The sequence below is a fragment of the Curtobacterium sp. BRB10 genome (assembly GCF_031844325.1).
Lineage (GTDB): Bacteria > Actinomycetota > Actinomycetes > Actinomycetales > Microbacteriaceae > Curtobacterium > Curtobacterium poinsettiae_A.
In genome coordinates, this window is the sequence record NZ_JAUZVA010000006.1 from 170,502 (window position 1) to 283,644 (window position 113,143).

General features: G+C 71.4%; 110 protein-coding genes, 3 tRNA genes and 1 pseudogene (2 of these 114 only partly in view). 70 read left to right on the forward strand and 44 right to left on the reverse strand.

Annotated features, from left to right (window positions below; all coding sequences use genetic code 11):
• The 11 genes and pseudogenes from Q9R26_RS14260 to holA all read left to right on the forward strand — a co-directional run.
• Positions 1–433: the 3' portion of an ABC transporter permease gene (locus Q9R26_RS14260; RefSeq protein ID WP_182066664.1), read on the forward strand. It extends 284 nt beyond the left edge of the window; 433 of the gene's 717 nt are visible here — the last part of the coding sequence; its start codon lies beyond the left edge, outside the window; it ends in the stop codon at positions 431–433.
• Positions 430–1,158 carry an ABC transporter permease gene (locus tag Q9R26_RS14265; RefSeq protein ID WP_182066663.1) on the forward strand — a complete coding sequence of 243 codons (729 nt, stop codon included), beginning with the start codon at positions 430–432 and terminating at the stop codon, positions 1,156–1,158. Before Q9R26_RS14260 ends, Q9R26_RS14265 begins: the two co-directional genes overlap by 4 nt.
• A complete protein-coding gene (locus Q9R26_RS14270; protein WP_311227636.1) occupies positions 1,155–2,078 on the forward strand; it encodes an ABC transporter substrate-binding protein in 924 nt (307 codons plus the stop codon). The genes Q9R26_RS14265 and Q9R26_RS14270 overlap by 4 nt, the downstream gene beginning before the upstream one ends.
• A gap of 285 nt (positions 2,079–2,363) precedes the next feature.
• Entirely contained in the window at positions 2,364–3,776 is a 1,413-nt protein-coding gene (locus Q9R26_RS14275) for a cytochrome ubiquinol oxidase subunit I (protein ID WP_027465275.1), read from the forward strand.
• Between the two features lie 16 nt (positions 3,777–3,792).
• Positions 3,793–4,797, forward strand: coding sequence for a cytochrome d ubiquinol oxidase subunit II (gene cydB, locus Q9R26_RS14280; RefSeq protein ID WP_259577551.1), 1,005 nt, complete (start codon positions 3,793–3,795; stop codon positions 4,795–4,797).
• A 10-nt stretch (positions 4,798–4,807) separates the two neighbouring features.
• Entirely contained in the window at positions 4,808–6,490 is a 1,683-nt protein-coding gene (cydD, locus tag Q9R26_RS14285; protein WP_311227637.1) for a thiol reductant ABC exporter subunit CydD, read from the forward strand.
• Positions 6,487–8,175 carry a thiol reductant ABC exporter subunit CydC gene (cydC, locus tag Q9R26_RS14290; protein WP_259577554.1) on the forward strand — a complete coding sequence of 563 codons (1,689 nt, stop codon included), beginning with the start codon at positions 6,487–6,489 and terminating at the stop codon, positions 8,173–8,175. The genes cydD and cydC overlap by 4 nt, the downstream gene beginning before the upstream one ends.
• Positions 8,176–8,225: 50 nt before the next feature.
• Positions 8,226–10,787, forward strand: coding sequence for a leucine--tRNA ligase (gene leuS, locus Q9R26_RS14295; RefSeq protein WP_182066658.1), 2,562 nt, complete (start codon positions 8,226–8,228; stop codon positions 10,785–10,787).
• 153 nt (positions 10,788–10,940) lie between these two features.
• Positions 10,941–11,666, forward strand: a complete 726-nt coding sequence (locus tag Q9R26_RS14300) for a ComEA family DNA-binding protein (protein WP_311227638.1) — start codon at positions 10,941–10,943, stop codon at positions 11,664–11,666.
• A gap of 570 nt (positions 11,667–12,236) precedes the next feature.
• Positions 12,237–13,484, forward strand: a pseudogene (locus Q9R26_RS18630) (ComEC/Rec2 family competence protein); the annotation flags it as partial.
• Positions 13,485–14,082: 598 nt separating this feature from the next.
• On the forward strand, positions 14,083–15,102 hold the full coding sequence (gene holA, locus Q9R26_RS14305; protein ID WP_311227743.1) for a DNA polymerase III subunit delta: 1,020 nt from the start codon (positions 14,083–14,085) through the stop codon (positions 15,100–15,102).
• 216 nt (positions 15,103–15,318) lie between these two features.
• On the opposite strand, the gene rpsT is transcribed toward holA, so the two are convergent.
• Positions 15,319–15,579: a 30S ribosomal protein S20 gene (gene rpsT / locus Q9R26_RS14310; protein WP_017886662.1), complete on the reverse strand. Its 261-nt coding sequence runs from the start codon at positions 15,577–15,579 to the stop codon at positions 15,319–15,321.
• Between the two features lie 223 nt (positions 15,580–15,802).
• Here rpsT and Q9R26_RS14315 point away from each other — a divergent pair, with 223 nt between their 5' ends.
• Both Q9R26_RS14315 and lepA read left to right on the forward strand, forming a co-directional pair.
• The gene (locus Q9R26_RS14315; protein WP_311227639.1) at positions 15,803–16,969 is read left to right on the forward strand and encodes an aminotransferase class I/II-fold pyridoxal phosphate-dependent enzyme; all 1,167 of its coding nucleotides are present in this window, start codon (positions 15,803–15,805) and stop codon (positions 16,967–16,969) included.
• Between the two features lie 291 nt (positions 16,970–17,260).
• Positions 17,261–19,108, forward strand: coding sequence for a translation elongation factor 4 (lepA, locus tag Q9R26_RS14320; RefSeq protein ID WP_209134703.1), 1,848 nt, complete (start codon positions 17,261–17,263; stop codon positions 19,106–19,108).
• 7 nt (positions 19,109–19,115) lie between these two features.
• Here lepA and Q9R26_RS14325 read toward each other — a convergent pair whose 3' ends face one another.
• Positions 19,116–19,613: a hypothetical protein gene (locus Q9R26_RS14325; protein ID WP_259577558.1), complete on the reverse strand. Its 498-nt coding sequence runs from the start codon at positions 19,611–19,613 to the stop codon at positions 19,116–19,118.
• Positions 19,614–19,744: 131 nt separating this feature from the next.
• Here Q9R26_RS14325 and Q9R26_RS14330 point away from each other — a divergent pair, with 131 nt between their 5' ends.
• Complete coding sequence (locus Q9R26_RS14330) at positions 19,745–20,392, forward strand: DUF1990 family protein (RefSeq protein ID WP_209134700.1); 648 nt, start codon at positions 19,745–19,747, stop codon at positions 20,390–20,392.
• 32 nt (positions 20,393–20,424) lie between these two features.
• Here Q9R26_RS14330 and Q9R26_RS14335 read toward each other — a convergent pair whose 3' ends face one another.
• The gene (locus tag Q9R26_RS14335; RefSeq protein ID WP_182066652.1) at positions 20,425–21,117 is read right to left on the reverse strand and encodes an HAD family hydrolase; all 693 of its coding nucleotides are present in this window, start codon (positions 21,115–21,117) and stop codon (positions 20,425–20,427) included.
• Positions 21,118–21,146: 29 nt separating this feature from the next.
• On the opposite strand from Q9R26_RS14335, the gene hemW reads away from it, so the two are divergent.
• Positions 21,147–22,400, forward strand: coding sequence for a radical SAM family heme chaperone HemW (gene hemW, locus Q9R26_RS14340; RefSeq protein WP_311227640.1), 1,254 nt, complete (start codon positions 21,147–21,149; stop codon positions 22,398–22,400).
• Positions 22,401–22,442: 42 nt separating this feature from the next.
• Here hemW and Q9R26_RS14345 read toward each other — a convergent pair whose 3' ends face one another.
• A complete protein-coding gene (locus Q9R26_RS14345; protein WP_311227641.1) occupies positions 22,443–22,916 on the reverse strand; it encodes a DUF4870 domain-containing protein in 474 nt (157 codons plus the stop codon).
• A gap of 110 nt (positions 22,917–23,026) precedes the next feature.
• Between Q9R26_RS14345 and hrcA the strand changes: the two genes are divergently transcribed.
• The 15 genes from hrcA to Q9R26_RS14420 all read left to right on the forward strand — a co-directional run bounded on the left by hrcA (position 23,027) and on the right by Q9R26_RS14420 (position 38,507).
• Positions 23,027–24,046: a heat-inducible transcriptional repressor HrcA gene (gene hrcA, locus Q9R26_RS14350; protein WP_110860413.1), complete on the forward strand. Its 1,020-nt coding sequence runs from the start codon at positions 23,027–23,029 to the stop codon at positions 24,044–24,046.
• Positions 24,047–24,079: 33 nt separating this feature from the next.
• Positions 24,080–25,192, forward strand: a complete 1,113-nt coding sequence (gene dnaJ / locus Q9R26_RS14355; protein ID WP_311227642.1) for a molecular chaperone DnaJ — start codon at positions 24,080–24,082, stop codon at positions 25,190–25,192.
• A complete protein-coding gene (locus Q9R26_RS14360; RefSeq protein ID WP_182067049.1) occupies positions 25,192–25,929 on the forward strand; it encodes a 16S rRNA (uracil(1498)-N(3))-methyltransferase in 738 nt (245 codons plus the stop codon). Before dnaJ ends, Q9R26_RS14360 begins: the two co-directional genes overlap by 1 nt.
• A gap of 38 nt (positions 25,930–25,967) precedes the next feature.
• Positions 25,968–26,321, forward strand: coding sequence for a histidine triad nucleotide-binding protein (locus tag Q9R26_RS14365; RefSeq protein ID WP_027465310.1), 354 nt, complete (start codon positions 25,968–25,970; stop codon positions 26,319–26,321).
• A complete protein-coding gene (locus Q9R26_RS14370) occupies positions 26,311–27,453 on the forward strand; it encodes a PhoH family protein (RefSeq protein ID WP_209134694.1) in 1,143 nt (380 codons plus the stop codon). The genes Q9R26_RS14365 and Q9R26_RS14370 overlap by 11 nt, the downstream gene beginning before the upstream one ends.
• Positions 27,450–27,911 (forward strand): rRNA maturation RNase YbeY, encoded by a 462-nt coding sequence (gene ybeY / locus Q9R26_RS14375; protein ID WP_017886675.1) that lies wholly within the window; start codon positions 27,450–27,452, stop codon positions 27,909–27,911. The genes Q9R26_RS14370 and ybeY overlap by 4 nt, the downstream gene beginning before the upstream one ends.
• Before the next feature lie 3 nt (positions 27,912–27,914).
• Positions 27,915–29,237, forward strand: coding sequence for a hemolysin family protein (locus tag Q9R26_RS14380; protein WP_311227643.1), 1,323 nt, complete (start codon positions 27,915–27,917; stop codon positions 29,235–29,237).
• Entirely contained in the window at positions 29,234–30,172 is a 939-nt protein-coding gene (gene era / locus Q9R26_RS14385) for a GTPase Era (RefSeq protein WP_182067043.1), read from the forward strand. Before Q9R26_RS14380 ends, era begins: the two co-directional genes overlap by 4 nt.
• A 73-nt stretch (positions 30,173–30,245) precedes the next feature.
• The gene (locus Q9R26_RS14390; protein WP_311227644.1) at positions 30,246–31,484 is read left to right on the forward strand and encodes a histidine kinase; all 1,239 of its coding nucleotides are present in this window, start codon (positions 30,246–30,248) and stop codon (positions 31,482–31,484) included.
• Complete coding sequence (locus Q9R26_RS14395; protein WP_182067042.1) at positions 31,481–32,170, forward strand: response regulator transcription factor; 690 nt, start codon at positions 31,481–31,483, stop codon at positions 32,168–32,170. The genes Q9R26_RS14390 and Q9R26_RS14395 overlap by 4 nt, the downstream gene beginning before the upstream one ends.
• 112 nt (positions 32,171–32,282) lie before the next feature.
• Positions 32,283–33,035, forward strand: a complete 753-nt coding sequence (locus tag Q9R26_RS14400) for an ABC transporter ATP-binding protein (RefSeq protein WP_110860432.1) — start codon at positions 32,283–32,285, stop codon at positions 33,033–33,035.
• Positions 33,032–34,432 carry an FtsX-like permease family protein gene (locus Q9R26_RS14405; protein ID WP_311227645.1) on the forward strand — a complete coding sequence of 467 codons (1,401 nt, stop codon included), beginning with the start codon at positions 33,032–33,034 and terminating at the stop codon, positions 34,430–34,432. Before Q9R26_RS14400 ends, Q9R26_RS14405 begins: the two co-directional genes overlap by 4 nt.
• 450 nt (positions 34,433–34,882) lie before the next feature.
• On the forward strand, positions 34,883–36,658 hold the full coding sequence (gene leuA, locus Q9R26_RS14410; RefSeq protein ID WP_311227646.1) for a 2-isopropylmalate synthase: 1,776 nt from the start codon (positions 34,883–34,885) through the stop codon (positions 36,656–36,658).
• A 200-nt stretch (positions 36,659–36,858) separates the two neighbouring features.
• On the forward strand, positions 36,859–37,713 hold the full coding sequence (gene recO / locus Q9R26_RS14415; RefSeq protein ID WP_027465318.1) for a DNA repair protein RecO: 855 nt from the start codon (positions 36,859–36,861) through the stop codon (positions 37,711–37,713).
• A complete protein-coding gene (locus Q9R26_RS14420; protein ID WP_182067039.1) occupies positions 37,710–38,507 on the forward strand; it encodes an isoprenyl transferase in 798 nt (265 codons plus the stop codon). Before recO ends, Q9R26_RS14420 begins: the two co-directional genes overlap by 4 nt.
• Positions 38,508–38,637: 130 nt before the next feature.
• On the opposite strand, the gene Q9R26_RS14425 is transcribed toward Q9R26_RS14420, so the two are convergent.
• Complete coding sequence (locus Q9R26_RS14425; RefSeq protein WP_311227647.1) at positions 38,638–39,585, reverse strand: LysR family transcriptional regulator; 948 nt, start codon at positions 39,583–39,585, stop codon at positions 38,638–38,640.
• 70 nt (positions 39,586–39,655) lie between these two features.
• Between Q9R26_RS14425 and Q9R26_RS14430 the strand changes: the two genes are divergently transcribed.
• The 4 genes from Q9R26_RS14430 (at position 39,656) to Q9R26_RS14445 (ending at position 43,284) form a co-directional block, all read left to right on the forward strand.
• Positions 39,656–40,711 carry an aminotransferase class V-fold PLP-dependent enzyme gene (locus Q9R26_RS14430; protein WP_311227648.1) on the forward strand — a complete coding sequence of 352 codons (1,056 nt, stop codon included), beginning with the start codon at positions 39,656–39,658 and terminating at the stop codon, positions 40,709–40,711.
• A gap of 107 nt (positions 40,712–40,818) precedes the next feature.
• Positions 40,819–42,204 carry a glycine--tRNA ligase gene (locus Q9R26_RS14435; RefSeq protein ID WP_311227649.1) on the forward strand — a complete coding sequence of 462 codons (1,386 nt, stop codon included), beginning with the start codon at positions 40,819–40,821 and terminating at the stop codon, positions 42,202–42,204.
• Positions 42,205–42,334: 130 nt separating this feature from the next.
• Complete coding sequence (locus Q9R26_RS14440) at positions 42,335–43,069, forward strand: DsbA family protein (RefSeq protein WP_262137822.1); 735 nt, start codon at positions 42,335–42,337, stop codon at positions 43,067–43,069.
• A complete protein-coding gene (locus tag Q9R26_RS14445) occupies positions 43,066–43,284 on the forward strand; it encodes a hypothetical protein (RefSeq protein ID WP_182066755.1) in 219 nt (72 codons plus the stop codon). Before Q9R26_RS14440 ends, Q9R26_RS14445 begins: the two co-directional genes overlap by 4 nt.
• Before the next feature lie 107 nt (positions 43,285–43,391).
• Here Q9R26_RS14445 and Q9R26_RS14450 read toward each other — a convergent pair whose 3' ends face one another.
• A complete protein-coding gene (locus Q9R26_RS14450) occupies positions 43,392–43,877 on the reverse strand; it encodes an aminoacyl-tRNA deacylase (protein ID WP_262137824.1) in 486 nt (161 codons plus the stop codon).
• Between the two features lie 47 nt (positions 43,878–43,924).
• Between Q9R26_RS14450 and dusB the strand changes: the two genes are divergently transcribed.
• The 13 genes from dusB to Q9R26_RS14515 all read left to right on the forward strand — a co-directional run bounded on the left by dusB (position 43,925) and on the right by Q9R26_RS14515 (position 59,759).
• Complete coding sequence (gene dusB, locus Q9R26_RS14455) at positions 43,925–45,091, forward strand: tRNA dihydrouridine synthase DusB (protein WP_182066753.1); 1,167 nt, start codon at positions 43,925–43,927, stop codon at positions 45,089–45,091.
• On the forward strand, positions 45,088–46,383 hold the full coding sequence (locus Q9R26_RS14460; protein WP_311227650.1) for a deoxyguanosinetriphosphate triphosphohydrolase: 1,296 nt from the start codon (positions 45,088–45,090) through the stop codon (positions 46,381–46,383). Before dusB ends, Q9R26_RS14460 begins: the two co-directional genes overlap by 4 nt.
• Positions 46,384–46,423: 40 nt before the next feature.
• Positions 46,424–48,343 carry a DNA primase gene (gene dnaG, locus Q9R26_RS14465; RefSeq protein ID WP_311227651.1) on the forward strand — a complete coding sequence of 640 codons (1,920 nt, stop codon included), beginning with the start codon at positions 46,424–46,426 and terminating at the stop codon, positions 48,341–48,343.
• A gap of 660 nt (positions 48,344–49,003) precedes the next feature.
• The gene (locus Q9R26_RS14470) at positions 49,004–50,620 is read left to right on the forward strand and encodes an ABC transporter substrate-binding protein (RefSeq protein WP_209134676.1); all 1,617 of its coding nucleotides are present in this window, start codon (positions 49,004–49,006) and stop codon (positions 50,618–50,620) included.
• Between the two features lie 117 nt (positions 50,621–50,737).
• The gene (locus tag Q9R26_RS14475; protein WP_111235184.1) at positions 50,738–51,814 is read left to right on the forward strand and encodes an ABC transporter permease; all 1,077 of its coding nucleotides are present in this window, start codon (positions 50,738–50,740) and stop codon (positions 51,812–51,814) included.
• Between the two features lie 2 nt (positions 51,815–51,816).
• Entirely contained in the window at positions 51,817–52,887 is a 1,071-nt protein-coding gene (locus Q9R26_RS14480; RefSeq protein ID WP_209134674.1) for an ABC transporter permease, read from the forward strand.
• The gene (locus Q9R26_RS14485) at positions 52,884–54,581 is read left to right on the forward strand and encodes an ABC transporter ATP-binding protein (RefSeq protein ID WP_311227652.1); all 1,698 of its coding nucleotides are present in this window, start codon (positions 52,884–52,886) and stop codon (positions 54,579–54,581) included. Before Q9R26_RS14480 ends, Q9R26_RS14485 begins: the two co-directional genes overlap by 4 nt.
• 147 nt (positions 54,582–54,728) lie before the next feature.
• On the forward strand, positions 54,729–55,658 hold the full coding sequence (locus tag Q9R26_RS14490) for an ATP-binding cassette domain-containing protein (protein ID WP_110864664.1): 930 nt from the start codon (positions 54,729–54,731) through the stop codon (positions 55,656–55,658).
• Positions 55,655–56,665: a D-isomer specific 2-hydroxyacid dehydrogenase family protein gene (locus Q9R26_RS14495; protein ID WP_311227653.1), complete on the forward strand. Its 1,011-nt coding sequence runs from the start codon at positions 55,655–55,657 to the stop codon at positions 56,663–56,665. The genes Q9R26_RS14490 and Q9R26_RS14495 overlap by 4 nt, the downstream gene beginning before the upstream one ends.
• 115 nt (positions 56,666–56,780) lie before the next feature.
• A tRNA-Asn gene (locus Q9R26_RS14500) sits at positions 56,781–56,853 on the forward strand.
• Positions 56,854–56,982: 129 nt separating this feature from the next.
• Positions 56,983–58,515 (forward strand): hypothetical protein, encoded by a 1,533-nt coding sequence (locus Q9R26_RS14505; RefSeq protein WP_311227654.1) that lies wholly within the window; start codon positions 56,983–56,985, stop codon positions 58,513–58,515.
• Positions 58,512–59,219, forward strand: coding sequence for a pentapeptide repeat-containing protein (locus tag Q9R26_RS14510; RefSeq protein ID WP_311227655.1), 708 nt, complete (start codon positions 58,512–58,514; stop codon positions 59,217–59,219). The genes Q9R26_RS14505 and Q9R26_RS14510 overlap by 4 nt, the downstream gene beginning before the upstream one ends.
• A gap of 51 nt (positions 59,220–59,270) precedes the next feature.
• The gene (locus tag Q9R26_RS14515) at positions 59,271–59,759 is read left to right on the forward strand and encodes a hypothetical protein (RefSeq protein ID WP_311227656.1); all 489 of its coding nucleotides are present in this window, start codon (positions 59,271–59,273) and stop codon (positions 59,757–59,759) included.
• A 69-nt stretch (positions 59,760–59,828) separates the two neighbouring features.
• Here Q9R26_RS14515 and def read toward each other — a convergent pair whose 3' ends face one another.
• Positions 59,829–60,404: a peptide deformylase gene (def, locus tag Q9R26_RS14520; RefSeq protein ID WP_071405349.1), complete on the reverse strand. Its 576-nt coding sequence runs from the start codon at positions 60,402–60,404 to the stop codon at positions 59,829–59,831.
• 39 nt (positions 60,405–60,443) lie between these two features.
• Between def and Q9R26_RS14525 the strand changes: the two genes are divergently transcribed.
• From Q9R26_RS14525 to Q9R26_RS14550, 6 genes are all read left to right on the forward strand, one after another.
• The gene (locus tag Q9R26_RS14525) at positions 60,444–61,358 is read left to right on the forward strand and encodes a DMT family transporter (protein WP_182066743.1); all 915 of its coding nucleotides are present in this window, start codon (positions 60,444–60,446) and stop codon (positions 61,356–61,358) included.
• 143 nt (positions 61,359–61,501) lie between these two features.
• Positions 61,502–62,713 (forward strand): glycosyltransferase, encoded by a 1,212-nt coding sequence (locus tag Q9R26_RS14530; RefSeq protein ID WP_311227657.1) that lies wholly within the window; start codon positions 61,502–61,504, stop codon positions 62,711–62,713.
• Between the two features lie 13 nt (positions 62,714–62,726).
• Positions 62,727–62,801, forward strand: a tRNA-Ile gene (locus Q9R26_RS14535).
• Between the two features lie 7 nt (positions 62,802–62,808).
• The gene (locus tag Q9R26_RS14540; RefSeq protein ID WP_182066741.1) at positions 62,809–63,933 is read left to right on the forward strand and encodes an AI-2E family transporter; all 1,125 of its coding nucleotides are present in this window, start codon (positions 62,809–62,811) and stop codon (positions 63,931–63,933) included.
• On the forward strand, positions 63,930–64,775 hold the full coding sequence (locus Q9R26_RS14545; RefSeq protein WP_311227658.1) for a DUF1684 domain-containing protein: 846 nt from the start codon (positions 63,930–63,932) through the stop codon (positions 64,773–64,775). Before Q9R26_RS14540 ends, Q9R26_RS14545 begins: the two co-directional genes overlap by 4 nt.
• 158 nt (positions 64,776–64,933) lie before the next feature.
• Complete coding sequence (locus Q9R26_RS14550; RefSeq protein WP_027465337.1) at positions 64,934–65,434, forward strand: DUF3145 domain-containing protein; 501 nt, start codon at positions 64,934–64,936, stop codon at positions 65,432–65,434.
• A 98-nt stretch (positions 65,435–65,532) separates the two neighbouring features.
• Here the strand turns inward: Q9R26_RS14550 and Q9R26_RS14555 are convergent, their stop codons facing one another.
• From Q9R26_RS14555 to aceE, 6 genes are all read right to left on the reverse strand, one after another.
• On the reverse strand, positions 65,533–66,777 hold the full coding sequence (locus tag Q9R26_RS14555; protein WP_110862099.1) for a beta-ketoacyl synthase: 1,245 nt from the start codon (positions 66,775–66,777) through the stop codon (positions 65,533–65,535).
• An 87-nt stretch (positions 66,778–66,864) separates the two neighbouring features.
• Positions 66,865–67,113 (reverse strand): acyl carrier protein, encoded by a 249-nt coding sequence (locus tag Q9R26_RS14560; protein ID WP_017886710.1) that lies wholly within the window; start codon positions 67,111–67,113, stop codon positions 66,865–66,867.
• 121 nt (positions 67,114–67,234) lie between these two features.
• Entirely contained in the window at positions 67,235–68,287 is a 1,053-nt protein-coding gene (locus Q9R26_RS14565; protein ID WP_262137852.1) for a beta-ketoacyl-ACP synthase III, read from the reverse strand.
• Positions 68,284–69,225 carry an ACP S-malonyltransferase gene (locus Q9R26_RS14570; RefSeq protein WP_311227659.1) on the reverse strand — a complete coding sequence of 314 codons (942 nt, stop codon included), beginning with the start codon at positions 69,223–69,225 and terminating at the stop codon, positions 68,284–68,286. The genes Q9R26_RS14565 and Q9R26_RS14570 overlap by 4 nt, the downstream gene beginning before the upstream one ends.
• Before the next feature lie 125 nt (positions 69,226–69,350).
• Entirely contained in the window at positions 69,351–70,577 is a 1,227-nt protein-coding gene (locus Q9R26_RS14575) for a CdaR family transcriptional regulator (RefSeq protein ID WP_209134662.1), read from the reverse strand.
• A gap of 7 nt (positions 70,578–70,584) precedes the next feature.
• A complete protein-coding gene (gene aceE / locus Q9R26_RS14580; RefSeq protein ID WP_311227660.1) occupies positions 70,585–73,329 on the reverse strand; it encodes a pyruvate dehydrogenase (acetyl-transferring), homodimeric type in 2,745 nt (914 codons plus the stop codon).
• A 241-nt stretch (positions 73,330–73,570) separates the two neighbouring features.
• Between aceE and Q9R26_RS14585 the strand changes: the two genes are divergently transcribed.
• Positions 73,571–74,059 (forward strand): peroxiredoxin, encoded by a 489-nt coding sequence (locus Q9R26_RS14585; RefSeq protein WP_311227744.1) that lies wholly within the window; start codon positions 73,571–73,573, stop codon positions 74,057–74,059.
• Between the two features lie 56 nt (positions 74,060–74,115).
• Positions 74,116–75,042, forward strand: coding sequence for an alpha/beta hydrolase (locus Q9R26_RS14590; protein WP_311227661.1), 927 nt, complete (start codon positions 74,116–74,118; stop codon positions 75,040–75,042).
• 15 nt (positions 75,043–75,057) lie between these two features.
• Here Q9R26_RS14590 and Q9R26_RS14595 read toward each other — a convergent pair whose 3' ends face one another.
• The 5 genes from Q9R26_RS14595 to Q9R26_RS14615 all read right to left on the reverse strand — a co-directional run bounded on the left by Q9R26_RS14595 (position 75,058) and on the right by Q9R26_RS14615 (position 79,527).
• Positions 75,058–76,644, reverse strand: coding sequence for an alpha/beta fold hydrolase (locus Q9R26_RS14595; RefSeq protein WP_311227662.1), 1,587 nt, complete (start codon positions 76,642–76,644; stop codon positions 75,058–75,060).
• Positions 76,641–77,612 carry an amino acid--[acyl-carrier-protein] ligase gene (locus tag Q9R26_RS14600; protein WP_182066066.1) on the reverse strand — a complete coding sequence of 324 codons (972 nt, stop codon included), beginning with the start codon at positions 77,610–77,612 and terminating at the stop codon, positions 76,641–76,643. The genes Q9R26_RS14595 and Q9R26_RS14600 overlap by 4 nt, the downstream gene beginning before the upstream one ends.
• Positions 77,609–78,784 carry an acyl-CoA dehydrogenase family protein gene (locus Q9R26_RS14605; RefSeq protein WP_182066065.1) on the reverse strand — a complete coding sequence of 392 codons (1,176 nt, stop codon included), beginning with the start codon at positions 78,782–78,784 and terminating at the stop codon, positions 77,609–77,611. The genes Q9R26_RS14600 and Q9R26_RS14605 overlap by 4 nt, the downstream gene beginning before the upstream one ends.
• A complete protein-coding gene (locus tag Q9R26_RS14610; protein WP_051596691.1) occupies positions 78,781–79,068 on the reverse strand; it encodes an acyl carrier protein in 288 nt (95 codons plus the stop codon). The genes Q9R26_RS14605 and Q9R26_RS14610 overlap by 4 nt, the downstream gene beginning before the upstream one ends.
• Before the next feature lie 81 nt (positions 79,069–79,149).
• Positions 79,150–79,527 carry a holo-ACP synthase gene (locus tag Q9R26_RS14615; RefSeq protein ID WP_182066064.1) on the reverse strand — a complete coding sequence of 126 codons (378 nt, stop codon included), beginning with the start codon at positions 79,525–79,527 and terminating at the stop codon, positions 79,150–79,152.
• A gap of 103 nt (positions 79,528–79,630) precedes the next feature.
• Between Q9R26_RS14615 and Q9R26_RS14620 the strand changes: the two genes are divergently transcribed.
• Positions 79,631–80,668, forward strand: coding sequence for a hypothetical protein (locus tag Q9R26_RS14620; RefSeq protein ID WP_311227663.1), 1,038 nt, complete (start codon positions 79,631–79,633; stop codon positions 80,666–80,668).
• Positions 80,665–82,239, forward strand: a complete 1,575-nt coding sequence (locus Q9R26_RS14625) for a CoF synthetase (protein WP_311227664.1) — start codon at positions 80,665–80,667, stop codon at positions 82,237–82,239. Before Q9R26_RS14620 ends, Q9R26_RS14625 begins: the two co-directional genes overlap by 4 nt.
• 18 nt (positions 82,240–82,257) lie before the next feature.
• Here Q9R26_RS14625 and Q9R26_RS14630 read toward each other — a convergent pair whose 3' ends face one another.
• From Q9R26_RS14630 to Q9R26_RS14650, 5 genes are all read right to left on the reverse strand, one after another.
• Complete coding sequence (locus tag Q9R26_RS14630) at positions 82,258–82,809, reverse strand: hypothetical protein (RefSeq protein ID WP_182066062.1); 552 nt, start codon at positions 82,807–82,809, stop codon at positions 82,258–82,260.
• A complete protein-coding gene (locus Q9R26_RS14635) occupies positions 82,806–83,786 on the reverse strand; it encodes an aldo/keto reductase (protein WP_311227665.1) in 981 nt (326 codons plus the stop codon). The genes Q9R26_RS14630 and Q9R26_RS14635 overlap by 4 nt, the downstream gene beginning before the upstream one ends.
• 80 nt (positions 83,787–83,866) lie before the next feature.
• A complete protein-coding gene (locus Q9R26_RS14640; protein WP_056068335.1) occupies positions 83,867–84,400 on the reverse strand; it encodes a hypothetical protein in 534 nt (177 codons plus the stop codon).
• Positions 84,401–84,442: 42 nt separating this feature from the next.
• Entirely contained in the window at positions 84,443–85,306 is an 864-nt protein-coding gene (locus Q9R26_RS14645; RefSeq protein ID WP_311227666.1) for a hypothetical protein, read from the reverse strand.
• On the reverse strand, positions 85,306–85,950 hold the full coding sequence (locus tag Q9R26_RS14650) for a SatD family protein (RefSeq protein ID WP_311227667.1): 645 nt from the start codon (positions 85,948–85,950) through the stop codon (positions 85,306–85,308). Before Q9R26_RS14650 ends, Q9R26_RS14645 begins: the two co-directional genes overlap by 1 nt.
• 85 nt (positions 85,951–86,035) lie before the next feature.
• Between Q9R26_RS14650 and Q9R26_RS14655 the strand changes: the two genes are divergently transcribed.
• Positions 86,036–86,108, forward strand: a tRNA-Val gene (locus tag Q9R26_RS14655).
• A 16-nt stretch (positions 86,109–86,124) separates the two neighbouring features.
• Here the strand turns inward: Q9R26_RS14655 and Q9R26_RS14660 are convergent.
• Positions 86,125–87,051, reverse strand: a complete 927-nt coding sequence (locus tag Q9R26_RS14660; RefSeq protein WP_182066072.1) for a helix-turn-helix transcriptional regulator — start codon at positions 87,049–87,051, stop codon at positions 86,125–86,127.
• Between the two features lie 106 nt (positions 87,052–87,157).
• Here Q9R26_RS14660 and Q9R26_RS14665 point away from each other — a divergent pair, with 106 nt between their 5' ends.
• The 3 genes from Q9R26_RS14665 (at position 87,158) to Q9R26_RS14675 (ending at position 90,848) form a co-directional block, all read left to right on the forward strand.
• Positions 87,158–88,129 (forward strand): SDR family NAD(P)-dependent oxidoreductase, encoded by a 972-nt coding sequence (locus Q9R26_RS14665; protein ID WP_182066057.1) that lies wholly within the window; start codon positions 87,158–87,160, stop codon positions 88,127–88,129.
• 487 nt (positions 88,130–88,616) lie between these two features.
• Entirely contained in the window at positions 88,617–89,294 is a 678-nt protein-coding gene (locus Q9R26_RS14670; RefSeq protein ID WP_311227668.1) for a hypothetical protein, read from the forward strand.
• A gap of 195 nt (positions 89,295–89,489) precedes the next feature.
• Complete coding sequence (locus tag Q9R26_RS14675) at positions 89,490–90,848, forward strand: cation:dicarboxylate symporter family transporter (protein ID WP_311227669.1); 1,359 nt, start codon at positions 89,490–89,492, stop codon at positions 90,846–90,848.
• A 26-nt stretch (positions 90,849–90,874) separates the two neighbouring features.
• Here the strand turns inward: Q9R26_RS14675 and Q9R26_RS14680 are convergent, their stop codons facing one another.
• Positions 90,875–91,384 (reverse strand): hypothetical protein, encoded by a 510-nt coding sequence (locus tag Q9R26_RS14680; protein WP_182066053.1) that lies wholly within the window; start codon positions 91,382–91,384, stop codon positions 90,875–90,877.
• A gap of 128 nt (positions 91,385–91,512) precedes the next feature.
• Between Q9R26_RS14680 and Q9R26_RS14685 the strand changes: the two genes are divergently transcribed.
• A complete protein-coding gene (locus tag Q9R26_RS14685; protein WP_311227670.1) occupies positions 91,513–92,355 on the forward strand; it encodes a hypothetical protein in 843 nt (280 codons plus the stop codon).
• A gap of 2 nt (positions 92,356–92,357) precedes the next feature.
• On the opposite strand, the gene Q9R26_RS14690 is transcribed toward Q9R26_RS14685, so the two are convergent.
• The 3 genes from Q9R26_RS14690 to Q9R26_RS14700 are packed head-to-tail and all read right to left on the reverse strand — an operon-like array spanning position 92,358 to position 95,427.
• Entirely contained in the window at positions 92,358–93,695 is a 1,338-nt protein-coding gene (locus Q9R26_RS14690; RefSeq protein ID WP_311227671.1) for an ABC transporter substrate-binding protein, read from the reverse strand.
• A 56-nt stretch (positions 93,696–93,751) separates the two neighbouring features.
• Entirely contained in the window at positions 93,752–94,582 is an 831-nt protein-coding gene (locus Q9R26_RS14695) for a carbohydrate ABC transporter permease (protein ID WP_311227672.1), read from the reverse strand.
• The gene (locus Q9R26_RS14700; protein ID WP_311227673.1) at positions 94,582–95,427 is read right to left on the reverse strand and encodes a sugar ABC transporter permease; all 846 of its coding nucleotides are present in this window, start codon (positions 95,425–95,427) and stop codon (positions 94,582–94,584) included. The genes Q9R26_RS14695 and Q9R26_RS14700 overlap by 1 nt, the downstream gene beginning before the upstream one ends.
• Before the next feature lie 382 nt (positions 95,428–95,809).
• Here Q9R26_RS14700 and Q9R26_RS14705 point away from each other — a divergent pair, with 382 nt between their 5' ends.
• Positions 95,810–96,670 carry an inositol monophosphatase gene (locus Q9R26_RS14705; protein WP_311227674.1) on the forward strand — a complete coding sequence of 287 codons (861 nt, stop codon included), beginning with the start codon at positions 95,810–95,812 and terminating at the stop codon, positions 96,668–96,670.
• 47 nt (positions 96,671–96,717) lie between these two features.
• On the opposite strand, the gene Q9R26_RS14710 is transcribed toward Q9R26_RS14705, so the two are convergent.
• The 6 genes from Q9R26_RS14710 to Q9R26_RS14735 all read right to left on the reverse strand — a co-directional run bounded on the left by Q9R26_RS14710 (position 96,718) and on the right by Q9R26_RS14735 (position 101,771).
• Positions 96,718–97,236 carry a hypothetical protein gene (locus Q9R26_RS14710; RefSeq protein ID WP_311227675.1) on the reverse strand — a complete coding sequence of 173 codons (519 nt, stop codon included), beginning with the start codon at positions 97,234–97,236 and terminating at the stop codon, positions 96,718–96,720.
• Positions 97,237–97,238: 2 nt separating this feature from the next.
• Entirely contained in the window at positions 97,239–97,889 is a 651-nt protein-coding gene (locus Q9R26_RS14715) for a 2'-5' RNA ligase family protein (RefSeq protein WP_311227676.1), read from the reverse strand.
• Between the two features lie 133 nt (positions 97,890–98,022).
• Positions 98,023–99,042 (reverse strand): LacI family DNA-binding transcriptional regulator, encoded by a 1,020-nt coding sequence (locus tag Q9R26_RS14720; protein WP_182066045.1) that lies wholly within the window; start codon positions 99,040–99,042, stop codon positions 98,023–98,025.
• 136 nt (positions 99,043–99,178) lie between these two features.
• Positions 99,179–100,285, reverse strand: coding sequence for a tyrosine-protein phosphatase (locus Q9R26_RS14725; RefSeq protein ID WP_311227677.1), 1,107 nt, complete (start codon positions 100,283–100,285; stop codon positions 99,179–99,181).
• Between the two features lie 169 nt (positions 100,286–100,454).
• On the reverse strand, positions 100,455–101,270 hold the full coding sequence (locus Q9R26_RS14730; RefSeq protein WP_311227678.1) for a trypsin-like serine protease: 816 nt from the start codon (positions 101,268–101,270) through the stop codon (positions 100,455–100,457).
• 3 nt (positions 101,271–101,273) lie between these two features.
• Positions 101,274–101,771, reverse strand: coding sequence for a hypothetical protein (locus tag Q9R26_RS14735; RefSeq protein ID WP_182066042.1), 498 nt, complete (start codon positions 101,769–101,771; stop codon positions 101,274–101,276).
• A 188-nt stretch (positions 101,772–101,959) separates the two neighbouring features.
• On the opposite strand from Q9R26_RS14735, the gene Q9R26_RS14740 reads away from it, so the two are divergent.
• Entirely contained in the window at positions 101,960–102,613 is a 654-nt protein-coding gene (locus Q9R26_RS14740; RefSeq protein ID WP_311227679.1) for a TetR family transcriptional regulator, read from the forward strand.
• A 44-nt stretch (positions 102,614–102,657) separates the two neighbouring features.
• Here Q9R26_RS14740 and Q9R26_RS14745 read toward each other — a convergent pair whose 3' ends face one another.
• Both Q9R26_RS14745 and Q9R26_RS14750 read right to left on the reverse strand, forming a co-directional pair.
• Complete coding sequence (locus tag Q9R26_RS14745) at positions 102,658–103,002, reverse strand: hypothetical protein (protein WP_311227680.1); 345 nt, start codon at positions 103,000–103,002, stop codon at positions 102,658–102,660.
• 314 nt (positions 103,003–103,316) lie between these two features.
• Positions 103,317–103,829, reverse strand: a complete 513-nt coding sequence (locus Q9R26_RS14750; protein WP_182066039.1) for a hypothetical protein — start codon at positions 103,827–103,829, stop codon at positions 103,317–103,319.
• A 132-nt stretch (positions 103,830–103,961) separates the two neighbouring features.
• On the opposite strand from Q9R26_RS14750, the gene Q9R26_RS14755 reads away from it, so the two are divergent.
• Positions 103,962–104,333, forward strand: a complete 372-nt coding sequence (locus Q9R26_RS14755; RefSeq protein ID WP_259577635.1) for a tRNA-dihydrouridine synthase — start codon at positions 103,962–103,964, stop codon at positions 104,331–104,333.
• Complete coding sequence (locus Q9R26_RS14760; protein ID WP_311227681.1) at positions 104,333–105,637, forward strand: glutathionylspermidine synthase family protein; 1,305 nt, start codon at positions 104,333–104,335, stop codon at positions 105,635–105,637. The genes Q9R26_RS14755 and Q9R26_RS14760 overlap by 1 nt, the downstream gene beginning before the upstream one ends.
• A gap of 6 nt (positions 105,638–105,643) precedes the next feature.
• On the opposite strand, the gene arr is transcribed toward Q9R26_RS14760, so the two are convergent.
• The 6 genes from arr to Q9R26_RS18635 form a co-directional block, all read right to left on the reverse strand.
• Positions 105,644–106,066, reverse strand: coding sequence for an NAD(+)--rifampin ADP-ribosyltransferase (arr, locus tag Q9R26_RS14765; RefSeq protein WP_311227682.1), 423 nt, complete (start codon positions 106,064–106,066; stop codon positions 105,644–105,646).
• 20 nt (positions 106,067–106,086) lie between these two features.
• A complete protein-coding gene (locus tag Q9R26_RS14770) occupies positions 106,087–106,479 on the reverse strand; it encodes a hypothetical protein (RefSeq protein WP_311227683.1) in 393 nt (130 codons plus the stop codon).
• The gene (locus Q9R26_RS14775; protein ID WP_311227684.1) at positions 106,476–107,048 is read right to left on the reverse strand and encodes a WHG domain-containing protein; all 573 of its coding nucleotides are present in this window, start codon (positions 107,046–107,048) and stop codon (positions 106,476–106,478) included. Before Q9R26_RS14775 ends, Q9R26_RS14770 begins: the two co-directional genes overlap by 4 nt.
• Positions 107,041–107,889 carry an alpha/beta hydrolase gene (locus Q9R26_RS14780; RefSeq protein WP_311227685.1) on the reverse strand — a complete coding sequence of 283 codons (849 nt, stop codon included), beginning with the start codon at positions 107,887–107,889 and terminating at the stop codon, positions 107,041–107,043. The genes Q9R26_RS14775 and Q9R26_RS14780 overlap by 8 nt, the downstream gene beginning before the upstream one ends.
• 37 nt (positions 107,890–107,926) lie before the next feature.
• Positions 107,927–108,094 carry a hypothetical protein gene (locus Q9R26_RS14785; RefSeq protein WP_311227686.1) on the reverse strand — a complete coding sequence of 56 codons (168 nt, stop codon included), beginning with the start codon at positions 108,092–108,094 and terminating at the stop codon, positions 107,927–107,929.
• A gap of 201 nt (positions 108,095–108,295) precedes the next feature.
• Entirely contained in the window at positions 108,296–108,571 is a 276-nt protein-coding gene (locus Q9R26_RS18635) for a cyclophilin-like fold protein (protein WP_396136834.1), read from the reverse strand.
• A gap of 420 nt (positions 108,572–108,991) precedes the next feature.
• Here Q9R26_RS18635 and Q9R26_RS14790 point away from each other — a divergent pair, with 420 nt between their 5' ends.
• Entirely contained in the window at positions 108,992–110,191 is a 1,200-nt protein-coding gene (locus tag Q9R26_RS14790) for an MFS transporter (RefSeq protein ID WP_262137926.1), read from the forward strand.
• 32 nt (positions 110,192–110,223) lie between these two features.
• Positions 110,224–110,802, forward strand: a complete 579-nt coding sequence (locus Q9R26_RS14795) for a GrpB family protein (protein WP_311227687.1) — start codon at positions 110,224–110,226, stop codon at positions 110,800–110,802.
• A 25-nt stretch (positions 110,803–110,827) separates the two neighbouring features.
• Here the strand turns inward: Q9R26_RS14795 and Q9R26_RS14800 are convergent, their stop codons facing one another.
• Together Q9R26_RS14800 and Q9R26_RS14805 are read right to left on the reverse strand one after the other, a co-directional pair.
• Positions 110,828–111,805: a nuclear transport factor 2 family protein gene (locus Q9R26_RS14800; protein WP_311227688.1), complete on the reverse strand. Its 978-nt coding sequence runs from the start codon at positions 111,803–111,805 to the stop codon at positions 110,828–110,830.
• Positions 111,806–112,038: 233 nt separating this feature from the next.
• Positions 112,039–112,509: a MarR family winged helix-turn-helix transcriptional regulator gene (locus tag Q9R26_RS14805; RefSeq protein WP_182066031.1), complete on the reverse strand. Its 471-nt coding sequence runs from the start codon at positions 112,507–112,509 to the stop codon at positions 112,039–112,041.
• A gap of 63 nt (positions 112,510–112,572) precedes the next feature.
• On the opposite strand from Q9R26_RS14805, the gene Q9R26_RS14810 reads away from it, so the two are divergent.
• Entirely contained in the window at positions 112,573–113,100 is a 528-nt protein-coding gene (locus Q9R26_RS14810; protein WP_311227689.1) for a phenolic acid decarboxylase, read from the forward strand.
• A 2-nt stretch (positions 113,101–113,102) separates the two neighbouring features.
• Positions 113,103–113,143: the start of an alpha/beta fold hydrolase gene (locus tag Q9R26_RS14815; RefSeq protein ID WP_311227690.1), read on the forward strand. The gene runs 754 nt beyond the window's last position; the window shows 41 of its 795 coding nt (coding positions 1–41); its start codon is at positions 113,103–113,105; the stop codon falls past the right edge of the window.

Consider the following 113,143-nt stretch of genomic DNA (forward strand, 5'->3'; position numbering starts at 1 on the left):
CCTGACCCTGTACGGCCTCGCGCTGATGGTCCGGTCAACGGTCGACGGCCTGACCTCGGTCGACGCCGAGACCAAGTCCGCCTCGACCGCCATGGGCTACTCGCCGGCGCAGCGGTTCTTCCGGGTCGAGCTCCCGCTCGCCGGCCCGGTCCTGCTCGCCGGGCTCCGGGTGGTCTCGGTGTCCACGATCTCGCTCACCACCGTCGGCGCGGTCCTCGGCATCCCGAGTCTGGGGTTGTTGTTCACCGACGGCCTGGGGCGTGGGATCTACGAGGAGATCCTCTCCGGCATCGTCATGGTGCTCGTGCTCGCCTTCGCGTTGGACGGCCTCCTCGTGCTGCTCGGGCGGCTGGTGATGCCGTGGACCCGGACGAACTCGGTGTCGCGTCGCCAGGCCCGCCGGGTCCTGCAAGCAGCGGAGGTCTCCTCGTGATCATCGGTCAGGCCTTCGCGTGGGTGTTCGACCCCGCGAACTACGGCAGCTTCAACGCCATCCCCGCGCGACTCTGGGAACACGTCTGGATCACCCTGCTCGCGGTGCTCATCGCCTCGGTGATCGCCGTGCCCGTCGGGTACGCCATCGGGCACACGCGTCGAGCCCGTGGGTTCGCGATCGCGGTGTCGGGCGGTGTCCGAGCGCTCCCGACGCTCGGTGTGCTCTCGCTCTTCGCCCTGCTGCTGGGGATCGGTCTGCAGGCACCCCTGCTCGCGCTCGTCGTGCTGGCGATCCCGTCGGTCCTGGCCGGCGCGTACTCCGGTGTCGAGTCCGTCGACCCCGGCGTCGTCGACGCCGCGAAGGCCCAGGGCATGACCGGCTGGCAGATCCTGTGGAAGGTCGAGATCCCGCTCGGGCTGCCGCTGCTGATCGGCGGGATCCGCGCCGCCGTGCTGCAGGTCGTCGCCACGGCGACACTCGCCGCCTACGTCGGCGCCGGTGGCCTCGGCGGCTACTTCTTCCTCGGGCTGAAGACCCAGGACTACGCCGAGATGCTCGGCGCCTCCATCCTCGTGATCGCGCTCGCGATCGCGTTCGAGATCGTGTTCGCCGTGCTGCAGCGGGCGGCGGTGCCGAAGGGCACCGCGGACCCGTCGGCTCGACAGCGCCAGGGGTCGCGCGAGCGAGCCCGCAATCCCCTCCCGGAAGGAAATCCCTCGTGATCACAGCACCCAAGATCCGCGCCGGCGTCGCCGCCGCGATGGCGTTGGGCGTCGTAGCCGCCCTGGCCGGCTGCGCGTCGAGCGACCCGCTCGACAGCGGGTCCAGCGGCTCGTCCGACTCGAAGACCATCGTCGTCGGCTCGCAGCAGTACTACTCCAACGAGATCATCGCAGAGCTCTACGCCCAGGTCCTCGAGAAGGACGGCTTCGACGTGAAGCGCAACTTCAACATCGGGCAGCGCGAGGTCTACATCCCGCAGCTCGAGAAGGGCGCGATCGACGTGATGCCGGAGTACAGCGGCAACCTGCTGCAGTACTTCGACAAGAACTCGGACGCGAAGACCGCCGAGCAGATCGACGACGGGCTCGACAAGGCCCTGCCGAAGGGCCTCCGCGTCCTCGACGAGGCCGACGCGACCGACCAGGACAGCTACACCGTCACGAAGAAGTTCTCCGAGGACAACGACGTCACGAGCCTGGCCGAACTGAAGAACGTCGACGAGAAGCTCACCATGGGCGCGAACTCCGAGAACCAGACGCGCCCCTACGGCCCGAAGGGACTCAAGTCGGTCTACGGCGTCGACGTCGACTTCAAGGCGATCGAGGACTCCGGTGGGGCGCTCACCGTCAAGGCGCTCAAGGACGGCACCGTCCAGATGGCCGACATCTACACGGCCGACCCGAGCATCAAGGCGAACGACTTCGTCACGCTGGAGGACCCGGAGAACCTGATCCTCCCGCAGAACGTCATCCCGGTCGTCTCCGACAAGGTCGACGAGAAGGCGGCCGACGCGATCGACTCGGTCAACGAGAAGCTCACGACGGATGCCCTGATCGAGCTCAACACCAAGAGCACGGCCGACAAGGAGAAGGCGTCCACCATCGCCGAGGACTGGCTCGAGGCCGAGGGTCTGCTGTAACCACTGCACCGCCACTGCACCTCGCAGTCGAACGACAGGCGTCGGGTATCCACCCGGCGCCTGTCGTCGTTCACGGGGCGGCCGATGCGAACATCCGTGCCGCACGGTTGTGCCGTGCAGAGTGCTTGCACGTTTGTGCACGTACCGGTTCTACAAGTTGTCGAAGTGGAGTCCGAGGCGCTAGCGTTGGGGTGTCCCAAGGGCTGTGACACCTGATGTATCCGTTCCACAGGAAGCAACTGACGTGCACGAACAGCGCGCGGCCACCCGTCTCGGAATCGCCGCATGAACGACCTCCTCGATCCGCTCCTCCTGTCGCGGTGGCAGTTCGGTCTGACGACCATCTACCACTTCCTCTTCGTCCCGCTGACGATCGGCATGGCGGCCGTGGTGGCCGTGTTCCAGACCGCCTGGTACCGGACCGGCCGCGCGCACTACCTGCAGTTGACGCGGTTCTTCGGGCGGATCTTCCTGATCAACTTCGCCATGGGTGTCGTGACGGGCATCGTGCAGGAGTTCCAGTTCGGCATGAACTGGTCGAACTACTCACGTTTCGTCGGTGACGTCTTCGGTGCACCGCTCGCGCTCGAGGGGATCCTGGCGTTCTTCTTCGAGGCGGCCTTCATCGGCATCTGGATCTTCGGCTGGGACCGCCTGCCCAAGGGCCTGCACCTGGCGAGCATCTGGTGCGTCAGCGCGGGCACGATCATGTCGGCGTACTTCATCATCGCCGCGAACGCGTTCATGCAGCACCCGGTCGGCTTCGCGATGAACGAAGCAAAGGGCCGTGCGGAGCTCACCGACATCTGGGCGGTGCTCGGCAACAAGGTCGCCCTGGCCGCCTTCCCGCACACGCTCTTCGCCTGCTTCATGGTCGCCGCGGCGGTCATCATCTCGGTCGCGGCCTACCACCTGGCCCGCAACCAGAACCTCGAGACGATGATGCCGGCGCTCAAGTTCGGCATGTGGACGATGCTCGCGGCGGGGGCGCTGACCGTCCTGACCGGCGACCAGCTCGGACTGACGATGGTCGACACGCAGCCGATGAAGATGGCGGCGGCCGAGGCGCTGTACAACACCGCGACCGGCAAGGACGCCTCGTTCTCGATCTTCACGCTCGGCACCCCCGACGGCGTGCACGAGCTGTTCTCGATCCGGGTGCCGTACCTGCTGTCGTTCCTGTCGACGCACACGTTCAACGGCACGGTCGAGGGCATCAACGACCTGCAGGCGCAGTACACGCAGGTGTACGGCCCCGGCGACTACAAGCCGATCATCTGGGTCACTTACTGGTCGTTCCGCTGGATGATCGCCCTCGGTGTCGGCGCGGTCATGGTCTCGCTGGTCGGGCTGTGGCTGACCCGCAAGGGCCGGTTCCCGACGCAGCGCTGGGTGTGGCGCATCGCCACCTGGACGGTGCCGCTGCCGATGGCCGCGATGATCGTCGGCTGGGTCTTCACCGAGATGGGCCGCCAGCCGTGGCTCGTGTTCGGGCTGCTCCAGACGAAGGACGGTGTGTCGCCGAACGTGACCGGGCTCGAGGTCCTCATCTCGCTGCTGGTCTTCACCCTGATCTACGGCTCGCTGGCCGTCGTCGAGTTCAAGCTCATCAAGAAGGTCGCGCAAGAGGGGCCCGCCGACCCGGACGAGGTCGACGAGGAGACCGGCGAGGTCAAGCACGAAGTGACGGTCTACTAGAAATGGACGCTGCCTGATGGATCTCCCCGTTCTCTGGTTCGCGATCGTCGGCGTCTTCTTCGTCGGCTACTTCGTCCTCGACGGATTCGACTTCGGTGTCGGTATGTCCCTGCCGTTCCTCGGCAAGGACGACACCGACCGTCGGGTCCTGATCAACACCATCGGCCCGGTCTGGGACCTCAACGAGACCTGGGTCATCGTCGCCGGGGCCTGCCTGTTCGCGGCGTTCCCGGAGTGGTACGCCACGATGTTCTCCGGGTTCTACCTGGCGCTGCTGCTCATCCTCGCTGCACTCATCGTCCGAGGGGTGTCGTTCGAGTACCGGCACCAGAACAAGCACCTCGCGTGGAAGCGCCGCTTCGACCTCATGATCATCGTCGGCAGCGCCGTGCCGTCGTTCCTGTGGGGCGTCGCGTTCGGCAACGTCGTCCGTGGCGTCCCGATGGACGCCGGGCACAACTTCACCGGCACGATCTTCGACCTGCTCAACCCGTTCGCGCTGCTGACCGGTGTCGCGACGCTGCTGGTCTTCTTCACCCACGGGGTCGTCTTCGTCGCGCTGAAGACCGAGGGCGAGATCCGCGTCCGCGCAAAGCGCCTGGCGACCCGGGCCGGCATCGTCACGATCGTGGTCGGCGCCGTGTTCCTGGTGTCGATGGCCTTCGTCCGGGCCACCCCGGCCTCGTTGGTGCTCTCCGTGGTCGCCGCCCTGGCCCTGGTGCTCGCGGTGCTCTGCAACGCCTGGGGCAAGGAGGGGCGTGCCTTCACCCTGATGGCGATCACCATCGCCGCGATCGTGCTCGCGATGTTCACGGCGATCTTCCCCGACGTCATGCCGGCCTCGAACGACGTCGCGAACAGCCTGAACGTGTACAACGCCTCGTCCGGGTCGTACACGCTGACCGTGATGAGCTGGGTCGCGCTGATCTTCGTGCCCCTGGTCTTCGCGTACCAGGCCTGGACCTACTGGGTGTTCCGCAAGCGCGTCTCCCGCGCCCAGGTCACCGCGGCCGCGCACTAGGCGGACGACGATGAAGCCCCTCGACCCCCGACTCCTGCGGTTGTCCCGGACGGCGCGCGGTTTCATCGTCGCCGCCGCCGGCACGGGAGTCCTCCGCACGCTCGCGACCATCGCGATCGCGTGGGGGATCGCTGCGGCCGTCACCCTCGGGGTCGACGCCGTCCGCGACGGCAGGGTGCCAGCGGCGTTCGGGCAGGCGCTCGCGCTGCTCGGCGGGGCGTTCGTCCTGCGTGCGGTGGCCGCGTGGGCCACCGACGACCTGGCGGCCCGTGCTGCGGCGAAGGTGAAGAGCGAGATGCGGACGACGGTGCTCGCCCGCGCCGCCGAGCGCGGTCCGTCGTGGCTCGCCGGCCGGTCGAGCGCCGGCTTCGCCACGACGCTCGGCCCCGGGCTCGACGCCCTCGACGCCTACTTCGGCCGGTACCTGCCGCAGCTCGCGCTCACCGCGATCGCGACGCCGATGCTCCTGGTGGCGATCGGCCTCGGCGACCTGACGAGCGGGCTGATCATCCTGTTCGCCCTGCCGGTGATCCCGGTCTTCATGATCCTGATCGGCCTGGCGACGCAGTCGCTGCAGCGGAAGCAGTCGGACGCCCTCGCGAAGCTCGGTGCCGCCTTCACCGAAGCCGTCGAGGGGCTCGCCACGCTCAAGGTCTTCGGCCGTGCACGCCGCCAGGTAGGTCGCATCGCGGCGGTCACCGACGAGTACCGCCGCGGCACGATCGGCGTGCTCCGGCTGTCGTTCATGAGCGGCTTCGCGCTCGAGCTCGCCGCGAGCCTGTCCGTCGCACTGGTCGCCGTCTCGATCGGCATCCGCCTGGTGGACGGTTCACTCGGCCTCGGCGCCGCGATGTTCGTGCTCGTGCTCGCACCGGAGGCCTTCGCCCCCGTCCGCCAGGTCGGCGCCGACTTCCACGCCGCCCAGGACGGCGTCGAGGCCTCTGCCGCGGTGCTCGACGTGCTCGCCGACGACGAGGCCGCATCGTCGTCCGCGACCGGCAGCAGCGGGACCGACACGGACACCGCAGCACCCGCCACCGCGGTGGACGTCCGGGGGCTCGACGTCCGCGGGCTCACCGTCCGCCGACCCGACGTCGTGATCGGGCCGTTCGACCTGCACGCCGAGCCCGGCACCGTGGTCGTGCTGGCCGGCCCGAGCGGTTCCGGCAAGTCGAGCATCATCGCCGCACTCCGCGGCGTCCTGCCGCACGACGGCGTCGTCACCGTGCCCGGCCCGGCCGGTGCCTCCGTCGCCGAGCGCACCACGTGGGCCGACCAGCGGCCGCGTCTCGTCCGCGGGACGATCGCCGAGAACGTCGCGCTCAGCGCGACCCCCGACGACGCCGACGTGCGCACCGCTCTGGGCGACGCGGGGCTGGGACTCGACCCGGGCCTCCCGGTCGGCGCCGGTGGCAGCGGACTGTCCGGGGGCCAGGCACAGCGCGTCGCCGTCGCCCGCGCGCTCTACCGGGCGCGCCGCGAGCAGACCCCGCTCGTCCTGCTCGACGAGCCGACGTCCGCGCTGGACGCCGAGGCCGAGGCGCGGGTCATCGCGGCCGTTCGTGGCCTGGCGGCCGACGGCGCCGTCGTCGTGGTCGCCAGCCACCGACCCGCGGTCGTCGCCGCGGCGGACGTCCGCGTGGACGTCCGCGCCGGCGGGTCCGTGACGGTCCGCAGGGGAGTGCGCGCATGAGCCGGGAGGCCCGTGGTGGCTCCGTCCTGCGGCTCGCGATGCCGCACGGGTCGGGTTGGGCGAAGGCGGTCGCCGCCGGATCGCTCAGCGCGCTCTGCGCCGTGGCGCTCCTCGCCGCGAGCGGCTACCTGATCACCCGCGCCGCCGAGCACCCGCCGATCCTGTACCTGACACTCGTGATGGTCGGCGTGCGCGCCTTCGCGCTCGGGCGAGCCGTGCTGCGCTACGTCGACCGGCTCGCCGGGCACGACGCCTCGTTCCGGCAACTGGCCGTGGTGCGGACGGAGATGTACCGGCGGCTCGCGTCGATCGCGCCCGCCGGACTCGGACGGACCGGACGCGGCGACCTCATGACGCGGCTGGTGACCGACACGGACCGGCTGCAGGACCTGCCGATCCGCGTCGTCGGCCCGCTCGTCTCCGCCGGGGTCGTCGCGGTGCTGTCGGTCGTCGCCGTGGCGCTCGTGTCGGTGCCGGCGGCGCTCGTGCTCGTCCTCGCGCTGGCGGTCGCGGCCCTGGTCGGCACGATCGTCACCCGGGTGATCGCCGAGCGCTCGGACCGCGAGACCGCCGCCGACCGGGGCAGGGTCGCGGACCTCGTGCTCGACACCGTCCGGACGCTCGACGTCTTCGCCGCGTACGGCACCCTCGACGAACGGCTCGCGCACATCGCCCGGCTCGACGCCGGCGTCACCCGGGCCGTCCGGCGCCGTGGCACGGTCGAGTCGCTCGTCGGTGCCCTGGTCGGCCTGGTCGGTGGCGGTGCCGTGATCGGGACCCTGGCCGTCGGCGCGCCTGCCGTGGTGTCCGGGGCGCTCGACGGTCCGCTCTGGGCTCTGGCGGTCTTCGTCCCGCTCGCGCTCTTCGAGGTCGTCGGGACCGTCCCGCTCGCCGTCCTGACGCTCCGACGGGTGCGTGCTGCGGCCGACCGGGTGGAGCAAGTGGTGCCCGCCGAGGTGCCCGACGGCATCGTCCCCGAGCCGGACGAGGACGCCGACCCGGCGTCGCTCGTGGTCGAGGGCGCGGTCACACTCGCCGTCCACGACCTGACCGTCCGCTGGCCGGGGGCGGCTGAGCCCGCGGTCGACGGGATCTCGTTCACGCTCGCCCCCGGCGAGGTCGTCGTGATCCAGGGGCCGAGTGGTGCCGGCAAGTCGACCCTGGTCGACGCGCTCGTCCGGTTCGTGGAGCACGAGGGGTCCTACACGCTCGACGGCGTCGAGGCGAAGACGATGCACCCGGACGCGGTGCGGGCCCGGGTCGGCCTGATCGAACAGGACCCGTTCGTGTTCGACCAGTCGGTGCGGCAGAACCTGCTCTTCGCCCGTGAGACCGCGACCGACGACGAACTGCTCGCCGTGCTCGACCGGGTCGGCCTGGGGGACTGGGTCGTCCGGCGCGGCGGGCTGGACGCCTCGGTCGGGGAACGCGGCGTGCTCGTGTCCGGCGGCCAGGCACACCGGCTCGCGCTCGCCCGCGCGCTGCTGCACGCGTTCCCGGTGCTGGTGCTCGACGAACCGACCGCCGACGTCGACCCGGACCTCGGCGACACCGTGCTGCGCGACCTCGTCACCACGGCCCGCGCGGCGGGTCGGACGGTCGTCATCGTGTCGCACGTCCCGGTGGCACCGGACCTGGTCGACCGCACCCTGCGGATGCGGGACGGACGCCTGCTCGCCGGGTGAGCCGACGGGCGGACGCGGGACGGGCCCGGCGGCTTGTATCGTTGACGTCCGTGACCACCGAGCAGCACGCCGAGGACCCGAACGCCTACGACTTCCGTCGTATCCAGGAGAAGTGGCAGCCCCGCTGGGAAGAGCTCGGGCTCTTCACCACCGACCTCGACGACACCCGTCCGCGCAAGTACATCCTCGAGATGTTCCCGTACCCGTCCGGCGACCTGCACATGGGGCACGCCGAGAACTGGGCGCTCGGTGACTTCGTCGCGCGGTACTGGCGGCAGCAGGGCTTCAACGTGCTGCACCCGATCGGCTGGGACTCGTTCGGCCTGCCCGCCGAGAACGCGGCGATCAAGCGCGGGGTGGACCCGAAGGACTGGACCTACGCGAACATCGAGCAGCAGAAGGCGTCCTTCAAGCGCTACGCGCCGTCGTTCGACTGGACCACCGAGATCCACACCTCGGACCCCGAGTACTACAAGTGGAACCAGTGGCTGTTCCTGAAGATGTACGAGAAGGGCCTGGCGTACCGCAAGGACAGCTGGGTGAACTGGGACCCGGTGGACCAGACCGTGCTGGCGAACGAGCAGGTCCTGCCCGACGGCACCTCGGACCGCTCCGGCGCCGTCGTCGTGAAGAAGAAGCTCACGCAGTGGTACTTCAAGATCACCGAGTACGCCGACCGGCTGCTCGACGACCTGAACCAGCTCGAGGGGCGGTGGCCGGCGAAGGTCATCGCGCAGCAGCGCAACTGGATCGGCCGTTCGGTCGGTGCCGACGTCGACTTCGTGATCGAGGGCCGCGACGAGCCCGTCACGGTGTTCACCACTCGTCCGGACACGATCCACGGGGCGACGTTCCTGGTGGTGGCCCCCGACTCGGACCTGGCTGCCGCGCTGGTTGCCGACCCGTCCGTGCCGTCCGCCGTCCGTGACGACTTCGACGCCTACCTGACGGCGACGCAGAAGACGTCCGAGATCGACCGGCAGAACGCCGACCGCCCGAAGACCGGCGTGCCGCTCGGTCGGTCCGCGATCCACCCGCTGACGGGGGAACGCCTGCCCATCTGGGCCGCCGACTACGTGCTCGCCGACTACGGTCACGGTGCGGTGATGGCCGTGCCCGCGCACGACCAGCGCGACCTCGACTTCGCGCGGGCGTTCGACCTGCCCGTCAAGGTGGTCGTCGACACGAACGCCGCCGTCACCGGGGCGATCCCGGTCATCCCCGAGGGCGCGACGCTCGACGACTTCGACGTGCCGACCCTCGACCCGGTCGCCACCGGCGAAGCGCTGACCGGTCAGGGGCGGATGATCAACTCCGGGCCGCTCGACGGCATGTCGAAGCAGCACGCCATCACCGCTGCCATCGCCCTGCTCGAGGAGCGCGGCACCGGTCGTGCCGCCAAGACCTACCGGCTGCGCGACTGGCTCATCTCGCGCCAGCGCTTCTGGGGCACCCCGATCCCGATCATCCACGGTGCCGACGGCTCCGAGCACCCGGTGCCCGAGGACCAGCTGCCGATCGTGCTGCCGGACACCGAGGGGCTCGACCTCAAGCCGAAGGGCACGTCCCCGCTCGGCGGCGCGACCGACTGGGTGAACGTGCCGAACCCCGTCGACGGCACCCCGGCGCTCCGCGACACCGACACGATGGACACCTTCGTCGACTCGTCGTGGTACTTCCTGCGGTTCCTGTCGGCGAACGACGACACCCAGGCGTTCGACCCGGCAGCCGCACGCCGCTGGGCTCCGGTCGACCAGTACATCGGCGGCATCGAGCACGCGATCCTGCACCTGCTCTACGCCCGCTTCGTCACGAAGGTGCTCTTCGACCTCGGGTACCTCGACTTCACCGAGCCGTTCTCGGCACTGCTCAACCAGGGCATGGTGCTGTCCGGTGGCTCGAAGATGTCGAAGTCGAAGGGCGGCGTCTCGCTCGGCGACGAGCTCGACGCGAACGGCGTCGACGCCATCCGCCTGGTGATGGGATTCGCCGGCCCGCCGGAGGACGACATCAACTGGGAGGACGTCTCGCCGTCCGCCTCGGCTCGGTTCCTGGCGCGGGCGTACCGCCTGGCGCTCGACGTCACGTCCGCACGCGACGTCGTGTGGGCCGATGGCGACCGGGCACTCCGCCAGGTCACGCACCGGTTCCTCGCCGACGCCCCGGGGATGATGGAGTCGTTCAAGTTCAACGTCGTGATCGCGCGACTGATGGACCTGGTCAACGTCACCCGCAAGGCGATCGACAGCGGCCCCGGTGCCGGAGACCCCGCCGTGCGTGAGGCCGTCGAGACGATCGCGCTCGGCCTGAGCGTCTTCGCGCCGTACACCGGCGAGGAGATGTGGGAGAAGCTGGGCTACGAGGCCACCGTCGCCACGTACGGCTGGCGGAAGGCCGACCCGACGCTGCTCGTGCAGGAGACCCTGACGGCCGTCGTGCAGGTCAACGGCAAGGTGCGTGACTCGTTCGAGGTGTCGAAGTCGATCGAGGCGGATGAGCTCGAGCAGCTCGCACGGTCGTCGGCGAACGTGCAGCGGTACATCGGTGACCGCGAGATCGTGAAGGTGATCGTCCGCGCGCCGAAGCTCGTGAACATCGCCATCAAGGGGTAGCGACCGTCGCTGGCGTCGTCCCTCCACAGCAGGGGCGTTCGCGGCACCCGTCCACGGGTGTCGCCTCCGGAGCCCGGCCGATCGGCCGGGCTCCGTAGCGTTCGGGGCATGTCCTCCCCGCCGTCTCCCGGACCCTGGTGGTCCCGTCTCGCCTTGTCACCGCGGGCCGCCGTGGTGCTGGCGGCGGTCGTGGTGGTGGTCGCCGTCGTCGTGGTGTTCGTCGGGGCGATGGCGTCGGGCGGCGGCAGCGGGGGCACCGACGGAACCGGAGGGGTCGTCGTGCGTGGGGCACCCACGTCCGGCGCGGGTGGGGCATCGGGTGCGCCATCGCCGTCAGCCGGAGATGCTGCCGGTGCTCTGCCGTCCGGGCCGGGTGCCGGACGGGTCGTGGTGCACGTGCTCGGGGCGGTACAGCGGAGCGGTGTGGTCGAGCTGCCGGCATCGAGCCGCGTCGGGGACGCGCTCGAACGTGCCGGTGGGGCCGCGGACGACGCCGACCTCGACCGCCTGAACCTTGCCCGGGTGCTGACGGACGGCGAGCGGTTGTACGTGCCGCGGCTCGGGCAGCAGGAGGTGCCGGAGGCGCTCGGGCCGGCGGCAGACGGTGCTGGCGCCGGGCGGGCTGCCGCTGCCGGGGCCGCGGGCGGCGGTGGCGGTGGCGGTGCGGGTACCGGGGTTGAGGGGTCCGCCGTCGTCGACCTGAACGCCGCCGACCAGGCCGCACTCGAGACCCTGCCCGGGATCGGACCGGGGCTCGCTGGTCGGATCATCGCCTGGCGGGACGAGCACGGCCGGTTCACCGCGGTCGAGGACCTGCTCGACGTCAGCGGCATCGGGGACGTGCGGTTCGCCGAGCTCCGCGATCGTGTGCGGGTCTGAGGGGCGACGGTGCAGCTCGCGCCGAGTGCGATCGACCTGCGGGTCGCGGTGCCGGTCGCCGCCGCCTGGATCGCGACCGCCCTGCTCGTCGGCGTCCCCGACGTGGCACCCGTGGTCGGTGGGGCCACGGCGCTCCTGACCGGCGTCAGCGGCAGCGTGCTCCGGTCGCGTCGGGGCACCGGGATCGTGCCGGTCGTCGCCGGTCTGCTGCTCGTCGCGGGGGCACTGACGACGCTGCTCGCGGTGTCGGTCACCGTGGGGGAGTCCCGGCGGGCCCCGGAACCGCTGCGCGTGCTCGTCGCGGGTCCGGGGTCGGGGCACGTGGACGTCGAGGCCGTGCTGACCCGTGACCTCGTGCCGGGCGACCGCTCCGTCACCGCGACGCTGGTGCGCGCTGACGAGCTCGACGGGCTCCGGGTGCCGGTCCGACTCGTCCCCGACCAGCACGGCGACGCACCGGTCGCCGTGCTGGCGGCCGGAGCCCGGGTCACCGTGACCGCCGCCGTTCGGCCGGACGAGCCCGGTTCCGCGACCGCCTTCGTGGCGTTCCTGCGCGGGGCCCCGTCGTCGGTGCCGCCCGACGGACTGCTCGGCGCCACCGACACCGCGCGGCAGGCGTTCGTCCGGGCCACGGCCGACCTGCCACAGCCCGGAGCGGCGCTGCTGCGCGGACTCGCGATCGGGGACCGATCCGGCCTCGACCCGACGACCGAGGCGGCGATGGAGGCCTCCGCGCTGACGCACCTGACGGCGGTGTCCGGGGCGAACTGCGCGGTGGTGGTCGGGCTCGTCGTGGTCCTCGGCCGCGCCTGTGGCCTGCCGAGAGGCCCCCGGGCCGCGGCGGCCGTCGGCGTGCTCCTGGTGTTCGTCGTACTCGTGCGGCCCGACCCCTCGATCGTCCGGGCGACGGTGATGGCGATCGTGGTGCTCGCCGTGCACCTGGCCGGTCGACCGGTGCGGGGCGTCCCGCTCATCACCCTCGCCGCGGTCGGCATGCTCGTGGTCGACCCCTGGTTCGCACGGTCGTCCGCGTTCGCCCTGTCCGTGCTCGCCACGAGTGGGATCGTGGTGCTCGCCCCGCCGCTCACCGAGCTCCTGGCGCGTCGTGTGTGGCCGCCGGTCGCCGCCGCACTCGTGATCCCCGTCGCGGCGCAGGTGGCGTGTTGGCCGGTGACGATCCCGCTGTCGGCGACGCTCCCGACCTACGCGGTGCCGGCGAACCTGCTGGCGGAGCCGTTCGCGCCGGTCGTCACGGTGGTCGGGCTCGCCGCGTGTGGCCTCGCTCCGGTGTGGCCGGCGGGTGCGCAGGGGCTCGCGGCGGTCGCGTGGGTCCCGGCCGCCGCCGTCGGGAGCATCGCGCACGGGGCAGCGGCCTTGCCCTACGCCTCGGTACCCTGGCCGGCCGGCGTGCTCGGTGTGGCCGCCGCCGTGCTGGTGTGCGGTTGCATCGCGGTCGCGGTGCTGGTCCGGGGACGGCTCGGCTCCCGGTTGCTGCTCGCAGCAGGGGCGGTGGTCGTGGTCGGCGTCGCAGCGGTCACCGTCCCGGTGCTCGTCGTCCGGGGATCGGTGCCGGGGGACTGGTCGGTCGCCGCCTGCGACGTCGGGCAGGGGGACGCCGTGCTGCTCCGTGGCGACGACGCCGTCGCCCTCGTGGACACCGGCGACGACGAGGAGCGGCTCCGGGCGTGCCTGGACCTGCTCGGGGTCGCCCGGGTCGACCTGCTCGTCCTGACGCACTTCGACCGCGACCACGTCGGCGCGGTGCGCGCTGTGGCCGGCGCAGTCGAGACCGCCCTGGTCGGACCGGTGGGCCGTGCGTCGGACGAGCGGGTGGTCGACGACCTCCGACGTGCCGGTGTCGACGTCCGGACGGCCGACGACCGGGTCTCCGGAACCCTCGGACCGCTCGCCTGGCGCGTGGTGTGGCCACCGGGCGACGACCGTGCCGCCGGCAACGACGCGAGCATCGTGCTCACCACGGGGCCGGCGGACGGAGACTCCTGCCCGGCGTGCCTGACCGGGGTCTTCCTCGGCGACCTGGGGGAGTCGTCACAGCGCCGGCTCCGGGACTCCGGGGAGCTGCCGGTGGGGCCGATCGACGTCGTGAAGGTGGCGCACCACGGCTCGGCGGACCAGGACCCGCAGCTCTACCGGGGGCTCACGGCGCGTGTCGGGCTCATCGGCGTCGGGGCGGACAACACCTACGGACACCCGACGGCATCGGCCCTCGGCACGCTCGAGGCCGCGGGCACGCTGCCGCTCCGCACGGACGAGCGCGGCACCGTGGTGCTCGCTCGCTCCGGCAGCGACGAGGTGCGGGTGTGGACGGAGCGCTCGTCGTCGGCGGCCGCCCGTAGGATCGTCGGTGCACCACTCGACCCGGCACCGTCCGGGCCGGCACCACCGGAAGGACCACATGGCCGCCAAGAAGCCCGCGCGCGCCGCAGCGAAGATCGACCAGGTGCCCTGGTCGGGGATCCGTCCGGCGCCCGTCGTGCTCATCACCGGGCCCGAAGCGTTCCTCGCCGACCGCGCCCGTGGTGTGCTGAAGGACCTGCTGCAGGGCGAGGACCCCGCGCTCGAGGTGCACGACCTCGAAGCCGACCAGTACGCCCCCGGGCTCCTCGCCACCCTCGCCAGCCCGTCGCTGTTCGGCGAGCCGCGGCTCGTGCAGGTCACGAACGTCGAGAAGTGCACCGACGCCTTCATCACCGAGACGATCGCGTACCTGCAGGCCCCCGCAGACGACGTGACCCTGGTGCTCCGGCACGGGGGTGGCGTGCGCGGCAAGAAGCTCCTCGACACGATCCGCAGCGGTGTCGGCGGCGGGGTCGAGGTACTGTGCGACGAACTCAAGCGCGAGACCGACCGCATCGACTTCGTGAACGCCGAGTTCCGCGCCGCGCGACGGCGCATCGCGCCGTCCGCGGTCCGGACCCTGGTGACCGCGTTCGCCGACGACCTCGCCGAACTCGCCGCCGCGTGCCGACAGCTCCTGGCGGACGAAGCCGAGGAGATCACCGACAAGGTCGTCGACAAGTACTACGGCGGTCGCGTCGAGACGAACGCGTTCAAGGTCGCTGACATCGCCCTCGCGGGTCGGTCGGCGCCGGCGATCGTCGAGCTGCGGCACGCCCTGGCCACCGGCGAGGCACCCGTGCCGATCGTCGCCGCGTTCGCGAGCAAGATCCGCACGATGGCGAAGGTCAGCGCCTTCCGGGGTCCGAGCGGGCAGGCGGCCTCGGCGCTCGGCATGGCGCCGTGGCAGGTGCAGCGCGCGCAGCGAGACGTCGCCGGGTGGAGCGAGTCCGGGCTGGCGAACGCGATCATCAGCATCGCCGAGGCGGACACCGCGGTGAAGGGTGGCTCGCGCGACGCGCACTACGCGCTCGAGGTCATGGTCCGCACCATCGCCCGACGCGGCGAGCCCCGCTGAGGCGAGTCGGGCCTCCCGGCTGTCCCTCGCGCCTGTCAGCCGGCACATCGTGAGCAGAGATGGTCGGGTGTGCCGCCGCGACCCGACCGTTTCTGCTCACGGAACGCACCCGACGCAACGCACCCCGACGCAGCGCACGAGACGCAGCGAACCCCGCGCACGACGAAGGCCCCGCACCGACGGTGCGGGGCCTTCGAGACCAGAAGGGTCAGGACGTCAGAGCGACGAGACCTTCTTCGCGATGGCCGACTTGCGGTTCGCGGCCTGGTTCTTGTGGATGACACCCTTGCTCACGGCCTTGTCGAGCTTCTTCGACGCGAGGGCCAGGGCGGCAACGGCCTTGTCCTTGTCACCGGCGGCGACGGCGTCGTTGGCACGACGGATGTGCGTCTTGAGCTCCGACTTGTAGGCCTTGTTGCGCTCGGTGGCCTTGAGGTTGGTCTTGATGCGCTTGATCTGCGACTTGATGTTCGCCATGAATTGCTCCTGCTCGTCTCGTACGGGTGGGCGCGACCGCAGGGTAGAGGGGCCCGTGGTCGCATCGCGTTCCACCCGTGGGCGGGGAACGCGGAAGCCAGCCACCAACACTACCAGGCAAGCGGGCTGCCACCAAAGCACGAAACACCGCCGGATCGGCAGGAGCCTGCGGTCGACCGCGGGCGAAACCCGGCGGCAACACGCACCGGATACCGTGACGGACATGCCCTCCCTCGCACCGCGCATCGACACCGTGCCCGCCTCCGGCATCCGGAGGGTCTTCGAGCAGGCGGCCCTGCTGCAGTCGAGCGGCACCGACGTCACGATGCTCGTCATCGGCGAGCCGGACGTCCCGGTGGCGCCGCACATCGGTGAGGCGGCCCGTCGCGCCTGGACCGAGGACCGCACCGGGTACACCCCGAACGGTGGGATCGGGCCCCTGCGCGAAGCCGTCCGCGACAAGCTCCGCCGCGAGAACCGGATCGAGGCCGACCTCGAGCAGATCTGGATGACGATCGGCGCGACCCAGGCGCTGTTCCAGGCGATGACGTTGACGCTCAGTCCGGGCGACGAGGTCCTCGTGCCGGACCCCGGATACACGACGTTCACGATGAACGCGCACATCATCGGGGCGACCCCGGTGCCGTACCGGTTGGAGCCGCAGCACGGGTTCGAGCCCGACCTGCAGGCCCTCGAGGCGAGCGTCACCGAACGCACCCGTGTCCTGGTCGTCAACTCGCCGTCGAACCCGCTCGGCTCCGTCTTCGGCGAGGAGACCCTGCGTGCGCTCCTGGCCTTCGCGAAGCGGCACGACCTCTGGGTCATCAGCGACGAGGTCTACGAGTACTTCACCTACGGCACCCGGCACGTCAGCCTGGCGGCGCTCGACGAGGACGACCGCGTGTTCTCGGCGTTCTCGCTCAGCAAGACGTACGCGATGACCGGCGTCCGCGTCGGCTACCTCGTCACCCCGAAGGGGCTCGGCGCGACGATGCGGACCACGCAGGAGGCCATGATCAGCTGCGTCGCCGAACCCGACCAGTACGCGGCACTCGCGGCGATCGTCGGGGACCACTCCGCGGTGCGCGACGCTCGGGAGCACTACCGCGCGAACCTCGAGGTCGCGAAGGAGACGCTCGACGCCGCCGGCATCCGGTACCTCGACCCGCGCGGCGCGTTCTACCTGTGGATCGACATGTCGCACGCGTCCGACGGGGACATCGCCGAGTGGGCGCTGGGGTTCCTGCAGCGTGAGCGGGTCGCCGTCGCACCGGGCAGCGCCTTCGGACGCACCGGCGAGGGGTGGATCCGCGTGTGTCTCGCAGCCACCGCGGACGACCTCCGGCGCGGCCTCGGCGCACTGCCGGCTCCGGCGCACGTCGCCGTCTGACGCTCGGAGCGTGCGGCCGGGAGGCCCGCCCCGCGTCCGCCACGCATCGCTCCGTGCGAGGTCTGATCGCGTTCCGTGCCCGGTTCCGGATTCCGTGCGAGGTCCCGCTCCTCGCACGGAATCGGGAACACCGCACGACGGAACGGCGTCGCACGGTGCGACGCACGCACGAACTCGCATCGTGCGAGCTGCGCTGCGCTGCGCTGCGCTGCGCTGCGCTGCGCTGCGCTGCGCGACGCCGGCACGCAAGCGTGGGAGACTGTTGCGACCGTCCGACCCACCTGAGGAACCGTGAGCCCACAAGCATCCGCTCCGCTGGAGCCCGCAGCGACCCCGGCCGACGCGATCCGCAACTTCTGCATCATCGCGCACATCGACCACGGCAAGTCGACGCTGGCCGACCGCATGCTGTCGATCACCGGCATCGTCGAGGACCGCGCGATGCGTGCGCAGTACCTCGACCGCATGGACATCGAGCGCGAGCGCGGCATCACGATCAAGTCGCAGGCCGTGCGCATGCCGTGGGAGCTCGACGGTGAGACCTTCGCGCTGAACATGATCGACACCCCGGGGCACGTCGACTTCTCGTACGAGGTCTCGCGTTCCCTGGCCGCGTGCGAGGGCGCGATCCTGCTCGTCGACGCCGCCCAGGGCATCGAGGCGCAGACGCTCGCGAACCTGTACCTGGCGCTCGAGAACGACCTCGAGATCATCCCGGTCCTCAACAAGATCGACCTCCCGGCTGCCGAGCCGGACAAGTACGCCGCCGAGCTCGCGCAGCTCATCGGTGGCAAGCCCGAGGACGTCCTCCGGGTGTCCGGCAAGACCGGCGTCGGCGTGCCCGAGCTCCTCGACCTGGTCGTCCGTCGCGTGCCGGCCCCCGTCGGCGACGCCGAGGCCGCGCCCCGCGCGATGATCTTCGACTCGGTCTACGACAGCTACCGCGGTGTCGTCACCTACGTCCGCATGATCGACGGCACCATCGCGCCCCGCGAGAAGGTCCAGATGATGTCGACCAAGTCGACGCACGAGATCCTGGAGATCGGGGTCTCGAGCCCGGAGCCGAAGCCCACGAAGGGGCTGTCCGTCGGCGAGGTCGGCTACCTGATCACCGGTGTGAAGGACGTCCGCCAGTCCAAGGTCGGCGACACCGTCACGAGTGCACAGAAGCCCGCGACCGAGCCGCTGTCCGGCTACACCGACCCGAAGCCGATGGTGTTCTCGGGCCTGTACCCGATCGACGGCAGCGACTACCCCGTGCTCCGCGAAGCCCTCGACAAGCTCAAGCTCTCCGACGCCGCACTGGTCTACGAGCCGGAGACCTCGGTCGCGCTCGGTTTCGGGTTCCGCTGCGGGTTCCTCGGGCTGCTGCACCTCGAGATCATCACCGAGCGACTGTCCCGCGAGTTCGGGCTCGACCTCATCACCACGGCCCCGAGCGTGATCTACGAGGTCACGACCGAGGACAACGCCGTGACCGAGGTCACGAACCCCTCGGAGTTCCCGACCGGGCGCATCGTCGAGGTCCGCGAGCCGATGGTCCGCGCCGCGATCCTGGCGCCGAAGGACTACGTCGGCGCGATCATGGAGCTCTGCCAGCAGCGCCGCGGCTCCCTGCTCGGCATGGAGTACCTCGGCGAGGACCGCGTCGAGATCCGCTACGAGATGCCCCTCGGCGAGATCGTCTTCGACTTCTTCGACCAGCTGAAGAGCAAGACCCAGGGCTACGCGTCGCTCGACTACGAGCCCACCGGCGACCAGGCCGCCGACCTCGTCAAGGTCGACATCCTGCTGCAGGGCGACCAGGTCGACGCCTTCAGTGCGATCGTGCACCGCGACAAGGCGTACGCCTACGGCACGCTCATGACGGAACGGCTGCGCAAGCTCATCCCGCGTCAGCAGTTCGAGGTGCCGATCCAGGCCGCGATCGGCGCCCGCATCATCGCCCGCGAGAGCATCCGCGCGATGCGCAAGGACGTCCTGGCGAAGTGCTACGGCGGTGACATCACCCGCAAGCGCAAGCTCCTCGAGAAGCAGAAGGAGGGCAAGAAGCGCATGAAGACCATCGGTCGGGTCGAGGTCCCGCAGGAAGCCTTCATCGCGGCGCTCTCCGGCGACGTCGAAGAGAAGAAGAAGTAGCGCCGGGTCAGCCGGTCCGGCGGGCGCGAGCCCGCAGCGCGGCCAGGCAGAGGGCCGGGAGGCTCGCTGCGGCCAGTCCGGCCAGTGCGGTCCGCAGGATGGCCCAGTGGGCAGCCGCGTCGAAATCGGTCTGCTCGCCGGAGGCCACTCCGGCGACCACGGCCCCGACGACCATCGCGAGCGTCACGACCGCGAGGGCCAGCGGCAGCCGACGGCCGCGGTGACGCCGCACCGCCGACACCAGTGCCGCACCGAACAGCAGCACCCCGGCGCCGGCGCAGCTCGCTCCGACTGCGGCGATGACGTTCGCGGTGTCGAAGCCGTTCCACGCCTCGGGGGCGACCGCGACGGTCGCGTACCGGGCGGGTGACGCCGCGGCGGACGTGGTCACGTCCACCAGCACCCGGGCGGTCGCCGCCACGCCGAACGCGACGAGCGCGAGCGCGGCGAGGACGGCGGTCCGGCGGTCGACGGACCGCGAGCGGGCAGGGGTGGGGCGGGGCACCTGCTGACGATAGCCGTGGGGTGGGCGGTTGTCGGGCCTCCAGTTCGGGGTGCACGGCCGGTGGGCCGGTCCGACGGAGGTGAGCGCGGATCGGTTCGATCCCGGGTGGTCCGCCCAAGTACGATGGCGGCATGAGCATCCGCGGGAGCTACCGGACCGCCCTGACGTACGGCGCGGTGGGGGCGACCCAGGCGTCGGACCTCATGACCTACCCGCCGGAGGGATTCACACCGGCCGAGTCGCGCGCGCGGATCGGACACGGCGACCAGCGGTTCGAGACCGCCGTCGTGCAGGCGCTCACGTGGCAGATCCAGGAGCGCAGCGGAGTGCGCGTGCGCGTCGAGGAGCAGCCGGACGACGACGAGGTCCGGTACAACCCGGTCACCTTCGACGACGACGGGGTGCCGATCGCCCCGGCGTCCATCGGGACGCCCCGGGTCGAGAAGTTCGCACCAGACGGCACCCCGCTGCTGACGGCGGGCACGAGCGCGACGCTGACGATCCACGCGTTCGGGCAGACCGTGCAGGCACCGGTTCGCGTCGTGTCGATCATCGACGAGCACGACCGCAAGGGCTTCGCGTACGGCACGCTCGAGGGGCACCCCCTGTCCGGCGAGGAGTCGTTCGTCGTCGAGCGCACTCCGGACGGCTCGGTGTGGCTGCAGGTCCGGCAGTTCTCGCAGCCGGCGAGCCGGAAGTGGCGCTTCGTCGCGCCGTTCGTGCGGCGGCAGCAGAAGGTCATGGCGGAGAAGTACCTGGCGGCGCTGCGGGGCGACTAGGCGTCGCTCGCGGTCGCGGTCGCTCCCGCTCTTCAGCGGAGCGGCGGGAGTGCGGCGATCGCGTCCTCGATGAGGGCGGCGTCCTGCTGGCAGTCGCGCGCGACCGTCACGGCGTTCGTGTGCCGGAGCGCGTCGACGTCGTAGACACCCGTCGCCACCGCCAGGAAGGGGATGCCCGCCGCGTCGGCGGCCTCGCCGTCCCGCGGGGTGTCGCCGACGATGACCGCCCGGGTACCGACCAGTTCGGCGGCAGCACGTCGGGTGACCCCGGCGCGGTCCACCTCGGTGTCGCCGAAGTACGAGTGCTCCCAGTCGAAGACGTCGGCGTCGAACCCGGCGCCGGTGAGCTTCACCCGGGCGCGGTACTCGGAGTTGCCGGTGAGCAGGCCGTTGTGCCACCCGAGTTCGGCGAAGCGGGTCAGGAGCGCCTTCGCCCCGGGGACGGGGCTGCGGTGGTCGCCGGAGGCGTGCCGTTCGGTAGTCAGGTCGTGCAGGTGGCGGCTGACCGTGGGGATCAGGGTGTCCTCGAACGCGTGGGCGCGCACGTGCTCGGCGATGAGCCCGGCGTCGGTCCGGCCGTGCTGGTGCCCGACCCGGAGGGTGAGGTCGCGGCCCACCGCCCGCTCGAGGGCGAGGTGGTAGAGGTTGCCCGGGGACGACGCGTTCATCACGAGGGTGCCGTCGATGTCCCACAGGACCGTGGTGGGGACGGGATGGTGCTCCATGGCTCCCATCATGACGGACAATGGACTCCATGCCGAGTGCTCTCCCGATCGCCGATCCAGCACCAGCGGACGGCCTGATCACCCCGTGGGCGGCAGCGGGCTCCGCTGCCGGGCCGGGGGCCGCTCCCGCCGCCGGCGACGTGCCCTTCGGCGTGTACGTGCACGTGCCGTTCTGCCGGGTGCGCTGCGGGTACTGCGACTTCAACACCTACACGGCGTCGGAGCTCCGCGGCGTCCGCCGTGACGACTACGCCGGGCACGCCGTGCGCGAGATCGAGTGGGCCGCGACCGTGCTCGACCGGTCCGGTGTGCCGCGGCGGCCGGTGTCGACCGTCTTCTTCGGCGGCGGCACCCCGACGATGCTGCCGGCGTCCGACCTGGCGATGATCCTCCGAGCGATCGACGACACCTGGGGCATCCTGCCCGGGGCCGAGGTCACCACCGAGGCGAACCCGGACTCCGTCGACGCGGCGTCGCTCGAGACCCTGCGGGCCGGCGGCTTCAACCGGATCAGCTACGGCATGCAGTCCGCCGTGCCGCACGTGCTCGCCACGCTCGACCGCACGCACGACCCGCTCCGGGTCCCCGTCGTCGTCGACCTCGCGAAGCAGCAGGGACTCGACGTCTCGCTCGACCTCATCTACTCGACGCCGGGGGAGTCCCTCGCCGACTGGCGGACCTCGCTCGACGCCGCGATCGCCTGCGGGCCCGACCACGTGTCGGCGTACTCGCTCATCGTCGAGGACGGCACCGCGATGGGTCGCATGGTCGCCCGCGGCGAGCTCCCCGCCCCCGACGACGATCTGGCCGCCGACATGTACGAGCTCGCCGACCAGGTGCTCGGCGACGCCGGCTACTCCTGGTACGAGGTGTCGAACTGGGCGCGCGGTGACGCGCACGCGAGTCGCCACAACCTGTCCTACTGGAAGGGTCACGACTGGTGGGGCGTCGGCCCCGGCGCGCACTCCGCCGTCGCCGGCACGCGCTGGTGGAACGTCAAGCACCCGGCCGCGTACGCGAACCGGGTGCTGTCGGGGGAGTCGCCGGCCGCCGGCCGCGAGACCATCGACGACGAGACGCGGTACGTCGAGCGACTGCTGCTGGCGGCGCGGGTCCGCGGGGAGCTCGCGACGAGCGAGATCCGACAGGAGGCCCGTGGCCGGGTCGCCGGCCTCATCGCACGCGGACTCGTGGACGGGTCGGCCGCGGTGCGGGGACGGATCGATCTGACCCTGCAGGGTCGCCTGCTCGCCGACGCGGTGGTGCGGGAGCTGCTCGACTGACGGTCGTGCGCACTGCTTGCTGCGCACTGCGCTCCGTTGCCGCTACTGCTTGATGAACTCGATCGAGAGCGGGTAGCGGTAGAACTGGCCCTGGTTCGCGGCGATCGCGGCCATGATGCTGAAGATCAGCGAAACGATCGCAGCGGCGAGGATGATCAGGAAGCCGACGCCGAACACCGACGTGAGCGAACCGACGAAGTACGCGATCGCCATCGTGATGTGGAAGTTCAGGGCGACGCGGGTGTGCTCGCGCACGAAGCCGCCGCGGTCGCGGAGGACCAGGTAGGCGACGAGCGGCACGACGACGGTGAAGAAGATGCCACCGATGTGGGTCAGCGTCGCCCACAGGCGTTGGTCCTCGGGGCGCATCGGCTGGGGCGGGATGTAGCCGGCGGGGTACTGCGGCCCGCCGGGGTACTGGGTCCCGCCGGGCTGCTGGGGGCCACCGGGTCCGTGGCCGTAGGGGCCGCCGGGCTGCTCGGGTCCGTGGCCGTCGGGCTGCTGTCCGTAGGTCATGGCGGAAGCGTATCGGCCGACCGCACGGAAGTCCCGGGCCGTCAGCGGTCGGGCGTAGGATCAGCAGTCGACACGTCCGAGTGCCAGGTCGATCGGGAAAGGAGGCGCTCGTGGTCAGTGAACGCAGCCTCGAGGTCCTCAAGGCCATCGTGCGCGACTACGTGGCGTCGCGTGAACCCGTCGGGTCGAAGACCATCGTCGAGCGGCACGCCTTCGGGGTCAGCGCCGCCACGATCCGCAACGACATGGCCCTGCTCGAGGACGAGCAGTTGATCGCGGCACCGCACACCTCGTCCGGCCGGGTGCCGACCGACAAGGGGTACCGCGTCTTCGTCGACCACCTGGCGGGTGCCCGTCCGCTCTCCAGTGCGCAGCGGCACGCCATCGAGACCTTCCTCGGCGCCCCGAACGACCTCGACGAGGTCCTCGGGCGCACCGTCCGGCTGCTCAGCCAGCTCACCAACCAGGTCGCCCTGGTGCAGTACCCCTCGATGGTGCGCGCCCGGGTGCAGCACGTCGAACTCGTCCGGCTCGGTGACGCGCGGTTGATGGTGGTGCTCATCACCGACACCGCCCGCGTCGAACAGCGGGTGGTCGAGACCGACGTCCCGCTCGACGAAGGCTCGCTGGGCGAACTCCGCACCGTGGTGAACGGCGCGACCGTGGGGCTCCTGCTGCAGGACGTCCCGACCGCGCTCCGAGCCGTGCCGCAGCAGCTGCGCCCCGACGCCCAGACGCTCGGCGGTGTCGTCGTCGCCACGCTCATCGAGCAGGTCGCGGCGAACCGGCAGGACCGCCTGCTGATGGCCGGTGCGGCGAACCTGGCGAAGAGCGAGCAGGACTTCTCCGGCGGCCTCTTCCCGGTGCTCGAAGCGATCGAGGAACAAGTCACCCTGCTCCGGTTGTTCGGGGAGATGCAGGTGGACGACATCGCGGTGGCGGCCAGCATCGGCGTCGAGAACGCCGAGTACGGGCTCGACGCCACGAGCATCGTCGCCGGCGGCTACCTGGCCGGCGGCGAGGTGGCCCGCCTCGGCGTCCTCGGACCGACCCGGATGGACTACGGCACGAACATGGCGGCCGTCCGCGCCGTCGCCCGCTACCTGTCCAAGCTCCTGGGCGAACACTGACCAACCGACCGAACCCAACCGACTGAGGGATACGTGGCAGACCACTACGACGTCCTCGGCGTCCAGCGAGACGCCTCCGATGCCGACATCAAGAAGGCCTACCGCCGCCTGGCGCGTGAGCTCCACCCGGACGTGAACCCGGCACCCGACGCCGCCGAGCGCTTCAAGGACGTGACGCACGCGTACGACGTGCTGAGCGACCCCGAGCAGCGACGCCGGTACGACGCCGGGCCGCAGGCCGACAGCCCCTTCGGTGGTGGCGCCGGTGGCTTCAGTGACATCTTCGACGCCTTCTTCGGTGGCGGCGGTGGCGGCGGCCGTGGGTCGGGCCCGCGCAGCCGTGCCGAGCGCGGCCAGGACGCCCTGCTCCGCATCGAGGTCGACCTCGACGAGGTCGTCTTCGGTACCCACAAGGACGTCGAGGTCGACACGGCGGTGCTGTGCGATACCTGCCACGGCTCCTGCTGCGCACCGGGCACCAGCCCGCGTACGTGCGACATCTGCGGTGGCTCCGGGCACATCCAGCGCCAGGTCCGCTCGCTCCTGGGCAACGTGGTGACGAGCGCCCCGTGCGGCACCTGCCGCGGGTACGGCACGGTCATCCCGAGCCCCTGCCCGACCTGCCAGGGTCAGGGCCGCGTCCGCGCGCGTCGCACCGTGCCGGTGGACGTCCCCGCCGGCGTCGACTCCGGCCTGCGCCTGCAGATGCCCGGCCAGGGCGAGGTCGGTCCGGCCGGCGGCCCGTCCGGCGACCTGTACCTCGAGATCCGCGTGCGCCACGACGACGTCTTCAGCCGTGACGGCGACGACCTGCTGGCGACGCTCGAGGTCGGCATGACCGACGCCGTCCTGGGCACGACCACCACGATCGACGGTCTCGACGGTCCGGTCGAGCTGGAGATCCGACCGGGTGTGCAGAGTGCCGACGTCCTCGTCATCAAGGACCGCGGCATCACGAAGCTGCGCGGGAACGGTCGCGGCGACCTGCGGGTCGGCGTGCAGGTCGTCACCCCGACCAAGCTGTCCCACAAGGAACGGCAGCTGGTCGAGCAGCTCGCGAAGTCGCACAAGACCACCGCTCCGCAGCTCGCCCGGTTCCAGCAGGGCATGTTCGGCAAGCTCCGCGACCGGTTCTTCAACCACTGATGGCGTCGTTGTACCTCGTCGACTCGCTGGACGGCGTCGCGGTCGGTGACCCGGTGTCGCTCGACGGGGCCGAGGGCCGGCACGCGGTCTCAGTCGCGCGTGTCCGGGTCGGCGAGGTCCTGCGCATCGCCGACGGACGGGGCACCGTGGTGTCCGGTCCGGTCACGGCGCTCGGCAAGGACACCCTGGAGCTCGCGGTCGAGACCGTCGAGCACCAGGATGCGCCGCGCCCGTCGCTGACGCTCGTGCAGGCCCTGGCCAAGGGCGGCCGTGACGAGATGGCGGTGCAGGCGGCGACCGAGATCGGCGTCGACCGGGTCGTGCCGTGGTCGGCCGCGCGCAGCGTCTCCCGGTGGGACGGCGCGAAGGTCGAGAAGGGCCGTGCGCGGTGGGCCGCGATCGCGCACGAGGCGGCGAAGCAGGCGATCCGTCCGCGCGTGCCCGTCGTCGCGCCGCTGGTGACGACCGGACAGATCGTGTCCGCGCTCGGTGACGGGACCACCCTCGTCCTGCTCGACCCGACCGCGACCGTGCGACTCGCCACCTGGGAACCTCCGCCGGACGCCGAGGACATCGCCCTCGTCGTCGGCCCCGAAGGCGGCATCGACGGCGCGGAGCTCGACCGGCTCGAGGCCGCGGGTGCCGTGCGGGTCCGACTCGGTGACAGCGTGCTCCGCACGTCCACCGCCGGACCGGCCGCACTCGCTGTCCTGCAGGCGCGACTGGGTCGCTGGTGAGCCGGACCACGCCGTCGGGCGCGTCCTACGATGGAGCCATGAGCAGCAGCACGCCCAGCGTCTTCTCCAAGATCATCGCGCGCGAGATCCCGGCGACCATCGTCGCCGAGGACGACCGTGTGATCGCGATCGAGGACATCGCCCCGAAGGCCCCCGTCCACGTGCTCGTCGTCCCCAAGACCGAGCAGTACGCGAACGTCGGCGAACTCGCAGCGGGCGACCCCGACCTGTTGGCCCACGTCGTCGCCACCGCGCAGCGGATCGCCGACGAGCGTGCCGACGGCCAGTTCCGACTCGTCTTCAACACCGGCGAAGCCGCCGGTCAGACCGTGTTCCACGTGCACGCGCACGTACTCGCAGGTGAACTGCAGGAAGGCACCCTTGCCGGTTAACGAACCCGTACAGCCCACCGCCGCCGAGGACGAGACCGTCTCGGTCTCGCTCCAGGTCGACGGCATCGCCATGGTGCAGCTGCTCGGCCCCCAGGACCGTCTGCTCAAGACCGTCGAGCGCCAGTACCCGGGCGTCCGGGTCGTCGTCCGTGGCAACGAGGTCACGCTGACCGGGCCGGAGCGCGACGTCGCCCGCGCGAAGGCGCTCGTCGACGAGCTCGTCGGCATGGTCAGGCGCGGGCAGGAGATCGGCCCGGCCGACATCCCGATGTCGGCACGGATCCTCGACGACGACCGCAAGCCGTCCGACACCTTCGGCACCCCGATCGTGTCGAGCCGCGGCAAGTCCGTCCGCCCGAAGACCGACGGGCAGCGTGCGTACGTCGACGCCATCGACGAGCACACCATCACGTTCGGCATCGGTCCGGCCGGTACCGGCAAGACGTACCTGGCGATGGCCAAGGCCGTGCAGGCGCTGCAGCGGCGCGAGGTCAACCGGATCATCCTCACCCGTCCCGCGGTCGAGGCCGGCGAGCGGCTCGGCTTCCTGCCGGGCACCCTGACCGACAAGATCGACCCGTACCTGCGCCCGCTCTACGACGCCCTGAACGAGATGATGGACCCGGAGCTGGTCCCGAAGCTCCTGGCGGCCGGCACCGTCGAGGTGGCCCCGCTGGCCTACATGCGCGGCCGGACGCTCAACGACTCCTTCGTGGTGCTCGACGAGGCGCAGAACACCACGCCCGAGCAGATGAAGATGTTCCTGACCCGGCTCGGGTTCGGCTCGAAGATGGTCATCACCGGTGACATCACCCAGGTCGACCTGCCGGGCAACGTCTCCGGTCTCCGGCTCGTGACCCGCATCCTCGACCAGGTCGAGGACATCCACTTCGCCCGCCTCGGCAGCGAGGACGTGGTCCGCCACACCCTCGTCGGCCGGATCGTCGACGCGTACACGGTCTACGACGAGGAGCGCCTCGCCGAGCAGGCCGGGCAGCGCCCCGGTGGCCGTGGCACCGCCCCGGTCGGCAACCCCGACGGCGCCAACCGCGCCGAACGCAGGGGACGCCCGCCGCAGGACCGCGCACGACCCCCCTACCCCCAGAACGACGCCCGAGGAGGCACCCGGTGAGCATCGAGCTCAACAACGAGTCCGGCGTCGAGGTGGACGAGGCCGCGATCCAGCGGCTCGCCGCCTTCGCCCTCGACGCGATGCACGTCCACGCCGACGCCGAGCTCGCGATCGTGCTGGTCGACGAGGGCGCCATGGAGCAGCTGCACGTGCGGTGGATGGACGAGCCCGGCCCGACGGACGTCCTGAGCTTCCCGATGGACGAGCTGCGTCCCGGCACGGAGGACGACCCCACGCCGGCCGGGCTGCTGGGCGACATCGTGCTCTGCCCGCAGGTGGCCGAGGAGCAGGCGAAGACCGCCGGGCACTCGAGCACCGACGAGATGCTGCTGCTCACCTGCCACGGCATCCTGCACCTGCTCGGCTTCGACCACGCCGAGCCCGACGAGAAGGCCGAGATGTTCGGCATCCAGGGCGAGATCCTGACCGCCTTCGCCGCCCAGCACCGAGGGCGGTAGCCGGTGGTCGTCGTCGCCGGACTCCTCGCGGTGGCGCTGGGGCTCGTCGTGCTCGGCGGACTCCTCGCCGCGAGTGACGCCGCACTCTCGGTGGTCTCCCGTGCCGACCTCGAGGAGATCGCCAGGGGCAACAAGCGCCGGCGCGCCGTCGAGGCGATCGCGGACGACGTCGGAGCGCACGTCAACGCGCTGAACTTCTTCCGCGTCCTCGCCGAGACCGCGGCCGCGGTGCTCGTGACGATCGCCCTCGTGCGCGCCTTCGACAGCTGGTGGATCGCACTCGTCGTCTCCGCCGCGATCATGACCGCGGTGTCGTTCGTGCTGGTCGGGTCGAGCCCGCGCAGCGTCGGACGCGCCCACGCCGAGCGACTGATCGGTGCGACGGGCGGCATCGTCCGCGGGGTCCGCATCGTGCTCGGTCCGCTGGCCGGGCTGCTCGTCCGGATCGGTGACCGGGTCACCCCCGGCCGCGGCCGGAGCGCCTCCACCGTGTCGAGCGAGGAGCAGCTGCTCTCGCTCGTCGACGAGGCAACCGAGAGCAACGTGCTCGAGGACGAGGACCGCGAACTCATCCACTCGGTGTTCGAGTTCAGCGACACCCTGGTGCGCGAGGTCATGGTGCCCCGCACGGACATGCTCACCGTCGACGGTGCGGAGACGCTGGCCGCGGCCATGGAGCAGTTCCTGGCCGCCGGGGTGTCCCGGATGCCCGTCACGGGCAAGGACAGCGACGACGTGCGGGGTGTGCTCTACCTCCGCGACGTCGCGCGGTCGCTGTACGAGCGGCCGGCGTCCCGCACCGAGCGGGTCAGCCGACTGCTGCGGCCCGCCGAGTTCGTGCCGGAGTCGAAGCACGCTGACGACACCCTGCGGCACATGCAGGTCGCCAAGAACCACCTGGTGCTGGTGGTCGACGAGTACGGCGGTGTCGCCGGGCTCGTGACCATGGAGGACCTCATCGAAGAACTCGTCGGCGACATCTCCGACGAGTACGACCGCGCCGTCGTCGACCGGACCGAGGTCGAACCGGGCATCTGGAGGATCTCCGCCCGACTGCCGATCGACGAGCTCGGCGACCTGTTCGGCATCGAGCTCGACGACGACGACGTCGACACCGCCGGTGGTCTGCTCACCAAGGAGCTCGGACACCTGGCCGTGTCCGGCGACACCGTCACCGTGTCCGGGGTCGTCCTGACCGCCGACCGGGTCGAGGGCAAGCGCCGCCACCTCATCACCGTGCTCGCCGAGCGCACCCACGCCCTGGCCGACGTCGAGGACGCCTTCGACGACGCCGAACCCACCACGACGGGAACCACGCACGCATGACCGACCCCGACACCACCCAGGCCGGCTCGGAGCAGCCCTACCGCGCGGGCTTCGTCTCGTTCGTCGGCCGTCCGAACGTCGGCAAGTCGACGCTGACCAACGCCCTGGTGGGCGAGAAGGTCGCCATCACTTCGTCCAAGCCGCAGACCACCCGACGCGCCATCCGCGGGATCGTGCACCGGCCCGACGGCCAGGTGATCATCGTCGACACGCCGGGCGTACACCGTCCGCGCACCCTGCTCGGCGAACGGTTGAACGACCTCGTGCAGTCCACGCTCGGCGACGTCGACGTGATCGGGTTCTGCGTGCCGGCCAACGAGCCCGTCGGCCCCGGCGACCGGTTCATCAACGACACGCTCGACCAGTACCCGCGTGCCAAGAAGATCGCGATCGTGACGAAGATCGACAGCACCTCCAAGGACCGCGTCGGCGAGCAGCTGCTGGCCGTCTCGAAGCTCCGCGACTGGGACGCCGTGGTGCCGACGTCGGGTACCAGGGGCATGCAGCTCGAAGACCTGCTCGGCGTGATCACGGCCCTGCTCCCCGAGTCGCCGCAGCTGTACGACTCGAGCGCGGTGACCGAGGAGACCGACGAGGAGCGCATCGGGGAGCTCATCCGCGAGGCCGCGCTCGAGGGCGTCCGTGACGAGCTGCCGCACTCGCTCGCCGTCGTCATCGAGGACATCGTCGAGCCCGACGCCGACGAGGACGCCGACGGCCCCCTGCGCATCTTCGCGAACCTGTTCGTCGAGCGGGACAGCCAGAAGGCGATCGTCATCGGACACAAGGGCGAGCGCCTGAAGGACGTCGGTTCGCGGGCCCGCGTCGAGATCGAGTCGCTGCTCGGCGGCCGACACGTCTACCTGAACATCCGCGTGAAGGTGGCCAAGGAGTGGCAGCGTGACCCGAAGCAGCTCGGACGCCTCGGTTTCTGACCGTCCGCGGCTCACACCCCGGGTCATCCGGGCGACGGACGCGGGGACGAGCGGTCCGCCGTACCGTGGACGGGTGTTCCGTCCGATGCTGCGTGCGCAGGTCATCACCGACCTGCTGATCGCCGTGCTGCTCGGCGTCCTCGTCCTGGTCGCCAGCGGGCGTGGGATCGACGGCCCGCTGTCGGTCGTCATCGTCGTCGGCATGACCGCCGCCCTGGCACTGCGGCGCCTGTCGCCCGGGCTCGCGCTGACCGTCGCTTGGGTGTTCGCGGTCCTCGAGATGGCAACCCTGCAGGTGCCGGACGTGTCGAACGCGTTCATCGCCGGCGTCATGTACACGACGAGCGCGTACGGCAGTCGCCGTGTGCGGCTGGCCGGGCTCGTGTCGGCGATCGTCGGCTCCGTGGCGGCGGCCGTCTACATGGGCTTCGACGACTACCAGAACAGGCTCACCTACGAGACCGCTTCGACGCCGCTGCAGGAGTCGCTGCAGGTCACCCTGTCGTTCTTCGCCGTCGTCCTGCTCCTGCTGCTGCTGCCGTGGCTCGCCGGACTCGTGGTCCGGACCCGACGGTCGGCGAGCATGAGTCGCGAGGCCCAGTTGCTCGCCGAGCGTGACGCCGCGCGGGCCGACCGGGCCGTCGCGGTCGAGCAGGAGCGCGTGCGGATCGCCCGCGACATGCACGACATCGTCGCGCACTCGCTCGCGGTGGTCATCGCACAGTCCGACGGTGCCCGGTACGCCCTGAAGGCCGACCCCGCGGTGGCCGACCAGGCCCTCAGCACCATCTCGGCCACGGCGCGCCGAGCCCTCGGCGACGTGCGCGAACTCCTCGGCGCGCTCCGGCACGAGCAGGGGACCGCGCCGACGCCGGAGATCGACGACATCGACCGGCTCGTCGACGAGATGCGGCAGCTCGGGCTCGACGTGCGCGTGGAACGCGAGGGCGACCCCGCCGGGCTGCCCACCACCACGCAACTCGCGGTCTACCGGATCGTGCAGGAGAGCCTGACGAACGCGTACAAGCACGGTGAGCCCGGCAGCCCGGTACGTGCGGCCCTGACCTACCGGCCGGACACGGTCGAGATCGCCGTCGTGAACCGACGTGCCGACGACGGCGTCCGCGGACCCGGAACGGGTCACGGGCTGGTCGGCATGCGCGAGCGCGCCGTGATGACCGGCGGCACCATGACCGCCGGAGCCCGGGGAGACGACTTCACGGTCGCCGTCCGGATGCCGACCGTCCCGGCGAGTGGGCAGATGCCCCGCCGCCGGATCACCCCGACCGAGCAGGAGCGCACCGCCCGATGACCACGATCCCGACCGACGAGCACCGGATCCGTGTCGCCCTCGTCGACGACCAGGCGCTCTTCCGCACCGGCATCCGGATGCTCATCGACTCGCAGCCCGACCTGCGGTTCGTCGGCGAGGCGGGTGACGGTGCCGAGGGGGTCGAACTCGTCCGACGCACCCGTCCCGACGTGGTGCTGATGGACGTCCGGATGCCCGTGATGGACGGCATCACGGCGACCGGTCACATCGTCGAGCAGTCCGGTACCGACGGTGCGAAGGTCCTCGTGCTGACCACGTTCGACTTCGACGAGGCCGCAGCCAAGGCCATCCGCGCCGGTGCGAGCGGGTTCGTGCTCAAGGACGCCGACCCGGAGTTCCTGCTCGCGGCGGTCCGGACCGTGCACGCCGGCACCGCGGTGTTCGCCGCGTCGGCCACGCGAGAGCTCCTGCGACGGTACGACGACTCGGTCGGCCGCGCCGCCGCCGTCCCCGCGGCCTTCGCCGACCTCACCCCGCGTGAGCGCGAGATCTTCGACCTGGCCGCCCGGGGGTTCAGCAACAGCGAGATCGCCCAGCACGAGTACGTCAGTGAGGCCACCGTCAAGACGCACATCTCGCGGGTCCTGACGAAGCTCGAGCTCCGCGATCGGGTGCGCCTCGTCGTCTTCGCCCACGAACACGGGCTCGTCACCAAGGCAGAATGAAGCCGGGTCATCCGCGGGGATGACCCCTCAACAGGCAACCGAGCCGAGCGGACGATCCACAGCAGCCGACCGGGCGACGCGGGACGGGCCCGCCGCCCGCCATCGTGGATGCATGACCACGAGCCACGCCCCGATCATCCGCCTCGACCACGTGTCCAAGCACTACGGCGACGACGCCCGACGTGTCACCGCGCTCGACGACGTCAGCGTCGACATCGGCGCGGGGGAGTTCACCGCGGTGATGGGCCCGTCCGGGTCCGGCAAGTCGACGCTCATGCACGTCGCGGCCGGCCTCGACGCCGTGTCGGCCGGTCGGATCCAGATCGACGGCGTCGACATCACGGCTCTGGGCGACAAGGACCTCACCGAGCTGCGTCGTCGTCGGCTGGGCTTCGTCTTCCAGTCGTTCAACCTCGTCCCGACGCTCGACGTCAGCGAGAACATCCGGTTGCCGTTCCTGCTCGGTGGGCACAAGCCTTCGCACGAGGAGACCGCCTGGATCGACCGGCTCGTCGAGATGCTCGGGCTCGGCAACCGGCTGACGCACCGGCCGCACCAGCTCTCCGGCGGGCAGCAGCAGCGCGTCGCCATCGCGCGGGCGCTCGCGTCGCGACCGGCGGTGGTCGTCGCCGACGAACCGACCGGTGCGCTCGACTCGCGCACCGGGCGCGACGTGCTGGCGATCCTCCGCGGCGCCGTCCAGGAGTGGGGGCAGAGCGTCGTCATGGTCACGCACGACCCGGTCGCGGCCGCGAACGCCGACCGCATTCTGTTCCTCGCCGACGGCAGGATCGTCGCGGACCGCCCCGCGATGGACGCCGGCGCGATCTCCACGACGATGCTCGGGATGGAGGCCGCAGCGTGAACGACGTCCGCTCCTTCGCCCCGACCGTCCTCGTCGCGGCCCTCGGCACCACGTTCGGTTCCGCCCTCGTCATCGCACCGGGGATCGTCACCGAAGCGCTCCGAGCCGCCGGGGTCGCCGACCTCGGTCCGATCAAGGCGATCCTCTCCGTGGTGGGGTGGCTGTTCCTCGGCATCGCGCTGTACGTCGGCGCGATCGTCACCGCGAACACCTGCGCCACCCTGATCGCCGGGCAGACCCGGATCATCGCGTTGCAGCGGCTCGTCGGTGCGACCGGTGCGACCCTCCGTGCGCGGATCACCCGCACCGGGCTGATCGTCGGCGTGCTCGGCGGGGTCGTCGGCGCCGTCGCGGGGACCGCGCTCTCGGCCCTGTTCGTCGTCGTCCTGCGGGGCAACGGGGTCCTGCCCGAGGCCGAGTACACGTACGTCCCGTGGGAGCTCGTGCTGCCGGTCGTGGCCGTCGTCCTCGCCACCTGGGGTGCCTTCGCTGCCGGGTCGCGCCGCGTGCTCACCGTCACCCCGCTCGAGGCGCTGTCCTCGAGCGTCGAACCGAGCCACGACGACGTCCGGTCCGGCACCGCCCGCAAGGTCTGGTCGATCGTGCTCATGGCCGGCGGCGCGGCGCTGATGCTGCTCGGGCTCGCGGTGAGCTCGCTGTCCCCGGTCGCGGTCCTGCCGGCGGCGCTCGGCGGGTTCGTGTCCTTCGCCGGGGTCGCGGTGGGGGCGACGATCGTGATGCCGCCCGTGCTGCAGCTCATCGGCCGCATCGGCTCGCACGACCCCGTCGTCCTGCTCGCCGGACGCAACGCGATGCGGGCGCCGGGGCGGTCCTCGCGGGCGACCATCGGGCTCGTCATCGGCATCACCCTGCTCGTCACCTTCGCGGTCGCGCTCGGCATCATGCAGCACGTGCTCGAGACCGAGATGCGCGCCATGAGCGCGGGGAGCGCCACCCCCGAGATGATCGAGGCGCAACGCGACCTCTTCGTGCAGATCAACGCGGTCGTCAGCGTGATCGTCGGGTTCTCCGCCGTGATCGCCGCCGTCGGGGTCGTGAACGCCCTGGCGCTCGGGGTGCTCCAGCGTCGACGCGAACTCGGGCTGCTGCGGGTGCTCGGCCTGACTGGTGCGCAGGTCCGACGGATGATCGTGACCGAGGCGGTGCAGATGGTCGTCGCGGCCGTCGTCTCGGGGCTGGCGCTCGGCACGTTGTACGGCTGGGTCGGCGGGCAGACGCTGCTCGGCTCGCTCGGGACACCCGTGGCACCGGTGGTGCCGCCGTTGACCATCGGCATCGTGGTGATCGGCGCGCTGGTCCTGGCGGTCGTCGCCACCATCGCCCCGGTGCGGCGCGCGATGCGCGTCCCGCCGACCGAGGCGCTCGCGGTCGACTGACCCGTCGCCCTGGTCGCACCGCGCGACGACGCGGGAGGCCCGGTGCCAGCTGGCACCGCGCCTCCCGATTCGTCGTGTGGTCGCGCCGAGGTGCCCTGCCCTGCCCGGCCCTGCCACGCCGCTCACGTCCGCCGAGGTGTCACGAACTGTCGTCCGGACCCAGCCCGGGCGACAGCGCGCGACCGCTCGGCGACCGGCCCGCGGCAGGTCTCGACCACCCGGCACCGCACTCGGCACCGCACTCGGCATCGCCGTTCGACGGCACCGGGCGGTCTCACGTCACACGCTTGCGCCAGCCTGGTAGAGCGGTGCTAGCGTGGGTCTCGATGTACTCGGCACTCCTCCTCCTTCGCTGCCGCGACGAGGCCTGACACTCCGGCCCACCTCGTCGCGGAGTCCGTCGTCGCCGCACCACAAGAGCTCACGAACACGCGACGAAAGCGAAGAACGATGCAGAACACCCAGCAGCCCTCCGGGATGCCGATCCACAAGTACGTCCCGTTCCACGAGCAGATCACCGTCGACCTGCCCGACCGCACCTGGCCCACGAAGCGCATCGACAAGGCGCCGCGCTGGTGCGCGGTCGATCTGCGTGACGGCAACCAGGCCCTCATCGACCCGATGGACGCCGAGCGCAAGCGGGCGATGTTCGACCTCCTCGTCCGGATGGGCTACAAGGAGATCGAGGTCGGGTTCCCGAGCGCCTCGCAGACCGACTTCGACTTCGTCCGATCGCTGATCGACGAGGGCGCGATCCCCGACGACGTCACCATCCAGGTGCTGACCCAGGCGCGCGAGCACCTCATCCAGCGCACGTACGAGGCGATCGACGGCGCCAAGCAGGCCATCGTCCACCTGTACAACTCCACGAGCATCGTGCAGCGCGAAGTCGTCTTCCGCACCGACGTGCAGGGCGTCGTGGACATCGCGGTGGCCGGGGCGAAGCTCTGCAAGGCGGCCGAGGCGACGCTGCAGCACGACACGACGATCTACTACGAGTACTCGCCGGAGTCCTACACGGGCACCGAGCTCGAGGTCGCACTGGAGATCTGCAACGCCGTCCTCGAGGTATTCGAGCCGACGCCCGAGCGCAAGGTCATCATCAACCTGCCCGCCACCGTCGAGATGGCCACGCCGAACGTCTACGCCGACTCGATCGAGTGGATGTCGCGCAACCTCGCCCACCGCGAGGACGTCATCCTGTCACTGCACCCGCACAACGACCGCGGCACCGCCGTCGCCGCCGCCGAGCTGGGCTACATGGCCGGCGCGGACCGCATCGAGGGCTGCCTGTTCGGCAACGGTGAGCGCACCGGCAACGTCGACCTCGTCGCGCTGGGCATGAACCTGTTCACGCAGGGCATCGACCCGGAGATCTCGTTCGCGGACATCGACCAGGTGAAGCGCACCGTCGAGTACTGCAACCAGCTGCCGGTGCCCGAGCGACAGCCGTGGGCGGGCGACCTCGTGTACACGGCGTTCAGCGGCTCGCACCAGGACGCCATCAACAAGGGCTTCGAGGCGATGAAGGCCAAGGCCGCCGCCGCGGGCAAGGACATCGACGAGATCGAGTGGGCGGTGCCGTACCTGCCCGTCGACCCGAAGGACATCGGCCGGTCGTACGAGGCCGTCATCCGCGTCAATTCGCAGTCCGGCAAGGGCGGTGTGGCGTACCTGCTCAAGACCGATCACGCCCTCGACCTGCCCCGCAAGCTGCAGATCGAGTTCTCCGGTGTCGTGCAGCGGCACACCGACACCGAGGGCGGCGAGTTCTCGTCGCAGCGCATCTGGGACGTGTTCCAGGACGAGTACCTGCCCGCATCGATCGACGACGAGAAGTGGGGCCGGTACGAGCTCACCAAGACGGCGACCTCGAGCGACTTCGACGGCACGACCTCGCTGGCGGTCGCACTCCGCGTCGACGAGGGCTCGGTCACCGCCGAGGCCGTCGGCACCGGTCCGATCGACGCGTTCCTCAAGGTCCTCGCCGAGCAGGGCGTCCAGGTCACGCTGTACGACTACTCGGAGCACACGATGAGCGCCTCCGGTGACGCCAAGGCGGCGTCGTACGTCGAGCTCGACGTCGACGGCGTGCGCCTGTGGGGCGTCGGCATCGACGCGGACATCTCCACGGCGTCGCTCAAGGCGATCGTGTCCGCGGTGAACCGCGCGGTGCGCGCCGGTGCTGCAGCCGGCGCCGACTCGCCGGAGCTCGTCTCCGCCTGAGACTCGACCGGGCCGGGAGGCGCGGTGCGGGCTGGACTCGCACCGCGCCTCCCGTCTGTACCCGGTTCTTCCCCCGTCACGCGCGATGGCAAGTCGAATCGGGCGTACCTGGTCGTTTCTTCCGACCAGGTACGCCCGATTCCACTCGGTACAACTCCGCAGCGCGCTGCGCTGTCGGCGGGGCAGGGGATACTGGGGGCATGCCGTTGTACCGGGACGAGTGCGTCGTGTTGCGCACCCACAAGCTCGGTGAAGCCGACCGCATCGTCACGATGCTGTCGCGGCAGCACGGCAAGATCCGCGCGGTGGCCAAGGGCGTGCGGCGGACGGCCTCGAAGTTCGGCAGCCGGCTCGAGCCGTTCATGGTCGTCGACGCCCAGTTCTACGAGGGCCGGTCGCTCGACATCGTCACCCAGGCCGAGTCGCTCGGGGCCTACGGGGCGCAGATCGTCGCCGACTACGGCGCGTACACCGCGGCCAGCGCGATGGTCGAGACCGCCGACCGCCTGAGCGAGGCCGACGCCGGACTGCAGCAGTACCTGTTGCTCGTCGGCGCGCTGCGGTCGCTGTCGCGCGGTGAGCACCAGTCCAGCGCCACGCTCGACTCGTACCTGCTCCGGGCGATGAGCATCGCGGGGTGGGCGCCCTCGTTCAGCGACTGCGCGGTGACGGGGGAGCCCGGCCCGCACTCGGCATTCGTGGTGCAGCTCGGTGGTGTCGTCGCCGACCGTGCTGCCCCGCCGGGGACCCCGCGGCTCGACCCGGCGACGCTCGGGGTGCTCGGCTCCCTGCTCGCCGGTGACTGGGCGACGGTCGACGCCACCGACGAGCGGACGCGTTCGCGGGCCTCCGGCGTGGTCGCGGCCTACGCCCAGTGGCACCTGGAACGATCGCTCCGTTCCCTGCCGCACGTCGACCGTTCCGAACACCCGATGCCGGTGCCGCAGACCCACGGCGGACCCGAGGCGACGGCGCGCGCGGTGGCCTCGACCCCGGCGCCCGCCGTGCCCGAGCCCGATCCTGATCCCGCTGTCGAAGGAGCCCCCACCGCATGAGCCCCCGCCGCCCCGACGACGTCGAACCCTTCCGCCCGGTCGACTGGACCGGCGAGACGCCCCCGGCGATCCCGGCCCGGTTCGTCCCGGAGCACGTGGCCATCGTCATGGACGGCAACGGCCGGTGGGCGAACGGCCGCGGCCTGACCCGGATCGAGGGGCACAAGGCGGGCGAGGCCTCACTGCTCGACGTCGTCGCCGGGGCGATCCAGATCGGCGTCGGACACGTGTCGGCGTACGCGTTCTCGACGGAGAACTGGAAGCGCTCCCCGGAGGAGGTCCGGTTCCTGATGGGCTTCAACCGTGACGTCATCCGCCGTCGCCGTGACCAGCTGCACCAGTGGGGCGTCAAGGTGCGGTGGGCCGGCCGGCGACCGCGGCTGTGGCGGAGCGTCATCGACGAGCTCGAGGCCGCCGAGCGGATGACGGCGGGCAACGACGTGCTCACGCTGACGATGTGCGTGAACTACGGCGGCCGGAACGAGATCGTCGACGCCGTGCGGGGCATGGCCGAGGACGTCGCCGCCGGACGCCTGAAGCCGAGCCAGGTCACCGAGAAGGCGCTGGCGAAGCGGCTGTACGTGCCGGAGATGCCCGACGTCGACCTGTTCCTCCGGAGCTCGGGGGAGCAGCGCACGAGCAACTTCCTGCTGTGGCAGTCCGCCTACGCCGAGATGGTGTTCCTCGACCGGCTTTGGCCGGACTTCCGTCGCACCGACCTGTGGGGGGCGATCGAGGAGTACGCACGGCGAGACCGACGCTACGGCGGCGCGGTCGACGCTCCGACGGCGTAGCCGCTGCCGCGGGGCCGAGGCTGCCGGGGCCGGGGCCGGGGCCGGGGCCGAGTCTCGGATCCGCGGACACGTTGCGCCCTCCGGACGGCGCGGAGTGTCCGCGCAGCCGAGACTCGGCGCGCGCCGCACCTCAGCCCGGCAGCGGTTCCTCGAGCAGGTGGGCGGCGGAGCGCACCGCGTCGAGCGCCGCGCGGATGCTCGGCACACGGTCGGCACCACGCGCGACGACCACCTCGACACGCCGGGCGAGCTCGTCGTCCACGGGGTCGATCGCGACACCGGCGGGGATCACGGTCGTCGCGAGTGCCAGCCGGGGGAGCAGCGCCACCCCGAGGCCGGCGGCGACGAGGCCCACCACCGCGGCCGCGTTGTCCGTCTCCAGCACGATGTCCGGCGTGAAGCCCGCGCTCGCGCACGAGGCGAGCAGGTGCCCACGGCACCGCGGGCAGCCCCCGATCCACCGGGCGTCGTGGTGGGACGCGAGGTCCACGACGGTGGAGCCCAACGGGCGGACGGGCTCATCGCCTCCCGGCTCGACCGGCGTCACCAGCGCGAGCGGATCGCGACCGAGTGCCCGGGTGACGAGGCCCGGGTCCGGCGTGGTCCCGACCTCGTCACCGACGTAGGTGAAGGTGAGGGCGACGTCGACCTCACCACCGCGCAGCAGGTCGAGTGCCTCGGGTGGCTCGACCTCGACGTACGAGGTCATCACGCCGGGCGCCGTCGCAGCGAGCCGCGCGAGCACCGCGGGCACGAGGGCGGAGGACGCGCTCGGGAACCCGGCGAGTCGCACCCGGCCCCGGCTGAGTCCGCCCACGGCGTCGAGGTCCTCGCGCGCCGCGGTCAGTGCGGCCTGCACGTGCAGGGCGTGGTCGGCGAGCACCTGCCCCGCGTGCGTCAGGGTCGCGCCCCGTCCGCCGCGCAGGACCAGTGCGTGCCCGAGACGCTGTTCGGCCCGGGCCACGAGCTGGCTGACGGCCGGCTGGCTCGACCCGAGTGCGGCGGCGGCGCGGGTGATCGACCCACCGTCGGCCACGGCGCGCAGGACCCGGAGCAACTGGGGATCGATCTCGTCCATCACGTGATGTTATCGGTGGCACACCGGATCGGCTCTGGTGTGATGGGACGGGAACGGGGACGCTGTCCGCATGGACTCCTTTCCCGCTGGCCACGGCTACCTGGCTGCGTGCACCGCGGGCCTGCCGACGCACGGCACCCTGGCCGCCCAGCGCGCCGACCTCGACGCGTGGTCGCGGGCCGAGACGTCGCCCGCCCGGTACGGCGCGCTGGTCGAGCAGGGGCGTGCGCTCTTCGCCGCACTGGTCGGCGTCCCCGCGGAGCGCGTCGCGACCGGTTCGCAGACCTCGGTGATGGCCGCGGTCGTCGCCGCCGCGCTGCCGGACGGGGCCGAGGTGGTCGTGCCCGACGGCGACTTCAGCTCGATCGTGTTCCCGTTCCTCGCGCAGGCGCACCGCGGCGTCCGGGTCCGGAGCGTCCCGCTCGACCGGCTCGCGGCGTCGGTCGGTCCGGACACCGCCCTCGTCGCGTGGTCCGCGGTGCAGTCCGCCACGGGCACGGTCACGGACCCCGCTCCGGTGGTCGCCGCCGCCCGGCGCGTCGGGGCCCTCACCCTCTGCGACCTCACGCAGGCCGCGGGCGTCCTGCCCGTCGACGCGACACTGTTCGACATCACGCTGACGCACGCCTACAAGTGGCTCTGCGCACCGCGCGGCGTCGCCTTCATGACGCTCTCCGACACCGCGCTCGGTCGGCTCCGCCCGGTGCAGGCCGGCTGGTACGCCGGCGAGGACGTGTGGTCCTCGTGCTACGGCCCCGCCATGCGCCTGGCCGACGCCGCCCGCCGATTCGACGTCTCGCCGGTCTGGCAGGCGTGGCCGGGCGCGGTGGCCGCGCTCGAGCACGCCGTCGCGCTCGATCAGCAGGCGGTCTGGAGGCACGCCACCGGTCTCGCAGATCGGCTGTGCGACGCCCTCGGGTCGCCTCGGCTGGGCGACGGGCAGGCGATCGTGACGTTCGCGGACCCGGACGGGTCGGCGCTCCGGGCGCTCACCGCCGCGGGGCTCACCGCCTCGGGGCGTGCCGGTCGGCTGCGCATCGCGTTCCACCTGTGGAACGACGAGTCCGACGTGACCGACGTCGTGGCCGCGCTGGGCGGGGTGGGGCCGGGCACCTCCGGGAGGTGAGCGCGGACGGCGGACCCGGAGCGGGCCTCCCGGGCCAGGATCGCCGGTAGTCTTGCCCGGACCGTTTCCGCACCGAGCACCCAGCTCGGCGACCTCTGGAGCACCCTTTGGCACAGCCCTCCCGTCTCGACAGCGTCATCGCCCTGGCCAAGCGCCGCGGCTTCGTCTTCCAGTCGGGTGAGATCTACGGAGGCTCCCGCTCCGCGTGGGACTACGGGCCCCTCGGTGTGGAGCTCAAGGAGAACATCAAGCGCCAGTGGTGGCAGCGGTTCGTGCGCGGACGCGGGGACATGGTCGGCCTCGACTCCGCGGTGATCCTGCCCCGCAAGGTGTGGGAGGCCTCCGGCCACGTCGCGACCTTCACCGACCCGCTGGTGGAGTGCCTGCACTGCCACCACCGGTTCCGCGAGGACCACCTGCTCGAGGCGTTCGAGGCGAAGAAGGGCCGCGCCCCCGAGGGCGGCATGGCCGAGGTCGCCTGCCCGAACTGCGGTACCCGCGGTGAGTGGACCGAGCCCCGCGAGTTCTCCGGGATGCTCAAGACGTACCTCGGCCCGGTCGAGTCGGAAGAGGGCCTGAACTTCCTGCGCCCCGAGACGGCGCAGGGCATCTTCGTCGACTTCGCCCAGGTCGTGACGACCAGCCGCATGAAGCCCCCGTTCGGCATCGGTCAGGTCGGCAAGGCGTTCCGCAACGAGATCACGCCCGGCAACTTCATCTTCCGCACCCGCGAGTTCGAGCAGATGGAGATCGAGTACTTCGTGCCGCCGGCCTCGGCCGAGGAGCACTACGAGCAGTGGATCGCCGACTCGGTCGCGTTCTACACCGACCTCGGGATCGACCCCGAGAACCTGCGTCGCTTCGACGTGCCGGACGGTGAGCGGGCGCACTACTCCGACGCCACCGCCGACATCGAGTACCGCTTCGGCTTCACCGGCTCGGAGTGGGGCGAGCTGATGGGCGTCGCGAACCGCACCGACTTCGACCTGAACAACCACATCGAGGCGTCCGGCCAGGACCTCCGGTTCTTCGACCAGGCGGCCAACGAGAAGTACGTGCCGTACGTGATCGAGCCGTCGTTCGGGCTGACCCGAGCACTCATGGCGTTCCTGCTCGACTCGTACCACGAGGACGAGGCCCCCAACGCGAAGGGCGGCGTCGACAAGCGCACCGTCCTGCGCCTCGACCCGCGTCTGGCCCCGGTGAAGGCCGCCGTCCTGCCGCTGTCGCGCAACGAGCAGCTCTCGCCGGTCGCCCGCGGCCTGGCCGACGACCTGCGCAAGAACTGGAACGTGGACTTCGACGACGCCGGCGCCATCGGCCGTCGCTACCGTCGCCACGACGAGATCGGCACGCCGTTCTGCATCACGGTCGACTTCGACACGCTCGAGGACAAGGCCGTCACGGTGCGCGAGCGCGACACCATGGGCCAGGAGCGCGTCTCGCTCGACCAGCTGCAGGGGTACCTGGCGCAGCGGTTGCTCGGCTCGTAGGGGCCGCGCGGCTCCGCAAGACACCGGTGTTCGAGCGTCGCACACCCGCGATCGGGTGTTCGACCTGCGAACACCGGTGTTCTGCTGCCAGCGACGGGAATGCGCGCCGCACGACCGCGTTGGGGTCAGCATGAACGACTCCGTGAAGGTCGATGTCTGGTCGGACATCGCCTGCCCCTGGTGCTACATCGGCAAGCGCAAGTTCGAGGCCGGCGTCGCCGCGTTCGGCGCCTCGAGCGAGGGCCGCCCCGTCGAGGTCGAGTACCACTCCTTCGAGCTGAGCCCGGACACCCCCGTCGACTTCGAGGGCACCGAGGCCGAGTTCCTCTCCGGCCACAAGGGCATGCCCGTCGACCAGGCCCAGCAGATGCTCGACCAGGTCACCGCCATCGCCGCGGGCGTCGGCCTCCGGTACGACTTCGAGGCGATGCACCACACGAACACGGTGAAGGCCCACCAGGTCATCCACCTCGCCAAGCAGCACGGCAAGCAGCTCGAGATGGTCGAGCGCCTGTTCACCGCCTACTTCGAGCGGGGCGAGCACGTCGGACAGGAGTCCTCGCTCGCCGACCTGGCGGCGGAGATCGGCCTCGATCGCGACGAGGTCCTCAGCACCCTGCGCGACGACTCGCAGCTCGCGGCCGTCCGCGCCGACCAGGCCCAGGCACAGGCCTACGGGATCAACGGCGTGCCGTTCTTCGTCATCGACGGCAAGTACGGCGTCTCCGGCGCGCAGGACCCGTCGGCCTTCGAGCAGGTCCTGTCGCAGGTCGTCGCGCTCCGCGAGACGACGCCCGACGAGGTCGCGGCCGCGACCGAGCGCGCCGCGGACGACGCGAGCGCGGACGTGGCGGCGACCCGATGACCGGCGCGACGATCAGCGACCAGGGCGCCGTGCGCCTCCAGGCCGTGACGTCGGTACCGTCCGTCCCGGACGCGCTCACCGGCCTGGAGGCCCGCCCCGCCCTGTTGACGCTCGTCACGCCCGGTGGTGCGCCCGTGTGCGAGGGCGATGCGTGCCTGATCGACGCCGGCGCGTTCGCCGGCTCCGAGGGGGACTGGACCGAGGTGCCGGACTGACGTCCGTCGTCTGGTCGGGACGCTGCACCCCCGTGCGGTCATCGCGCCCCGACTCTGCGGGGCGCGACAGCTGCGCGGGGGCGCGATCCGTCCGTCGCCGGAACCGATCAGCCGCGCTGCGGTTCCTCGTCGGTGATGTCGGCGACGGTCGCGCCGTAGGCGGCGACGAGCGCGTCGGCGTCGACGAAGGCGCTCGCGCCGTGCCGTCCGGCACCGAGCGCGACGCGACGGCCGAGGATGCGCTCGTCGGCGTAGACCGGCAGCGCACCCGTGGCACCGATCGGCGTGATGGTGCCGCGCTCGTAGCCGGACGCCTCGAGCGCGGTGGCGGCGTCGGGCATCGAGAGCTTGTTGACGCCGACGACGGTGCGGAGCTTCTTCCAGGCGATGCTGCGGCCGCCGGGCACCAGGGCGAGCAGGAACCCGCCGTCGTGGCGCTTCACCACCAGGGTCTTGACGATGTCGCCGGGCTCGATGCCGAGCAGGCCGGCTGCCTCGTGCAGGGAGTCCGCGGCCGGGCGCTCGACCACTTCGACCGGCAGGCCACGGGCCTGGGCGTCGGCGTCGAACCGGGTGCTGGCGTCGGTCGTCATGTGGAGAACGCTACCGGTGCGCACCGACGTGGGAAGATGGGACAGGTATGACGATCACACAAGCACCCGCCTCGCGAGTCGGCGGCCCCCTGCGCATCGGCCCGATCGAGGTCGACGTGCCCGTCGTGCTCGCGCCGATGGCCGGGATCACGAACATGGCGTACCGGCGGCTGTGCCGCGAGTACGGCGCCGGACTCTACGTGTGCGAGATGATCACCTCGCGTGCGCTGGTCGAACGGACCCCCGTGTCGATGCAGCTCATCCAGCACCACGAATCCGAGACCCCGCGGTCGATCCAGCTGTACGGCGTCGAGCCGAACACCGTGGCCGAGGCTGCGTCGATCCTGGTGGGCGAGGACCGTGCCGACCACATCGACCTGAACTTCGGGTGCCCGGTGCCCAAGGTCACCCGCAAGGGCGGCGGTGCTGCGCTGCCCTGGAAGCTCGACCTGTTCCGCGAACTCGTCACCAAGACCGTGCGCGCCGCCGGCGACGTCCCCGTCACGGTGAAGATGCGCAAGGGGATCGACGAGGACCACCTGACCTACCTCGACGCCGCCCGCATCGCGCGGGACGCCGGTGTCGCCGCGGTGTCACTGCACGCCCGCACCGCGAACGAGCACTACTCCGGGCAGGCCGACTGGTCCGCGATCGCCACGTTGAAGGAGACCGTCACCGACATCCCGATCCTCGGCAACGGCGACATCTGGTCGGCTGCCGACGCGCTCCGGATGATCGACGAGACCGGTGCTGACGGCGTGGTCGTCGGCCGTGGCTGCCTCGGCCGGCCGTGGTTGTTCGGCGACCTGGCCGCGGCGTTCCGCGGCGAGGGCCTGCGGTACATGCCGTCCCTCGGCGAGGTCGCCGACGGGTTCCGCCGGCACGCCGAGCTGCTCGTCGAGTTCTTCGGGTCCGAGGAGCACGGCTGCCGCGACATCCGCAAGCACGTGGCCTGGTACTTCAAGGGGTACCCGATCGGCAGCGACGTCCGGGCCGGCCTGGCGATGGCGTCGAGCCTGCAGGAGATCGACGACTTCCTCGGCCAGCTCGACCAGGACGCACCGTACCCGGGTGCCGACGCCGAGGGGCCGCGCGGTCGTGCCGGGCATCCGAAGCGCACCGCCCTGCCCGACCGCTGGCTCGAGAGCCGCGACGTCGACTCCGAGTTCCGCAAGGTCCTGGCCGCCGCCGAGCTGCACCACAGCGGCGGATGAGCGCCACCGCCTCGTACGGCCCGGCCGACGCGGAGCGCTGGCTCCCCGAAGAGCACGGCAACCGCCGCTCGGACTTCGCCCGTGACCGCGCCCGACTGCTGCACTCCAGTGCGCTCCGGCGTCTGGCCGCCAAGACCCAGGTGCTCAGCCCGACGGCGGGGCTCGACTTCGCCCGCAACCGGCTGACCCACTCGCTCGAGGTCGCGCAGGTCGGCCGCGAGCTCGCCGACTCGCTCGGACTCGACCCCGACGTGGTCGACACGGCGTGCCTGGCGCACGACATCGGGCACCCGCCGTTCGGGCACAACGGCGAGACCGCCGTGAACGCCTGGGCCACCGGCATCGGTGGCTTCGAGGGCAACGCGCAGACGCTCCGGCTGCTGACGCGGCTCGAGCCGAAGGTCTACGGCGTCCGGCCCGGCGCCGACGTCGACCGTCCGTTCGGGCTCAACCTGACCCGTGCGTCGTTGGACGCCAGCTGCAAGTACCCGTGGCCGGCTGCGCAAGGGGTGTCGGAATCGTCGTCCGGGCGCACCAAGTTCGGCTTCTACGACGACGACCACGACGCCTTCGAGTGGCTCCGTGCCGGCGCGCCGCGCCGCCAGCGGTGCATCGAGGCGCAGGTGATGGACCTCGCCGACGACATCGCGTACTCGGTGCACGACTTCGAGGACGCCGTCGTCGCCGGGTTCATCGACGTCGCTGCCCTGGGCGACCGGGTCGGTGAGAACGACATCGTGACCGCCATGCACGCCTGGGTCGGCGACGACCTGAGCCGCGACGAGCTGCTCGAGGCGTTCGACCGCCTGCGCGCGCTGCCGCTCTGGATGACCGCGTACGACGGCTCCCGCCGAGACGCCGCACGCCTGAAGAACCTGACGTCGCAGCTGATCGGACGCTTCGCGCGCACCGCCACGACGGCCACCCGCGAGTCCTACGCCTCGGGGTCGCTCGTGCGGTTCGCCGCGTCGGTCGTCACCCCGCCCGAGATCATCGGCGAGATCGCGGTGCTCAAGGGCATCGTCGCGGCCTTCGTGATGACCCAGGGCGACCGTCAGCCCGTGTACGAGGACCAGCGCCGCGTGCTGACCGAACTGCTCGACGCGTTGGCGGCCACCGGGCCGTCCGACCTCGAGCCGGGTTTCGCCGCCGACTGGCACGCCGCTGGCGACGACGCCGGCCGTCTGCGTTCCGTCGTCGACCAGGTCGCGAGCCTGACCGACCAGGGTGCACTCGCGTGGCACCGACGTCTGGTGGTGGGTGACCGTGACCCGATCCACATCGCCGTCTGACCGGTCCGCCGACGTCGGCCCCACGAACTAGGATCGAGGGGTGGCTGGCAGGATCGCGCGGAACGACATCGACGAGGTCCGCTCGCGTGTCAACATCGCCGACGTCGTGGGCGACTACGTCACGCTGAAGCACGCGGGCGTCGGGTCGATGAAGGGCCTCTGCCCCTTCCACGACGAACGCTCGCCGTCGTTCCACGTCCGGCCCCAGGTCGGCCGCTACCACTGCTTCGGCTGCGGCGAGGACGGCGACGTCTTCAGCTTCATCATGGCGCAGGACCACACCACCTTCGCCGAGGCCGTCGAGCGCATGGCCGCGAAGATCGGCTTCACCCTGCACTACGAAGAGGGCGACGGGCCGCGCACCGACTACAACACCCGGGCCCGGCTGATCGCCGCGAACGAAGCCGCGCTCGAGTACTTCACGGGGCAGCTGACCACCGCTGCCGCCGACCCGGCCCGCCGGTTCCTGGGGGAGCGCGGGTTCGACCCCTCGGCCGCCCAGCACTTCGGCGTCGGGTTCGCCCCGAAGTCCTACGACCTGCTCAAGGACCACCTGCGCGGGCGCGGCTTCACGATGGAGGAGCTCGTGTCCGCCGGCCTCGTCAGCCAGGGTGACCGCTCGCCGTACGACCGGTTCCGCGGGCGCCTGATGTGGCCCATCCGCGACGTCACCGGGGCCACCATCGGCTTCGGGGCGCGCCGCCTGCTCGAGGACGACAAGGGCCCGAAGTACCTCAACACGCCCGAGACCCCGATCTACCACAAGAGCCAGGTGCTCTACGGGCTCGACCTCGCCCGGCGCGACATCTCGAAGCAGAAGCAGGTCGTCATCGTCGAGGGGTACACCGACGTCATGGCCTGTCACGTCGCCGGCGTCACCACCGCTGTCGCCACCTGCGGAACGTCGTTCGGCGTCGACCACATCAAGGTGCTGCGCCCGATGCTCGGTGACCTGGCGGGAGCCGACCCGAACGCCAACGGCGAGGTCGTGTTCACGTTCGACCCCGACGAGGCCGGGCAGCGTGCTGCGTCACGCGCCTTCGCGGAGGAACAGCGGTTCGCGGCGCAGACCTACGTCGCCGTCGCACCCGGCGGGCTCGACCCGTGCGACCTCCGGCTCGCCCGCGGTGACGACGCCATCCGCCGCCTGGTCACGAACAAGCGCCCGATGTTCGAGTTCATGATCCGTCGCACGCTCGACGGCCACGACCTCGAGACCGTCGAGGGGCGCGTCGGTGCCCTGCGTGCGGCCGCGCCCGTGCTCGCCGGCATCCGCGACCGCTCGCTGACGCAGGGTTACGTGCGCGAACTCGCCGGCTGGCTCGGCATGGAGATCCCCGAGGTCCGTCGGTCGGTCGAGACCGCCAGACGCCGTGCGGGCTCCGCCGGGCAGGACGACCGGTCCGCAGGCGCGGGGCGCGACGGCCGTGCCGGAACCGGCACCGACGGGGCAGACACCCCCGACGAGCCCGTCGCCGGGATCCGCTCGCTGCCGAACGACCCCATCAGCCGCATGGAGCGCGACGCCGTGATGGCGATGGTGCAGCAGCCCACGTCCGTCGGGGCACCGATGCTCGGTCTCGCCGCGTCGGCCACGTTCTCGACGCCCATGCTCGCCGCCGTCCGGGACGCCGTGGTCGCCAACGTCGACGTCATCGGCGCGGGGGACTGGCTCGACCGGCTGCTCGCCGACGTGCCGGCGCCCCTCCGCACCCTGACGCACGAACTCGCCCTCGCACCGATCCCCGCGCGCAACGCGGAGGACTTGGCGGCCTACTGCCGGAGCATCGTCGTGGCCCTGGTCGAGCGTGACCTGCTCGCCCGCAAGGCCTCGTTGCTCGGACAGCTGCAGCGCGCCGACCCGCACGAGCAGGCAGATCGTCGCGCCGAGATCCAGCGGCAGCTCGTCGACATCGACGGGCAGCGGATGCGGTTGCGCGCCGACGCCGAGGCGTCCTAGCGCTCCTCGAGCGGCTGTTCCGGGGTGCGCGAGGTCGCCCCGGTCGCACGACGCGCCGCGTGCGTGTCGCCGAGGTCGCACGAACTGTCGCCCGGTCGGGCTGCGAGCGGCAGTTCGTGCGACCTCGGGGTTCGTGAGTGGTCGGGACGTGCCGCGTGTGGGGCGTCGAGTGGTCGCGAAGCGTCGGTTGACAGGGGTCCGGCCGACGGAACGTGACCGCGCGGGGTGGGGCGGGCGGTGCGTCGTGACCGCTCGGCGGAAGCGAGGGGCGGGGCGGGCGCAGGGTGGGCCTCCCGGCCGGGGGTACGGGGTCGCAGGCCGCGCCGCCGGCGCACCATCGAGGTCGCACGAACTGTTGCCGGGCGTCCCATCGGACGGCAGTTCGGGCACTTCCATGACGGGAGCGGACGGGAACGGGCGGGAACGAGCGCGCGACCGCCCCGGTTGCACCACGCAACTTTCGTGCGTGACGCGCCGCTCGACTCCGGCGGAATCATGCAGCACGCAGCACGCCCGTGCATTACAGCGGTGTAAACAAATCGCCCCCGGTTCGTTCTGTTCCGTGACAGGGTGGTTCCAATGAGCGTTCCTGGCCGGGCACACAGACGTTCCACCCTCCGGCCCAGGACTCTTGCAATCATGACCAGAGAGGCAGCGGACATGGCATCCGTGACCAAGTGGGGCAAGCGCGGCATCGCGCTCGGCGCCGGTGCAGCAGCGACGGCGCTGGTGCTGACCGGCTGCGCGAGCAGCAGCGTGAGTGACACCGAACTGAACGGCCTGAGCATCGGGACGACGGACAAGATCACGTCGCTCGACCCGGCCGGTTCCTACGACAACGGCTCCTTCGCCGTGCAGAACCAGGTGTTCCCGTTCCTGATGAACACGCCCGTGGGGAGCCCGGACGTCGAGCCGGACATCGCCACGAAGGCGGAGTTCACGAACCCGACCACCTACGAGGTCACCCTCAAGGACGGGCTCGAGTTCGCGAACGGCAACAAGCTCACCTCGAGCGACGTGAAGTTCTCGTTCGACCGCGAGCTGAAGATCAACAACGAGAACGGTCCGCAGTCGCTGCTGGCCAACCTCAAGAGCATCGACACCCCGGACGACACCACCGTGGTGTTCAACCTCGACCACGCCGACCAGACCTGGCCGCAGGTGCTCTCGAGCCCCGCTGGCCCGATCGTCGACGAGGACGTCTTCAGCGCGACGAAGCTCACCAGCGCCGACGACATCGTCAAGGGCAAGGCCTTCGCCGGGCAGTACCAGATCAGCTCCTACAAGGAGAACGACACGATCCAGTACAAGACGAACCCGAAGTACGACGGCCTCCTCGGCAAGGCGAAGACCGACGAGGTCACCGCCAGCTACTACACCAAGGAGACCGACCTGAAGCTCGCCGTGCAGAAGGGCGACGTCGACGTGGCGTACCGCTCCCTGACGCCGACCGACATCTCGGACCTGCGCAAGGACGACTCCCTCAAGGTCACCGACGGCCCCGGCGGCGAGATCCGCTACGTGGTCTTCAACTTCAAGACGCAGCCGTTCGGCACCGGGCAGGACGACGCCGACGAGGCGAAGGCCCTGGCCGTGCGGCAGGCCGCCGCCGACGTGGTCGACCGTGCCCAGCTCGCGAAGGAGGTCTACAACGACACCTTCACCCCGCTCTACTCGATGGTCCCGGACGGCCTGACCGGCGCGGTCCAGCCGTTCAAGGAGATGTACGGCGACGGCGACGGCGGCGCGGACGTGGCCAAGGCGAAGAAGACGCTGTCGGACGCCGGCGTCACGGGCAAGGTGCAGCTGGACATCCAGTACGCGCCCGACCACTACGGTTCGGCCTCGGACGACGAGTACGCGCTGCTCAAGCAGCAGCTCGAGGACTCCGGTCTGTTCACCGTCAACATCCAGTCGACGGTCTACACGACCTACGCCCAGGAGCGCACCAAGGACGCCTACCCCGTGTACCAGCTCGGCTGGTTCCCGGACTTCTCCGACGCCGACAACTACCTGTCGCCGTTCTTCACCAAGGAGAACTTCGTCCAGAACCACTACGACGACCCGGAGATCCAGGACCTCATCGCGAAGGAGCAGGCCGAGTCCGACCCGGACAAGCGTGCTGACCTGATCGAGCAGGCCCAGGAGCGCGAGGCCACCCAGATCTCGACGCTGCCGCTGCTGCAGGGCAAGTCCGTCGCGGTCGCCGGCAAGGACGTCAAGGGCCTGACCCTCGACGCCTCGTTCAAGTTCCGGTACGCCACCCTGAGCAAGTAGCACCAAGCCCCACGTGCAGGCCGCGGGCGTTCCCACGAGGAGCGCCCGCGTGCCTGTGCAACGGCGACGAAAGGCACCCACCCCGTGACCCTCAGCACTCCCGAGGCGACGCAGGACGTGAACGGCACCGATCCCACCAAGCCACAGGCACAACGCAGTGCCAAGAGCAGTGGTGGCGGACTCGGCCGGTACATCCTCGTCAGGTTCCTCCTCATCATCCCGACCGTCTTCATCCTGGTGACGCTCGTGTTCTTCCTGATGCGCGTCATCGGGAACCCGATCACCGCGTCGGTCGGTGGTCGACTCACGCCGAGCCAGCTGCAGGAACGCCTGCACGCCGCCGGGTACGACCGGCCGGTGCTCGTGCAGTACTTCGAGTACCTCGGCAACATCCTGCGCGGCGACTTCGGCACCTCGTCGACGGACAACCGTCCGATCACCGACATCATCGTCACGTACGGCGGTGCGACCGCGGAGCTCGTGTTCTACGCGCTCATCGTCGCGCTCGTGCTCGGCATCCCGCTCGGCATGCTCGCCGCGTACACGCGCGACAAGTGGCCCGACGTGCTGCTCCGTGCGCTCGCGATCCTGACCTACGCCACGCCGGTGTTCTTCGGCGGTCTGCTGCTGAAGCTCGTCTTCTCGGTGTGGCTCGGCTGGCTGCCCCTCGGCGACCGTGCCTCGACCCGGGTGTCGCTCATCCTCGACGGCATCCCCGGCGCGAGCGGCATCTACATCATCGATGCACTCCGCACCGGCAACGCCGCGGTCATCGGCGACGTGCTCCAGCACGCCGTCCTGCCCGCGCTGACGCTCGGTCTGCTCACCGCCGGCATCTTCCTGCGCCTGGTGCGCGCGAACATGATCGGCTCGCTCGGCTCCGAGTACGTCGACGCCGCCCGGTCCCGCGGCGTGCGCGAGTCGCGGTTGGTGCGCACCCACGCGTTCCGTCCGGCCCTCGTGCCGATCATCACCGTGATGGGGCTGCAGATCGCGATGCTCTTGGGCGGCTCGGTGCTCACCGAGACGACCTTCGGGTGGCGCGGCCTGGGCTTCGAGCTCAACCAGTACCTGTCGGCCCGTGACTTCGTCGCGGTGCAGGGCATCGTCGCGATGCTGGCGGTGATCGTCGCGGTGACCAACTTCATCGTCGACGTCGTCGCTGCCCTCATCGACCCGAGAGTGAGGTTCTGACGATGGTCGACACCACCCTCGTCGACCGCCACGAGCCGCTCTGGAAGCGGCTCCCCGTGGTGGTCCAGCTCCGTCGGAGCACCGGCTGGCAGCGCGCCATGCTCATCGTCGGCGTGGTCATCTGCGCCCTCTACCTGCTGATCGCGGTGTTCGCCCCGCTCCTCGCCCCGTACGGCTTCGGCCAGCTGCAGGGCGCGGACGGCCAGAGCTTCCCGCGCACCGGCGCACCGAGCGCCGAGCACATCTGGGGCACCACGGTCGGCGGCTTCGACGTGTTCAGCCGGGTGCTCTACGGTGCCCGCACGGCCGTGCTCGTCGTCATCGTCGCCGTGGTCGTCTCGATCATCGTCGGCGTCCTGCTCGGCATGGTCTCCGGCTACCTGGGCGGCTGGCTGGACCGCGTCCTGGTGGTCGTGGCCGACGCCATCTACGCGTTCCCGTCGCTGCTGCTCGCGATCATCGTGTCCATCGTCATCTCCGGCGGCAACTCGAGCTACTCGGGCGGCATCATCGCGGCGGCGATCTCGATCACCGTCGTGTACGTGCCGCAGTACTTCCGCGTGGTCCGTGCCGAGGCCGTCCGGCTGAAGAACGACGCGTTCGTCGAGTCGGCGCGCGTGATGGGCACGAACCCGTGGCGCATCATGACGCGGCACGTCCTGCGGAACTCGACGCGTTCCCTGCCGCTCATCCTGACGCTCAACGCGAGCGACGCGATCCTGACCCTGGCCGGCCTCGGCTTCCTCGGGTTCGGCATCGGCCCGACGTCCGGTGCCGAATGGGGCTACGACCTGAGCCGTGCGCTCTCCGACGTCGCGAGCGGCGTCTGGTGGACCGGTGTCTACCCGGGTGTCGCCATCGTCGTGCTCGTGCTCGGTGTCACCTTCATCGGCGAGAGCCTGAACGACATCTCCGACCCCCGCCTGCGGGCACGCCGACGGCTGAAGCAGCTGGTGTCCACGCGCGACACCAAGGCAGCGCGCGATCCCAAGGCAGCGCGCGACGCCGAAGCACCGCGCGACGCCGAGGCACCGCGCAACGCCGGGAACGACACGGAAGGGACGGGCGCATGACCCCGACCACCCGCCTGCAGCCGGGCGACACCACCACCGAGCCGGTCGTCGTCGTCGACGACCTGACCGTCACGTTCGCGACCGACGGCGGTGCCGTCGACGCGGTCAAGGGCGTCAGCCTCGACGTCCGCCCCGGCGAGGTCCTCGCCCTGGTCGGCGAGTCCGGCTCCGGCAAGTCCGTCACGGCACGCAGCATGCTGCGGCTCATGCCGGAGACCGCGACCCTCGGCGGTGCGGTGCTGCTCGACGGCACCGACGTCGTGTCGGTCGGCGCGCAGAAGCTCCGCGAGCTCCGCGGGACGGCCGGGGCGATGGTGTTCCAGGAACCGTCGACCGCCCTGAACCCGGTCTTCACCGTCGGGTGGCAGATCGCCGAGGGGCTCCGCGCCCACGGCGGCATGTCCAGGAAGGAGGCACGGGCGAAGGCCATCGACTACCTCGGTCGCGTCGGCATCCCCGACCCCGAGACCCGCGTCGACCACTACCCGCACCAGTTCTCCGGTGGGCAGAAGCAGCGTGTGGTCATCGCGAGTGCACTGGCCCTCGAGCCGAGCGTCATCATCGCGGACGAGCCCACCACGGCGCTCGACGTCACGGTGCAGGCCGAGATCCTCGACCTGCTGCGGCGCTGCCGTGACGAGTTCGGCACCGCGATCGTCGTCATCACGCACAACATGGGCGTGGTCGCCGACCTGGCCGACCGCGTCGCCGTGATGTACCAGGGCGAGATCGTCGAAGAGGCAACGGCGACGGCCCTGTTCGCGACGCCGCAGGCCGAGTACACCAAGCGGCTGCTCGCGGCGGTGCCACGGCTCGAGGCGTCCACCGGGGTGGCCCGGCGCGCCGCGATCTCCGAGGACGTCACGCCGCTGGTCGAGGCGAAGGGGCTCGAGATCGAGTACCCCGGGCGGCTCGGCTCGCCGGCGTTCAAGGCGGTCAAGGGCGTCGACCTGGCGATCCGTCCGGGTGAGGTCCTCGGCCTGGTGGGGGAGTCCGGCTCGGGCAAGACCACCATCGGCCGGGCCATGGCGGGCCTGACGAAGGTCACCGGCGGTTCGCTCAAGGTCCTCGGCGCCGAGATGCTCGGGTACCGCGAACGTGACTTCAAGCACCTGCGCAAGGACATCGGGTTCGTGTTCCAGGACCCGGCGACCTCGTTCAACCCGTTGCTGACGATCGCCGAGTGCGTCGCCGAGCCGCTGGTCGTGCACAAGGAGGTCTCGAGCCCCCGTGCCGCGCGCAAGCGGGTGGACGAGCTGCTCGAGGCCGTGCAGCTGCCGGCCGCCTACGGCGACCGCTACCCGCACGAGCTCTCCGGTGGGCAGCGCCAGCGCGCGTCGCTCGCCCGGTCGCTCGCCCTCCGGCCGAAGCTGCTCATCGCCGACGAGCCGACGAGTGCGCTCGACGTCTCCGTGCAGGCGCGCGTGCTCGAGCTCTTCCTCGAGCTGCAGCAGGACCTCGGCTTCGCGTCGCTGTTCATCAGCCACGACCTGGCGGTCGTGGGCGCGCTGTCGGACCGCATCGCCGTGCTGTACCGGGGCGACCTGGTCGAGACCGGCACGACCGCGCAGGTGCTCGGCAGCCCGCAGCACCCGTACACGCAGCGCCTGCTGGCGTCGCTGCCGGTGCCGGACCCGGCGGAACAGGCGGAGCGACGGCGTACGCTGGAGCGACTGGAGAACGTCGGGTCCTGATCCGACGCGACCACACTGGAGGCCCGGCCCGCGTCGACGACGCACGCCGGGCCTCCAGGGTGGTCGCCTCCACCGCAGCACGCACGACGGACCTGCCAGGGCGGCCCGTCGCGAACCGCCGCCAGGGGGCGGCGTGGAAGGGGACCCATGATCGCGGTCAACGGACCGGCGGTCGTCGCGGACGACGTGTCGATCGAGTACCGGGGCGGACGCGGGGGCGAGTCCATCCGGGCCGTCGACGGCGTGAGCCTCACGGTCCGGCAGGGGGAGATCCTCGCCCTGCTCGGCGAGTCGGGCTCGGGCAAGTCGACCTTCGCCGCCGCCATCGCCGGGCAGCTCGGATCCCACGGCGAGGGCGAGGGCGCCCTCCGTCGGCACATCGTCGGTGGCGAGCTGACCGTGCTCGGCCAGAAGACCCGGGGCCTCCGTCCCTCGTCGCGCAAGCTCGAACGGCTGAGCGGCCGGATCGGCTACCTGCCGCAGGACGGCGCCGACCGGCTCAGCCCGGACCTGACCGTGGGCGAAGCCGTCGCCGAACCGATCTACGCACGCGACCGCCGGTTCGACCGGCGCGAGGCCGGGCTCATCGTGGCCCGGCTGCTCGACGCGGTGCACCTGCCGCTCGGGGCGATGCGCCTGAACACGTGGGAGCTCTCGAGCGGTCAGCGCCAGCGAGTCGCCCTGGCGAAGGCGCTCGTGCTCGAGCCCCAGCTCCTGGTCGCGGACGAACCAGCGCGCGGCGTCGACGTGCTCGTGCGGCAGTCCGTGCTCGAGGCCCTGGCGACCCTGCAGCGCGGCCGGCAGTTCTCCGCGGTCGTGGTGTCCAGCGACCTGCGCGAGGCCCGCGCCCTCGCCGACCGCGTCGCCGTGATGGCCGATGCCCGGCTCGTCGGGCTCGGCACCTTCGACGAGGTCCTCGACAACCCCGTCGACCCCTACGTCAAGACCCTCGCCTCGACCGCGGCCCGCGGCGTGAAGCGTCGTCCTGCACCGACGACGGCCCGCCGTTCGTCGGCGCCGCGCCGTCCGCTCGCCGCAGGCACCGGCCCGCGCACCGACCGCCAGGAGAACGCGTGAGCACCACTGCCCAGGGCCCCCGTGGGCACCGCGCCGTCGTCCCCACATCTGGTGCACCGCTGCCGATCGGGGCTCCGGAGCCCGGGCCGGTCGCCGTGCTGCCGGAACCGACGGACCTGCACGTGGACGCCGTGACCAAGGCCGGGGGCACCGTCGCGCCGCTCGACGCCGACACCCGCGGGGTCGTCTGGCTCGACCCCCGCGACCCGGCCGGCCTCGCCGACGCCCTGTCGTCCGCACCGGGGGTGGGCTGGGTGCAGCTGCCGTTCGCCGGCGTCGACGCCTTCGCGCACCTGATCCAGGAGCACGGCGACCGCGTGTTGTTCACCTCGGCCAAGGGCGCCTACGCGGAGCCGGTCGCCGAACACGCGCTGGCGCTGACCCTCGGCACGCTCCGGGTCCTGCAGAAGCGCGCCCGTGCGTCGTCGTGGGCGACCGAGCCCGAGGGTGTCTCGCTGTACGGGCGGAACGTCGTCGTGATCGGTGCCGGCGGGATCGCGCTCGAGTACCTCCGGCTGCTCGCGCCGTTCGACGTCGACGTCACCGTCGTGCGCCGCTCGCCCGACCCCGTGCCGGGAGCCGCGCGGACCGTCACCACCGACCACCTCGACCAGGTCCTGCCCGACGCCGACGTCGTGATGATCGCGGCGGCGATGACCTCGGGCACCGCGAAGCTCTTCGGCGAGCGGCAGTTCCGGATCATGAAGCCGTCCGCCCGGCTCGTGAACATCGCCCGCGGCGGACTCGTCGACACCGATGCACTGGTCGCCGCCCTGCGCACCGGAGAGATCGCCGCGGCGGGCCTCGACGTCACCGACCCCGAGCCGCTTCCCGACGGGCACCCGCTCTGGTCCGAGCCCGGTGCCGTCATCACCCCGCACCAGGCCGACACCCCGGAGATGGTCGCGCCCCTGCTCGCCGAGCGCGTCCGGCTCAACGCCGCAGCGTTCCTCGGGGGCGACGGCGAGGGCTTCGTCGGCGTCGTGGACCCGGTCGCCGGGTACTGACACGAGAGGCCCGGTGCGCGGCGCGCCCGGGCGGCGTGTCCGATGCGGTGGAGGGCCTCGTGGTCCTGCTATGCTGTTACCCGTTGTTCGCACGTCATTCGCCAGCGGACAGTGATCCTCGATAGCTCAATTGGCAGAGCAGCCGGCTGTTAACCGGCAGGTTGTTGGTTCGAGTCCAACTCGGGGAGCGACAGGTCCTCATCCCTCCGGGGTGGGGACTTTTTGCGTTCCCGACGGTCCGGCGCCTTCGTCGGGTTCAGCGTGGCCCGCTGCTAGCCTGGGCCAGCGCACCCAGATCCACGGAAGGCCACTGTTCGATGTCGTTGACCACCGAGTCCGTCACCGGGCCGACGGTCGGCGGTCGGGCAGAGCGGATCCTCGGTCGGGCGAACCAGGTGCTGGCGTCCCGGACGGCGTTCGTCGTCGTGCTCGTCGCCTTCCTGCTGATGGGCTTCCTGTTCGCCGTGACCATCCACGTGCCGGCGTCGGCCGCCCCGGACGAGGTCCGGCACATCGGCAACATCCTGTTCTACGCGGAACGGCCCTGGACGGCCGGGCCGTTCGTGCACGACGCCGCGACGTCGACGCTCCGGCTCGGCGAGGTCACGCGGTTCCCGGCGTACCTCTACTACTACGTGATGTCTTTCCCGGCGAGGGCGGCCCTGGCGGTCGGGCTGGACCAGGAGCGGACCGTGATGGTCCTGCGGGGGATCGACGTCCTGGCGGCCGGCGCCGGTCTGTGCGCCCTGCGTGTGTTGTTCCGGAACGCCGGTGTCCCGACGGCGATCGGCCTGCTCGCGATCGTCGCGACGGCCTTCACCGGTCGGTACGTCTGGCAGGCCGCGACGATCAGCTACGACGCGCCGTCGATGGCGGCGTTCTTCCTGTTCGCCGCCGTCGCGGTCAAGGTGGCACGCGGCGGTGGTCTCCGCGCGCTCGCGTGGCTGGTCGTCACCGCGATGCTCGCCCTGATGCTCAAGTACTCGCAGGCGCCACTCGTCCTCGCCGGGGCGTTCTTCGCGATCCTGTTCCGGTACCGCGTCGACGGGTTCTCGTGGCTCCGGCACCCGGTGCGGCGAGCCGTGGCGGGCTTCCGGGAGCGCCCGGGGCGGTCCGTCCTGCTGGTGGTGATCGGTGGCGTGTTGCTCGCGCTGGTCCTCGAGCGTTTCGGCGTGAACCTGCTCGTCTACCGTGCCCTCAACCCCGACTGCGCCGAGATCCACAGCCGAGCTGCGTGCATGAACTTCGACATCTTCCGCCGCAACTACAACGCGACACGCTCCCACGACCTGGCCGTCGCCGCCGGGACCCTCGAACCGTTCCGCCCGCTCGCGTTCCTGTGGACGTGGACCACCACCTACTTCCGGTCCCTCTTCTTCTTCTGGGGTCCGACCCTGCCGTGGCGGCCGAACCTCGGCGTCGTGGCCTTCGGAGCGACCGCGGTGCTCGCCGCAACCGTCATCGCAGCCACCCAGCTGCGTCGGGTGCTGCGTTCGGCTGCGACGTGGTGGCTGGCGGTCGTCCCGGTCGCCTACACGGTGGCGGTCCTCTGCTTCAACGCCGCGACGACCGTGAACCTCCGTCAGGAGTTCGCGTTCTCGGGCCGGTACCTGCTCCCGGTCCTGCCGATGATCGTCGCGGTGGTCCTGCTCGGCCTGACCGCGTGGCTCCGCCGACTGCAGGGGCACGCCGCGACGGCCGCGTGGACCGTCGTGGTCGTCGTCGGCGTCGCGTTGTTCGCGTTGTACAACCCGATCAGCGCCTTCTTCCCCTACGCCTCCTCGCCGGCCTGGTACTCCGGTTGGGCGCAGGACGTCCTGCCGCACTGGCTGACCGGGGTCCGCTCATGACCGCGGCACCGCGCACCCGCACCGTCATCGTCGTGGCGCTCACGGTCCTGTTCTTCGTGGTCATCGGCGTCGCGGCGTTCGCCCGCACCGGGGGCACGAGCGCCGGCGAACGCCAGGTCGGGTCCTGCACGGTGCGCATCGCCCCGCAGCCGGGCTCCGTGACGGCGTGCGCTGGACAGGACCTCGGCGGCGTCGACCTCGCCACCCAGGACCTCCGCCTGGCCGACCTGCACGGCGCCGACCTGCGCGTGGCCGACCTGCGCCAAGCCGTCCTGTTCGGTGCGGACCTGCGGGACGCCGACCTGCGTGGGGCGGACCTGCACGGGGTCGACCTGTACAGCGCCGACCTCACGGGGGCGGACCTGCGGCAGACGGACCTCTCCGGTGCGAACCTCGTCGGTGCCGACATCAGCAACGCGCGCCTGGACGGCGTCGACCTGACCAGCGCGAAGATCGAGGGGCTGACGGTCCGCGGCACACCGATGGAACTCGCCGACCGTCGGCTGCGCAGTCCCGACGGCGAGCGGATCGCCGTGCGCGTCGACCTGCACCTGCCGCGCGGTGTGACCTCACGCAGCTGCGTCGACCGTCTGCTCCACGCGAAGGTCGGCGTGACCGAGGTCCGGTGCCGGATGAGCACCGACGCGCGCGAGGGTCGGCTCGACCAGCGGGCGACCATCACGGTCAGCGGCCCCACCGGCTGACCGATCTCGATCGTGCGGCTGCCACCCGGTCGATGCTGTTAGCGTTCACAGGTGCACCGTTCCCATTCGCCTCGACTCACGCTCCTGGGCGTCGTCGTCGCCGTGACGGCGGTGCTCTCCGGCTGCAGCAGTGTCGGCCCGGACACCGATGCGTCCGAGGGTCCGACGAGCTCGGACACCGGCCTGGGCTCGGGCGCGTCGCCGGTGGTCTTCGCCTTCGTCTGCGACGGCGACGATTCGGACAGCGAGACCTTCACGACCTACTCGGCGGTGTGGGAAGCCGAGCGCTCCGACTGCTCGGCGAAGCGCCTGACGGGGTCGGTGCCGTCGAGCCAGCAGCGGGCCGCGGTGGCGGCGGCGCGCGGTGACGCGACCCTGGTCGAGCTCGCGAGCGCGTGCGCGGTCCGCGGCTCGGCGCCGTGGACGTCGGCGGTCGCCGACGCGCACGGTGCGCACGTGGCCGCCGGGCTCCTGCGGTACTGCCCCGGACACCCGGAGACCGACCGCCTGCGGGACGCCCTGGCTGCCTACCGGGGCTGATCCGGGCCTCCAGGCCGCCCGCCGGAGCAGTGACGGGCCGGACGGCACAGGGTGCGACCCCGACGGGCGTCAGCCCTCGGGGTGGTCGCGACCCGGCAACCAGGACTGGCCGGGGCCGCCCCAGCTGCTCTTGCGGATCGCCTTGGCGACCTGCTTGCCGTAGGGGTGCACCAGGCGGTCGGCGTAGAGCCAGCCGTCCAGGTGGTCGTACTCGTGCTGGAAGATGCGGGCCAGCCAACCGTGCGCCTCGACCTCGAACGGGGTGCCGTGCTCGTCGAAGGCCCGCAGCAGGGCGCCCTCGGAGCGGCGGAGCGGGAACCGCTCGCCCGGGATCGACAGGCAGCCCTCGGACTCCTCGTCCTCGTCGAGCTCCTCGACGGACTCGGGGACCGGGGGCGTGATCCACAGGACGGGGTTCACGGCGGCGCCCCGGTGCAGGACGTCGTCGTCGTCGGTGTACGAGTACACGAACAGGCGCTTGCCGACGCCCACCTGCGGTCCGGCCAGGCCGACGCCCGGTGCCAGGTCCATGGTCTCGAGCATGTCGGCGACGAGGGTGCGGAGGTCGTCATCGAACGCGGTGACCTCGGCTGCACGCTCGTGCAGGACGGGTTCGCCGGTGATGCGGATCGGGAGAACGGCCATTCACCCAGGTTATCCGGCGGGGGACGGTAGCCTCGACGCGTGACGACGGACCTCCAGCTGCCCGACGCCGTGAGCAACCTCACGCCGTTCCAGGCGCTGATGATCCCGGTGGCGCTGATCGGTGCGGTGTTCCTGTCGCTCGGGGCGCAGTTCCAGAGCCGCGGGGTGCAGCGGGTCGAGGCGCGTCTCGGTCGGCAGTCGAAGGGGCTGAGTGTCCGGCACGTGGTCGGGCTCGTCTCGAGTGGCTACTGGGTGCTCGGCACGCTCATGCTCGGCATCGCGGTGGTGCTCCAGCTCGTCAGCATCACGTTCGCGCCCCTGATCGTCGTGCAGCCGCTGGGTGCCGTCGCGCTGGTCATCACGACGTGGTTCTCGTCGCGGTCGTCCGGTGTGCCGCTGGGGCGTCGTGCGCGGCGGGCGGTGTGGACGTGCATCATCGGCGTCGGCATCTTCGTCGGGATCGCGGCGTTCGTCGGGCACGAGAGCGCGATCACCCGGCAGCAGCTCGTCACCGTGCTGGTGATCCTCGCCGTCGTGCTGGTGCTCGTGCTGGTGTCGTTCCGTCTGGTGGCCAAGCACCGCAGTGCGCTCTACTACATCGTCGGGGCGGGGGTGCTCTACGGGTTCGTGGCGACGCTGGCCAAGGTCGTGCTGAACCGGTTCGTGAACGGCACCTTCGACTGGCTCACCGTGCTCGCCATCGTCGGGGTGGTCGTGGCGGCGTCGCTCGGCGGGTACTTCGTGCAGAACGCGTACTCGAGCGGTTCGGCCGACCTCGTGATCGCGGGGCTGACGGTGATCGATCCGATCGTCGCGGTCGGCATCGGCGTCATCGTGCTCGACGAGGCCTCGGGGGCGCCGTGGTTCGCGGTCGCGGGCTTCGTGGTGGCCGCGGGCATCGCGATCACCGGGGTGTTCCTGCTCGCCAAGCACCACCCGCAGACCCGGGCCTGATGTCGGTCGCCGCGCACCGCGCGCTGTACTCGCCGCCTCCCCGGTGGTCGCCGCCCTCATCCGCGCGGCTGACGCGACCGTCGATCCTGGTGCGATAGCGTCACTGCCGACCAGCCATCGCCCACGAGAGGACGAACTCAGCCGTGTCAGGAGACGCCACCACCGCCACCGCCGGACCGACGGAAGCGACGGGCGGTCACCGACCGTTGCGCGTGCTGATCGCAGCGGACACCTTCGCCCCCGACGTCAACGGCGCCGCCACCTTCGCCGAGCAGCTCGCCGTCGGCCTGGCCGAGCGTGGGCACGAGGTGCACGTCGTGGCCCCGGCCTCGAGCCGTCACTACGGCACGTTCGACGAGGAGCACCACGGCGTCACGCTCGTCGTGCACCGCCTGAAGTCGTACAAGTGGCCGCTGCACCCGTGGCTGCGCTTCGTGTGGCCGTGGAGCGTCCGGAAGTGGACCGGCCCGATCCTCGACGCCGTCAAGCCCGACGTGCTGCACATCCAGTCGCACGTGGTCATTGGCCGCGGCATCGTGCACGAGGCGAACGACCGCGGCATCCGGGTCATCGCGACGAACCACTTCATGCCGGAGAACCTGCTCGAGTACACCCCGTTCGGCAAGTGGACGCTGCCCCTCGCGCTGAAGATCGCGTGGAGCGACGCCGCCAAGACCTACCGGCTGGCCGACACCATCACGACGCCGACGAACCTGGCCGCCGACTACCTGCGGAAGGCCATCGCCGGCCAGCAGGTCCTGGCGATCTCGTGCGGCATCGACGCGTCCCGGTACGTGGCACGCGAGGGACGCCCGGTCAACAACGACATCGTCTTCGTGGGTCGTGTGGCCCCCGAGAAGAACCTCGACGTGCTGGTCCGTGCGGTGGCGCTGCTGCCCGCCGAGCTGTCCGCGACACTGACCATCGTCGGCGACGGCGAAATGATCCCGAAGCTCACCGCCTTGGCGAAGGAGCTCGGGCTCGAGGACCGCGTGCGGTTCCTGGGCTTCGTCTCCGACGAGCGCAAGCAGGAGGCCCTGACCAACGCGACGGTGTTCGCGATGCCGTCCACGGCGGAACTGCAGAGCATCTCGTCGCTCGAGGGGATGGCCTCGGGGCTGCCCGTCGTCGCCGCCGACTCGATGGCGCTGCCGCACCTGATCGACGGCAACGGGCACCTGTTCGCGCCGGGCGACGTGGCCGACCTGGCGGCGAAGCTCACGGCGGTGCTCACCGCGCCCGAGTCGGCGTACGTGGCGATGCGGGAGCGCAGTCTGGCCATGATCGAGGCACACGACATCAACCGCACGCTGTCGACGTTCGAGTCGCTGTATCGTGGTGAGCCGGTGGCCTGAGGGTCTCCGGCGAGGGGCGGTAGCCAAGCTGGTCAAGGCAGTCGGCTCATAACCGAACGATCCGCGGGTTCGAGTCCCGCCCGCCCTACGTGCACATGCCAAGGAAGCGCGACACGTCGCAGGACGACCACGCACCGACACCGAACGTCACCTTCGAGGTGACCCGTGGCGGAACCGGCGTGCGCGTCAACGCCTTCCGCCTCGGGTTCATGGGTGCCATCGGGGTGCTCGTCGCGCTGCTCGCCGGTGCGATCATCAACGAGCTCAGCACGGTGCTGGTCTACATCGGTGTCGCACTGTTCCTGGCGCTCGGGATCGACCCCCTCGTGTCGTTCCTGGAGCGGATCATCCCGCGCTGGTCCGCCATCACGATCGTCGTGGTCGCGGTGCTCGGGGCCTTCGCCGGCATCGTGTTCGCCGTGGTGCCGATCCTGGTGGAGCAGGCGTCGAACCTGATCCAGAACTTCCCCGACATCGTGCAGGACATCTCGCAGCAGCAGTGGGTGCAGGACCTGTCGAAGCAGTTCGCCGGGTCGTTCGACATCGACCACGCCCTGCAGTCGCTGCAGTCGTTCGTCGAGAAGCCGGGCAACCTGCTCAGCGTCGGCGGCGGGATCCTGGCGGTCGGCAGCGGCATCCTGTCCGGCGTCACCGGGGCGCTCATCGTCATCATCCTGATGCTCTACTTCCTCGCGTCGATGCGGGGCATGAAGCGTGCGACGTACCGGTTCGTGCCGGCGTCGCGCCGCCAGAACTTCATCGACGTGAGCGAGCAGATCACGCAGGCCGTCGGCCGGTACGTCGTCGGGCAGGTGTCGCAGGCGCTCATCAACGGCATCCTGAGCTTCGTCTTCCTGCTCATCATCGGGGCGCCGCTGCCGGTGCTGCTCGCGTCGTTCGCGTTCCTCGGCTCACTCATCCCGCTCGTCGGCACGCTCGCCGCCGCGATCGTGATCTCGCTGCTCTGCTTCTTCGCATCGCCGGCGACCGCCCTCGCCGCCGCGATCTACTACCTGGTCTACATGCAGGTCGAGGCCTACCTGATCTCCCCGCGGATCATGTCGCGCGCGGTCCAGGTACCCGGCGCGCTCGTGGTCATCGCGGCGGTCGCGGGCGGCACGATCGGCGGGGTGCTCGGCGCGCTCGTGGCGCTGCCCGTCGCAGCGTCCGTCATCATCATCGTGCAGAAGGTCATCTACCCCCGCCAGGAGCAGGCGTGACGAGCGGCACCGGCGCACCCGACGACACGGCCGTCGCCGCCTTCACCGAGCACGCCCACGACCGTGACCGCTGGGCGCGCAGTGCGCGTGGGCCACTCGCCCTGGTGAACGCCCAGCACGTCGACCACCCGCAGCCGGTCTGGCCGGTCCCCGGCACGTGGGCACCGGCCGTCGGCGGACTCACCGTGACGGCCGAGGCATCCGACGGCGTCGTCGTCGACGGCGTCCCGGTCGACGGTACGGTCCTGGTGGCCGGGGACACCGCCGTCGTGCCGTCGACCGTCGCGCTGCCGGACGGCCTCGCCGGCACCGTCAGCGGCGACACCCTGCGCGTCTGGGACCCGTCGTCCGAGGCGGTCGCCCGCTTCGCGCAGATCGCCCGCTTCGCGTGGTCCGGCGACTGGGTGACGTCCGGCACGTACGTCCCGCTGGCGGCAGACGCCCTGGAGGCCCGTGGCAGCGTCCGCGACGCCGCCGGCGACGCCCTGCCGGTCGCCGGACACGTCGAGACCGTCGTGGGTGGTGCCACGGTGCGGTTCGTCGCCGTCCGGTCGGCCGCCCACCGCGGAGCCCCGCGGCTGCAGCTCATCGTGCAGGACGCCACGAGTGCCCTGGCCGAGGACGACCCGGGCAGCACCTACTCGATGGGTCGGTTCCTGTACCTCGACGACCCGGGTGCCGAGGCCACGGTCGAGCTCGACTGGAATCGCCTGGTCCTGCCGCCGTGCGCGTTCTCGTACCAGTACGCGTGCCCGATCCCACCGGAGGACAACCGCGTCCCGGTGCGGATCACGGCGGGGGAGCGACACCCGATCGACGCGAACGGTGCCGTCCTGCACTGATCGGGGTCGGGTCCTTGCCGTTCCCAGCCGCAGCGCTGCATAATGGGCGTGTCCCGTCGGGACATCACAATCGCATACCGATGGTTCCGTGGCCCCTCGGGTCAGGATCCTCCGCACCAGGTCGATGGGGAAGTCGCACCTGACGTATCGGAGGAACCGTGAACGGAACGACGACAGGAGTGCTCTACGTGCACTCCTCACCCCGCGCGCTCTGCCCGCACGTCGAATGGGCAGCAGGTCGCGCGATGAACCGCGCCGTGAACTTCTCGTGGCTCGACCAGCCCGCACAGGACGGTGCGCGCCGGACCGAGTACACGTGGACCGGTGCCGTGGGTGCCGGTGCCGCGATCGCGTCGGCCCTGCGCGGGTGGGAACACCTGCGGTACGAGGTCACCGAGGAGCCGACGAGTGCCTCGGACGGCGGCCGTTGGATGCACACGCCCGACCTCGGCGTGTTCTACGCGCAGACCGACGTCACGGGCAACATGGTCATCCCCGAGGACCGGGTGCGCTACGCGATGGAGGTCGCGGGCAGCAACGCCCTCGAGCTGCACCGTGAGCTCCGACTCGCCCTCGGGCAGGCCTGGGACGACGAGCTCGAGCCCTTCCGCCACGCGGCCGAGGGCAACCCGGTCGTCTGGCTGCACCGCGTCGGCTGACCCGACCGCCGGACCGGGCACCGGAACGACGGAAGCCCGCCCCGACGACGCGGGACGGGCCTCCAGGCCGGGGCGGACGTGCCCCGGGGACGGACGGATCAGACGCTGCGGAACGCGACCACGGCGTTGTGGCCGCCGAAGCCGAACGAGTTGCTGACCGCGAGCAGGTCGCCCTCGGGCAGCGCACGCGGCTCGCGGGCCACGTCCATGACGATCTCCGGGTCCTGGTCGTGCAGGTTGATCGTCGGCGGGGCGACGCGGTTGTGCAGCGCGAGGACGGTGAAGACCGCCTCGATCGCACCCGCACCACCGAGCAGGTGTCCCGTCGAGGCCTTGGTCGCGGACACCACGACGTCGTCCAGGTGGTCGCCGAAGACGCGACGCATCGCGTGGTACTCGGCGACGTCACCGACCGGGGTCGAGGTGGCGTGGGCGTTCACGTGCACGACGTCCTCGCGGCTGGCGTCGGCGTGCTCGAGTGCCTGCAGAACGGCACGGGCGGCGGCGCTGCCCTCGGGGTCCGGCGCGGTGATGTGGAAGGCATCGGAGGTGATGCCGGCACCGGCGACCTCGGCGTAGATGGTCGCGCCGCGGGCTTCCGCGTGCTCCTTCGACTCGAGGATGAGCGCCGCTGCGCCGTCACCGAGCACGAAGCCGTCACGCGTGACGTCGTACGGACGCGACGCGGTCTCGGGGGAGTCGTTGCGGCGCGACAGGGCCTGCATCGCGGCGAACGCGGCCAGCGGGAGCGGGTGCAGCGCTGCCTCGGCGCCACCGGTGATGACGATGTCGGCGTCGCCGTCGGCGATGTGCCGGTACGCCTCGGCCAGCGACTCGGTCGAGGACGCGCAGGCGGACAGGTAGGTGCGGGCACCACCACGGGCGCCGAACTCCATCTCGATGGCGGCGGCCGGGCCGTTCGCCATGAGCATCGGGACCGTCATCGGCAGGACGCGACGCGGACCCTTCTCGCGCAGGGTGTCCCAGGCGTCGAGCAGCGTGTTCACACCGCCGATGCCGGTCGCCCAGTCGACGATCAGGCGCTCGGGGACGACCGACTCGTCGTCGATGCCGGCGTCGGCCCAGGCCTCGCGTGCCGCGACGAGCGACAGCTGCGACGAGGGGTCGAGCCGCTTCGACTCCGGGCGGGTGAGCTGGTCGGTGAGGAACCGCCGCGCCTGGCCGGCGAACTCCACGGGGAGTTCGAGCTCGGCGTAGCGGGGGTCCTCGATGCGGGTGATGCCGGACTTGCCGGCGAGCAGCGCGTCCCAGGTGTCCGGGGCGGTCGCGGCGAGGGGTGAGATCGCACCGATCCCGGTGACGACGACGGTCTTCTTGGTCATGGAACGACGTGTTCTTTCGTTGGGGTGAACAAGATGAGCGCCGCGGCCCACAGGGGTCCGCGGGCCGCGGCGCTCAGGAAGCTCGTGTCAGGCCTGGGCCTTGACGATGTAGTCGACCGCGTTGCCCACGGTCTTGAGGTTCTTGACCTCTTCGTCCGGGATCTTCACGTCGAACTTCTCCTCGGCGTTGACCACGATGGTCATCATCGAGATGGAGTCGATGTCGAGGTCGTCCGTGAAGGACTTGTCGGCGGCGACGGTGTCGGTGGCGATACCGGTCTCGTCGTTGATCAGCTCGGCCAGGCCGGCGAGGACTTCTTCGTTGGACAGGGCCATGAGTGTTCTCCTTGAAGGGGGGTGTCGTTTGACCGTTGACCAGCCTAGGGCACGCGGGGTCCGGGTGCGCGGAGGCTCGTCGGGATGGGTCCGGCCGCGTGGTGGTGCGACCGGGAGGGGATCAGGGGAGGACGACCACCTGCGCGCCGAACACGAGTCCGGCGCCGAAGCCGATCTGCAGGGCGAGGCCGCCCGACAGGTCCGGGTGCTCCTCGAGCAGGCGGTGCGTGGCGAGCGGGATGCTCGCGGCGGAGGTGTTGCCGGTGGTGGTGATGTCGCGGGCGATCGTCACCGTCTCGGGCAGGCCGAGCTGCTTCGCGAACTCGTCGATGATCCGGATGTTCGCCTGGTGCGGCACGAACGCGGCGAGGTCTTCGGGGCGGACCCCGGCGGTCTCGAGCGCCTGGCGCGCGACCTTGACCATCTCCCAGACGGCCCAGCGGAACACCGTCTGCCCGGCTTGGCGCATCGTGGGACGGGGTGCCCCGGCCTCCCACTCGTTGTAGGTCGCGGTCATGCCGATGGCGTCCCACTTCGAGCCGTCGGAGCCCCAGATGGTGGGGGCGATGCCCGGGAAGTCGCTCGGGCCGATCACCGCGGCGCCGGCACCGTCCCCGAGCAGGAACGAGATCGAGCGGTCGGTCGGGTCGACGACGTCGCTGAGCTTCTCGGCCCCGACGACCAGGACGTGGTCGGCGAGTCCGGACTTGATGAACGAGTCCGCCTGGGCGATGCCGTAGGCGTACCCGGCACAGGCGGCGCTGATGTCGTACGCGGCGGCCGGGGTGGCACCGATGCGCTCGGCGAGCAGCGACGCCATCGACGGGGTCGCGACGGTGTGCGTGACGGTGCTCACGAGCACGACGCCGATCTGGGACGGCTCGATGCCGGCCTTCGCGATGGCCTCGCGCGCGGCCGCCTCGGCGAGGTCGACCGCCTCGACGTCCTTGCCGGCGCGCTTGCGGGTGATGATGCCGGTGCGCTGGCGGATCCACTCGTCGGACGAGTCGATCGGGCCGACGAGGTCGTCGTTCGGCACGACGTTCTCGCCGCGGGCGGCGCCGAACGCCAGGATCCGGGTGAAGTCGTGGCCACGGCGCTGCTGGAGCAGCGGGCGCGCGGATCCGGTCGGGAGGCCCGTGGGGGCGTCCGTCGGGGTGGTCGGGTCGGTCATGCGGTTGCGTCTGCTTCCTGGCCCGCGCGCTGCAGCAGGTCGATCGCTGCAGGCAGGTCGTCGGGGGTCTTGATGGCGACGGTCGGCGTGCCGCGGAGGCCGCGCTTCGCCAGGCCGACGAGGGCACCGGCGGGTGCGAGCTCGATGATGCCGGTCACGCCGGCGGCGGAGAAGGACTCCATGACCGCGTCCCAGTGCACGGGGTTCGCGATCTGCTGGACCATCAGGTCGACGAAGCGGCGACCGTCGTCGACCCGGGCGCCGTCGGCGTTGGTCCAGATCGGCAGGGTCGGGTCCTGCACGGTGGCGGCAGCCGCGACCGGGGCGACGCGCTCGACGGCGGGCGCCATGTAGCGGGTGTGGAAGGCGCCGGCCACGGCGAGCGGGATGACGCGGGCCTTCGCGGGCGGGTCGGCGGCGAGGGCGGCGATGGCGTCGGCTGCACCGGCGACGACGGTCTGGCCGCCACCGTTGTGGTTCGCGGGCACCAGACCGTGCTCGGCGAGGGCTGCGGTCACGGCGTCGGCGTCACCACCGAGCACGGCGGCCATCGAGGTCGGCTCGAGCGCTGCGGAGTCGGCCATTGCCCGGCCACGCTCGGCGACCAGTGCGACGGCGTCGGTCGGCTCGAGGATCCCGGCGACCGCGGCGGCGGTGAACTCGCCCACCGAGTGTCCGGCGACCCCGCCCACCAGGGCGCGACGGCCATCGGCGAGCAGCGCGTCCGCGGTCACCAGGCCGGCGGCGACGATGAGGGGCTGTGCGAGTGCGGTGTCCTTGATGGTGTCCGCGTCGGAGTTCGTGCCGTGCTCGGCGAGGTCGACGCCGATCGACTCCGACCACTGCCCGACTCGTTCACGAACGGTGGCGTCCTCGAGCCAGGGGGCGAGGAAGCCGGGGGTCTGGGAGCCCTGTCCGGGCGCGACGACGACGATCACCGGACAATCCTCGCGTTCTCGTCCCGCGGGGCCCGTGTGGACTTCCCACACGAATCCCCGCGGGACATTGTCGGTTCTCTACCGTCTGGCGTGTTCTGCTGGCCGGCGTTCTGCCGCGGGGCGCGCTACCGCCGTGGGGTGGTGCGGCGGCGTCCGGTCGCGGACTCGGACATCGCGCCGAGGATGAGCGCCGACTGCACGATCAGGGCGTCGCGGGCGTGCGTGGCGTCCCAGCCGATGATGTCGGCGACCCGGCGCAGGCGGTAGCGCACGGTGTTCGGGTGCACGAAGAGCTCGCGCGCCGTCGCCTCGAGCGAGCGGCCGGTGTCCAGGTAGCACCACAGCGTCTGCAGGAGCTCGGTCGACTGGTCCTTGAGTGGGACGTAGATGCGCTGCACCAGGGCCGACCGGGCGAGCGGGTCGCCCGCCAGCGCACGTTCGGGCAGCAGGTCGTCGGCCAGGGCCGGACGGGGCACGCCGCGCCAGGCACGCGCGACGGCGAACCCGGCGAGGGCCGCCTTCGCGCTGGTCGACGCGTCGACCACCCCGGGGACCTCGTTGCCGAGCACCAGGTGCCCGTCACCGAACAGCGGTTCGAGGGCCTGCGCGATGGTCGTGAAGGAGACGGGCTCCTCGCCCTCGGGGACGTCGTCGCGAGGGGTGGAGCGGCCGATCACCACGACGAGCCGCGACCCCTGGACCCCGACGAGCACGTCGGCGTCCATGTGCCGAGCGGTGCGCCGGACCTGGTCGACCTCGAGCTGCTTCGGTGCGGTGCCGACGAGCACCGCGACCTCGCCGTGGCCGTGCCACCCGAGGGCGGCGATGCGGGAGGGCAGTTCGTCGTCGTACTCGCCGGAGAGGATCGAGTCGACCACGAGCGCTTCGAGCCGGGCGTCCCACAGGCCGCGGGCCTCGGCCGCACGGGCGTAGACGTCGGCCGCGGCGAACGCGATGTCGCGGGAGTACTTGAGGATCGCCTCCTGCAGCATCTCGTCGTCGGCGGCGCGTTCCTCGACCACGGTCACCACGACGCGGATGAGCTGCAGGGTCTGCTGCAGGCTCACCGAGCGCAGGAGTTCCCGCGGTGCGGACCCGAAGACGTCGGCCGCGGCGATCCACGGCGTCGACGCGGTGCCCTCGAGCCAGCTGATGAACGAGGTGATGCCGGCCTGGGCGACGAGGCCCACGGCGGAGCGGCGCCCCGGCGGCATCTCGCTGTACCAGGGGAGCGTGTCCTCGAGCCGCTTGATCGTGGCGGTGGAGAGTTCTCCGGACACCTGACGGAGCCAGGAGAGCGCACGCTCGCGCGCGCTCTCCTGGCTCTCGTGGTCCGGGCGGACCGTCGTCACGGGTTGATCAGCTCTCGCCGCCCGCGCTGCCGGTGGTGCCGGCGGTCACGTCGTGCAGGCGGTACTTGTCGATCGCCTGCTGGACGAGCGCCCCGTCGACCTTGCCCTGGCGGGCGAGCTGCTGCAGCGTCCGCACGACGACCGAGGGGCCGTCGATGTGGAAGAAGCGGCGAGCGGCCGGACGGGTGTCCGAGAAGCCGAAGCCGTCGGCGCCGAGCGTGGCGTAGTCGGTCGGCACGAACGGGCGGATCTGCTCCTGCACCAGGTGCATGAAGTCGCTCACGGCGACGACCGGTCCCTCGGTACCGAGCAGACGCTCGGTGACGAACGGCGTGCGGGCCTGCTCGTTCGGGTTGAGGAACGCCTGCTGCTCGGCGGCCACACCGTCGCGGTACAGCTCACCCCAGCTCGTGACGCTCCACACGTCGGCCGACACGCCCCAGTCCTCGGCGAGGAGCTGCTGCGCCTCGAGGATCCACGGCACGGCGACACCGGACGCGAGCAGCTGGGCCTTCGGGCCGTCGTGCTCGCTCGGCTTGAGCAGGTACATGCCCTTGAGGATGCCCTCGACGTCGACGCCCTCGGGCTCGGCCGGCTGGACCAGCGGCTCGTTGTAGACCGTCAGGTAGTACATGACGTTCGGGTCGGCGTGCTTCGGCGAGCCGTCCTCGTTCGTGCCGTACATGCGGTCGAGGCCGGCCTGCACGATGTGGCCGATCTCGTAGCCGTACGCCGGGTCGTACGAGACGACCGCCGGGTTCGTCGTGGCGAGGAGCGGCGAGTGGCCGTCCGCGTGCTGCAGGCCCTCGCCCGTCAGCGTGGTGCGGCCGGCCGTCGCGCCGATCATGAAGCCACGGGTCATCTGGTCGCCGGCGGCCCAGATGGCGTCGCCGGTGCGCTGGAACCCGAACATCGAGTAGAAGACGTAGACCGGGATGAGCGGCTCGCCCTGCGTCGAGTACGAGGTACCGACCGCGGTGAACGCCGCGAGGGCGCCCGCCTCGTTGATGCCGACGTGGATGATCTGGCCCTGCGGGCTCTCCTTGTAGGCCAACAGGAGCTCGCGGTCGACCGACGTGTAGTGCTGGCCGTTCGGGTTGTAGATCTTCGCCGACGGGAAGTAGGCGTCCATGCCGAACGTGCGTGCCTCGTCCGGGATGATCGGGACCACGCGGTCACCGAAGTCGGGCGATCGCAGCAGGTCCTTCAGCAGGCGCGCGAACGCCATGGTGGTGGCGACCTCCTGCTTGCCGGAGCCCTTCTTGACGACCTGGTACTTCGAGTCGTCCGGCAGCGTGAACTGCGTGTACTTCGTGCGGCGTTCCGGCACGTAGCCACCGAGCGCGCGACGACGCTCGTGCATGTACTGGATCGCCTCGTCGTCGTTCCCCGGGTGGTAGTACGGCGGCGTGTACGGGTTCTCTTCCAGCTGCGCGTCGGAGATCGGGATGCGCATCTCGTCGCGGAACTGCTTGAGGTTGTCGAGCGTGAGCTTCTTCATCTGGTGGGTCGCGTTGCGGCCCTCGAAGCTCGGGCCGAGGCCGTAGCCCTTGACCGTCTTGGCCAGGATGACGGTCGGCTGGCCCTTGTGCTCGGTCGCGGCCTTGAACGCGGCGTAGACCTTGCGGTAGTCGTGGCCACCGCGCTTGAGGTTCCAGATCTGGTCGTCGGTGTAGTCCTCGACGAGCTCGAGCGCCTTCGGGTCGCGCCCGAAGAAGTTCTCGCGCACGTAGGCACCGTTCTCGGCCTTGTACGTCTGGTAGTCGCCGTCCGGCGTCTGGTTCATCAGGTTGAGGAGCGCGCCCTCGGTGTCACGGGCGAGCAGGTCGTCCCACTCGCGGCCCCAGACGACCTTGATGACGTTCCAGCCCGCACCGCGGAAGAACGCCTCGAGTTCCTGGATGATCTTGCCGTTGCCACGGACCGGACCGTCGAGTCGCTGCAGGTTGCAGTTGATGACGAAGTTCAGGTTGTCGAGGCCGTCGTTCGCTGCGACCTGGAGCTGCCCGCGGGACTCGACCTCGTCCATCTCGCCGTCGCCCAGGAACGCCCAGACCTGCTGGTCCATGGCGTCCTTGATGCCGCGGTTCGAGAGGTACTTGGCCTGCTGCGCCTGGTAGATCGCGTTGATCGGGCCGATGCCCATCGACACGGTCGGGAACTGCCAGAAGTGCGGCATGAGGCGCGGGTGCGGGTACGAGGACAGGCCGCCGCCGGCGTGCGACTTCTCCTGCCGGAACCCGTCGAGCTGGTCCTCGGAGAGGCGCCCTTCCATGTACGCGCGGGCGTACATGCCGGGGGAGGCGTGGCCCTGGAAGAACACCTGGTCGCCACCGGAGGGGTGGTCCTGCGCGCGGAAGAAGTGGTTGTAGCCGACCTCGTACATCGCGGCGCTCGACGCGTACGTCGAGATGTGCCCGCCGACCGCGATGCCCGGACGCTGTGCGCGGTGCACCGTGATGGCCGCGTTCCAGCGGATCCAGCGGCGGTACCGGCGCTCCAGCTCTTCGTCGCCGGGGAACTCCGGCTCGTTCTCCGGCGCGATGGTGTTCACGTAGTCCGTCGTCGGGACCATCGGCACACCGAGGTGCAGTTCCTTGGACCGCTTGAGCAGGCTCAGCATGATCTCGCGACCGCGCTGGTGTCCGTGGGTCTGGACCAGCCCGTCGAGGGACTCACGCCATTCGGCGGTCTCCTGCGGATCCTGGTCGTTCGCCCCGGTGCTGTACGGGTCCTGGTCGTTCACCGTCACCCTTGACCTCGTTCGTTCTCGTGGTGGTGGACATGGTGGCTCCGGTGGTCGGGTCGCGACCGGCTGGGGCCCCGTCCACTCTAGGCCCCAGGACCGACGCTGATGCTGATGGTGACGTGCAGGTGGACGGGTGCTTGCATTCGCGTGTCGTCGGCGTAGCATGGCCGATCGTGCACACGCGATCCGCGGCGCACGGACCCGACGGGCACACCCCACGCCCGAGGAAGAAGCACACGTAGCGATGGCACTGGAGATCGGCTCACTCGCGCCGGACTTCGAGCTCCCGAACCAGTTCGGTGAGCACGTCCGACTCAGCGACTTCCGCGGCAACCGCCCGGTCGCACTCGTCTTCTTCCCGCTGGCGTTCTCGTCCGGGTGCACGAACGAGCTCTGCACCCTGCAGGACAACATCACGATGTTCCAGGACCAGCGCATCGAGCTCCTCGGCATCTCGGTCGACTCGAAGGCGACGCTCCGGTCGTTCGCCGAGACGAACGGCTACGATTTCGAGCTGCTCGCCGACTTCTGGCCGCACGGCGCGGTCTCGAAGGAGTACGGCGTGTTCCTCGAGCAGAAGGGCTTCGCCACGCGCGCGACCTTCGTCATCGACGTTCAGGGCCGCATCAAGGCCTCGATCATCACCGAGCCCGGACTGCAGCGCGACGTCGCCGAGTACAGGGCGGCCCTCGACCGGCTCGCCGCCTGCCCGGCACCCGTCCCCGTCGGCTAGCGTTCCGAATCCCTCCTGACGGACGCGTCCGCGTCGACGTCCGGACAGGAGGCCCGGTGCACGCCACCGACACCGACCCGCGTGGTCGCGGGGTCGCCGCTGCTGCGTACGCCCCGTACCCGGTGCGCGTCACGCCCGGTGCCTGGCGGCTGAGCCGGACGGTCGTGGATGCCCCCACCGGGCCCGTCGTGGTGCACCACCGTGCCGGGCCGGACCCGCTCCTGCTGCTGCACGGCGTCGCCGGCTCCTGGTCGACGTGGACGCCGTTGCTGCGCGCCGCGGACGGGATCGGGGACCGCGGGCTGGTGCTCGTCGACCTGCCCGGCTGGGGGTCCTCGCCGGCGCCGGACGGTCCGCTCGGGCTCGACGCCGTCACGGGTGCCGTGTCGGCGGTCCTCGGCGCGCTGGGCGTCGGCGCGGTCGACGTGGTCGGGCACTCGATGGGCGCGTTCGTCGGGTTGCACCTGGCGGTGGTGGCACCCGAGCGGGTGCGCTCGCTCGCCCTGGTGTCCGGCACCACGGTCGCGACGGCCGGTGCGGCTCGGCACCCCGTCCGCGCGATCCGCACGCTGCCGGCGTTCACCCTCCTGCGTGCCGGCCTCACGGTGACCGGTGGCGCCGCTCGGCCACTGCTCCGGGGGATCGCGCGGATCGGCCTGTTGCCGCTCGTCGCCGCGCCGGTGTTCACGCACGTGCGGCGCCTGGACCCGAGCGTGCTGGAGGCCTTCGTCGAGGAGCTCCGGCCGCAGCAGTTCACCGAGGCGGCACGGTCCGCGGCGGCGTACGACGTCGACCGGTGGCGCGCGATCGCCTGCCCCGTGACCGCGATCGCCGGGCGCGACGACGTGTTCGCCCGTGTCTCGGACCTGCAGGCCCTGCGGGAGATCGTGCCGCAGGTCCGGACGGTGCTGCTCGACGACTGCGGACACTTCGCCCACGTCGAGCGTCCCGACGCGGTCCGGCGGGAGCTCGGGCTCCACTGAGCCGGTCGGGCCGCGTCAGGTGTGGACGGGGAACGTCGCGGCGACGCGGGAGCGCACCTCGGCGACGACGGCCTCGCGCATCGCCGGGGAGAACAGCGAGTGGTCGCCGTCCTCGACGCGGACGACGGACACCGAGCCGCGACGGTCGTCACCGGGCCAGCGCCGGACGGCCTTCTGCCCACCGAGCCGGTCGAACAGCGCGGCGTCCTCCGGGGCGACGATCACGACGACGTCGGTGCCGTGCTCGACGAGCGGGCGGACGTGGCCGACGACCCCACCCATCCGGTCGCGACGGGCGATCCGGTCGCGGACGGCCTTCGGCACGAACCGGTTGTACCGCTCGCGCACCCACATCCGGGCGGGCGACGGGGCGTCGATCGCCCGGACCCCGTCGGCGTACGAGCCGGGCTCGGCCGGCACGCGACGGTAGTCGTTCGGGCTGATCTCGACGACCAGGCGAGGCGCTTCCTCGACGGCGCGGCCCGCGACCCAGGCGCCGGCGCACATGCCGACGAGCACGAGCCGGTCCGAGGGCGTGGCGAGGGCGGCGACGACGGCGGACTGGTCCTCCACCCACTCCTGCGCGAACAGGAAGCTCCGCTCGTCCTCGTGCACGCCGGTGCTCTCGCCGGTGGCACGGCGGTCGACCCGGACGACCCGGGCGCCGTCGCGGGCGAGGGCCCGGGCGAGTTCGACCTGGTAGTCGGTGGCACCCACGCGGTGCTCGGCGCCGCCGCTGTGGAGCACGACGACGGGGGCGTCGTGGTGCTGGGCGGACGAGACGGTCTCGATCCCGAACAGACCCCGGTCGCCGAGGTGGACGATCCGCTCCGACACACGGCCGTCGACGTCGAGGACCTCGTCGAGGACGGGCGTGCGGAGGGGCACCGCCGACTCGGGGGCCCATCCGTCGAGCCAGGCGACGACGGTGTCCACGGCGGCCCCGGGGATGCGGGCGTGGATGCTCGTGCCGTCGAGGAGCTCGGCGCTGCCGGCGACCTCGGTCACGTCGACGCCACCGAGGGGCTTCGGCGGCCGGGCACCCGGACGGACGAGCGCGACGGTGGGCCCGGTGCGCGGGGCGAAGGCGAGGTCCGAGAGCGCGGCTGCCTCGTCGGACTCGACGTCGAACCCGATCAGGCTCTCGACGCCGTCGACCACACGGTCGGCACCGATCGTGATGGTCGCGAGGGCGCGCTGCCGACGGAGCCACCCCTTGCCCGATGCCGGGGCGTCCCAGACGACGAGGCCGTCGGTGTCCGCGGCCGCGTTCGCCGCGACGAGGGCGGCCGATGCCAGCCCGACGAAGGCGACGTGCTGCACCCCCGTCGTGCGGAGCACGGCGGCGGCGTGGCGCGCGGACCGGACCTGCGCGTCGGGCGTGGTGTCGGGTCCGCCGTCACCACGTCCGGACGGGTCGTACCGCACCGAGGCGATGCCACGGGCCTCCAGGCGGTCGGCCAGCAGACGGAGCGTGCGGTACGCGATGACGCCCTCCTGCCCGAGCGGCGGGCAGATCACGACGCCCGCGCGCGCGGCGGCGGGGAGCTGGGCTGCGGCGCGGATCGCCGGCGATCCGGACCAGCCGTGCAGCGTGGTCACAGGGCGAGGGCGGCGCGGGCGGACGCCGGCCAGGCGGCGAGGTCCGTGCCGTGGGCGGCGAACAGGGCGATGGTGATGCGCTCCAGGCCGAACGCGATGCAGGCGCTGTGCGCGACCTGTCCGTCCTCGGTGCGGAGGCCGAACGAGGTGCCGAAGTGGTCCTCGTGCAGGTTCGCGGAGCTGATCGCGGTGGCGTCGTGGTCGGGTCCGTAGACCTTCGTCACGAACTCGAACTTGAGCGCCTGCTCGACCTGGTTGCGGGCGAGCATCTGCCCGACGCGGCCGAAGAAGGGGTCGTTGGCGGGGACGACGTCGATCTCGAGCCCGAACGACTCGAGCAGCGCGCGCATCACCGGGATGCTGCCGTCACGGTGGGCCGCTGCGGACGCGGGGGTGCCGACGTGCACGAACTCGTGCATGTGGAAGGCCTGCAGGCGCATCGGGTCGAGCGAGGGCTCCCGGCGGAAGGAGTCGCCGAGGACGTCGAAGAACCGGCCCTGCTGGGGCACGGTGTCGCCGATCAGGCCGTAGACCGGGTGGCAGACCGCGGGGGTGAGCATGAGGTCGGCCGGCTCGAGGAACCCCTCCCAACGCTCACCGCGCTCGCGGGCGGCGAGCAGTGCGCGGTGGGTGCGGTCGTCGCCGGTGAACCCGGAGATCGACGCGGCGAGGTCCGGGAACGACGCGATGTAGTCGGTGCGCTCGAACGACGCGAGCGGCTCGACCGGCGGGAAGCGCAGGACCTCGGCGCCGAGACGCTGCTGGCTGCGGACCGCGGCGGCGTCGACCGCGGCGTACACGCGCTCGAAGACCCCGGTGCGGCCGTAGAGGCCGGGCGTGCCGAGGTCGAGGAGGACGCCGTCGGTCAGCAGGCGGGCGCGGAGGGCGGCGCGGGCGGCGTCGAGCGACGCGGCGGCGTCGGCGGTGGTGGTGTCGGTGCTGTGCGTGGTGGTGTCCGTGCTGGTCACAGGATCACTCCCGTCATCATGGCCAGGTCGGCGTCGTTCTTGAGGAGCCGGTCGTTGCTCACCATGACGGCGGCCCCGTGGGCGTCTCGGAGGTGCCGGGCGATGCTCAGTGGACCCGAGGCGGCGTAGCCCGCGATCCCGACGATGCGCAGTGCCTTCGTGACGATGTCGGTGACGCGCTCGGACGCACCGATCTTCAGGGCGTTCGCTGCGAGGGCGTAGGCGCTCGAGGCGAGCACCTCCGGGTCGTCGGCGGCGGCATCGAACCGTTCGGCGGCGTGGCGCACCGAGTCGGCGAGGGCCTGCAGGTCGACCAGGAGCTCGGCGAGCCGGAGGGCACCGGGCGGGGTCGTCCCGACGACGGCGCGGGCCTGCTTCCGGACGGCACTGCGGGCACGTTCGGCCGACGAGACCGCGATGCCGAGCCAGACCGACGCCCAGAGCACGTGCGACACCGGCAGGACGGTCTGGGCGGAGATCGTGGCGTAGTCGTCGCGGAACACCCGGTCGATCGTCGTCTCGGTGTCGAGGATCCACCCGTTGCTGCACGTGCCGCGGAGCCCCATGGTGTCCCAGGTGGACGTCTGCGACAGGACCATCGTGTCGGTGCGGCAGATGAGCAGTCGCTGGTCCGACGCCGGAGCGTCCGGGTCGCGTCGGGCGGTGACGAACACCGCGTCGGCCTCGGTGGCGTACGAGATCACCGGCGCGTCCTTGCGCAGGCGGATCCGGCCGTCGTCGGTCGGCTCGATGGAACACGTGGACCGACGGGCGTCGCCGCCGACGCCCCGCTCGGTCGTGGCCGACGCGACGAGCGCACCACCACGGACGGCCTCGATCGTCTCGAGCACGCCGGCGCCGTCGCCGCCGTGCCTCCAGAGCGCCATGACCTGGCCCTGGTGCATCGCGAACACCATGCCGGTCGCGGCACAGGCCCGGCCGAGTTCGGTCGCGATCGCGGAGAGTTCGGCCACGGAGGCACCCTCACCGCCGTGCTCGGTCGGCACCGCTGCCGCGAGCAGGCCGTACTCCCGCATCGCGGCGATGGCCTCGCGCGGGGGTCGGGCGTCGCGGTCGACCTCGTCGGCGAACTGCGCGGCGACCTCGGCCACCGCGCTCGCACGCTCCGCGAAGCGGTCGACGACCGACGGCGCGGGCAGGACCAGGGTCACGACGCGAGCTCCGCGGCGGCGGTGATCGACTCGACGCTCGCGAAGGTCGACCGGTTCAGCACGGAGTCGGGGAACTCGACGTCGAGGTCCGACTCCACCGCGAGCATCACGTTGACGGTGGCGTGCGAGGTCAGGCCGAGGGCGTAGAGGTCGGCGATCGACGCGACGTCCCACGCGTCGACCGTCAGTCGACCGTGCTCGGCGAGGGCGCGACGGACGGCCCGGTCGGTGGCCGGGTCGGCGATCGTCGCGGTGGTGCTGGAGGGGTTCGGGTCCTGTTCCATGACGGCAACCATAAAGAGGAACGGCCCTCGGGAAACCGCCGTGCGGGTGCGGGAAACCGCACCCCTGTCCGGAGCGTCGGCTCAGCGCTCCGAGAGGGCCACCGCAGTCGCCACCGCGAGCCCCCGTTCGTGTGCCAACGAGACCGCGATCGGGCCACACCCGATCGACGCCGCCAGATCCGCGGCCGCCCCGGACAGCTCGACCGTCGGGGCGCCGCCGGCGTCGAGCACGACGGCCACGTCACGCAGCGGGATCGCCTGGTCCGGAGCCGGCCGGAGCAGTTTCAGGACGGCCTCCTTGCCCGCGAACCGGGCAGCGAGCCGCTCCGGGTCGTCGCCGGTGTCGGTGCGCTCCCGCAGGGTGAACACCCGGTCCAGGTACCGCTCGCCGTGCGCCGTCACGGCGTCGACGACGTCCTCGACCGCCGCGAGGTCGGTCCCGGTGCGGATGGTCGTCACGAGGAGCAGGCTACGCACGAGTCCTGCACGGTGCATTCCTCGCCGGGCATGATGGACGGCGGGGGTTCGTATGATCGTCGCCAGGGACCACCGAGGGGGAACGATGGCATCACCGTGGACGGGCATCATCGAGGACGCGCGGCACTACCCGTCGCCGCACAACTCGCAACCGATCGTCGTGCGCGTCGAGGACGACCGCACCGCGACCGTGTTCTACGACCTGCGACGGGGGTTGCCGGCGGAGTCGTTCGGCATCCCGTTCGGGCACGTCTGCGCCGGGGTGTTCCTGGCCGGGCTCGACGTGGTCGCACGGGCGCACGGGTTCACCGTGCAGGAACGGCTCGACCACGCCGAGATGGACTTCGGACGGCTCGGCGCCGGTGCGGACGACCACCTGCACCAACTGGGCACGGTGACGTTGCGTCCGCACGTGGTCACCGCAGACGACCGGGAGGCCCTGGCCGGCTTCCTCGCACGGCGCACCTCGCGCAGGCCCTACGACGCAACACTCGTCGACGCCACCGCGATCGAGGCCGCGTCCGCCATCGCGTCGGAGGCCGGGCAACGCTTCCGCACCACCGACGACCGGGCCACCGTCGACGAGATCGTGCGCGTCAACCAGGAGACCCTGTTCGACGACCTGCAACACGACGCCGTGCACGACGAGATCCTGCACTGGCTGCGGTTCTCGAAGCGACAGGCAGCGGCCACCGGCGACGGGCTGTCCGCCGAGACGATGCTCATGCCCGGCCCGGTGCTCCGGTTCGCCATGGAGCACCGCGGGCTCTGGCAGGCCCCGGGCATCGGCGGGGTCTTCCGCAGGGTGTACCTGTCGACCATGCGGGGCGTCCGACAGCTCGCCTGGCTCGAGGGGCCGTTCAGCACGCCGGCCGAGTACGTCGAGGCCGGACGGGTCTTCATGCGCATCTGGCTGGAGTTCTCCGCCCGCGGCATCGCCTTGCACCCCTTCGGCACCGTGATCACCAACCCGCGATCGCACGCCGCGTTCGTGGAACGTGCGGGCGTCGACGAGTTCGACGGGCGGATGGCCTGGATGCTGTTCCGCTTCGGACACAGCGACCCACCACCGCTGGCGCACCGCCGACCCGCAGCAGCGATGACCCTCGGCGGTGCCCGGTGAAACGCGCAGCGGTGTTCTCGGTGGTGTGGGTGGTCGAGACGTTCGTCGCGCTGTTCATGCCCCGCGTCGGCACCCACAAGCTCCTGCTCACGCCGGGCATCGAGCCGCTCCGCTGGACCCTCGGACGCTGGCGCGCCTGGCGGACCGCGGAACGGGCTGCGAAGCGGGTCCCCGCGTACCGGGCATTCCTGGCGGAGTCCGGACGCGCCTCCAGGCTCGACACCCGTGGCGGGATCGCCGCGGCGATCTCGGGACTGCCCGAGATGGACAAGGACTCCTACGTCAAGCGCTGGAGCATCCCCGAGCGCTGCGTCGACGGACGCCTGCCCCGACGCGGCGTCGTCGTCGACGAGTCCAGCGGATCGAGCGGCACCCCGACCAGCTGGGTGCGCGGCCCCGACGAACGCCAGGCCACCCGACAGCTGCTGCAGCTCGGGTTCTCGCGCACCGCGAAGGACCTGTCCAAACAGCCGTTCGTGCTCAACGCCTTCTCGCTCGGGGCATGGGCCACCGGGATGAACGTCACCGCCTCGCTCACCGAGTCGTCCATGATCAAGTCGATCGGCCCGGACCGCGACAAGATCGTGCAGACGATGCGCGAGTTCGGGACCGACTTCACCTACATCATCTGCAGCTACCCGCCGTTCCTGAAGGCCCTGTTCGAGGACGACCGGCTCGACTGGAGCCGGTACACGATCGTCGCCGCGTTCGGAGGCGAGGGCATCAGCGAGAACATGCGCGCCCACATCGAGCAGTACGCCCAAGCCGTGCTCGGCTCCTACGGCGCGAGCGACCTCGAGATCAACCTCGGCATCGAGACACCGTTCAGCGTGCGGCTGCGCCGAGCGATCGCTGCATCACCGGAACTCTCCGCCGCCCTGACCAAGCAGGGCGAGTACGGGGTGCTGCCGATGGTGTTCCAGTTCAACCCGTTCGGCTACCTGATCGAGACGAACGACCTGGGCGAACTCGTCGTCACCATCGCCCGCTCCGAGAACATCAGTCCACGCATCCGCTACAACATCCACGACCGCGGACACGTGGTGCGCATGAAGGAGCTGCGGTCCGTGCTGCGGACGACCGGCCACGCGGCGCTCGCCGCCGAGGCCGAGCTCGACCTGCCGCTGCTGTTCCACTACGGCCGGTCCGACCTGTCCGTCGACTACAACGGGGCCGTCGTCGCACCCGACGTGGTCCGGGACGTCGTGTACGGCGACCCGGAGCTGCTCGAGGCCGTCGAGAACCACCGGCTGATCAGCTACGAGGACGACCGCGGCGACCGGCAGCTGCACATCGCGTTCCAGCTCGCCTCGGGTGCCGGCGGGTTCGACGCCGATGCCGCTCGCGGCGCCGTGGTCGCGGAGCTGCGCCGGCTGAACAAGGACTTCTCGAACGCGATCCGCACGGCGCCGCCCGGCACGCTGCCGACGGTGGCGTTTTACCCGTACCGGACGGGGCCGTTCCGCGAGGACGGCAAGAAGCTCAAGAACGAGTACGTGTGGCAGCTGCCGGCCGGGTCGGTCGAGCAGTGGGACCTCGACCTGTCGTGGGTCGCGGCGAAGGAGGCCTGAGCCGAGCCGGTTCCGGCGCTAGTCGTACTGTGGCGGCCAGTCGAAGGGCGTCGGCAGGTGCGGGACCTCGCCGACGGTCGTGACGACGAGGACGACCTGGCGCAGGTCCGTGAGCTCGATCGAGCGCGGGTTGCCGATCCTCCGGTGTCCGTCGACCCACACCGTCAGTTCGCCGCGCAGGCCACCGACGTGCTCCGGACCGAGCGAGACGCCCCACTCGTCGAAGAACTGGCCGAGCGTGAAGGGCTGTTCCGTCGGCGACTCGACGTGCACGATGCCCGAGGTGTCGTGCGTGTGGATCTCCGCGGCGAACTTCCGGCTGTCCGAGTGCCCGATGTTCGCCGGGACGGTCACCGGTTCGTCGCCGTCCAGGATCGTCAGGTGCGTGTGCACGTGCTCGGCCAACCGTTCGCCCCAGACGTTCCGGAGCCCGGCGGCCTCGGCGCGGGCCGCCAGGTCGGACGGACGTGGCCAGGGCGGAGCATCGCGGGCGGTGACCGGTCCGGGTGCGGCACACCCGGACAGCAGCAGGAGTGCGGCCACCGCGACCGCGACGATCCGCAGGTTCACCAGCGGTCGTGGACGCTCGCGCGGAACCACGTCTCGTACAGGTCGTGCACGGTGGCGTCGAGACCCTCGATCGGCGGCAGGTCGCCGGCTGCGGCGTTCGAGCGCGCCTGCTCCGGGTTGCGCGCGCCGGGGATCGCCGCGGTGACGCCGTCCTGCGCGAGGATCCACGCGAGCGCCGCCTGCGGGACCGAGACGGCGTCGGGCAGGGACGCCGCGAAGGTCTGCGCGGCGCGCACGCCGTCGTCGTAGTCGACGCCGCTGAAGGTCTCGCCCTGGTCGAAGGCCTCGCCGTGGCGGTTGTAGTTGCGGTGGTCGCCCTCGGCGAACGACGTGTCGGTCGTGTACTTGCCGGAGAGCAGCCCCGAGGCCAACGGGACGCGCGCCAGGATGCCGACCCCTGCCTCCCGGGCCGCCGGCAGCACGCGGTCGAGCGGCTTGAGACGGAACGCGTTGAGGATGATCTGGACGCTCGCGACGCCGGGCCGGGCGATCGCGGTGAGGGCCTGGTCGGCGGTCTCGACGCTGACGCCGTAGGCGGCGACCGAGCCGTCGGCGACCAGCGCGTCGAGGGCGTCGTAGACGGCGTCGTCCTGGTAGACCGGGGTCGGCGGGCAGTGCAGCTGCACGAGGTCGAGGGTGTCCTGCCCGAGGTTCCTCCGCGAGCGGTCGACCCACTCGCGGAAGTTCGCGGCGACGTAGTTCTCGGGGACCTGGTCGGCGCGACGGCCCATCTTCGTGGTGATCGTCAGTGGCACGTCGGGGTTCGCGGCACGCCACGCGCCGATGAGCTGCTCGCTCCGTCCGTCGCCGTAGACGTCGGCGGTGTCGAACAGGGTGACACCCGACTCGACGGAGGCGTCCATGACGGCGTTCGCGTCGGCTTCGGAGACGGGACCCCAGTCACCGCCGAACTGCCAGGTGCCGAGACCGATGGGGGAGACGGAGCGGCCGGTGCGGCCGAGGGTGCGACTCTGCATGGGTCCGAGCGTAGTCAGACGCGCACGGGCGGTGTCCAGTCGGGCGGGGTTCGGCCGAGCAGGGTTCGGCCGAGCGGGGTTCAGCCGATCGTGGAGACGCCGCGGCGCAGGAGCGCTCGCGCCGCCCGGGCGCGGGGGATGACCCAGACGGCTGCCCACAGGGCCATCGCGCTCCACAGCAGGATGAGCATCGTCGTGATGAGCGTGCCGTGCTGGTCGCGCATCGACCACGTCATCGCGATCCACAGCACGCCGAGGACGACCTTGCCCCAGCCGGCGCCCTCACGGTCCGCCTGGGCCTGGACGAGCGGGATCCACTGGTCCGCCGGCACACCCGCGGGCACCTGACCGTCGGCGATCCACTCGCGCACGACGATCGACCGTTCGTAGCCGCCCTCGGCGCGCCAGGCGCGGCGCTGCAGGACGACGGCGATCGCGGCTCCGGCCGCCGCGGTCGGGATGCCGACCGAGACCAGGACGGTGGTGGTCGCCTCGGTCCACGAGGACAGGACCAGCATGACCAGGACGACGGCGAAGGCCGCGCCCGTCACGCCCGCACCGAGCAGGCGGAGCCGCCCGGCTTCGTCGAGGACACCGACTCCGACACCGTTCACGGGGGAGAGCGTACCTGCGGTGATCGGGGGCCGGGCTGTTCGTCAGCCCAGTGCCAGCAACCAGCAGATGCCGGCGGCGGTGAAGGCCATCGCCCAGCTCACCAGGCTGCCGATCAAGAAGTACTCGGCCTGGTAGCCGGTCGTCTCGCGGCGGATCTCGGGGAAGCGGACGATCCCCTTCGCGGCGATCAGCGCCGCGACGACGGGGAAGGCGCCGGCCAACGAGAACCCGGCCAGCAACAGGCGCTCGATCGGGCCGATCATGCGTCCGCCCTTGAGGGTGACCGTGCCGTCTGCGTCTGCGTCTGCGTTCCCGTCGGCCCCGGGAGCCCGGGTGGTGCGGCGCCAGTCGAAGCGCTTCCGGCGGGTCGGTTCGGCCGCCACTGCACCGGCCCTTGCGTCGGGGGACAGCCCCGGTGGCAGCGCCTGGGCGACGACCACGTTGGCCGAGTCGACCAGGAACAGTGCGGACCCGATGCCGGCGACGAGCGCCGGGAGCGGCACCGCTCCGACGAACGCCGGGCCGGCGTCCCGGTGCCAGTCGACCACGAAGCCGGAGGCGTCGGCAGGCGGCGCCCAGAGCAGCAGCACGGCGACGGCGACCGCGAGCAGGACGGCCGGCCACGACCCCGAGCGGCGGAGCCAGGGCACCGGCCGGCCTCGGCCGGGTGCGCCCCCGGACCGCACCGGGATCGTCGTCGCGACCCACAGGGCTGCGAGGACGACCGTGACCAGCACCGACCAGACCGCGATGCCGAGGCCGAGCACCGCCACGGCCGTCGCGGCGGCCCAGAGCAGGACGATCACGGTGGTCGTCAGCACGCGTCGTGGGGCGGCGTCGGTCCCGGTCCGTGCACGCACGACGTCGGCGAGCCCGACGAGGGTCAGGAGGATTCCGGCGAGCATCAGCGGCCCCCGTCCCCGAGGACACGCAGGCCCTCGACCAGGGCGGCCACGCCCGACTTCTGCACGGACTGGGACACCGCCGACGGGGTGATCCCCTCGTCCGCGGCGATCTGCGCCTGCGTCCGGCCCTGCACCAGACCGAGTGCGATCCGGCGGGCGCGGGGTGCGAGTCGCGAGACGACGTGGTCGCGGCTGAGGAAGTAGGCGTTCACGAGTCGCTCCGTCGTTCCGTGGCGGTCGTCGGCGTCGTGGTACCAGGACCGCAGGAACGCGGTCCTGCCGTCCTCGCGCCGGTGGGTCTCGTTGATGGCGTCCCGCGCCGACCACCAGCCCGGGCCGTCCTGCAGCGGCCCGGCGCCGCCGGTGCCGATCGTCCGGACCTGCCCGCGGCCGAGGCCGAGGCGGATCTGCACGGTCGGGGGGAGTGCGAGGGTCGCTGCCGTCGTCGCCACGAGGGCATCGGTGAGCGTGCCGTAGATGACCTGGAACTCGTCGCCGACCGTGGCGTGCAAGGGGTCGAGTGCGGCGACGTCCGCGGTACTGTCGAACGCGCGCTCCACGTCGTGCTGGGCTGCGGAGCGGTCCTCGAGCATGCGGGAGTCGACCAGGTCGACGATCACGGCTACGACTGGCTCGGACTGCATGGGTTAAGCGTAGAGCTTCATATCGTCGAAAGTAAGTCTGGGGCTAAACTTCATCGACTGCCGTGACGCTCTAGGATCGTCGTGAGGGCCTTTAGCTCAGCTGGTAGAGCGCCACGTTTACACCGTGGATGTCGTCGGTTCGATCCCGGCAGGGCCCACCGAGAAGACCCGGGTTCAGCGCGTGGCTGGTCCGCCGCCGGGACCGGCCGACGATCCGTCAGTCGCTGAGAGGCCACGGCCATCCGGCTTCGTGGTCGCCGCCGGCTCGTCGATCCTCGATGTGCTCGCCGTGCCCATGGACAGCAGCATCAGCGCGCGCGCCGTTGCAGAGCCGGCCTCGCAGCCGTAGACGACGAGCTGCAGGCCGGGTGACCCCTCGACGGCGAAGGTGTGTGCGTCGAACTCCAGCCACCCGACCTTCCCGTGCTCGAACCGCTTCGCGGTGGTCGTCTTGCGCCGTACCCGTTGCGTGCTCCACCGTTCGGCGAACTCGGGGCTGGCGTCGTTCACGGCTGCGATGAGACGAAGGAGGCGCGGGTCGCTCCCGAACTCCGCGGTCGCCGCCCGCAGGCTCGCGACGGTTGCGTCTGCGGCGCGGGCCCAGTCGGCGTGGAAGTGCCGAGCCGCCGGGTCGAGGAAGGTCATCCGCACGAGGTTGTCGAATCGTCCGAAGGGTGCGTACACCGCACGTGCCAGGGCGTTCGCGGCGAGGACCTCGTGCGCGGGGTCGATCACGAACGCGGGGTGTGTCGACCACGAGTCGAGCAGCTGCCCGAGAGCCGGCGTCACCGACGTCGCCACGCGGGGGAGTCGCGGGGAAGCAACCAGTCCTGCCAACGAGAACAGGTGTGCACGCTCGTCGCCCTCGAGCTCGAGCCCGTCGGCGATGCCCTCGAGCACGGCGGCGCCGGGACTCAACTCCCGCCCTTGCTCGAGGCGCGTGTAGTAGTCGACGCTGAGGCCGCCCAGCACCGCGAGCTCCTCGCGACGGAGCCCGGGCACGCGGCGGACACCTCCGCCTGGCAGTCCGAGCGACTCCGGGGCGAGGCGGCCGCGGACGGCGCGCAGGTACGCGGCGAGGGTGAGGTCGTCGGCGGGCATGGGCACAGGACCAGGGTAGGTGGCAGGAGCTCCGCGTCCCTGGTCCTGCCGCACCCCGGCGGGACCGGGCCATGGTCCGGGGCTGCACGGGGCCGACGCTGGGAGCATGGACACCACCAGCACACCCCAGCCGGTTCACCCCTACCTCGGCCTCTGGGTCACCACCGATGGCCGCATCCGCCACGAGCTGCGGCCCGACGGCCGCTACGTGGAGGCCCGAGGCGACCGCGAGGCGGCCTACGTGGGCGCCTACGAGGTCGACGGTGACCACATCGACTACCGCGACGACACCGGCTTCACCGCGGACGGCGACTTCAGGGACGACGTCCTGCACCACGCGGGCATGGTGCTGCACCGACGGAAGGTCGTCCTCGTGACGGGCGCCTCGAGCGGTATCGGGCGCGCGACGGCCATCCGCCTCGCCGCGGCCGGCCACCCCGTCGTGCTCGGGGCCCGTCGCACCGACCAGCTCGACGAGCTCGTCACCGAGATCGAGGGGGCGGGCGGCACGGCGATGGCAGTGCCGCTCGACGTCACCGCCCTCGCCTCGGTGCAGGAGTTCGCGGCTGTTGCCCGGGCACGTTTCGGGCGGATCGACGTGCTCGTCGCGAACGCCGGCGTGATGCCGCTGTCGCCCCTTGCCGCAGGCCTCGTCGACGAGTGGGACAGGATGATCGACGTCAACGTCCGCGGCCTCCTCCACAGCATCGCGGCGACACTGCCCACCATGCTCGCGCAGGGCACGGGCCACGTCGTGACGATCGCGTCCGTCGGCGCCTACGACGTCTCGCCCACGGCGGCCGTCTACTGCGGCACGAAGTTCGCAGCACGGGCGATCACCGAGGGGCTTCGTCAGGAGTCACCGCGCGGTATCCGTGTCACCACCGTGTCGCCCGGAGTCACCGAGTCCGAGCTCGCTGCAACGATCACCGACGCCTCCGCCGCCGCCGCGATGGTCGTCTACCGCGCCGAGTCGATCTCTGCCGACGCGATCGCCCGCGCCGTCTCCTACGCGGTGGCCGAGCGACCCGACGTCGACGTGAACGAGATCGTCGTGAGGCCTGCGGCCCAGCGTTGAGTTGCTCCGCAGTGTCGCGGCGAGCCGCCATGCGAGGCCCGACGGGTGGCGGTCACTCCGAGAGGGCCATGTCTCGAGCGGCGATCGTCATCGAACGCGAGAGGCTCTGCGTGCCCGGGAGGTCAGAGTGATCGCGGCGAGAGCGAGGACGATCGCTGCGGCTGCGGCAATCCGGCCCACCTGCCGAGCGGCCAGCGCCGATGTCGTACTGCCGTTTCGTCAGGACGACATCGGCGCCCTCGGGGTGGGCCAGAAGAACACCGGCGCAACCTGGCCGGCCCTCACAGTCGCTAGGCGGCGCAGCGCCCGCGCCCGGCACACGTCGCTCGCATCGCTGGGCTGCACTTCGTCGTGCTCCGGAGATCGCTCTGCCGGTCTGAACAGATCCTGGACGTGACCCGGGCGGCGCGCCGCAGCCGGGACCCGTAGGCTCCGAGTCGGACCCACCGGTGCACGGGGCGCACGGCGGGATCCGAGGGGGAACCACATGTCCATCACATCCAGGATCACCACCGCGGGGACGGCGACCGTGATCGTCGTGCTCGCGATCTCCGGCTGCGCCGGGACCGGCACCACGGCACGGGGGACGGAGCGGGCCGCACCGCGGTCGGCGGCGCCGACACCGACACCGACGGAGGCGCCGACACCGACACCGACGGAGGCGCCGACCTCGCCAGCCACCGCCGACGCCGCCACGAAGGACCTCACGTTCGAGGATGGCGACGCGCTCTCGGCGAGCACGCTGCCCGCGTTCGGGCTCGAGGTCTCGGCGCTCGACGGCTGGGAGCAGACCGGCGAGGACCCGACCACCGGGTCGCGGGAGTACACGAACGCCGACGGTTCCGTGGCGACGATCACGCAGCAGCGGCTCACCGACCTCGACCCGACGATCGGGGACCGTGCCGCCACCGAGCAGCTGTTCACGGCCGCGGGGCTGCCGGCCGACCGACTCGAGGAGCAGCTGCTGCCGACGATCACCGGCGGCACCGCGCAGTTCCTGTCGATCGCGGGCCACAACACGGACGGGTCGTGGTCGGCGACCGTGGCGCGGGCGTTCGCGAAGCCCGGCGCAGCGCTCATCGTGAAGGTGCGGACGACCTCGCAGGAAGCGCTCCGACCAGACCTGCACGACATCCTCGTCAACGCGCAGGTGGTCGTCGCCTGACGACACAGGCGACGGAACGGGAGACGGACGGGAGGCCCGCTGCCAGCTGGCACCGGGCCTCCCGTCCGTCTCGTGGGGACCCTGGGACGTTCGCCGCCGCCTCCGCGCCGGCCGCCCGTTCCAGCCGCGCGGGGAGGGCAGAGCTGGGAACAGACTCGCAACGTCGTCGAAACACGCGCGCGGTGGGGTGGATGCATGGACGTCACCACCACGGATCGTGCTCCCGCTCGCTGGTACCAGTCGCTGTTCGTGCAGATCGCGATCTGCGTGGCCCTCGGCATCGCCGTCGGGGTCTGCTTCCCCGCGGCCGCGCCGGTGCTGAACGTGGTCGGGCAGGGGTTCATCCGGCTGATCGAGATGGTGATCGCGCCGCTCGTGTTCATCGTCGTGGTGACCGGCATCGTGCACGTCGGCGACCTGCGGTCCGTGGGCCGGATCGCCGGCAAGGCGATGATCTACTTCCTGCTCGCCTCGTCGTGCGCACTCGTGTTCGGGTTGCTGGTCGGCAACCTCGTGCGCCCCGGGGCCGGCCTGCGGGTCGACCCGTCGTCGCTCGACGCCTCCGCCGTGGCGGCGAAGACCGCGGGCGGTGCGGCTCCGGACGCCGGCACCTTCATCCTCGACCTCATCCCGTCGAGCGTCGTCAACGCATTCGCGACGAACGACATCCTGCAGGTGCTCGTCTTCGCGGTGTTCGTCGGCGCGGCGATCGCCGCGATCGGGAGCGACCGTGCGCGACCGCTCGTGCGGGGCCTCGACCTGTGCCTCGAGGTCGTCTACCGGATCCTCGGGTGGGTCATGCGCCTGTCGCCGCTCGGTGCGTTCGGCGCGATGGCGTACGTGGTCGGCCAGTACGGCATCGACACCCTGGGGTCGTACGGACTCCTCATCGCCGCCTGCTACGGCGCGGCGGCGGTGTTCATCGTGGCGCTGCTCGTCGGCGGGCGGCTGCTGTCCGGGGTGCCGATCTGGCGGTTCGTCTGGCACACCCGGGCCGAGTTCGGGCTGGCCCTGGGCACGGCGTCGACCGAGGCCGTGCTGCCGCGGATGATCACCCGGCTCACCGAGGTCGGCGTCTCCCGCAGCGTCGCCGGGCTCGTCGTGCCGACGGGGTACTCGTTCAACCTCGACGGGGCCGCGATCTACCTGTCGATCTCGCTGCTGTTCCTGACCCAGGCATTCGGGGTGCCGTTGACCCTCGAGCAGCAGGTCGCCGCGCTCGGGGTGCTCCTGCTGACGTCGAAGGGTATGGCCGGGGTGCCGGGCTCGTCGTTCCTGGCGCTGTCCGCCACGGCGACGAGTCTCGGGCTGTTCCCGGTGGCGGGTGTCGCGCTGCTGCTCGGAGCCGACCGGATCATGGACGCGATGCGGGTGAGCGTCAACCTGCTCGGCAACTGCGTCGCGACACTCGTGGTGGCGCGGTGGCAGGGCGAGCTCGACCGTGAGCGGGTGGACGCGGTGCTCCGGCCCGGGCGCGGGGTGCGGCCGTCGTCGGAGCCGGAACCTGCTGCGGGTGCAGCGGGTGCAGCCGCGGTGTCGGCGCCGGTTCGGTGAGGGGTCGTGGCGCGCTCGCGGCGCGGTCAGCGTTCGAGGACGGCGCGCTGCTGGTCGTACTGCTGGCGGGTCCGGCGGCCGCCCATCTTGCGGACGACTGCGCCGGAGGGGTCACGCGTGATCCGCCACCACACGCCGACACAGATCGCGTCGATGGGAAGGATCACGCAGAGCGACACGATGACGTGACGTCCGACATCGGCTCTCCACGGGAGTCCGGACAGCTCGAGTGCGGTGGTGACGAGGGCGGTGGTGACCAGGAAGATCGGGGTCAGCCAAAGCTTGCGCACGGACCACTGTCGGGCGGCGTCGAGTTCGTCCAGCCGGGCGAGCGGCAGCGTCGATCCGATGTGCTCACGGGGGTCGCCACCGACGACGACCGCAGCGGGAGTCGTCGCCGGTACCGAGTCGCTGTCCGCGGCGGGACGCCACACCACGTCGTCCAGGTGCTCGACCTCGTCGTCGATGCGGAACCAGCCGCCTTCGAAGCCGTCGGCAGCGGCGTCGGGATCGGGGCGGGGCGTGGTCGTGGTCACGTCGGTCATCTTGGCAGCAACCCGGGCCGCTGCGGCACCACCGCTTCGGGGGTGGGCGGTGGCGTTGCTCGGGCCCGGGGCACGTTCTGCTGGCAGGATGTTCCCGACACCACGGGGCGGGGGCCGGCATGGGGACGGAACAGCAGGACTGGCGAGACCAGGGGACGGGCCCGACGACCGGGCGGGGCAACGCGATCGCCATCGCGCTCGTGCTGCCGGTGCTGCTCGTCGTGAGCTGGGCCGTGCAGATCGGGGCGTACCTGGCGCGCGACTTCGGGTCGATGGACGACCGGCTCGGCGCCGGGGGCGTGTTGGCACGGCTGGTGATCGGCACCGTGCTCGCCGTGGGGATCCCTGTGGTGGTGCTCATCGTGCAGGTCCGGGCTCGTCGGCGCGAACCGCGGCACTCGCTGGCCGCCGTGGTCGCGGCGATCGTCGTGCTGGTCATCGCCGTACCGTGGAACGGCCTGGTCCTGACGTCACAGGTGCGGAGCATGGCCGCCGATGCCCGACAGCGCGCGCAGCCCGCGACCGCCGCCGAGCGGCACTTCGCCGACGGTGACGCCCGGGCCACGCTCGAGCGGATCGGGGACCGTACGGTGCGGATCCTCGGCGGCGACCGGAAGGCCGCCTACCGGGACGGCCAACCCGCCGGTGGCGCGTACAGCGAGGAGTGCCAGCTGTCGAACGCCCACCAGGGGGTGCGGTGGCTCTACTGGTACGACCCGGGGGAGTACACCGACGCCGGCGGCAAGGAGCTCCTGCCCGATGACCACACCATGATCGAGGGTGCGAACCGTGACGTGGCCGGCGTCCGCACGTACTGGGCCTCCGAGGGGATCGGTGCCCGCTCCGAAGCGGACCTGGTCCCCGGCCAGATCGCACCCACAGCGGACTGGCTCGAGAGTGGTTCGTCGTACACGCGGCCCGGTCCGGACGTCGACTTCCGCACGATCTGCCTGGTGCGCTGACCTCACTTGCCGGCGGCCTCGTTGTAGGACTCGATCTGCTTGCCGGCCTGCTGCTCCGCGTCCTGCATCGTCGACTCGACGTCGGCGCCCTCGACGATCCGGTTGAAGGCTCCGATGACGGTGGCGCGCACCGTCGGGAACGCGCCGGTGATGCAGCCGGCCGCGGCGACGCTCGTGGGGTCGTCGGCCAGCTGCTGGTACATCGTGGCGATGTTCGGGTCGGACAGGGAGCGCTTGCCCACCGTGGTGTCCTGAGCGTCGGTGTTCATCGCGACGTAGCCGGTCGCCTTCGCCCACTCGGCCTGCACGTCCGGTGTCTGGAGCCACTCGGCGAACGTGTACGACGCCTGCTGTTCGGCGGACGAGTGGCCCTTGCCGGAGATCCAGAGCGCGTTGCCGCCGATGACCTGCCCGGCGTCGTCGGAGTCCGACGTGGTGGGGAACCGGGCGACGACGGACTTCGAGCCGTCCGGGTCGACCGTCGTGTAGGCACCGGAGGAGGTCAGCAGCATCCCGACCTTGTTGCTCGAAAACGCCGAGTTCTGCACGGTCGAGTCGGTGCCGGGGTTCAGGGCGGCGCCGTCCTGGTAGAGCTTCTGCAGCGTGGTCATGAACTGCACCTGGGTGTCCGAGGTGAGCGAGACACCGGTGACCGGCTTGCCCTTCCGCCCGTTGTCCGGCGTGCAGAAGGGCTGGCCGCCCGAGGCGCTGAGCTCCTCGAGCATCCACGAGTCGCCCATGTTCATGCTCATGCCGTAGCCACCAGTCTCGGCGTGGATCTTCTCGGCCCAGGTCGCGACCTGCGCCAGCGTCTTCGGCGGCTCGGCGGCGTCGAGGCCGGCCTTCGCGACCAGTGCCTTGTTCAGGTAGAGCACGGGCATCGAGACCGAGAACGGCATCGCCGCCAGTGACTTGCCGTCGCTGTAGTAGGTGGCGGCGGCCGGGGCGATCGTGTCGGTGCCCGATGTCGAGCCGCTGATCTCCGCGGGGGACACCGTCTGGCCGGAGTCGATCATGAACCCGGTCGACACGTCGTTCATCATGAGCAGGTCAGGCGTCGAGCCGGACTGCACCGCCGCGGTGTACTTCGTCTGGACGGCTGCGTAGTCGCCCTGGAACGACGACTTCACGGTGATGTGCTGGTCGTTCTCCTTGTTGAACCGGGCGACGAGCGCGTCGAGCTCGGTCGCGGGCGGCCCGGACATGGCGTGCCAGAAGTCGACGGTGACGGGGCCCGAGCTGTCCGACGCGGAGCTCGACGTGGAGCACCCGGTCAGGGCGAGGACCGTGACGGCGCCGGTGGCGAGTGCGGCGAGGGCGGTGGAGCGACGTGCGGGCATGGTGCGTCCTTCGGGTGTGGGGCGGGCGGGGGTCAGGGAGGGGCGGGAACGTGTCGTCACTTGAGCGCCCCGGCGGTGAGGCCGCCGGCGAGGAACCGCTGGGCGACGAGGACGAGGACCAGGACGGGGAGGGTCACCATGGCGGCGCCGGCGAGGACCACGCCGATGTCGGCGGCCTCGGCGTCGGACAGCTGGGCGATGCCCACCTGCACGGTGCGGTGCTCCGGCGAGTTGGTGACGAGGAGCGGCCAGAAGAACCCGTTCCAGGCGGCCGTCGCGCTCACCAGGGTGACCGAGACGAGCGTCGGTCGGGTGAGCGGCAGGAGCATGGACCGGATGAACCGGAAGTGTCCGGCGCCGTCGAGCACCGCGGCTTCGCGCAGCTCGTCCGGGAAGCTCAGGAACGCCTGGCGGAACAGGAAGATCGTCAGCGCCGAGGCCACGAACGGCAGGAAGACGACCAGGAGCGTGTCGATGAGGTGCCACGACGAGACGGTCAGGTAGTTCGCGATCAGTGTCGTCTCGCCGGGGATCATCATGCTGGCGAGCAGGACGAGGAACAGGGCACGGGTACCCCGGAGCCGACAGAACACCAGGGCGTAGGCGGTCATGATGCCGATGACGACCTGCAGCACCGTCTGGGCGAGGGTGACGACGACGCTGTTCACGAACTGCTGCCCGAGCGGGACGACCTGCATGGCCCGGACGACGTTGTCGAGCGTCAGGTGGATCGGCACGAGACCGGCGAGGCCCTGGTCCAGGTACCGGGTCGGGGTGAGCGCGCCCTCGAACACGTAGTAGAGCGGGAAACAGACGACGACGACCGCGATGACGAGCCAGGCGTAGACGAAGGCGCTTCGGAGCCGGCGTGCCGTGGCGGGGCGCATCAGTAGTGCACCCGCTTCTCGAGCACGCCGAACTGCACCAGCGACAGCCCGAGGACCAGCAGGAACAGCACGACCCCGAGCGCGGCGGCGAGGCCGAAGTTCGCGCTGCCGGACCCGAACGCCTGTTGGTAGATCGCGTAGACGAGGGTCTTCGAGGAGTCGGCCGGACCACCGCCGGTCAGGATCTGGATCTGCCCGAAGGTCGTGAGTGCCTCGACGGTTCCGGTCACGACGACGAAGAAGAGCGTCGGCGTGACGAGCGGCAGGGAGATCGACCAGAGCGTCCGCACGGGCCCGGCACCGTCGAGGTGCGCCGCCTCGATGACGTCCTGGTCGATGGCGCCGAACGCTCCGAGCAAGAGCAGCACGGTGAACCCGAGCGACCCCCAGATCGTCACGATGACGACGCTCGCCAGGGCCCACTGCGTGCTCGTCAGGAACGGGACGGGCGCACCGCCGAACTGGGTGATCACCGTGTTCAGCAGCCCGTTGCCGGGTGCGAGCATCGCCGCGAACGCGACGGAGCCAGCCGAGACGGACACGACCATGGGTGCCGTCAGGAGTGCGCGGAAGACCGGCAGTCCGCGGAGCTGCACAGTCAGGGGGATCACGACGAGCAGACCGAACACGATGCGGCCGACGACCACGCCGACGCAGAAGACCGCGGTGGTCAGCATCGTCCGTCCGAACGCGGGATCGGTGAACGTGCGGACGTAGTTCTGCAGCCCCACCGAGCCCGCCGGCTGACCGAAGATGTCGGTTCCCTGAGTGCTGAGGACCAGGACGCGGCCGAGCGGGTAGAAGACGAAGACCGCGAACGCGAGCAGCGCCGGTGCGAGGAGCACCAGACCGAGTCGGCGGTCCGAGCGCAACGATGACCGGGTCGTCCGGGTCGTCCGGGGTGGACGCCGCGACTGCGGCGACCGCGGCGACCCTGCGGTACGCGGGGGGCCGGCGACCAGGCCGGACCTGACGGGGACCGTCATGGGGCGGACTCCTCCGAGTAGGGAACGTTCCCTAGCCGGGAACGACTCCACTGTGCTGCGGGGGTCGGAGACCGGTCAAGGGAGGTCGACCACCCGCCGTCACCCGTTCACGCCGCGTTCAACCCCTCCAGCGATCGGGTGCCGTCGTTCACCGCCGCACCCCGCGCGTTCACCTCGGGTTCGGTCCGTCGACCGGCGTGGTTCGCCGTCCAGGGGCCTCGACGTCGTAGAACCGGTGACCATGCGAACCGTTCCTGCTCCCCAGACACTCCGGGCGATCGCCGAGGATGCCGCGCGCGCCGTCGCGCCCGACCTGCTCGCCGTGTTCCGCGCCCCGATGACGATCAGCACGAAGCGCGACGCGCACGACGTGGTGACCCTGCACGACCGTGCGGCGGAAGAGGCGATCACGGCGGTGCTCACCGCGGCCGTGCCGGGCTCCGTCGTCCTCGGCGAAGAAGGCGGAACCGGCGGTGCCGGCACCGCAGGGGGCCTCGGCCGCACCGCGGGCCCCGTGGTGCGGTGGATCGTGGACCCGATCGACGGCACCGCGAACTTCGCCCGCGGACTCGCGTACTGGTGCATCTCGATCGCAGCCGAGGTCGACGGCGAGGTCGTCGCCGGGGTCGTCTTCGACCCGGTCGCGGACCACGTGTTCGCGGCGGACGACGACGGTGCCTGGCTCGACGGCGCCCCGATGTACTCATCGTCGGGGCCGGATGACGCCGCGACGGTCCTGACGAGCTTCCCGGTGCAGCAGGACCTCGACCTGCTCGGCGAAGCAGCGGCGTTCGACCTGCTGCGGGACCTGACGCTCCGGTACCGCCACCACCACAGCCTCGGCAGTGGTGCCCTCAACCTGGTGCACGTCGCCGCCGGGTGGTCGGACGTCACGATGGGCTTCGCCACCCACCCGTGGGACGTCGCCGCCGGAGCCCTGGTGCTCGAGCGCGCCGGCGGGTGGTTCCGGGGCTTCCGTCGGGGCGAAGCGGTCGGTCGCGCCCACCTGGCGGACGACTACGTCGCCGCCGGCGCCGGGGGATCGCACGCCGAACTGGTGCGCCGGGTGCAGGAGCTGTCGGCCACGACCGCCGCCGGCTGAGCGGCCGACCGAGCGGTCTGCCGACCCGGCGACCGTGTCGCGAGCGGTCAGCCTGACTCCTCGTCGGCGCGCACGGTGTCGAGTCCGAGACCGGCGAGCGCCGACCCGCTCGACCCGAGGACCGCGACCGGCAGGTCGCGCGCGACCGCGGCGAGCCGTACCGGGGCGAGCCGACTGCTCAGGACCGCGACCCCGAGGGCACCGTCGGCCGATCCGCGGGAGGCGTGCAGGGCCTCCAGCCCGTCGGCCAGCCGGGGAGGGTCACGGAACCCGTCCACGACCCGGAGCGCGGACCCCGGGATCTGCGCGGTCGCGCGTGCGCTCCGGAGCGCTTCGTCGCGGAACGGGTTCGCAGCTCCGGTGACGCGACCCGGCCGAGTACGAGCGGCGCGCCCTGCGCGCGTCGCCTTGGCGAACGAACCGACCGGGAGGCCCAGCTCGCCCGCCGCCCGTACCGCGAGCTCCCGACGTGGCCGGGACACACCGTCGTCGCCCCGCAGGGCGAGTGACACGAGCGATCGCGAGACGGCCCACCGCTCGGCGACGTCGCGGAGGGTCGCGGCCACGGTCAGGCGAGCTTCCAGGTGCGGACGTGCTCCCAGGTCATCGTCTGCCACCAGCGACCGGACCAGTCCGGACTCGCGGTGCGGTAGAGCACGACGGTGTCGCCGCGGAACCCGGTCGGCACGTCGACGTCGAGTTCGTGGATGAACGCGCCGACCTCGTCGTGCAGGTCCGGTCGGCCGTACAGGTCGTGCGAGGCGAGGGAGAGGTGCGCGCGGTACTGCTCCGGGTCGTAGTCGTTCGCCAGCGGGACCTGCATCGGCTGCCGGAACGGTGCGACCACGGCCTCGATCTCCGCGGCGAGCCGGACGAAGTCGTCGTTGTGCGAGCCGTCCGGTCGGGTCGCGACGTCGTAGACGAACCCGATGCCCTGTGCACGGACGCCGGCGTTGTGGACGTCGAACGCCGGTCGGCCGTCGAGCAGTGCCGTGACGGCCGCGACGACCTGGTCCTCGTGGCTGCCGAACGGCTGGCTGCCGACGAGCGTGGCGTGCGGCGGGAAGGCGCCGGCCGACAGCAGGCCGTACTGCGCGCGGAGCTGGTCGGTGACGACCGTGACGGCCCGGCAGGTGCGGGCGTCCGGGCGCAGGTAGATGCCGTGGCGGTACGGGTCGCTCGGGTCGCGCGGCAGCTTGGCGGTGTGGTTCTGGGGCATGGGTCCGTCCGGGATCGGGGATGGGGAACGTTCCCGATGGTCGGGAACGTTCCCCATGATCGACAGGACGGGCTCGGATCTCACCCGTCGGTTCGTGACGGAACGGTGAACGATCGGTGTCGGCGACGACGCGTCAGACGCGCGCGGCGGTCCTGCCCGGCACCAGCGTGCCGTCGACCGCGTTGTGGGCGACGCCCGTCGAACGGCCGTCGATCTGGTCGACCACGTCGTCGACGGACAGGCGGCCGATCAGGTCGAGCGGCTGTCGCCACGAGGTGATCCCGAGCAGCTCGGTGGCGAGCGGCGCGACCCCGTCGTAGCCCGTGACCGACAGGTCGTCCGGGGCACGGAGCCCGCGGCGGCGCATCGACTCGAGCACTCCGACGGCCCAGCGGTCGCTCGGTGCCATGATCGCCGTCACGCCGCCGGCCCGGAGCACCTGCCCGACGAACGAGTCGAGGTCCTCGGGGTCTGCTCCGTGGTCCTCGGAGCGGATCCGGAGCACCTCGGCGCCGCGCGCACGGAGTCGACGCACCATCGCGTCGGTTCGCGCCGACTGTGTCAGGGACCCGGATGGTGTGACCGTCAGCACGGCGACGCGTCGGTGTCCGAGGTCGGCGACGTGGTCGGCGAGGCCGCGTCCGCCGCCGCGCTCGTCGCAGTACGCGCTGCTCACTGCATCGTTCGTCTCGGGGCGTCCGGAGACCACCGTCGGGATGCGTCGGGCGAACGGCAGGACGTCGTCGATGGGTAACGCACCGCTGCAGACGATCAGCCCCTCGACGCGCAGGGAGACCAGGGTCTCGAGCGCCCGGCGTTCCTCGCTGACCGGGAACGACCCCGCACCGGTGGCGGTGACGACGCGGTACCCGCGCGCCGCTGCCTGCAGCTGGAACGCGGTCAGCAGGTGCCCGTAGAAGGGGGTGGAGGCATCGCGGACGAAGACCCCGAGGGTGTGGGTCCGGTGTGCCGACATGCCGCGGGCGTTCGCGTTCGCGACGTAGCCGAGGTCGAGGGCGGCGCGCTTGACCCGCTCGGTCGTCGACGGAGCCACGCCGTACGCGCCGGCGAGCGCGCGGGAGACGACCGACTTCGACACACCCGCCAGGGCGGCGACGTCGTGGATGGTCGGGACGGCGGGGTGTCCGGTCACCGCGCGCGCCGTTGTCTGGAGGACTGCACGACTGTCACGGTAGCCGGAGGGACGCCCGGAGCGGGCGACGGTCGTGGTGAACAGTTGGTCACGCCGACCGCCCGGGGGAGTCCGAGCGGTCGGCGTGGCTGTCGGGCTAGCGCTTCGTCGCCGGGCGACGGACCGTCAGGCGGTATCCCTTGGTCGTCGTGCCGTCCTGGGCCGTCACGGTGATGCGTGCGGTCCGGCCGGAGACGTGCACGGTGGCCACCGCGTTCGGGTTCGTCGTGTGCACGTGGACGTCGGCGGCCCGGAGCGTCCGGACCGGGGCCGTCACCGTCGCACCCTGCGACGAGGCGGCGGCGGGCAGGTGGACGCGCACGCCCGCGACCGCGATCGAGGAGACGGTGGCGTCGTCCGACACGAGGAAGCGCTCGCGCAGGGCGGCGGCCTCGTGCCTGGTCACGCCGATCGTGTCGGTCAGGTACGAGCCCATGCCGCCGTACTCGGTGGCGATGTCCTGCTCGAAGGTGCCCTGCAGCAGCTGCGGGGTGGCCCAGGTCACCCCGAGCTGCGTGTTCGAGAGCAGGTAGTCGTGCAGGATGTCGGCGCTGTCGACGCCGAGGACCCGGTCGAGCAGGTCCACCACGGTGCCGGTGCGGTCCATGCCGTGGGAGCAGTGGATCAGGACCGTGCCGCTGGTGTGCGTGGCGAGGATCCGGAGCACGCGGCGGTAGGCGGTGATCATCGACCCAGGGGTCGCCGGGTCGACCCGGCCCTTGTCGACCAGGTCGTGGTACATCGCGGTGTCGTCGCTGTAGTCGCCGTCCGCGCCGAACATCGAGATGTCGACGTGTCGTGCGCCGGGGATCGCGACGTCGGGCTTCGCGGCGATCTGGGACGGTGTCCGCAGGTCGACGACGAGGTCGACGTGGTACTCGTCGGCCAGGGTCGTGGCCCCGGCTGCGGTGATCTTGTCGAGTGACTCGGAGCGGATCAGCCGCGGGGCGTTCACGGTCTGACCGGACCGGCCGTGCACCGCGGCGAGCTCGCGACCGTTGACCAGTCCGGGGACGTCGGTGATCGGGTGGTCCGTGGCGGTGAACGCGGGCTGGAGCGAGGTGTCGGCGTGGGCGGCCGTGACGGAGAACGCGGCGGAGGCGACGACGGCAAGGCCGGCGAGTGCGGTCGCGGTGACGCGGGCGGTGCGCGGGGAGTGGGTGACGGCGGAACCGGTGAGGGGGGAGCGGCGGAGCGGGGGCACGGGGCATCCTCGATCTGATCAGGACCCGGGGGTCGCGGGGATCCGGACGCGGTGCCGTCCGGCTCCCCGCAGGATCGCGATGTGGGTGGTCGGCCGAGTGGCGGCGAGGTGGCCGGGGTGTGTCCGGGTCATGAGGCAGCGCTCAGTCGCGCACCCGGCGGCCAGCGGCTCAGGACGCCGGGGCCAGCCGGTACCGGAACAGCTCGGTGCGGACCTGCCGGACGGGCGTGTAGAGCAGCACCGTCGAGCCACTCGCGCTCGTCGTCGGGCTGCCCGAGATGATCCCGTACAACCGGTTCGTGGCGCTGATCACCGGTCCACCGGCGTCGCCCGGCTCGATGCCGGCACCGGCCTCGGCGCGCGCAGCGGCAAGGTGCTGCACGCCCGGACGGCTTGCTGTCGGCACACGTGTGGCCGTCCAGGAACACAGCAGCCCGCTCGCCGCCCCGCTGGTGCAGAAGGGATCGGCATCCGGCTGGCCGATGCCGGTGACGGCGGCGCGTGTCAGGCCCCCGTCGACCCGGTTGAACACGCGGCCCGATGCCCGGGGCGTCCAGGCCGCGACGGACGGGTCGCACGACCCGGTCGCCGCCCGCGCCCGGGTGCACGCCAGGGGCGGGACGACGGCGAGTTCGAGGTCTGACTCCGCGGACTGCCAGACCACGCTGCCGACGGTCGCGCCGTCGAGCCGCACGGGTGCCTGCAGCGGTGCGCAGTGCTTCGCGAGCACGACCCACCGGGTCGCTCGCTGGTACTGCTCGAGCTGGCTCCGGAATCCCTTGGCAGCCAGCACGGCACCGACCGTGCAGGTGCCGCCGGGGACCCCGACCTCGGTGCCGGCGATGATCGGCGCTGCGACCCGGTCGGGGTCGCTCGTGGTGGCCGAGGCCGACGGCGCCCAGGTGAGGGTGGCTCCGACGACGGCCGCCAGGGGCACCGCGACGGCCAGGGTGCGGACGAGCGCCGCTTGTGCGTGGCGGGTCACGGGTCAGCCGAGGGTGCGAGTGCCGTTGACGCGGCCGATCACCGACAGGGTCTCCGGGTCGGCGAGCCGGGCGTGCCAGTGCAGCGTCGTCGTGCCGCGCGGCAGGTCCGGGAACGCCGCGGTGAAGCGGTAGTGGCCGCTGGCGCTGACGACGTCGTCCCCCGAGGTGACCTCGGTGATGTGCTTGTCGAACAGGCCGCGCGGCTTGCCCGGGGCGTCGTAGTAGACGATCACCAGGGTGCCGGGCTTCCCGGTCCCGGCGAAGGTGATGCCGGTGAAGCTCTTCCGGTCTGGTCCGCCGTGGGTCTTCGCGGTGAACGCCACGGCTGCAGCCCGGGGCGTGGTGTGTGCGGCGTGCGTTGTGTGGGAGATCGTTGCGGCTCCGGCCTGTGCGGGGACCAGGACGCCGGCGGCGAGCGCACCGCCGAGGGTGACGCAGGTCGCGAGCACGGTCAGGCGGCGGATCGACGGGGTGCGGTGCGTGGCCGGGGTGGATCGCATGGGGGCTCCTCGGTTCGTGGCGGTGCGGGCCGGGGCGGCTCGGCGTGCGTGAACGCTAACAAGCCGTCAGACGATCGTCTAGTGAACCCAGCAAGCTGAGGAGATCAGAGGCATTGCACTCCGCGTGACCGCTGCCCGTGATCGGTCAGACGTTCGTATGATGAACGAAGACCCGACCGAGGAGTGCGATGAACCAGCGGCAGCAGGCGAAGACCCGGACCCGCGAGCAGATCATCGAGGCCGCGGCGTCCGAGTTCGCGAGCCACGGCTACGCGGGGACCTCGTTCGCGCGGGTGGCCGCCGCGATGGATCGCCCGAAGTCGGCGATCGGATACCACGTGTTCTCGTCCAAGCACGAACTGGCCTTCGCGGTCATCGAGCGGCAGCAGGCTCGCTGGGTGGCGATCGACTTGCGGATCGATCAGCCCGAGGGTCTCGAGCACCTGCTCGTCATGCTCACGTCCGCCTGTTCGGATGCGATGCGATGCTCGGTGGCTGCCGGCGCCATCCGACTGAGTCACGAGCTCCGCGGTGCGGGGGAGGCGCTCCCGCGCACCTTCGTCTGGGACGACTACGTCCGTCGGCACCTCGCGGCCTCGAGCGGCGGCACCGGACCGGCCGCCGACCCCGAGTGGGCACGTGCGGCGGACCTCGTGCTCACGTCGACCTTCGGGGTGATGTGGGCCCGGACGAGCGTGCGGCTGACGCGGGACACCGAGGGGCAGCTCCGTGACCTGTGGGCGGCGCTGTTCACCGGGCTCGGGCTGCCCGGCGTGCATGCGCTCCTCGAGCAGGTGGAGCCCGTGCGCGTGGGAGGTCACCCGGCCGAGGTCGAGGGCTGACCCGGCGGGCGTGGCATCCCTGTCGTCCCGCCGGGGCGCCTGCCCTACTTCTTCCGCTCGGTGCCGTCCGGGTTCACGACGTACCAGACGCCCTTGTCGCCCTGACCCGTCACGTCGCCGGCCTTCTTGTCCCCGATGAAGGTGTAGATCGGCCGACCGTCGATCGTGATCTGCCGTCCACCGTCGACGCCCGTGATGGTGCCGACCTTGCCGGTGATGCCGGTGACCTTCGGTGTCGCCGTCGTCGCCTCGATCGCCGGCCAGGCGGTCGCGCACGCGCCGGTACAGGTGCTCTTGCCGGAGTCCTTGACGTCGGCGTCGAAGTAGTAGGCGGTCATGCCCTTGCCGTCGACGACGACCCTGCCGAGCGACGTCCCTGCGACGGTCACGTCGACCGAGGGTGACGAGTCGGTCGTCGTGGGTGAGTCGCCCTGCGCGGCGGGGGACGGTGAGGGTGAGGGTGCTGCGGACCCGGCCGTGGAGCAGCCGGCGAGGCCGAGGGCCAGGAGCAGTGCAGCCCCGAGTGCGATGGACGCGGGTCGGGATGACGGGGGGCGGTGGGGTGTCGACACGGGTGCTCCTCGAGGTCAGGTCTCGCCGCTGACTGCTGGCCAGACGTTCGTCTAGCGAACGTAACCGCAGGAGGCGACGGAGGCCAGCACCCTGCGCGGCCTCTCATCCCGTGGGGCCACGGAGCTGGGGGTCACGGGGCCGTCTGCTCGACGAGGTGGACGCCGTCGACACGGCCGATGACGTCGAGTGACTCCGGGTCGATCAGACGGGCGCTCCAGGACGCCCGTTCGGCGTCGCGGGGCAGTTCTGGCAGCGTGGCGGTGAAGGCGAACCGACCGGTTGAACCGACGGTGCTGCTGCCCGGCTCGACCTCGGCGACGCGCTCGCTCCCGGAGTCGTCCCCGGGGCTGCCGTAGTGGACGACCACGACGGCACCGGGTGTGCCCATCCCGGCGAACCGCACCCTGACGACTCCGCTGGTGCCGACCGTCCGTGGTGGTCGGATCGCGAACCGGTGCGCACCACTCGTCACGGGAGGTGCCCCGAGTGCGGCGCCGAGTGCGCCGGATGCACCGAGGCCGACCGTCTCGGGACCCGGCGTGGTCGGTGACGGCGCGGGGAGGGCGAAGGCGACGGCGAGCGCCGCGATGCCGACGGCGAGGACGATCGGCGCCGTCCGGACCCGATCGGTGCTCCGCGGCATGGTCGACCCTTCGTGGATGGTGTGCGGCGCAAGCCGCCGCCGCCCACGCTACCGGTCGGCCAGACGATCGTCTGCGCAGACCGACGGTGCCGACGCGGACACCCGTTCCCAGGAGCGGTACTGTTCCCCTTCGTGAGTGTTCGTCGCCGTGCTTCCCGTGTCGTCTCGATCGGGGTGGTGGCAGCCCTGGCAGCGTCGTTGACCGGGTGCGGCGAGGGCGCCGGCGTCGACAGCGACTACGCGAAGATCTGCCGCGACAACGCGACCGAGAAGCGGTTGCCGGACGACGACTGCAACAACCACGGCGGACACGCCGGCTGGTACTTCCTGCCGCTCTTCGCCAACCGTGCCACGAGGGTCCCCGGCGTGGGGGACGCGGTCTCCGGTGGTACGAGCGCCCTGCCTGCCGGGAAGACCGCGAAGGCAGGCGTCCCGTCCCGTGGGAGCTCCGTCACCAAGGGCGGCTTCGGCGGAGCCGGCGGACACGGTGGGTTCGGCGGCTGATGGAGCGCATCGAGTTCCCAGAGCGTCCGGACTGGCGGCGCCGGATCCAGCAGACGGGGCTGATCTACTCCCGGTCGGTCCGCGACGACGGCACGCCCGTCGAGTACTGGAACGACACCGCCGCGTACGTCTTCACGCTGCCGGAGGTCGAGGCGCTCGAGCGGCAGACCGAGGAACTGCACCGGATGTGCCTCGAAGCCGCGCGGTACCTCGCCACCGGCGCCCTCGGCACGCTGGGCCTGACGCGAGCCGGGTTCGATCTCGCCGCCTGGTCGCTCGAGCACGATGAGCCGGACCTGTACGCGCGGTTCGACCTGGCCTACGCCGGAGACGGTTCACCCGCCAAGGTGCTCGAGTACAACGGGGACACCCCGACCGGGTTGATCGAGGCGTCGGTCACGCAGTGGCACTGGATGCAGGACCGGCTCGCCACCGGTGAACTGTCCGCCGAGACCGATCAGTGGAACGGCATCCACGAGGCGATGGTGGCGCGCTGGCGGACGCTGCTGCACGAGTCCCTGCGCGCCGAGGATGGCGGCCGCCTGTTCGTGGCGCACTCCGATCTCGACACGGCGGGCGAGGACTGGGACACGGTGGCCTACATGCGCGACCTGGCAGGGGAAGCCGGATGGGAGCACACCGGCATCGAGATGAAGGACATCGGCTGGCACGCGACGGCCCGTCAGTTCGTCGGTGTCCAGGAGCCGGTGGGCTCGTCGCGGAGCGTGTTCGCGCTGCCCGGGGACGAGTCGGGGGCCCAGTACCCGGTGATCCGCAACCTCTTCAAGCTGTACCCGTGGGAGGACCTCGTCTCCGGTGACGACCGGGCGCAGGGTGACGAGGAGTTCGGCGCCTTCCTGGTCAGCGACCGCGGTCGGCTCGGTCGCTGGTACGAGCCGGCGTGGAAGATGTTCCTGTCGAACAAGCTGCTGCTCGTCGCGCTCTGGCGCTTGTTCCCCGGCCACCCGAACCTGCTGCCGGCCTTCGCAGATGGTCCGAACGGCATGAGCGACTTCGTCGTGAAGCCCGTGTTCGGGCGTGAGGGCGACGGCATCGCGGTCCACCGGTCCGACGGTTCGGTCACGACGAACGGTCGCGAGTACCGGCGGGCCGGTACCGGAGCCGAACGGGTGTGGCAGCAGTACCACGAACTCCCGGACTTCCCTGGGTCGAACGGGCACAACCACCCGGTGCTCGGATCGTGGGTCGTCGGCGGCGAGTCCTTCGGGGTCGGCATCCGTGAGTCCGACGGGCCGATCACGGACTACTGGTGCCGGTTCGCCCCGAACATCATCGTTGCCTGACGCCCGTCAGTTGACGATCTCGCCGCGTTCCTCGGGCGGGAGCGCGACGAGCCGTTCCCGCCACTGGCGCAACGCTTCCGGGGTGAGCCGCGTCCAGTCGGTCTCCTCGCCGACCACGCGGAGCGGGAAGGCACTGCGGTACGACCGGGTCGGGTTGCCGGGGAACTTCTTGTCGGTCACGTTCGGGTCGTCGTCGAAGGGTCCGGTCGGCTCGACGCGGTACACACGCGGCTCGCGGTCGCCGGGCACGAGTTCGGCCGCGAGTTCGGCCGTGAGCCCTGCTCCGTCGCGGGATGCCGTGAAGTACACGTGGTTCATCACGACGTCCGGGCGGTAGTTCGAGCGGAAACCGGGGGACAGGAACTCCCCGGGCCGCAGGGCCGCCACGGTGCCGTGCCAGAACGGACCGGTCTCGTCTGCTGCTGCCATGACGTCAGCCTACGAACGGCTCAGCGCCGGCGCCCGAGGAGCGCGCGCCACCGCGGCTGTTCCGAGACGACGACGGCGATGCACAGGACGGTGACGACGATCGCGACCGCCGTCGGCCACAGGACCCACGCCGCCGCGACCGCCCCCACGAGGTGCGCGAGGACCGACGCGATCGTGACCGCTCCCGGAGCCGCGACCGGCGGGTCGCCGCCGGGGCGGTCACCCGGCGTCCCGGACACCGCCGGCGGCACGACGAGGACCAGGACGGCGGCGATCGCGAGCACCGGCGAACGGGGCCACAGTGCCCAGGGCACGGCCACCCATGCGACGAGCTCCGCCAGGAACCGCACGCCGCCACGGAGCGGGTCGTGACCGACGGGCCTCGACGGGCGCGCCGCCGTGGACACGGTCACCGTGTCATCGCGGCACGGAAGCCACGATCCAGGAAGTCGACCATCCACGCGGCACTCGCGTCGACGTCCGTGTCCATCTGGAACCCACCGGACGCCTCGATCGTCGCGAACCCGTGCAGGACGCTGCGGAGCACCCGGAGCGCGTGGACCTCGTCGGCCGGGTCGAGCGGGTAGTCGTGGAGCGCCGCGGCGAAGGACGCCAGGGTGCGGCCGAGAGCGACCGCCAGGGGGTCCTCGGCGCCGGTCGGCCGGATGCTGACGGCCGCCTGGTACCGCGCCGGGTGCTCCTGGACGCTCTGGCGCACGGTCTGCACCGCCGCCTCGAGCGCACTCCGACCGCTGCGCCCCTGCATGGCGTCGCGGAGCGCGTCACCGAGCTCGTTCGCGCCGAGGATCGCGATCCTGTGGGTGAGGTCGCCGAGTCCGTCGACGTGCTTGTACAGCGACGGTGCCTTCACCCCGAGGCGGTCGGCGACGACGCTCATGCTCAGCTGGGCCAGGCCGATCTCGTCGGCCAGCGTCGCCGCGGCCTCGGTGACGGTCGCGGGGTCGAGCCCTGCCCTAGGCAACGGGACCTGCGACGGGCAGCGTGCGGGCGAGGAACGGCAGCAGCAGGGCGAGGAGCGCAGCCGGGGTCTCGGTGTGGGGGTAGTGACCGGCGCCGTCGATCACGGCGAGTTCGCCGAGGCCGTCCGGCAGGTCGGCGAGGATCCGCTCGCCCTCGGCGCGGGGCACGGCCCAGTCCGGATCGGCACTGCCCTCGACGACCAGCACGGGGCACCGGACGGCGCCCAGCTGCTCGCCGGCGTCGGCGGGCGACGTGCGGGTCATGGCACGGAGGACCGCCATCCGCTCCGGTTGCCGCAGGGCCGTCTCGATGCGGCTGCGCTCCGTCGCCCAGTCGGCGGGCTTGGTGGGGACTGCGATGTCGAGGTACGCGAGCCAGCCGGGCAGGCTGCCGCTCGTCATGACCCGCGCGAGCTGGACGGTGCCGGCGCGGTGTCGGCGGTTGCGCAGGAGTCCGCCCAGGTCGACGGACTGCTTGCGTGTGAACGGCGCCAGCTCCACGATGCCCGCGATCAGGTCCGGGGCGGTCGCCGCGGCGATCGTCGCCGCGCCCCCGCTGATGGACTGCCCGACGACCACGGCCGGGCCGCCGAGGTGGCGGGCGACCGCGACGAGGTCGCGTGCGATGTCGGCGCGCTCGTAGCCGGCCCACCCGGTGCTCGATTCGCCGCAGCCGCGGAGGTCCACGTTCGCCACCCGGTAACCGGCCGCGACGAGCTCCGGCACGACGAAGCGGTAGGCGTGCCGGCTGTCGCCCATGCCGTGGGCGAGGACCACGAGCGGCCCTGTTCCGGAGAGGTCGTAGGCGATCGTGCCGCCCTCGGTGTCCAGGTGTTCGAGCATGTCGTGGCTCCTTCGGCTACGGGTAGTAACTCAAAAGCTAATGCTCGTAGCCAGAGTTGGCAAGGGGCAGGTGTCGCGCGTCCAGGTCGAGCGTCGTCGACAGCTCGGGGAACGCCTGCGCCTGCTCGACGAGCTGCTGTCCCTTCTGCACGATCCCCGCCACGCTGTCAGCGCCGGCGGCGAACCACAGCGGCGGCTCGGGCATCGCGATCAGCGTCAGCAACGGCCCGGACCGACTCCGGGTCGGTCACGTCGAGCGCGATGGCGAGCAGGCGCTCGTGGTCGCCGAGGACGGCGCGGACCCGCTCGGGGTCGCGTCCGGTCGCCACGACCCGAGGCCGGCTTCGAGTGCAGCCCGCGCGAAGTCGGTGCCCATACGAGACGGCGAAGAAGGGCTGGGTCCCCGTCAGCCGCGCACTCGGATGGTGGCGGCACCGGACGGCAGGTCGCGCACCGCTCCGACGTCGTCGACGGTGCCGATCGGCACGATCCCCGAGAAGCTGCCGACGTCCGTGTAGTAGAGGACGATCGACTGGTCCGGCGCGGAGTAGGCGATCGTGCCCGCCGGCGCATTGCTCGTGCTCGGGGCACCGGTGGTGTCGAGCGGCGCGGGGATCCGGGCGATCTGCTCCTGGCCGCCGTGGTCGGCGAACGTCAGCGTCGCCGGCAGCCGGGCGGCCAGCGCGCGCGGTCGCGTTGTCGGTCAAGCGGCCGGTGAGGGTCTCGCTGTCGAGTTCGATGGTGATGTGCACGGGGTCGGCCTGCGTCGGGGTGGTGATCGTGGGATCTGCTGAAGGAGACGCAGGCGCGGACGCGGTCGACGTCGCAGCTGCCGGCGCAGGCGCAGGTGACGCCGCGCGCTCGACGCCGCTGCACCCGGCGAGCGCCCCCACCACCAGCGCGACGACCGGAGCCAGCGCGAGCGGACCCAGCGGGACGAGCGGTCCCACGGCGGTACGGGGTCTGGTGCGGACGTGCATCGGGGCTCCCTCGGTTCGTGGACACCACCATCGAAGCCCCACCACCCGCCCAGTGAGGCTCCGGCGAAACGGGGTCCTGCAGAACCTCCCTGTCCGCCGGACGACGCCCCTACCGTCGGTCCGTGACCACGACGACCTCCGACCTCCCCACGACCGACCGGGCGACCGACGACCGACTGCCCTGGTTCCCGCTCGCCCTGCTCGCCGCGATCGGGTTCCTCCTGGTCGCCATGGAGACGATGCCGGCCGGGCTGTTGCCCGCGATCGCCGACGGGATGGGCGTGAGCGAGGGCACGGCGGGCCTGCTCGTCAGCGCGTACGCGATGGGCACGGTCATCGCCACGGTCCCGGCGATCGCCCTGACCCGCGGGTTCCGTCGCAAGCCGCTCATCGTGGCCGCCATCGCCGTGCTGCTCGTCGCGAACACCCTGACCGCGTTCGCGCCGAACGTCGCGGTCGCGCTGGTCACCCGGTTCGTCGCCGGCGCGATGTCGGGGACGATCTGGGGCATGTTCGCCACCTACGCCCGGCGGATCAGCCCGGCCCGCTCCGCCGGGGTGTCGCTCGCGATCGTCTCGACGGGCGCGCCGGTGGGGTTCGCGCTGGGCACACCGCTCGGGTCCTTCATCGGCAACGCCCTGGGCTGGCGGTGGTCGTTCATCGGGCTGAGCCTGGTCGGCATGGTGGTCCTGGCGCTCATCGCGCTGCTCGTGCCGGATGCCCCGGGGCAGACGAGCGCTGCGAAGCTCTCCGTCGTGAAGGTGTTCCGGATCCGCGGCATCGCGGTCATCCTCGCCGTGATCGCGACGTGGATGGTGGCCCACAACACGATCTACACGTACATCTCGCCCTACCTGCGGGCGACCGGCACCGACCTGAGCGCCGGGCTGGTGCTGCTCGTCTACGGGATCGCCGCGATCCTCGGCGTCGTCGTGACCGGTGCCCTGCTCGACCGGCACCCCCGACCCCTGCTGCACGGCAGCGTCGGCCTGTTCGTCCTGGCCGGTGTGGTCCTGCTCGTCGGCCACACGTCGCCGGTCGCGGTCCTGGTGGCCGCGGGCCTCTGGGGCATCGGCTTCGGCGGGTCGTCGACGCAGCTGCAGGCCGCTCTGACGACCGCCGGCGGCGAGGACGCCGACGTCGCGAGCGCGTTCCTGCCGGTCGCGTTCAACATCGCGATCTTCGCGGCTGGCCTGTTCGGTGCGGCCTTGCTGACGGCCTTCGACGGGCTGGTGCTCGCCGTGGTGATGATCGTGTTCGGGGCGGTCGCGGCGATCCTCACCGTCATCGGTCGCGGATCGGCGTTCCCCGCGAAGCTCTGACGCCACCGACCGCCGGCTGCGATCATGGCCGGGTGCAGCACCACGACGAGGACCACCCCCGCCCGGACGTCACGACCGTCGAGATCATCGGCGGCCCGGAGCCGGTCACCGTGACCCTGCACCCCGCCGACAGCGGGTGGGCTGCGGTCTTCGAGGAGCACCGGCGACGCATCCTGGAGGCCCTCCCCGGCTCCGGCGCGGACGCCCCGGTCGTCGAGCACATCGGCTCCACCGCCGTCCCCGGCCTGGCTGCGAAACCGATCGTCGACATCGTGGTCGCCGTCGCGGACGTCACCGCCGAGGCCACGTACCTCGACCAGCTCCTCGCTGCCGGGTACGAACTGCGCGTCCGCGAGCCGGGCCACCGCCTGGTCCGCACGCCGGCCCGTGACGTCCACGTGCACGTCTACGAGCGGGGCGCGACGGCGGTCGACGAGTACCTGCTCCTCCGTGACCACCTGCGCGCCGACGCCGACGACCGGGCACTGTACGAACGGACGAAGCGGGAGCTGCTCGACCGCAGCTGGGACGACATGAACGCCTACGCCGAGGCGAAGACGGCCGTCATCACCGCGATCAAGGAACGGGCGCGACGGAGCCGCGCGTCCTGAGACGCGCGGCTCCGTCGGCGGAGCCTCAGCTCGTCGGGACGACGTCCCAGTGCTCGCGGATCAGGTTGTCGTCGACCCGGAACAGGTCGGCCGCGCCGAACGGTGCGTCGGCCTTCGCCCCGACCTGCTTCGAGAACGTCCACACCAGGTCGCCGTCGGCGAGCGAGATGACGGACTCCTGCTTCGGCAGACTCTGCGCGGCACTGCCGGCGAAGAACTGCTTGAGCGCGGCCGTGCCGTTCGCCGCGACCGAGTTGTGCTGCAGGTAGGCCGGGTCGAACCGCTCGTCCAGGACGGACACGTCGTGGTCGCGGAACAGTCGGTCGTACGCGGTGACGGCGAGCACCCGGTTGTGCTCCTCCTGTCGCTCGGTCAGGTGGCGGTCACGCTTCGCGGCCGGGTACAGGTCGCTGAACATGCTGTTCGTGTTGCCGCTGGCCGGGGTCCCCGTCGGCACCGTCTGGCGGAGTGCCCACCACTCGCTGATGCGCCCGTCGCGCATGCGGAACAGGTCGACGGCGGCGTCACCGGTGCGTTCGTCCGTCGGCTTCGCGGTGATCTGCCAGTGCACGGCCACCAGGTCAGCGTCACCGGCGACGTGCTTGATCACAGCGTGGGCGCCGGGCACCCGGGAGCGGTCCGCGGTGAACTCAGCGAGCAACGCGGACGGACCGGAGGCGCTCGTCGCACCGTGGGCGACGGCCCCGGTCGCGACGGCGGTCCGAGCAGCCGCACGAGCCTGCGCGGACCCGGGGGACCGGAACGCGCACCGGAACAGGTGCCGGACCGTGGCCTCGTTGCGCTGCTCGGCTCGACGGTCGCGCCGTGAGACCGCCACGCCGCCCGATGTCGTCCGCTCGGCACGGGTCACCGTGTGGTGCGCGGATGTCGCGGTGGTGTCGGAGGCGGAGGCGGAGGCGGAGTTGGAGGAGGAGGTGTGGAGGGGAGCCGCCACGGCCGGACCGGCCACGAGCGACACGGCGATGGCGACCGGAGCTGCCACCGCACACGCCTTGGCGATGAGATGTGATGTCGTCTGCACGCCAGAACGTTGGAACCGGCTCCTGGGAGCCCACGCGCGCCCTGGAGCCGCCGCGTGTCCGACCGTGACCGGCTTCTCAGCCGCGGCGCGCGCCTCCAGGGTGACCTGTGCACGCGCTGCCAGGGCGACCCGCTCCCGCTGGTGATCGACGAACCGGACCTGTGGGACGGCTCACGCGGGCTGTCAGCCGATCCCTACGCTCCGGGCTCGTCGATGGCCAGACGGAGCTCGGCGAGCACGGGCAGCGCGGCGCGCAGCGCGTCGACCCCGCCAGGGCCCAGGCGTTCGAGCGCGCCGACCAGGACGTGCTCGGCCGAGGCGTCGTAGACCCGGAGCCGCTCGGACGCGAGCTCGGTCAGGGCGATCTCGGTGCTGCGGCCGTCGCCGGTGGCGAGCCGCCTGTCCACCAGCCCGGCGCGTTCCATCGCGGTGACGAGGTTGCTGACCGTGGAGCGGGCGAGGCCGAGGGACCGGCCGAGCGCCGTCGGCGTGAGCCAGCCCGACTCGTCGAGTCGTCGCAGGACCTCGATCTGGGCGTCGGGCAGTTCCGGCAGCGCACCGTCACGACGTGATGCGTTCAGGAGGGTGCGGCGGAACGGGCCCACCTGGTCGCTGAGCCGCCGGGCGATGTCCCGGAGTCCTGCGGTGTCGTGCTCGCTGCCCATGTCCTCAGCCTAGGTCCTCGAAGAAGGTTTGCAACAAAACTGTGTTTGGCGCAGGATGGGTGCATGACGATCACCACCTCAGTCGCTCAGCCCGTCCCGTCGCAGGACCTCTCCGGCATCGTCGGGCACCGGTTCATCTACACGTACGCCAACGGGTGGCAGTACGAGATGTACGTCAAGAACGCCACGACCATCGACTACCGCATCCACTCCGGCATGGTCGGTGGACGGTGGGTCAAGGACCAGCAGGTCGACCTCGTGGTGCTCACCGACGGCGTCTACAAGGTGTCGTGGAACGAGCCGACCGGCACGAGCGTCGTCGTGACGGTGGTGCCGGGGGAGCGGGTGCTGCACGGCACGATCTTCTTCCCGCACTGGGTCGAGGAGGACGGCAGCAAGACCGTGCTGTTCCAGAACGACCACCTGGACCGGATGCGCGAGTACCGGGACGCAGGCCCCACCTACCCGATCTACGTCGTCCCCGAGTTCGCCCACATCACCCTGTTCGAGTTCGTCGGCGAGGACGACGAGACGGTCGTCGACACCGCACCCGCCGACCTGCCCGCCGGGTTCGCCGACCGGAGCAACTGAGCGTGACCGCGGAACGCCCGCTGGAGCGTGCCCTGACGAGCAT

What these genes read in the sequence shown, in the direction of transcription:
- Q9R26_RS14275 (WP_027465275.1), top strand. Translation starts at nt 2,364, where the DNA reads ATGAACGACCTCCTCGATCCGCTCCTCCTGTCGCGGTGGCAGTTCGGT.
- cydB (WP_259577551.1), top strand. Translation starts at nt 3,793, where the DNA reads ATGGATCTCCCCGTTCTCTGGTTCGCGATCGTCGGCGTCTTCTTCGTC.
- cydD (WP_311227637.1), top strand. Translation starts at nt 4,808, where the DNA reads ATGAAGCCCCTCGACCCCCGACTCCTGCGGTTGTCCCGGACGGCGCGC.
- cydC (WP_259577554.1), top strand. Translation starts at nt 6,487, where the DNA reads ATGAGCCGGGAGGCCCGTGGTGGCTCCGTCCTGCGGCTCGCGATGCCG.
- holA (WP_311227743.1), top strand. Translation starts at nt 14,083, where the DNA reads ATGGCCGCCAAGAAGCCCGCGCGCGCCGCAGCGAAGATCGACCAGGTG.
- rpsT (WP_017886662.1), bottom strand. Translation starts at nt 15,579, where the DNA reads ATGGCGAACATCAAGTCGCAGATCAAGCGCATCAAGACCAACCTCAAG.
- Q9R26_RS14315 (WP_311227639.1), top strand. Translation starts at nt 15,803, where the DNA reads ATGCCCTCCCTCGCACCGCGCATCGACACCGTGCCCGCCTCCGGCATC.
- Q9R26_RS14330 (WP_209134700.1), top strand. Translation starts at nt 19,745, where the DNA reads ATGAGCATCCGCGGGAGCTACCGGACCGCCCTGACGTACGGCGCGGTG.
- Q9R26_RS14335 (WP_182066652.1), bottom strand. Translation starts at nt 21,117, where the DNA reads ATGGAGCACCATCCCGTCCCCACCACGGTCCTGTGGGACATCGACGGC.
- hemW (WP_311227640.1), top strand. Translation starts at nt 21,147, where the DNA reads ATGCCGAGTGCTCTCCCGATCGCCGATCCAGCACCAGCGGACGGCCTG.
- Q9R26_RS14345 (WP_311227641.1), bottom strand. Translation starts at nt 22,916, where the DNA reads ATGACCTACGGACAGCAGCCCGACGGCCACGGACCCGAGCAGCCCGGC.
- Q9R26_RS14360 (WP_182067049.1), top strand. Translation starts at nt 25,192, where the DNA reads ATGGCGTCGTTGTACCTCGTCGACTCGCTGGACGGCGTCGCGGTCGGT.
- Q9R26_RS14365 (WP_027465310.1), top strand. Translation starts at nt 25,968, where the DNA reads ATGAGCAGCAGCACGCCCAGCGTCTTCTCCAAGATCATCGCGCGCGAG.
- era (WP_182067043.1), top strand. Translation starts at nt 29,234, where the DNA reads ATGACCGACCCCGACACCACCCAGGCCGGCTCGGAGCAGCCCTACCGC.
- Q9R26_RS14395 (WP_182067042.1), top strand. Translation starts at nt 31,481, where the DNA reads ATGACCACGATCCCGACCGACGAGCACCGGATCCGTGTCGCCCTCGTC.
- Q9R26_RS14400 (WP_110860432.1), top strand. Translation starts at nt 32,283, where the DNA reads ATGACCACGAGCCACGCCCCGATCATCCGCCTCGACCACGTGTCCAAG.
- leuA (WP_311227646.1), top strand. Translation starts at nt 34,883, where the DNA reads ATGCAGAACACCCAGCAGCCCTCCGGGATGCCGATCCACAAGTACGTC.
- recO (WP_027465318.1), top strand. Translation starts at nt 36,859, where the DNA reads ATGCCGTTGTACCGGGACGAGTGCGTCGTGTTGCGCACCCACAAGCTC.
- Q9R26_RS14420 (WP_182067039.1), top strand. Translation starts at nt 37,710, where the DNA reads ATGAGCCCCCGCCGCCCCGACGACGTCGAACCCTTCCGCCCGGTCGAC.
- Q9R26_RS14425 (WP_311227647.1), bottom strand. Translation starts at nt 39,585, where the DNA reads ATGGACGAGATCGATCCCCAGTTGCTCCGGGTCCTGCGCGCCGTGGCC.
- Q9R26_RS14430 (WP_311227648.1), top strand. Translation starts at nt 39,656, where the DNA reads ATGGACTCCTTTCCCGCTGGCCACGGCTACCTGGCTGCGTGCACCGCG.
- Q9R26_RS14440 (WP_262137822.1), top strand. Translation starts at nt 42,335, where the DNA reads ATGAACGACTCCGTGAAGGTCGATGTCTGGTCGGACATCGCCTGCCCC.
- Q9R26_RS14445 (WP_182066755.1), top strand. Translation starts at nt 43,066, where the DNA reads ATGACCGGCGCGACGATCAGCGACCAGGGCGCCGTGCGCCTCCAGGCC.
- Q9R26_RS14450 (WP_262137824.1), bottom strand. Translation starts at nt 43,877, where the DNA reads ATGACGACCGACGCCAGCACCCGGTTCGACGCCGACGCCCAGGCCCGT.
- dusB (WP_182066753.1), top strand. Translation starts at nt 43,925, where the DNA reads ATGACGATCACACAAGCACCCGCCTCGCGAGTCGGCGGCCCCCTGCGC.
- Q9R26_RS14460 (WP_311227650.1), top strand. Translation starts at nt 45,088, where the DNA reads ATGAGCGCCACCGCCTCGTACGGCCCGGCCGACGCGGAGCGCTGGCTC.
- Q9R26_RS14470 (WP_209134676.1), top strand. Translation starts at nt 49,004, where the DNA reads ATGGCATCCGTGACCAAGTGGGGCAAGCGCGGCATCGCGCTCGGCGCC.
- Q9R26_RS14480 (WP_209134674.1), top strand. Translation starts at nt 51,817, where the DNA reads ATGGTCGACACCACCCTCGTCGACCGCCACGAGCCGCTCTGGAAGCGG.
- Q9R26_RS14485 (WP_311227652.1), top strand. Translation starts at nt 52,884, where the DNA reads ATGACCCCGACCACCCGCCTGCAGCCGGGCGACACCACCACCGAGCCG.
- Q9R26_RS14490 (WP_110864664.1), top strand. Translation starts at nt 54,729, where the DNA reads ATGATCGCGGTCAACGGACCGGCGGTCGTCGCGGACGACGTGTCGATC.
- Q9R26_RS14505 (WP_311227654.1), top strand. Translation starts at nt 56,983, where the DNA reads ATGTCGTTGACCACCGAGTCCGTCACCGGGCCGACGGTCGGCGGTCGG.
- Q9R26_RS14510 (WP_311227655.1), top strand. Translation starts at nt 58,512, where the DNA reads ATGACCGCGGCACCGCGCACCCGCACCGTCATCGTCGTGGCGCTCACG.
- def (WP_071405349.1), bottom strand. Translation starts at nt 60,404, where the DNA reads ATGGCCGTTCTCCCGATCCGCATCACCGGCGAACCCGTCCTGCACGAG.
- Q9R26_RS14540 (WP_182066741.1), top strand. Translation starts at nt 62,809, where the DNA reads ATGCCAAGGAAGCGCGACACGTCGCAGGACGACCACGCACCGACACCG.
- Q9R26_RS14555 (WP_110862099.1), bottom strand. Translation starts at nt 66,777, where the DNA reads ATGACCAAGAAGACCGTCGTCGTCACCGGGATCGGTGCGATCTCACCC.
- Q9R26_RS14560 (WP_017886710.1), bottom strand. Translation starts at nt 67,113, where the DNA reads ATGGCCCTGTCCAACGAAGAAGTCCTCGCCGGCCTGGCCGAGCTGATC.
- Q9R26_RS14565 (WP_262137852.1), bottom strand. Translation starts at nt 68,287, where the DNA reads ATGACCGACCCGACCACCCCGACGGACGCCCCCACGGGCCTCCCGACC.
- Q9R26_RS14585 (WP_311227744.1), top strand. Translation starts at nt 73,571, where the DNA reads ATGGCACTGGAGATCGGCTCACTCGCGCCGGACTTCGAGCTCCCGAAC.
- Q9R26_RS14610 (WP_051596691.1), bottom strand. Translation starts at nt 79,068, where the DNA reads ATGGAACAGGACCCGAACCCCTCCAGCACCACCGCGACGATCGCCGAC.
- Q9R26_RS14620 (WP_311227663.1), top strand. Translation starts at nt 79,631, where the DNA reads ATGGCATCACCGTGGACGGGCATCATCGAGGACGCGCGGCACTACCCG.
- Q9R26_RS14635 (WP_311227665.1), bottom strand. Translation starts at nt 83,786, where the DNA reads ATGCAGAGTCGCACCCTCGGCCGCACCGGCCGCTCCGTCTCCCCCATC.
- Q9R26_RS14645 (WP_311227666.1), bottom strand. Translation starts at nt 85,306, where the DNA reads ATGCTCGCCGGAATCCTCCTGACCCTCGTCGGGCTCGCCGACGTCGTG.
- Q9R26_RS14650 (WP_311227667.1), bottom strand. Translation starts at nt 85,950, where the DNA reads ATGCAGTCCGAGCCAGTCGTAGCCGTGATCGTCGACCTGGTCGACTCC.
- Q9R26_RS14660 (WP_182066072.1), bottom strand. Translation starts at nt 87,051, where the DNA reads ATGCCCGCCGACGACCTCACCCTCGCCGCGTACCTGCGCGCCGTCCGC.
- Q9R26_RS14665 (WP_182066057.1), top strand. Translation starts at nt 87,158, where the DNA reads ATGGACACCACCAGCACACCCCAGCCGGTTCACCCCTACCTCGGCCTC.
- Q9R26_RS14670 (WP_311227668.1), top strand. Translation starts at nt 88,617, where the DNA reads ATGTCCATCACATCCAGGATCACCACCGCGGGGACGGCGACCGTGATC.
- Q9R26_RS14675 (WP_311227669.1), top strand. Translation starts at nt 89,490, where the DNA reads ATGGACGTCACCACCACGGATCGTGCTCCCGCTCGCTGGTACCAGTCG.
- Q9R26_RS14685 (WP_311227670.1), top strand. Translation starts at nt 91,513, where the DNA reads ATGGGGACGGAACAGCAGGACTGGCGAGACCAGGGGACGGGCCCGACG.
- Q9R26_RS14690 (WP_311227671.1), bottom strand. Translation starts at nt 93,695, where the DNA reads ATGCCCGCACGTCGCTCCACCGCCCTCGCCGCACTCGCCACCGGCGCC.
- Q9R26_RS14695 (WP_311227672.1), bottom strand. Translation starts at nt 94,582, where the DNA reads ATGCGCCCCGCCACGGCACGCCGGCTCCGAAGCGCCTTCGTCTACGCC.
- Q9R26_RS14705 (WP_311227674.1), top strand. Translation starts at nt 95,810, where the DNA reads ATGCGAACCGTTCCTGCTCCCCAGACACTCCGGGCGATCGCCGAGGAT.
- Q9R26_RS14715 (WP_311227676.1), bottom strand. Translation starts at nt 97,889, where the DNA reads ATGCCCCAGAACCACACCGCCAAGCTGCCGCGCGACCCGAGCGACCCG.
- Q9R26_RS14735 (WP_182066042.1), bottom strand. Translation starts at nt 101,771, where the DNA reads ATGCGATCCACCCCGGCCACGCACCGCACCCCGTCGATCCGCCGCCTG.
- Q9R26_RS14740 (WP_311227679.1), top strand. Translation starts at nt 101,960, where the DNA reads ATGAACCAGCGGCAGCAGGCGAAGACCCGGACCCGCGAGCAGATCATC.
- Q9R26_RS14750 (WP_182066039.1), bottom strand. Translation starts at nt 103,829, where the DNA reads ATGCCGCGGAGCACCGATCGGGTCCGGACGGCGCCGATCGTCCTCGCC.
- Q9R26_RS14760 (WP_311227681.1), top strand. Translation starts at nt 104,333, where the DNA reads ATGGAGCGCATCGAGTTCCCAGAGCGTCCGGACTGGCGGCGCCGGATC.
- arr (WP_311227682.1), bottom strand. Translation starts at nt 106,066, where the DNA reads ATGGCAGCAGCAGACGAGACCGGTCCGTTCTGGCACGGCACCGTGGCG.
- Q9R26_RS14780 (WP_311227685.1), bottom strand. Translation starts at nt 107,889, where the DNA reads ATGCTCGAACACCTGGACACCGAGGGCGGCACGATCGCCTACGACCTC.
- Q9R26_RS14785 (WP_311227686.1), bottom strand. Translation starts at nt 108,094, where the DNA reads ATGCCCGAGCCGCCGCTGTGGTTCGCCGCCGGCGCTGACAGCGTGGCG.
- Q9R26_RS14805 (WP_182066031.1), bottom strand. Translation starts at nt 112,509, where the DNA reads ATGGGCAGCGAGCACGACACCGCAGGACTCCGGGACATCGCCCGGCGG.
- Q9R26_RS14810 (WP_311227689.1), top strand. Translation starts at nt 112,573, where the DNA reads ATGACGATCACCACCTCAGTCGCTCAGCCCGTCCCGTCGCAGGACCTC.